General features: G+C 54.9%; 73 protein-coding genes. 4 read left to right on the forward strand and 69 right to left on the reverse strand.

What is annotated here, in order from left to right:
- Positions 1 to 363: 363 nt before the first annotated feature.
- Positions 364 to 1,440, forward strand: coding sequence for a hypothetical protein (locus HY011_21730; GenBank protein MBI3425553.1), 1,077 nt, complete (start codon positions 364 to 366; stop codon positions 1,438 to 1,440).
- A gap of 48 nt (positions 1,441 to 1,488) precedes the next feature.
- Entirely contained in the window at positions 1,489 to 1,677 is a 189-nt protein-coding gene (locus HY011_21735) for a hypothetical protein (GenBank protein MBI3425554.1), read from the forward strand.
- Here the strand turns inward: HY011_21735 and HY011_21740 are convergent.
- The 4 genes from HY011_21740 to HY011_21755 form a co-directional block, all read right to left on the reverse strand.
- Positions 1,674 to 2,933, reverse strand: a complete 1,260-nt coding sequence (locus HY011_21740) for an MFS transporter (GenBank protein ID MBI3425555.1) — start codon at positions 2,931 to 2,933, stop codon at positions 1,674 to 1,676. The genes HY011_21735 and HY011_21740 overlap by 4 nt on opposite strands.
- 129 nt (positions 2,934 to 3,062) lie before the next feature.
- Entirely contained in the window at positions 3,063 to 4,025 is a 963-nt protein-coding gene (locus HY011_21745; GenBank protein ID MBI3425556.1) for a hypothetical protein, read from the reverse strand.
- Between the two features lie 176 nt (positions 4,026 to 4,201).
- Positions 4,202 to 4,666, reverse strand: a complete 465-nt coding sequence (locus HY011_21750; GenBank protein MBI3425557.1) for a DUF3598 family protein — start codon at positions 4,664 to 4,666, stop codon at positions 4,202 to 4,204.
- 272 nt (positions 4,667 to 4,938) lie between these two features.
- A complete protein-coding gene (locus tag HY011_21755; GenBank protein MBI3425558.1) occupies positions 4,939 to 5,604 on the reverse strand; it encodes a DUF1080 domain-containing protein in 666 nt (221 codons plus the stop codon).
- A 457-nt stretch (positions 5,605 to 6,061) separates the two neighbouring features.
- Here HY011_21755 and HY011_21760 point away from each other — a divergent pair, with 457 nt between their 5' ends.
- The gene (locus HY011_21760; protein ID MBI3425559.1) at positions 6,062 to 9,421 is read left to right on the forward strand and encodes a TonB-dependent receptor; all 3,360 of its coding nucleotides are present in this window, start codon (positions 6,062 to 6,064) and stop codon (positions 9,419 to 9,421) included.
- 430 nt (positions 9,422 to 9,851) lie between these two features.
- Here HY011_21760 and HY011_21765 read toward each other — a convergent pair whose 3' ends face one another.
- From HY011_21765 to HY011_22055, 59 genes are all read right to left on the reverse strand, one after another.
- A complete protein-coding gene (locus tag HY011_21765; GenBank protein ID MBI3425560.1) occupies positions 9,852 to 11,081 on the reverse strand; it encodes a tetratricopeptide repeat protein in 1,230 nt (409 codons plus the stop codon).
- Between the two features lie 400 nt (positions 11,082 to 11,481).
- The gene (locus HY011_21770) at positions 11,482 to 12,003 is read right to left on the reverse strand and encodes a hypothetical protein (GenBank protein MBI3425561.1); all 522 of its coding nucleotides are present in this window, start codon (positions 12,001 to 12,003) and stop codon (positions 11,482 to 11,484) included.
- A 156-nt stretch (positions 12,004 to 12,159) separates the two neighbouring features.
- A complete protein-coding gene (locus HY011_21775) occupies positions 12,160 to 14,820 on the reverse strand; it encodes a hypothetical protein (GenBank protein MBI3425562.1) in 2,661 nt (886 codons plus the stop codon).
- A 32-nt stretch (positions 14,821 to 14,852) separates the two neighbouring features.
- Positions 14,853 to 15,791 carry an OmpA family protein gene (locus HY011_21780; GenBank protein ID MBI3425563.1) on the reverse strand — a complete coding sequence of 313 codons (939 nt, stop codon included), beginning with the start codon at positions 15,789 to 15,791 and terminating at the stop codon, positions 14,853 to 14,855.
- A gap of 426 nt (positions 15,792 to 16,217) precedes the next feature.
- Positions 16,218 to 17,405 (reverse strand): nucleotidyltransferase family protein, encoded by a 1,188-nt coding sequence (locus HY011_21785; GenBank protein MBI3425564.1) that lies wholly within the window; start codon positions 17,403 to 17,405, stop codon positions 16,218 to 16,220.
- Positions 17,406 to 17,635: 230 nt separating this feature from the next.
- Positions 17,636 to 19,150, reverse strand: a complete 1,515-nt coding sequence (locus HY011_21790) for an undecaprenyl/decaprenyl-phosphate alpha-N-acetylglucosaminyl 1-phosphate transferase (GenBank protein MBI3425565.1) — start codon at positions 19,148 to 19,150, stop codon at positions 17,636 to 17,638.
- A gap of 238 nt (positions 19,151 to 19,388) precedes the next feature.
- Positions 19,389 to 20,726 (reverse strand): glycosyltransferase family 4 protein, encoded by a 1,338-nt coding sequence (locus HY011_21795; protein MBI3425566.1) that lies wholly within the window; start codon positions 20,724 to 20,726, stop codon positions 19,389 to 19,391.
- 368 nt (positions 20,727 to 21,094) lie between these two features.
- Complete coding sequence (locus HY011_21800) at positions 21,095 to 22,876, reverse strand: carbamoyltransferase (GenBank protein ID MBI3425567.1); 1,782 nt, start codon at positions 22,874 to 22,876, stop codon at positions 21,095 to 21,097.
- A 36-nt stretch (positions 22,877 to 22,912) separates the two neighbouring features.
- Positions 22,913 to 23,101 carry a YgiT-type zinc finger protein gene (locus HY011_21805; GenBank protein MBI3425568.1) on the reverse strand — a complete coding sequence of 63 codons (189 nt, stop codon included), beginning with the start codon at positions 23,099 to 23,101 and terminating at the stop codon, positions 22,913 to 22,915.
- Between the two features lie 24 nt (positions 23,102 to 23,125).
- On the reverse strand, positions 23,126 to 23,443 hold the full coding sequence (locus HY011_21810; GenBank protein ID MBI3425569.1) for a hypothetical protein: 318 nt from the start codon (positions 23,441 to 23,443) through the stop codon (positions 23,126 to 23,128).
- 55 nt (positions 23,444 to 23,498) lie between these two features.
- Positions 23,499 to 25,418: an asparagine synthase (glutamine-hydrolyzing) gene (gene asnB / locus HY011_21815; GenBank protein ID MBI3425570.1), complete on the reverse strand. Its 1,920-nt coding sequence runs from the start codon at positions 25,416 to 25,418 to the stop codon at positions 23,499 to 23,501.
- A 301-nt stretch (positions 25,419 to 25,719) separates the two neighbouring features.
- Positions 25,720 to 26,514 carry a glycosyltransferase family 2 protein gene (locus tag HY011_21820; GenBank protein ID MBI3425571.1) on the reverse strand — a complete coding sequence of 265 codons (795 nt, stop codon included), beginning with the start codon at positions 26,512 to 26,514 and terminating at the stop codon, positions 25,720 to 25,722.
- 44 nt (positions 26,515 to 26,558) lie between these two features.
- Positions 26,559 to 27,734, reverse strand: a complete 1,176-nt coding sequence (locus HY011_21825) for a glycosyltransferase (protein MBI3425572.1) — start codon at positions 27,732 to 27,734, stop codon at positions 26,559 to 26,561.
- A 9-nt stretch (positions 27,735 to 27,743) separates the two neighbouring features.
- Complete coding sequence (locus tag HY011_21830; GenBank protein ID MBI3425573.1) at positions 27,744 to 28,391, reverse strand: glycosyltransferase family 4 protein; 648 nt, start codon at positions 28,389 to 28,391, stop codon at positions 27,744 to 27,746.
- A gap of 437 nt (positions 28,392 to 28,828) precedes the next feature.
- Positions 28,829 to 30,133 (reverse strand): hypothetical protein, encoded by a 1,305-nt coding sequence (locus tag HY011_21835; GenBank protein MBI3425574.1) that lies wholly within the window; start codon positions 30,131 to 30,133, stop codon positions 28,829 to 28,831.
- A 126-nt stretch (positions 30,134 to 30,259) separates the two neighbouring features.
- Complete coding sequence (locus tag HY011_21840; protein ID MBI3425575.1) at positions 30,260 to 31,462, reverse strand: glycosyltransferase family 4 protein; 1,203 nt, start codon at positions 31,460 to 31,462, stop codon at positions 30,260 to 30,262.
- Complete coding sequence (locus HY011_21845; GenBank protein ID MBI3425576.1) at positions 31,447 to 32,475, reverse strand: glycosyltransferase; 1,029 nt, start codon at positions 32,473 to 32,475, stop codon at positions 31,447 to 31,449. Before HY011_21845 ends, HY011_21840 begins: the two co-directional genes overlap by 16 nt.
- Positions 32,476 to 32,536: 61 nt before the next feature.
- The gene (locus tag HY011_21850) at positions 32,537 to 33,613 is read right to left on the reverse strand and encodes a glycosyltransferase (protein ID MBI3425577.1); all 1,077 of its coding nucleotides are present in this window, start codon (positions 33,611 to 33,613) and stop codon (positions 32,537 to 32,539) included.
- Between the two features lie 41 nt (positions 33,614 to 33,654).
- The gene (locus HY011_21855; GenBank protein ID MBI3425578.1) at positions 33,655 to 34,575 is read right to left on the reverse strand and encodes a glycosyltransferase family 2 protein; all 921 of its coding nucleotides are present in this window, start codon (positions 34,573 to 34,575) and stop codon (positions 33,655 to 33,657) included.
- A gap of 26 nt (positions 34,576 to 34,601) precedes the next feature.
- The gene (locus HY011_21860) at positions 34,602 to 35,480 is read right to left on the reverse strand and encodes an FkbM family methyltransferase (protein ID MBI3425579.1); all 879 of its coding nucleotides are present in this window, start codon (positions 35,478 to 35,480) and stop codon (positions 34,602 to 34,604) included.
- 33 nt (positions 35,481 to 35,513) lie between these two features.
- A complete protein-coding gene (locus tag HY011_21865) occupies positions 35,514 to 36,653 on the reverse strand; it encodes a glycosyltransferase (GenBank protein ID MBI3425580.1) in 1,140 nt (379 codons plus the stop codon).
- Between the two features lie 58 nt (positions 36,654 to 36,711).
- The gene (locus HY011_21870) at positions 36,712 to 37,524 is read right to left on the reverse strand and encodes an FkbM family methyltransferase (protein MBI3425581.1); all 813 of its coding nucleotides are present in this window, start codon (positions 37,522 to 37,524) and stop codon (positions 36,712 to 36,714) included.
- A 78-nt stretch (positions 37,525 to 37,602) separates the two neighbouring features.
- Positions 37,603 to 38,418 carry an FkbM family methyltransferase gene (locus tag HY011_21875; GenBank protein ID MBI3425582.1) on the reverse strand — a complete coding sequence of 272 codons (816 nt, stop codon included), beginning with the start codon at positions 38,416 to 38,418 and terminating at the stop codon, positions 37,603 to 37,605.
- Positions 38,409 to 39,788, reverse strand: coding sequence for a glycosyltransferase (locus HY011_21880; protein MBI3425583.1), 1,380 nt, complete (start codon positions 39,786 to 39,788; stop codon positions 38,409 to 38,411). Before HY011_21880 ends, HY011_21875 begins: the two co-directional genes overlap by 10 nt.
- 3 nt (positions 39,789 to 39,791) lie before the next feature.
- Complete coding sequence (locus tag HY011_21885) at positions 39,792 to 40,793, reverse strand: glycosyltransferase (protein ID MBI3425584.1); 1,002 nt, start codon at positions 40,791 to 40,793, stop codon at positions 39,792 to 39,794.
- The gene (locus HY011_21890; GenBank protein ID MBI3425585.1) at positions 40,780 to 41,430 is read right to left on the reverse strand and encodes an acetyltransferase; all 651 of its coding nucleotides are present in this window, start codon (positions 41,428 to 41,430) and stop codon (positions 40,780 to 40,782) included. The genes HY011_21885 and HY011_21890 overlap by 14 nt, the downstream gene beginning before the upstream one ends.
- Positions 41,431 to 41,436: 6 nt before the next feature.
- Entirely contained in the window at positions 41,437 to 42,477 is a 1,041-nt protein-coding gene (locus HY011_21895) for an SDR family oxidoreductase (protein ID MBI3425586.1), read from the reverse strand.
- Between the two features lie 361 nt (positions 42,478 to 42,838).
- Positions 42,839 to 43,963: a DegT/DnrJ/EryC1/StrS family aminotransferase gene (locus HY011_21900; protein MBI3425587.1), complete on the reverse strand. Its 1,125-nt coding sequence runs from the start codon at positions 43,961 to 43,963 to the stop codon at positions 42,839 to 42,841.
- Positions 43,960 to 44,175: a hypothetical protein gene (locus tag HY011_21905; protein MBI3425588.1), complete on the reverse strand. Its 216-nt coding sequence runs from the start codon at positions 44,173 to 44,175 to the stop codon at positions 43,960 to 43,962. The genes HY011_21900 and HY011_21905 overlap by 4 nt, the downstream gene beginning before the upstream one ends.
- A 37-nt stretch (positions 44,176 to 44,212) precedes the next feature.
- The gene (locus tag HY011_21910; protein ID MBI3425589.1) at positions 44,213 to 45,364 is read right to left on the reverse strand and encodes an acyltransferase; all 1,152 of its coding nucleotides are present in this window, start codon (positions 45,362 to 45,364) and stop codon (positions 44,213 to 44,215) included.
- 10 nt (positions 45,365 to 45,374) lie between these two features.
- The gene (locus HY011_21915) at positions 45,375 to 46,340 is read right to left on the reverse strand and encodes a glycosyltransferase family 2 protein (protein MBI3425590.1); all 966 of its coding nucleotides are present in this window, start codon (positions 46,338 to 46,340) and stop codon (positions 45,375 to 45,377) included.
- Entirely contained in the window at positions 46,337 to 47,425 is a 1,089-nt protein-coding gene (locus HY011_21920) for a glycosyltransferase family 2 protein (GenBank protein MBI3425591.1), read from the reverse strand. The genes HY011_21915 and HY011_21920 overlap by 4 nt, the downstream gene beginning before the upstream one ends.
- 26 nt (positions 47,426 to 47,451) lie before the next feature.
- On the reverse strand, positions 47,452 to 48,231 hold the full coding sequence (locus HY011_21925; protein MBI3425592.1) for a methyltransferase domain-containing protein: 780 nt from the start codon (positions 48,229 to 48,231) through the stop codon (positions 47,452 to 47,454).
- A complete protein-coding gene (locus HY011_21930; protein MBI3425593.1) occupies positions 48,232 to 48,912 on the reverse strand; it encodes a class I SAM-dependent methyltransferase in 681 nt (226 codons plus the stop codon).
- 15 nt (positions 48,913 to 48,927) lie between these two features.
- Positions 48,928 to 50,169 carry an ABC transporter ATP-binding protein gene (locus HY011_21935; protein ID MBI3425594.1) on the reverse strand — a complete coding sequence of 414 codons (1,242 nt, stop codon included), beginning with the start codon at positions 50,167 to 50,169 and terminating at the stop codon, positions 48,928 to 48,930.
- Between the two features lie 234 nt (positions 50,170 to 50,403).
- Positions 50,404 to 51,360, reverse strand: coding sequence for an NAD(P)-dependent oxidoreductase (locus tag HY011_21940; protein MBI3425595.1), 957 nt, complete (start codon positions 51,358 to 51,360; stop codon positions 50,404 to 50,406).
- Between the two features lie 63 nt (positions 51,361 to 51,423).
- Complete coding sequence (locus HY011_21945) at positions 51,424 to 51,699, reverse strand: DUF2283 domain-containing protein (protein MBI3425596.1); 276 nt, start codon at positions 51,697 to 51,699, stop codon at positions 51,424 to 51,426.
- Between the two features lie 4 nt (positions 51,700 to 51,703).
- Entirely contained in the window at positions 51,704 to 51,961 is a 258-nt protein-coding gene (locus tag HY011_21950) for a DUF4258 domain-containing protein (GenBank protein MBI3425597.1), read from the reverse strand.
- A 9-nt stretch (positions 51,962 to 51,970) separates the two neighbouring features.
- On the reverse strand, positions 51,971 to 52,819 hold the full coding sequence (locus HY011_21955) for an ABC transporter permease (protein MBI3425598.1): 849 nt from the start codon (positions 52,817 to 52,819) through the stop codon (positions 51,971 to 51,973).
- 1,141 nt (positions 52,820 to 53,960) lie between these two features.
- Complete coding sequence (locus tag HY011_21960) at positions 53,961 to 55,022, reverse strand: class I SAM-dependent methyltransferase (GenBank protein ID MBI3425599.1); 1,062 nt, start codon at positions 55,020 to 55,022, stop codon at positions 53,961 to 53,963.
- Positions 55,023 to 55,082: 60 nt separating this feature from the next.
- A complete protein-coding gene (locus HY011_21965) occupies positions 55,083 to 56,477 on the reverse strand; it encodes a DUF1501 domain-containing protein (GenBank protein MBI3425600.1) in 1,395 nt (464 codons plus the stop codon).
- Between the two features lie 48 nt (positions 56,478 to 56,525).
- Complete coding sequence (locus tag HY011_21970) at positions 56,526 to 56,789, reverse strand: YgiT-type zinc finger protein (GenBank protein ID MBI3425601.1); 264 nt, start codon at positions 56,787 to 56,789, stop codon at positions 56,526 to 56,528.
- Complete coding sequence (locus HY011_21975; GenBank protein ID MBI3425602.1) at positions 56,782 to 57,081, reverse strand: DUF4258 domain-containing protein; 300 nt, start codon at positions 57,079 to 57,081, stop codon at positions 56,782 to 56,784. Before HY011_21975 ends, HY011_21970 begins: the two co-directional genes overlap by 8 nt.
- Position 57,082: 1 nt before the next feature.
- On the reverse strand, positions 57,083 to 58,942 hold the full coding sequence (locus HY011_21980) for a DUF1549 domain-containing protein (GenBank protein ID MBI3425603.1): 1,860 nt from the start codon (positions 58,940 to 58,942) through the stop codon (positions 57,083 to 57,085).
- Positions 58,943 to 59,561: 619 nt separating this feature from the next.
- Positions 59,562 to 60,053 (reverse strand): hypothetical protein, encoded by a 492-nt coding sequence (locus HY011_21985; protein ID MBI3425604.1) that lies wholly within the window; start codon positions 60,051 to 60,053, stop codon positions 59,562 to 59,564.
- Between the two features lie 814 nt (positions 60,054 to 60,867).
- A complete protein-coding gene (locus HY011_21990; protein MBI3425605.1) occupies positions 60,868 to 62,472 on the reverse strand; it encodes a multicopper oxidase domain-containing protein in 1,605 nt (534 codons plus the stop codon).
- Between the two features lie 43 nt (positions 62,473 to 62,515).
- Positions 62,516 to 63,733 carry an exo-alpha-sialidase gene (locus tag HY011_21995; GenBank protein MBI3425606.1) on the reverse strand — a complete coding sequence of 406 codons (1,218 nt, stop codon included), beginning with the start codon at positions 63,731 to 63,733 and terminating at the stop codon, positions 62,516 to 62,518.
- Between the two features lie 158 nt (positions 63,734 to 63,891).
- Complete coding sequence (locus HY011_22000) at positions 63,892 to 65,049, reverse strand: hypothetical protein (protein ID MBI3425607.1); 1,158 nt, start codon at positions 65,047 to 65,049, stop codon at positions 63,892 to 63,894.
- A 232-nt stretch (positions 65,050 to 65,281) separates the two neighbouring features.
- Entirely contained in the window at positions 65,282 to 65,827 is a 546-nt protein-coding gene (locus HY011_22005; protein MBI3425608.1) for a hypothetical protein, read from the reverse strand.
- On the reverse strand, positions 65,724 to 69,125 hold the full coding sequence (locus tag HY011_22010; GenBank protein ID MBI3425609.1) for a TonB-dependent receptor: 3,402 nt from the start codon (positions 69,123 to 69,125) through the stop codon (positions 65,724 to 65,726). Before HY011_22010 ends, HY011_22005 begins: the two co-directional genes overlap by 104 nt.
- A gap of 337 nt (positions 69,126 to 69,462) precedes the next feature.
- Positions 69,463 to 69,924: a transposase gene (locus HY011_22015; protein ID MBI3425610.1), complete on the reverse strand. Its 462-nt coding sequence runs from the start codon at positions 69,922 to 69,924 to the stop codon at positions 69,463 to 69,465.
- Between the two features lie 198 nt (positions 69,925 to 70,122).
- A complete protein-coding gene (locus tag HY011_22020; protein MBI3425611.1) occupies positions 70,123 to 71,232 on the reverse strand; it encodes a Gfo/Idh/MocA family oxidoreductase in 1,110 nt (369 codons plus the stop codon).
- A gap of 310 nt (positions 71,233 to 71,542) precedes the next feature.
- On the reverse strand, positions 71,543 to 75,322 hold the full coding sequence (locus HY011_22025) for a TonB-dependent receptor (GenBank protein ID MBI3425612.1): 3,780 nt from the start codon (positions 75,320 to 75,322) through the stop codon (positions 71,543 to 71,545).
- Positions 75,323 to 75,667: 345 nt separating this feature from the next.
- Positions 75,668 to 77,230 (reverse strand): glycerol-3-phosphate dehydrogenase/oxidase, encoded by a 1,563-nt coding sequence (locus tag HY011_22030; protein MBI3425613.1) that lies wholly within the window; start codon positions 77,228 to 77,230, stop codon positions 75,668 to 75,670.
- Positions 77,231 to 77,238: 8 nt separating this feature from the next.
- Positions 77,239 to 78,903: a hypothetical protein gene (locus HY011_22035; GenBank protein MBI3425614.1), complete on the reverse strand. Its 1,665-nt coding sequence runs from the start codon at positions 78,901 to 78,903 to the stop codon at positions 77,239 to 77,241.
- A gap of 457 nt (positions 78,904 to 79,360) precedes the next feature.
- Entirely contained in the window at positions 79,361 to 80,266 is a 906-nt protein-coding gene (locus tag HY011_22040) for a ParB/RepB/Spo0J family partition protein (protein MBI3425615.1), read from the reverse strand.
- 123 nt (positions 80,267 to 80,389) lie between these two features.
- Entirely contained in the window at positions 80,390 to 81,268 is an 879-nt protein-coding gene (locus HY011_22045) for a ParA family protein (protein ID MBI3425616.1), read from the reverse strand.
- Between the two features lie 175 nt (positions 81,269 to 81,443).
- Entirely contained in the window at positions 81,444 to 82,310 is an 867-nt protein-coding gene (locus HY011_22050; protein ID MBI3425617.1) for a hypothetical protein, read from the reverse strand.
- Positions 82,311 to 82,575: 265 nt separating this feature from the next.
- Positions 82,576 to 85,272, reverse strand: a complete 2,697-nt coding sequence (locus tag HY011_22055) for a GNAT family N-acetyltransferase (protein MBI3425618.1) — start codon at positions 85,270 to 85,272, stop codon at positions 82,576 to 82,578.
- A 209-nt stretch (positions 85,273 to 85,481) separates the two neighbouring features.
- Here HY011_22055 and HY011_22060 point away from each other — a divergent pair, with 209 nt between their 5' ends.
- Positions 85,482 to 86,768 carry an Nramp family divalent metal transporter gene (locus tag HY011_22060; protein MBI3425619.1) on the forward strand — a complete coding sequence of 429 codons (1,287 nt, stop codon included), beginning with the start codon at positions 85,482 to 85,484 and terminating at the stop codon, positions 86,766 to 86,768.
- A 46-nt stretch (positions 86,769 to 86,814) separates the two neighbouring features.
- On the opposite strand, the gene HY011_22065 is transcribed toward HY011_22060, so the two are convergent.
- The 6 genes from HY011_22065 to HY011_22090 form a co-directional block, all read right to left on the reverse strand.
- A complete protein-coding gene (locus HY011_22065) occupies positions 86,815 to 87,621 on the reverse strand; it encodes a murein L,D-transpeptidase (GenBank protein ID MBI3425620.1) in 807 nt (268 codons plus the stop codon).
- 29 nt (positions 87,622 to 87,650) lie between these two features.
- Positions 87,651 to 88,073: a pyridoxamine 5'-phosphate oxidase family protein gene (locus HY011_22070; protein ID MBI3425621.1), complete on the reverse strand. Its 423-nt coding sequence runs from the start codon at positions 88,071 to 88,073 to the stop codon at positions 87,651 to 87,653.
- 5 nt (positions 88,074 to 88,078) lie between these two features.
- Positions 88,079 to 88,525 carry a universal stress protein gene (locus HY011_22075; GenBank protein MBI3425622.1) on the reverse strand — a complete coding sequence of 149 codons (447 nt, stop codon included), beginning with the start codon at positions 88,523 to 88,525 and terminating at the stop codon, positions 88,079 to 88,081.
- A 473-nt stretch (positions 88,526 to 88,998) separates the two neighbouring features.
- Positions 88,999 to 90,357: an MHS family MFS transporter gene (locus tag HY011_22080; protein ID MBI3425623.1), complete on the reverse strand. Its 1,359-nt coding sequence runs from the start codon at positions 90,355 to 90,357 to the stop codon at positions 88,999 to 89,001.
- Between the two features lie 54 nt (positions 90,358 to 90,411).
- Complete coding sequence (locus HY011_22085; protein MBI3425624.1) at positions 90,412 to 90,834, reverse strand: DUF1801 domain-containing protein; 423 nt, start codon at positions 90,832 to 90,834, stop codon at positions 90,412 to 90,414.
- Positions 90,835 to 90,874: 40 nt separating this feature from the next.
- Positions 90,875 to 90,979 (reverse strand): IS110 family transposase (locus HY011_22090; GenBank protein MBI3425625.1); only part of this gene is annotated, 105 nt, incomplete at its 5' end.

Raw genomic sequence — 90,979 nt, forward strand, 5'->3', positions numbered from 1 at the left:
GCCCTGCAAGGGCAGCATTCAATAGCCGTGGGCAACGCCCACGGTAGGCCGTCAGCAGGTTCTACGGCCCTGAAGGGGCCGGACTCGACGTCGAATGCAGCCCCGGCAGGGCCGAAAATTCTTCCCGAACCGTTCCGTGAGCGTTGCCCACGGCTATTGAATTACGCCCTTTCAGGGCTTTTCTCGGAGCCGATAGACTTGTGTGGAAATGAATGCTCGGCAGGTTGCGCTACGCAGGCGGAAGCGTTCATTTCCGCCTGCGCAAAACCTTGACGCACATCAGACTCGATTTACCCGCTACTCTGATGTGTTATGCTGGCGGCAGCACTTCCCTGGCAACTTCAACGTCTAGTAGAAACTTATATGAACATCAAATTGGGCCGCGTCGCTGCTGCGTTCGTCTTGCTCCTTGCCGTGGCTGGCAGCTTCCACGCGCAGGACAAGCAAACGCCCATGACCAAAGAAGAAATTTTGCGCTTGCTGAAACCGACGCCCGGTCAGCGCTACGAACAAGGCGATCTGGCCGCCGAGGTGGCGCAACGCGGCGTGGCGTTCAAGGTGGACGAAAGCACGCTGGCCGAATTTCGCAAAGCGGGCGCACGCACCTTTTTGCTGGATGCGATAGATCAGGCCGCCCATCCGAAACCTGCACCGCCTCCGCCCCCAGTGCCCGCGCGGACAGAGTTACCAACTGAAAACGCTGCTGAACCTGCCAAAGAGGCTGCGCCCCCGGTGGATTTGTCGAAATTGCCTTTGCTGGAACAGGCCCGCCACCACGCGCTGGAATATATGGAGGACTTGCCGAACTTCCTGGTGACGCAGTTCGTCGAACGTTCGGTGCGCACGCCCGAAAAGAAGGATTGGCAGTTGGAAGACAAGCTGGAAGTGGAACTGGCCTACCGCGTCAAAAAGGGCGAGCAGTTCAAATTGGTCAAGCGCAACGGCCAGCCCACGACCATGAGTTATGCAGACTTGCGCGGAGCGACTTCCACCGGCGAGTTCGGCTCGATGCTGATTGCGCTCTTTGCCGAACAAACCCAGGCGGATTTCAAAGAGGTCAAACGCGACACCATCCGCAATCGGCAAACTGTCGTGTACGAATTCCGCGTCAAGAAGGCCTTTTCCAACAATACGCTCACCGACAAAACCAGCGGGCGCTCGGTCACCACGGCCTATTCCGGCAGCGTCTGGATCGAGCTTGAAAGCGGGCGCGTCTTGCGCATCGAGCAATCTGCCGAAGACATTCAGCGTGGCTTCCCCATCACGATGGCCGAGAGCGCGGTCGAATACGATTGGGTCAAGATCAATGACGAACGCTTTCTGCTGCCGGTCTATGCCGAGGTCATTCTGGGCAACGATGCTGAGCGCACCTATTCGCGCAACGTGATCCAGATGCGCAACTATCACATGTTCGAGACGGATTTGAAGATTACCAATTGAGCGCCGCGGCTGTGCTTAAAAGTATTTCAGCGAGCAGAAGGTGCTGGAGTGGGTGTTGGCTTCGCGCGCAACAGCGCCGCGCGCGAAACATTCTCAGCCGCGCAAACGCTGGGTTGCGGCGCAGGCTTTTGCGCCGTCGTCGTTGAGCTTTGCGACACGGCGGCGGGTTGGCGGCAGCCGGGCAAGCTGCTCAGGCAGAAAAGCAAAAATAGTTTGCCGATGTTCCGCTTCATTTAGCTTAGTCCTGTTTCCACAGCGAGCTTCCGGCCCGGCAGATACGCGCGAATGCCGAAAACCAGCAACAAGCCGAAGAACAAATAGATCAGCGAATTCGCGCTCAAACAGGCGCTCATCCCGTATTTGCCCGACGCCACGGCAATCACCGTCGGCGCAATCGCCGCGCCCAGCCAGCCAATCGAATTCATCAAGCCCAAGGCCGTCGCGCGCCGTTGCGGCTTCACGACATCATAGAGCGAGGCCCAGATATTCGCGTCGTAGATGCCTTTGAAAAAACCGAAGCCGCTCAAGGCCAAAATCAGCAACGGCATCGAGAGCGTCCAACCGGTCAGAAAGATAAACGCGACGCCGCCGAAAAGCCCGACTGTTTGCGCCATCATGCGTCCGCCCAAGTAACGCCGCGCCAGGCGATCCGCCAGCACACCACCCACGACCACGCCGATCATCGAGAAGGTTTGCTGATACGCGGTGCCGCTGAACCCCGCCAGCGACAGGCTCAAGCCGAACTTCTCTTTCAGGAAGGTGGGCATCCAGGTCGTAAACACCGAAAAGACAAAATTCGCGCCGACGAACACGGCCATCAAGATGCGCACCATCGGCGTGCGGAAGATTTCGGCAATGTCCGCCCACAGATTGCCCTTCGTGTAATCCAAGGTCGTGTGCGCATCCAATTCACCGCGCGCCTGCTGGCGTTCTGGCTCTTTCAATAGCAGCAAAAGAATGACGCCCAGCAAGATGCCTGCGCCGCCGAAGAGATAAAACCCCGAGCGCCAGCCGTAATGCTGGGCCAGATAACCCGCCACCGCGCCGCCCGCAATCGAACCGGCGTAGACGCTGGATTGGTGCATGCCCATCGCGCGCGATTTGGTTTCTGGCCCGTGATACTCACTGATCAACGCCATCGAAGCCGGAAAATAAAACGCTTCGCCAAAGCCTTCCAAGGCGCGGCACAAGACCAAATGCCAATACTGCGTCGAGAGCGCCGTCGCCATCGTCACCAGCGACCAAAAGACCAAGCCCGCGATGATCAAAAACTTGCGGCTGAACCGGTCGCCGATGACGCCCGCCAACGGGCCGATTAAGGCATAGACGTACATAAACGACGCGCCGACAAAGCTGAGTTGCAGCTTGCTCAGGCCCATCTCGCTCTGCAAAACCGGAAAGACTGAGAAGATTGCCTGCCGGTCTGCGTAGTTAAAAAAGCAGACGAACCAGAGCAGGAAGACGACGAACCATTTGTAGCGTTTGTTGTTCATCAAGTAGTCAGTAGTCAGTAGTCGGTAGTCAGTAGTCAGTAGTTTCTGGCAACGATCATACTGGCATCGAAAATCTACGCGCAAAGCTGGGTTGCGCGCGTTCGCTGACTACTGACTACCGACTACCGACTACTCAATTTCGTGAATATCCAGCCGCAATCCGGCGGGCGTATGCAGCGTGAGCGCCGCGCCGTGCGCATAGAGCGTGTCTACGACGCCGTGTTCGGTAACAGGCACGCCCGCCGCTTGGGCGCGCTGGCGCACTTCATCCAATGCCGGTGAGAACAAAACCGCGTGCAGCGTGCCGAGTGCAGGCGGCTTGGCCAGCGGATAAAGATTGGCGCCGTCAATACCGTGATATTTCGCCATCTCGATGCGTCCGGCATGTTGCCTGGGCGAACCGAGCATGCGCATCTCGACGGCGCCGCCCGGTGGCAAGCCGATCATCCGTTCGATGTGCGGCCCGTCCAGTTTGTGAACGAAGTGGAGCGGGAAGCCCAGCACGTCTTGGAAGAAGCGCGTCTCAGTCTCGGCGTCGGGCACGACGTGCACCAGGCTGGTGAACCCGGCGAACCCACGCGGCGTGAAGGGGAACGGACGCCCGACCAGTTGCAGGATCGCGATATTCACTTCGTCGTGCGCGAACATGAGCAGTTCAAAAATCTCCAGCGTCGCGCCGTCCTCTTCGGCTTCGTAACGCGCGGGGGTTGAACGAAAGCGGCACCCGGCTTGCGACAACTCTGCGTAGCGCAGCTTGATTTCATCGCAAACGAGGTCAATGTTCTTCGGCACCAGATCGGTGGGCTGCGCGCCCGCGCGCACGGGTGGCAGCGGTTCAGCGAATTCGACCAGATGCAGCCGGCCAGTGGTAAACCCCGGCGTGCCGAGCAAGACTTGGGCGCGAATGCGTTCCGGTTCCAGTTCCCATAATTGCGCCAAGCCGTGATCCGGGCCGTCACGTCGTTGCAGGAGTTCAAATCCAAAGGTCTCAACCCAAAGTTCCAAGGCCACATTCAAATCACGCACCCCAACCACCAAGTGGGCCAGTGCATCTTCATAAATGATCCCACCACCAAGCGTCGGCAAAGACATGTCGTAGAGGCTCCTTTATTGGCAATTTTATGGCGCACAGATGTCTGGCAGCGTGCGTGGGCCTACCTCCCGCGCCAGACTACGGCTGTTCATCCTGCGCTACTTGTGTCGGTCGCAATCGTGTGTGGTGTGCAGCGCGTGACAACAACGCGCTGGGGCAAATCGCGATACTCGTTTCAATACCAGACATCGGGCGGTTCGTCTATACGGCGCTCGACAATCACTGTAATTTTTACGAGTTCGCCTTGGTCGAAGCTTTGCCAGAGGCGGGATTTGCGGGTGGGACTGCTCAAGACAATCGTTTCGACGACACGCTGGCCGGGCCGGTTTTTCCAGTGATAGGGAAAGACAAAGATGTCGTCGCTGACGATAAAAGTCTGGCCGAAAAAGTCAGGGTCATCAAACAGCATGCGCTCGCCTGTGGCGTCGAAACCGGCGCGAAAATCCAGCCGCTGTTCCCTGCCTGCTGCTCCCTTCTGCGCGGGCCAGCGATAGATGACGCGCTCGTACCAGTGGTTTCCTTCCAGCCGTGTTTCCTGCCGCGAAGCGTAATGATCCAGTACTGTGCCATCCGGCTTCAGATGCGTATACGTGCCTTCCCAAACGCCGGTGACTTGGGCGAGCCGTTCTTTTAAGGTCATAGATTTTCTGGAAAGTAGTCAGTAGTCAGTAGTCAGTAGTCAGTAGTCAGTAGTCAGCATACTTGCTCCATTTTGAACGTTGATACTAGACCTTATCGGGATTAAGCAATGAACGGACCACGGGGAACACGGGGCGCACGGGGAAATCAAGAAAAATACCTGTGGAGGCAGAGTTTCAGTCTACTGCCCTGGTTTGTGCTTTCCCCTCTTCCCCAGTGTTCCCCGTGGTTCAATCCTATTCCCGATACCGACTACTGACTACTGACTACTGACTACTTCAACTCCTTGATCCGAATGTTGCGGAATTCGACCAGCGAGCCGTGGCCGAGGAAGCCGACGTGACCGGCTTTGCGCTTCAGGCCCGGATGTTTTTTGAGCACGGCTTCTTCCTGCACTATATTCAAATCGGCATCGAGAATGATCACGCCATTGAGTTTGACGCGAATTTTGGAGTCGTTGGCGGTGATCTCCTCGTCGTTCCATTCACCCGCCGGTTTGAGAAAGCCGGTGCGCGCCGGAATCACATCGTAAACCGAGCCGTGATGCTGTTCGGATTTGATCTTGCCTTTATATTTCTCATGGCCGTCATCAAGAATCTGAATCTCCATCCCTTGATAAGCAGCATCGCCTTCAAACGGCGCGCGTATGCCAACGCCATTATTGCCGCCGGGTTCGGTCTTGAATTCAAAGCGGAAGACAAAATTGGCGTACTCTTTTTCGGTGTAAAGATTGCCCCCACCATCAAGTGGACAGACCAATATGTCGTCTTTAATCACATAACCTGGCCCGTGGCCCTTGACCAGTGTCCAGCCCGTCAGGCTATTGCCGTCAAATAGCGTAGTAAAGCCTGCGTCAGCTTTGGCAGCAGACTGGGCCAGCACGCTGGAGCCGCAGCCGCCAACCAACACAACAAGCAACAAAACCAAACGTAGTTTCATATTTCTTTTATCCTTGAGCTTGAACTTTCATCCTGAATTCCGCCGCGTCTAAAACTGCCGATTCGCCACCAGATTTTTGTTTGACCAAGGCAGCTTGGGGGCGTAGACTGCGTGCCATTCGGTTAGCTTTGCAGCAGTAAGTTTGCAGCAGCAAGTTAGATACGACCTAAATAAATCAGCGAGCAATCAAGCAGCACCAAGTTGAGACAGTCAATGCGTTCGCAAAGACTAGCAATAACAAATCAAACCAGGGATTGAAAACTGTAGTGGCTGACACGGGCAACCGGGGCAGCCGAACAACTCCTTCTTGCTCAATCCACGTCTACCGCTCGCTCTGCGGGGCGTAGGCCTGATTGAATCGCAAGCAAACAATGACAATGCTTAGGTCGGAATGGCCGCATCTTAACAAAGAGTGGTCAAACCAACCAGGTTAACCCAGAAAAAGGAGATCACCACAATGCGACCCTTTCTGACTAGATTGGTATTGGCGGCGTTTTTAGCGCTAGGTTCTCTAGCCGGCGCGGCCAATGCGCAAGCGCTTTACGGCAGTATCGTAGGGAACGTAACGGACCCGCAAGGCGCGGCCCTGCCAGGCGTGGCGGTTACGATCACGAACATCGGCACTGGCCTAAAAGTGGAAACCACCACTGACGAAACCGGCAGCTATATCTTCCGCAACCTGCCCACTGGCATCTACAACATGACCTTGTCGGGCAAAGGTTTTAAGCAGTTGCAGCAGTCCGACATCAGCGTCACGGCGGGCAACCCGAAGCGGTTGGACGTGGCGCTGCAAATCGGCACGACGCAGGAAACGGTGACGGTCGAGGCCGACGCCGCGACGTTGAAGACCGAGAAGTCCGACCTCAATACGGAACTCAATTCCGTGCAGGTGACCTCGCTGCCGCTGAACCAGTATCGCAACTATCAAACGCTGATCAATCTGGTGCCGGGCGCGACGCCGGTGCAGTTCCAGAATGCCGAGATTGACACGCCGGGCCGCAGCTTGCGCACCTGGGTCAACGGCACCCAGCCCAACAGCAACACCACCCGCGTGGATGGCGCGGTGTCGGTCAACGTCTGGCTGCCGCACCACGCGGGTTACATCCAACCGGCGGAAACCGTCGAGACGGTCAACATCGCCACCAACAGCTTCGATGCCGACACCGGCATGGCCGCTGGCGCGGCGCAGACCGTGGTGACCAAATCCGGCACCAACGATTTTCACGGCACCGCCTTCGAGTTCTTCAACGGCGACAACCTGAACGCCAACAGCTTCTTCAACAATGCGGGCGGACTGGTGCGGCCCCCGCAAAATCGCAACACCTACGGCGGCACGCTCGGCGGGCGCATCATCAAGGACAAACTGTTCTTCTTCGGCTCTTACGAGAACTTCCGCGACCGGCGCGGCAGGATCGAAACTTACGGCGTGCCGACCGACAAAATGCGCAACGGCGACTTCAGCGAAGTCGCGGCGCTCTATCCCACTTTCAGGCTTTACAACCCAGCCACTGGGAACGCCACGACGGGTGCGGGGCGCGACACGTTCGCCAACTTCGCGATTCCCGCCGCGCAGATCAGTTCGATTGCTAAGGCGATCATGAATTACTATCCCAAGGCCAATTCGACCAAAGACCTGAACGGCAACCTGCTGATCGGCGACGACTATTCGCAGTTGCGCACGGTCAAGGTGGATCGCGCCAATTATGACGGCAAGCTCACCTGGCAGCGCACCAAGGAACACTCGATTTGGGGCAAGTTCTCCACGCTGCGGGCCAACGTGGTGGACAATTTCAATCTTGGCTTCGACCAGGGCAGCCTGGGCGACACGAAGGTCTATGTCGTCAGTATCGGCCACACCTGGACGCTCAGCCCAACGTTGCTGCTGGACGGCAACTTTGGCTACAACCGCCAGAATCAAGTCGTGACTGGGCCGGACTTCGGTAAGAATCTCGGTCTCGATCTCGGCATTCCCGGTGTGAACGATGCCAAGGACATCCGCGCCAGCGGCCTGCCCCAATTCGCCAACGGCTACACCATTGGCACGACGCCAAACTGGATGCCGCTATACCGCAAGGAACTCAATTACAGTTTCAGCAGCGCGATCACCAAAGTCTTCGCCAAGCACGAAGTGCGCGCGGGTGTGGATATCATCAAGCTGGAACTGAATCATCGCCAGGCTGAATTCGGTGACTACGGTTTGAAAGGCGGCTTCAGCTTTAGTTCGACCGTCACTGGCACGACCAATTACATCGCGCCGGGCGGTGGCACCTGGAATTCATTCGCGGGCTTCCTGCTGGGTCTGCCGAGCTTCTTCTCGAAAGACGTGCAGACCGAAGATCAAACCGGCCGTGAGTGGCAGAATGCGCTTTACGTGCGCGACCGCTGGCGCGTCACGCCGAATCTGACCATCAACCTGGGCCTGCGGCTCGAAAACTATCCGCTGATGAAGCGCGCCAACAGCGGCGTCGAACGGCTCGACTACAGCACCTACACCGTGCTGCTGGGCGGGCGCGGCAGCGTGCCGGAAGACGCCGGCCTCAAATTGCAGAAATGGTATCTCGCGCCGCGTTTCGGCGTGGCCTATCGTCTCGGCGACAAGCAGGTGATTCGCGCCGGCTATGGCCGCACGATCAATCCGCTGCCCTGGTCGCGTCCGCTGCGCGGCTCATTCCCCTATGACATTACGTTCAACCGTACTGCCGATCAGTTCCTCTCCACGACCACGCTGGCGACTGGCATCCCGGCAGTGCCGGTGCCGGATTTCAGTTCCGGCAGTGTCAAACTGCCGCTGGGCGTTTTCATGCGTTCGCCGAACTTTAACCAAGAGTTCTTCCCTGGTTCCGGCAAGGGTCTCGACCGCGCGGTCATCCAGCAGTACAACTTCACCTACGAACGCAAACTACCGTGGGACATCATCACGGAAATCGCCTACGTCGGCACGCGCACAGACGGCGGTTACGCCGACTTGAACATCAACTACGGCGAACCGGGCGGCGGCAATGCCTCGCGCAAATACTTCGCCGTAGCCGGCACCACCACCATCAGCGATTGGGGCGCCCGCACCCGCGCGCGCTACAACTCGCTGCAAGTGGCGATCAACCGGCCCTTCCAGAAAGGCTTGTTGTTGAAAGGCGCTTACACGCTGAGCAAAGCCAAAGACATGGCCGACGAGGACGGCTGGGTCGGGCTGACCTGGAATTCCCCGCTGAAGTTCCAAGACAACTTCGCGCTGGGCGGCTTTGACCGGACGCACGTCTTCCAGATGGGCTTTGTCTACGAACTGCCCTTCCTGAAAGATCGCAGCCACCTGATGGGCAAAGTGCTTGGCGGTTGGCAGGTCAACGGCATTTACGCGCATTTCTCCGGCACGCCGTATTCCATCGGCGGCACGAACAATGCGCTGAACTGCCAGGGCTGCGGCTCCGTGTTCATCAACTTCAGTGGCGATCCGAAGCCCATCGGCAAGGTGGGCACGAGCACCACTGACACTTATTACGACAAAGCCCTCTTCTCGCAGCCGACGGGCACGGATAAAGCAGGTTTCGGCACGTCACTGCGCAACCACTTCCGCCGTCCGCGCGTGTGGAACCAGGACCTCTCCTTGTTCAAACAATTCCGCATCAAGGAGCGGTTCCAACCCGAGTTCCGTCTCGAAGCGCTCAACGTGTTCAACCACGTGAACTGGGGCTCGCCGGTGACGACCTTCACGGCAGCCAACTTCCTGCAATTCACGCCGAGCAGTTCCGACAGCGGCGGCGGCACCAGCAACACGCCCGGCCCACGACGCGTGCAGATTGGCGTGCGCGTGCAGTTCTAGCCGTGTAGCGCCGCAGTTAAAGCTGTTATGACAAAGCGGGCGTCAGAGCTTTTGCTCTGACGCCCGCTATTTTTTGCGATGAGGTAGGCAACGATGATGGCATTGCACAGGATTAACGGAATTTTCCTAGTTCCAACGGATTTTGTGGTTTGGTGTTTTCCAGCGCCAGCGGCGCAAAATGTTTATAGCAACCAGCCAAAGCTAGGCGCTGAGCTCCGTTAGGAGCGCCATCTGAGCGCCGGCAGATACCGCCCCGCTGGGGCGCGCGTGTTCTTTTCGCACTCCCACTATAAACATTTCGCCCCGCCGGGGCTGTCACCACAAAATCCGCTGTGATCAGGGATTTTCAGGATTCACAGAACGTAGATAAATGATCCCGTCAATCCCGAAAATCCCGTCAATCCTGTGGAGTGTTTTTATAGCGCGCTTCTTACTGCCTGGGTTGTTTGCGTTGCGCCTTGAGTCGCTCGGCCTGTTCAAAGGCCGCCTGTGCCGCCGCCGCTTGCCCCTGCTTTTGCCGGGTCAGGCCCAATTGGTAATACGCCTCGGCCTCATCCGGGTTGAGTTTGAGGGCCGTGTGCAGCGCCTCGACGGCTTCCTCAAGTTTATTCTGTTGCAACAGCACCTGCCCGCGCGTGACGTGCGCCTCGGCGAATTCGGGTTGCAGCTTCAAACAGGTTGCGAGCGCGGCCAGCGCCTTGTCCAATTCATTGCGGCGTTGGTAGGCCAGCGCTAGATGGAAATGCGCTTCGGGCATGTCCGGTTCCAACTCAACCAGCTTTTGCAAGGTCGCCGCCGCCGCCGCCGTGTCGCCCTTTTGCATCTGCGCGACGCCCAGGTTGAGTCGCGCGCTATCGTGGTTGGCATTCAGCCGCAAGACTGCCTGAAATTCGCGCAGGGCTTCGTCGTAGCGCTGTGCTTGCAGCAACGCCAGGCCCAAATCGTGGCGCGTCTCCAACGCCTGCGGCGCCAGTTTCAGGGCCTGTTGCAAGACCTCGACCGCTGCGTTCAATTCCCCGGCTTCGCGCAATGCCAGGCCCAGGCCGGTCAACGCCTCCAGCCATTGCGGTTTGAGTTTGACCGCCGCGCGCAAGGCCGCCACCGCGCCCGTCCAATCCTTCAACAACGCCTTGCCCGTGCCCAAATAGTAATAGGCCTCGGTCAGATCGGGTTTCAATTTGACGGCGGCCTCGAATTCGGCCAGCGAACCGGGCAGATCGCCCAACTGGCTCAGCACAAACGCCAGGTTGCTGCGAATCTCAGCCGAGTCGGGTTTGAGTTGTTCGGCAAAGCGCAATTCACCGGCGGCCGCTTCCAGGTTTTGCTGCCGCATGAAGATCGAGCCGAGCGCAACGTGCAACTCCGCCTCTTTTGGATTGAGTTCCGCCGCCGCTTTGTAGACCGCCAGCGCGCCGTTCAAGTCGCCCTGCTGTTCCAGCGCGTTGCCCAGGTTGGTGTGGGCTTCCGGGTACGCGGGGTTGAGCCGCAGCGCTGCCTGAAATTCCGCGACAGCCGCTTTCCAATCACCACTCTTTCCCAACGCCAGCCCCAGCGCGTTATGCGCTTCGGCGCTGTTCGGATTGGCGCGCACAGCGGCGCGCAGCTTGGGCAATTCGCTGGCGGGCGCGGCCTTGGCGGTCGGCGGCGGGGCGGGTTTCACTACAGGACGTTTCCTGCGCTGTCCGGCGACTGCCAATGGCGCGCTTAAACATAAGAAAAGGGCAAATGAAACGATGCGAATGGAATGCATTTGATGAACTTCTCCAATTCGTTTACGGCAGGTATGCACCGGCGAAACATTAGACTTGTGGCGGTGGAAAACATCGAGAAATTTGCGTTCTGGCGCTCACTGCCAACTGACCAACCGTCATTCTCTATTCTGCCTTCTCCATTCCCGGGCAGCGGTAAGCCTCAATCAAGACGGCCTCTGCAAAGGAATGGAGAATACAGAATAGAGAATGGCGGTCGCCCGCCGGGTTTCAGCGTCCCGGTCGCCAATTTGCTTACGCTGTTGTTTCCACAGGTCGCAACAACTTTACTGACGAGCCAGACTTGCGCGCCTACAAAGGACAACGCGCCTTGGGGTCAGCCTCAAGCTCGAATTTGCACGCCGTGGCCCGCAGCAATTTCAGCCGCTGGCCATCCCAGTGGTAATAGTACCGGCCACTGCCCCGGCCATTGCGTGTGCCCGCCACGATCAACAACCGGCTGTCCAAACGGAATTGCAAAACATCTTCATCCTGGTCGGCGACGACATAAACACGTTTGAGCGTGGAAGGCAGATACAACCGGCCCGTGCGCGCTTCGACAAGCGCAAACGAAACGCAATTCGGGCCGCAACTCCACCTGGCCAGCGTGTAATGCCCGGCGAAGTTCGGCCCGGCGCTCACAGCGTCACGAATGGCGCTGCGATAAAGCCGGGCACGCGGCTGCGGCAGTTGCGGCGCGGCGGGCTGCCCGGTGAAGTGCGCGCGCACCGGATATGTTTCAAAGCGGGGAAAGTTTTTGGACTGCGCCAGCGCGCTTACAGCACAGGCGAGCAGCCCCGCGAACAGCCGGATTGTTTTGGTTTGCGGTGGCATTTGTTTTTCACTTCGGTGGCTGGCAAAAAGTCAACGCAGGGGGACGGTACCGCGCGCGTCAGCAAGCGGAGGCTTGGCCGTTGCACCAGTCCGCCAGACTTGACGCGCCGCTTGCTGACGCGCGCGGTACCGTTCTGCGGATCGAACCGTCGTCTGCTACAGCTTCACGCCATACTTTTTGAAGTGCTCTTCCCTGGCGCTGTCCACCCAATTTTCACGGCGGATGCGGCCCTTGAAGTGTTCGAGCTGTTCGTCCACGTAATCAATATCGGCCTCGTTCCAAGCGGCGACCTGTTTGAAAAAGTAGATGCCGAGTTTGTGCAGCAGCTTTTCCAGCACCGGGCCGACGCCATAAATCAATTTCAGGTCGTCGTATTCGCCGCGTTTGGGTGGAGCTTTACGATAGGTTTCCATCGCGGTATGCGCAGTGGTTTGTTGAGGCACCGCCGCTTGGGCCGCTTCGAGTTCGCTGAGCCGCAAGCGCAGGCGGCGCAATTCGTCTGCGCTGGTGACGGCGTGGGCGCTGGCCGTGCCGAGTTCGGCGAGGCGCGCGATGAGTTGCGCGATTTCGCCGTCTTTGGCGCTGAGTGCGGTGTTGAAGTGCGCGGCGCGGGCGTTGAGTGTAGCGTCGAACTGGCCCGCGCCGGCTTCCAACTCACCGACGCGCCAGCGCAACTTGCCGAGTTCGTCGTCTTTGCCAGCCAGGGCGCGGTTGAATTGAGTTTCGTTTTCTTTCCAGCGCGCGGCTTGCGCGGCCAGTTGCGTCTCGCGCGCGCTCAATTGTGCGCCCAACGTTTCCAGTTCATTGATGCGGCCCTTGAGCTTGCCGATTTCTTCATCGCGATTGCTGACGAAGGCTTCCAACTCGCCGACGCGCCATTTCAGTTTGCCCAGCGTCTCGTCCTTTTCGGCCACGGTGTGTTGGTGGCGGGTTTCCCATTCGCTCAATTTGGCGTCGCGTTCGGCCAGTTGCGTGCTCAACCGATCCAGGTCGCCCAGGCGCGCGCGCAGTTGCGCCAGTTCGGTTTCGCGCGCACCGAGGGCGGCGGTTTGTTGCTGCTGCTCGGTCGTCAGCGTGTTGACGCGTTGATGCATCTGGCGGAGTTCGGCGTCTTTCAATTTCAGCGCCTCGCTCATTTTGGCAAGCTCAGCGCCTTGCGCCGTCAGCGTTGTTTCCAGCGGTTCGAGTTCGGCCAGGCGGCCTTGCAGCACCGCCAAGGCGCCGGCGTGTTCGGTTCGCGCGGCAGTCAACCGGCTTTGCCATTCCGCAAGTTTGGCATCGCGTTCGGCCACGGCGGCTGTCAACGGTTCGAGTTCAGCGAGGCGGCCCTTGAGTGCGGACAGTTCGGACGCGCGTTCCGCTTGCGTGACTGTAAAACGGCTTTGCAAATCCGCCGCAAAGGCGCGCACGCCGCGCAATTCGTTCAAGCGCAGGCTGAGCCGATTGACCTCGGCGTCTTTGGCTTTGCTGGCGTCGGTGAATGCGCGTTTGAGTTGCGCAAGCTCATCATCTTTGGCGGCGGTGGCGGCGTTCAACTGTTCGGCCAGGCGCGTATGGTTGGCCGCGAGTTCGGCGGCCAGCGCTTGCAGTTCGTTGTCGCGTTCGGCCAGTTGCGCGCTGAGCGGTTCCAGTTCCTTGACGCGCAATTGCAAGAGCGCAATCGCGGCGTTTTTGTCATGGGCGAGGGCGGACTGATTGTCTTCGTGTTCGGCTAAACGCGCCCGGCTCGCGGCATCGGCGTGTTCCAATTCGGCCAGCCGCGCGCGCAACCGCGCAATCTCGGCGTCCTTTTCGCCCAGCGCCATTTTGTTGCCCTGTTCGGTATCGCGCAGTTGGGCTTCCAGTTCGGGCTTCATGGTATCGGCAGCGGCCAGCGCCGCGACGGCCGTGGCCGTGGTGACTTCCAATTCACCCAGGCGCAGTTTGAGCTTTTGGCTTTCGTTGTCGCGTTCGGCGATGGCGCTGATTTTCTCTTTCTCGAGCGCTTTGTAACGGGTTTCGAGATCGAAGAGTTGGTTATCAGCCTCGCGCAAACGCTCGTCGCGGACGCTGATTTGTTGCTGCGCATCATCGAGTTGCGTCGCCAATTGCGCGGCGCTGTGTTCCGACGCGCCAAGCCGTTCGTGTAATTCGGACGTCGCGGCGGCGTGGGCTTGGGCCGTGGCCGCGAGTTCCGCCGTGAGGCGCGCAATCTCATCGTCTTTGTCTTGAGTGGCGGCGCCAATCTGCGTTTCGAGGGTTTTCAGCCGCAAATCACGGTCTTTTAATTGCAGCGTGAGCGGCGCCAATTCGGCCACGCGGGCCAGCAGTTTGCTGATTTCACTTTCCTTGCCGGTCAGCGCGGCTTTGGTCGCATCAAGTTCCGCCGTCAGGCTGGCGGCGGGCGCGGTTTGGGCGGCTTCGACTTTGGCTACGGCCAATTCCGCCGCCGCTCTGGTTTCAGCCTCTTTCAGTTTGAGCGCCCACTCTGTTTTCAGCCGGTCAAGCTCGGCGCTGTGGGCCTGTAAATCGGCCTTCAATTGTGCCAATTCACTCCGGCTGGCATCGAGTTCGGCAAAGACCGTCTCTTTCTCTTTCAGTTGATCGGACGCCTGCGTGAGATCGGTGCGCAACGCGGCCAGGTCGCTTTGGTGCGTGCGCAATTCGGCGCGCGCGTTTTCCAACTCGCGTTCCGTCGCGCGCAGCTTGGCTTCCCACGCCGGATCAAGCGCCGTCTGTTTTTTGCCGCCCACCAGCAGGTTCCAGAGCGCGGGCAACAGAAACCCACCCGCGAGCAGGAAGAGCAACGGACAGAGAATGGTATGTAGCGTTTCCATGATTTCGATTTCTCCTCATTCACACGGTTGGTTTAACGCGGTTGGGGCGTGCCGGATTGGAGCGCGCCGCTGGCATTGCCGCTCAGGATGCGAAATTCGATGCGGCGATTGCGTTGCTTGCCGGTTTCATTGGCGTTGTCAGCGATGGGTTGGGTCGGGCCATAACCTTTGGCGCTCAACCGGTCGGCGCCGATGCCCTGCGCGGTCAGAAACTTTTTGACCGCGTTGGCGCGGGCCAGACTCAGCGCGTTATTCGACGCGGCATTGCCAACGTTGTCAGTGTGGCCGCCGATTTCGACTTTGACATCGGAGACGGCTTTGAGTGCGGCGGCGGCTTCGGTCAGAGTGCTGATGCTGGCCGTGGAAAGGTCGGCTTTGCCGGTGGCGAATTCGATGCCTTTGAGCAAAATCCTATTCAGGTTGCTCTGCGCTTGCAGTTGCCCTTCGTTCAGCCGATTGCCCGCGAGCGTCGTCAGGTCATTGAGTTTGACCGACCCGGGCAACAACGCTGTGACCTCTTGCAACACGGCGCTGCGCGCCGGCTGATCGGGCAACACGCCACGCACCGTTACCTCATCGGTCAACAACGCCAGCGCGCCTTCCGCGCCCAGCTTTTTCGGAATCGGCAACAACCCCAACGCCCAATCCAACCAGCCCGCGCCCGTCTGCACTTGGCCCCCGCCAGGGCCGCCGGCGCGCAACGTGTTGTCGGTGAAACCATCCGCGCCATAGATTTCTTTGGCGCGCGCCAACAGGCGATTTTTGGCGTCTTCGTTGGGCACAACACCGTTGAGCACCAGCTTGCCGCCTTGCATCCTGGCCTCAAATGAAGCTGGCACAGTGGCCAGCGTGGCCGCCGGGGTGGTGACAGCCGCTCCCGTCAAAGTGGTTGCCGGGCGGTGCGAACAGCAATACCAAGAGGCAATCACCAAGAGCAATGCACCGATAATCAGTCTGACCAAATCACTCATCTCAGCGCTCCTTGCAGAATGGATAATGGATTAAGCTCGCCGCAGTTCAAAGCGGGGCTGGCAAGCTGCTACCAAGCCGCTTCGCTGTGACGCACGGTCACGAGTTCATCAGGTCTGACCCGGTTGGGGCCAGCCCTGACATAAATTGAATACGTAGAGCGGTGTGGGGTTCGTGTTGGGGGGAGAAAACGGATACCGGACTCGGCGTCCTGCTCGTCTTGTAAAGCCTGCTCGTCTTGTAAAGCCTGCTCGTCTTGTAATGATGGAAGGGATGATTCGTTTACCGCTGCGTTACCGAGTCGAGCGGCGTGATTATACGCAGATCAACCCCATGACAATAGGCCCTAGAGGGTGAGTGCCGGACATTTATCTTGTGCCAGCCGGGCGTGGAATTTATTTCAACTAGGCCATCTTTTGTGCCAACCGCTAAGGCGGGCTGAGATATTTTTTCAGCAGGCGCAGGGGGCGCAAGAAGGCGTACAGAAAGGCCCAGTTACCGGGCAACGGCTGAAATTCCCAATCGCCGATATTCGGCGCGGTCACCAGGCGCAACAGGTAGCGCAGGCGCGCGGGCCAGCTTTGTTGCAGTTGAAAGAAGTAGCGAAACTGGCTTTGCATGCCGGTGGCGGCGGGCTGTTGAGAAAGCATTTGCGTGACCGTCGCCGCGCCCAGCCGCAACAGCGCTTGATCTTGTGTGAGTTGCTGAATAATCCCGGCGGGTAAAGGCGCATCGAGCAAACCATGCGCGAGCAAGAGACCCAACCGCGTGACGCGCTCCACCTGACGCTGGCGCGCGCTGGACAACAAGGACTCCCATTGCCAATCGTCACGGCTGGCCAGCAACCGCGCAATGTCTAGGACACCGTTCAGGTGCGGCCAGCAATGTTTGGCGCCATGCGCGCACAGGTATAAAAGCAAATCCTCCGGCCCCAGGGTAGGCAGGGCCTTGCCGCCAGGTTTGACGGTGATCAGCCGCTCGCGCATTTCGGCAAAGTTGAACCCGAAGCCCAGATAGCGCGGAAACAATGCCCAATGCAGTTCGACCATGATCCCGCTCGCGCGGCTGAAAAATTCCAACGTATAGGTAACGTCTAAAAACCGCGGGTCTTGTGAAGCCTGCCAATCCAGGTGCAACTCGTAACCTCTAGCGCGCAACATGGTGCTGGCCTGGGCGACCGCGCGACGATCCACCAGCAAATCCAAATCGCCAAACGAACGCCACGAGAGTTCCGCGCCCGCCAACGCCGCCAACGTCGGCCCTTTGAACGGAATCGCCTCGATGCCGTGCTCCGCCAACAGTCCACAAAGGGCGAACAACTCGCCGGTCATCCGCAAATTGCGCAGCATGTTTTGCTGCCGCAGTTGGCGCAACTCCTCCACGACTGCTGCCGGCGCAGGTGTCATGCCCGGCGTTTCCAACCACTGGCACAACTGCGCCGTGACGCCCTGCCGCCGCGCTTCGGCCAGCACTTTGTCCCAAGCGAGAGAAGGCAAGGCGTCATTCCACACGCTGGCAGGCTGGGCAGTTCCAACACGCGCGGCGGTGAGCAAAAGCTGCGTTTCCAGCGCGAATGTTTCGGCCCGCACCCAGGCGGGCCAAGGGGAATTTGGCATGAGTTTCTGCGACACCGTCAATGCACCTCGCTCAAACCATGTTAGGACTTACGCAACAGCCGGAAACTTTGCCACAGAGACATGGTGACACAGAGCCAGAGAGAGAGTTTTCCGGTCTTGCAAGGCCTCCGTGCCTCTGTGGCAATGCTTCTGCACAGCAGGCGCTGAATACACAAACAGCGGCAAGCCAATCAAATTGGCTTGCCGCTGCCTCAGACTGCCGTGCCGTTTTAGCTGCGCGAAAACGAGAATTGCGCCGTCTTGGCCTGCACGGGCTGGCGTTCGATGGCGGTTTGGTCAAGGGTTTCCAAGCGGGAGATCGCGGCGCTCAGTTCATCGCGCAACTCGCCACAGACCTTGGTCAAATCCACCGCCAAATCGCCCGCCATCACGTGGCGGAAAAACGTCACGGCCCCTAACGAATGCCCCTTGGCACTTGCCAGCGGCACGCGCAATGACCAGAAATGCGGCGAAGCCAGCACCTCGGCCAATTCGATTTTTTCGCTCTGCCAGTTCCAGCTCCATTCCACGCGGTTGGCCACGCGGTTGGGAGCGGGGCGCGTGGGCAGGTGCACGGTGCTGGCGGCTGAGCCATTGCTAAAGGCGTTCTGGTTCGCCGCGTCAGCACCGAAATTGGCGCGTGCCGGGCGGTGGTGCACTTCCAACAGCACACAATCGAATTCGCTGGTGGTAAAGAGTTGATTCAAGACGCTGGACAATTCGTCGAAATTAGCCACCTGTTGCAAGTCGGTGGCCGCGTGCTGAATTTGCAAATCCACCGCCAGCGCCCGGTGACGAATGCGCATACCGCGCCGCAACTGCTGCCCCAACGCGCCGAATTCCTCGTAGCGCAAATGTTGCACGCCGAGCACGATGCAGACCCCCAAAATGCCAAACACCAGCGCAATGTTATTGCGTCCGGGGTTGAGCAACATAATGCCAAAGAGCGAAAAAAGCGCGCACACCGCATACAACAAAATCGCCGCCTGGCGTTGATTCAAGCCGCGCGCCAGCAACATGTGATGGATGTGCCGCCGGTCGCTTTGGAAAACCGGCGCCCCGCTGGCCAGACGGCGCGTCATGGAAAGACCAACCTCCATAATGGGCAAGCCAAAGGAAACCAGCGGAATGGCGACCGCAATCAGCGTCGAACTCTTTTGCGCGCTGACCAGCGAAAGCGCCGCGCACATAAAGCCCAAAAAGAGACTGCCTGAGTCCCCCAAAAAGATCGAAGCCGGATTGAAGTTGAAACGCAAAAAGCCCATCACCGCGCCCGCGATGATCAAACTCACCACGCAAATTTCCACATGCCCCTGTAGCAGCGAGGTGACAAACAACGACAACATCGCAAAGACCGCCGCGCCCGCCGCCAACCCATCAATGCCATCAATCAAATTGAAAGCATTGGTGATGCCCACCACCCACAACGCCGTCAGCGGAAAACTCAGCCACAACGGAAATTCCCAATACGTGGCAAACGGCAGCGACAGCGCGTTGATGCCGAAGCCTTGCCAATAAAGGATCGCCGCGGCCAGCACCTGCACGCTGGTTTTTATCCAGGCATTCAAGCCGTGAAAATCGTCATAGACACCTAACAGGAAAATGATCGTGGCCGGTAATAACAGCGCCTCCAGACTCTGCCAGCGCTCACCGAAGCCCTGGCTGACGAGATTGTTCAGTAGCGGCACACAAGCGAGGGTCACGGCGAAGGAGAAGAAAATTCCCAGGCCGCCCAGCCGTGCCATGGGCTGCTTGTGAATGCGCCGTTGGTGGTCTGGCAGATCCACCGCGCCCCATTGCAGCGCCAATTTCCGCACCAGGGGCGTCAAAAGCAAAGTCGTAACAAGTGGAAATGTGAATAGCAGAAAGTAAGATTTCATCGCTCACCTTCGTCCGGGTAAAAGGTCGGGTTATCAAGCACAGCCAAATTGTCAGCGCCCAGCCGAACAACTCCGGCTGACGGAAGAGGAGGCAGGGTCAAGCTCAGGCCACCGGGTCTTTGAGATTGACGGTTTTGAGTGAGGAATAATCGTTTAACGCCGCGCCAGTGCTTTGCTGGCTGCGGGAAGTACATAAAGCGAAACTGCGTAAATAAGCCTGTACTGCGTGCGGACGGTCATAGTATTGCTCAAAGACCTGGCGTGCCCGCAGCCCCATCTCGGCCAACAGGGATTGATCGCTCGCCCAAGCTAAAAGCGTTTGCGCCAGCGCCGCGCTCTCGCCGCAGCCCAGCGCCGCGCCACATTGATGCCGCTTGATCAACGCGGCGCTGCTGCTGCGCTCATCACCGACGAAGAGTAAAGGACGGCCCGCCGCCAGGCTGCTGTATGTCTTGCTCGGCACGCTCAACCCCGCCAGCCCCTGGCCCAACGTAATCAGCAACGCATCGCCGGCACTCAAAGAGCGCCGCACTTCCGCGCGCGGTTGATAGGGCAACATCACGATGTTGTTGAGTTGATGCTGTTCAACAAAGCCGGCGGTCTCAGCACTGCGCGCGCCCGCGCCGATAAAGACAAAGGCGATGTCAGAACGCGCATTCAACAACCGGGCCGCTTCCAGCACGGTCGTAAACTCATTGACCAGCCCCAGATTGCCACTAAACAGGATCACCAGTTTATCGCCCAGTTCGGGCAAGCCGCGTTCCCGCCAGAAGCGCGCTTTATCATTGGCAAGCGGCGCGATTTCGCGGCCATCCGCCCAATTGTGAATCACATCAATGCGCGCGCGCGCCGCCTCACGCGCCGCCGCGCCGGAAGCTGGCTCAATTTTGGCCAGCACACGTTCGAGCATGCAATCGCTGAGCACGATCACGCGGTCGGCCTGCCGCAACATCAAACAGGCCATCCAATCCAGCAGCCGCGTGATCAAACCATCGGCGGGCAAGGCGCCCAAGGCGACGGCGACATCGGGATACATGTCTTCCTGTAAGGCAATAAACCGCAGCCCGCGCCAGCGGCCCACCAGCCAAGCCACTAACCCGATCAACGGCGGAGTCGTCAGCGCCATCACGATGGTTTCTTCAGCCGTATCGCGCGGCAGCCGCAACAAGCGCCAGCAAGCGCCGAGGTAAAACGTCACATAATCGGTCAGCCGTCCCAGTAAATTCCGTTTGCCAAAACTGGTGGCCCACACACGTTCGATGCGCACGCCGCGATGCACCTCGTGTTTCGCATACGCCCTCCCGCCGTTGTAGGAACCCTGGCTGGCGATGCTTGTGACCTTGATCCCGTGCCGTACCAAATCTTCGGCCAACGCCGTCATCAATTGGCTGGTCGCCGAATGATCGGGATAGAAAAATTGGTTCAGGATTATGAGGTGCATGGACACATCCTCTGACAGTCAGTTTTCAGCGTTGCTTGGGTCATCACCATACCGGTGCGTTCACTGTGCCAGGTGTCTCACGGGGCTAAGCGATAAGTTGGTAATCTTGATGGTTCGATGAATACTCAGTTCTCGAACCATTTCGGGGAGCTTCAACAGTGTCTATTGGGGGTTTCCAGACGCCCAAACCTGAAGCAAGTGAGGATGCAGATTCAGGTTATCCGAGTCGGCGGCAGAGTAGCATAAGGGTCGCAAATTATCCTAGCGAATTGTTGTTCAAAGCAGCGCCCAAGACGGCTGCTTTACTGCATACACCACGCGCGGCTGCCTTGCTGACGCGCCCGCCCTGAACGCACTGGCAAGGCGCTTCAACTGCCGCCCGGACGCCGCCGCAACGCATGGTTCCCGACGTACAAAACATCCATGCGCGTTTTCAAAAAGCAATCAATCGCGTGTTGCGGCGTGCAAACGATGGGTTCGTTTTCGTTAAATGAGGTGTTGAGGATGATGGGCACACCCGTCAGCGCATGGAAATCCGCAATCAACTGGTAATAGCGCGGATTGACCGAAGGCGTCACCGTCTGCAACCGGCCCGAACCATCCACGTGCGTCACGGCGGGAATCAGCGCGCGTTTTTCAGGTTTGATTTGATAGACCATCAGCATGGTCGGCGCGGGGTGCGTCTGCTCAAAGTATTCACCCGTGTGTTCGGCCAGAATCGAAGGCGCGAAGGGGCGGAAGGGTTCGCGCTTTTTGATGCGCTGGTTGAGGATGTCTTTCATATCGGCGCGGCGCGGATCAACCACGATTGAACGATTGCCCAGGGCGCGCGGGCCAAATTCCATGCGACCCTGAAACCAGCCCACCACCAAGCCGTCGGCAATGTCTTGCGCCGCGCGTTGCGTGACTTCGCGGTCGGTATAGCTTTCGTATGCCAACTCGTACTGGTCGAGCACGGCGCGGATTTCATCATTGCTATATTCCGGCCCGGTGTACGCGCCTTCCATAACCTCGCCGCGCGGCTGGTTGAGCGTTTGATTCCAGATGTAATAACACACGCCCAGCGAAGTGCCGTTGTCACCCGCCGCCGGTTGCACGTAAACATTTTTGAACGGCGTGTTGAGCATGATTTTGCCGTTCATCACCGAATTCAGCGCGACGCCCCCGGCCAAGCCAAGATCAGTGAGGCCCGTCGTCGCGTGCAGCTGATTCAAGAGGTGAAAGCCGATCTCTTCCAGCCGCAATTGCAACGAAGCGGCGATGTCGTGTTCGCGTTCGGTCAGCGGTTCGCCGGGTTGGCGCGCTGGGCCGAAGGTCTTGGCGTAAGCCTCCGAAAAGATCGTCCCGATGACGGGCGAGCCTTCATCCCAACTCATCTCGACGCCATCGGTGTGATGGCGGAAATAATCGAGGTTGAGCGTAAACCTGCCGCCCTCTGCGGCGCGGATAATGTCGCGGAACTGCTCGATAAAACGCGGCTTGCCGTATGGCGCGAGGCCCATCACCTTGCCCTCGTCGCCATACCAGGGGAAGCCGATGAATTGCGTGGTTGCCGTATACAAAATGCCGGTCGAATGCGGAAACTCGACCTGGCCCTGAACTTCAAACTTTGTCCCCGCGCCCACGCCCCACATCGTCGAGACGAAATCGCCGAAGCCGTCAAGCGAGAGCAAGGCCGCGCGTTCAAACGGCGAAACAAAAAAGCAACTGGCCAGGTGAGCGCGATGATGTTCGACGTGATGCAATTCGGCGCGAATCTGATTTTTGTCTACGCCCAGTTGTTGCGCCAGATCGTCTTTGAAATTGCGCACCTTGCCGACGCTCGCCAAACGTTCGCTCAACCGTTTGAAGCCGCTCTGGCCGCCGCTCTCAGCCTCGCCTCCCCACAAGCTGCTGATCGCCTTTTTGGCCGAGAACAGAATCTTGTTGCTGAGATTAGCTGACGGATTGCGCGAAATGCCGATGTGGTCAACCTGTTCGATGCCGATGCCTGCCGCCGCCAGGCAATACTTGATCGCCAGCGCCGGAAAGCCCGCGCAATGTTTGAACCGGTTGAAGCGTTCCTCTTCGGCAGCCGCAATGAGTTTGCCGTCTTTGATAATCGTCGCCGAGGCGTCGCCGTGATAGGCGTTAATACCAAGTATGTACATAAATCTTAGTGGTCATCTCTCTGCCAAGAACAAACCTTATCCAACCTTCCGTTTGGGAGCAGCCAGATAGACTTCGTCGAGTTGTTTGCCGGTCTTGGGCGGATAAAAAACCTCACCGCATGAGGCGCACTCCCAAAACTCGATCACCGGTGTGGTAATTGTCTGCTGCTTGAGTTGCAGCGTGCGTTTCCCCTTTTTTTTCTTGATCGCCAGGGACGCGCACATTGGGCAACGGGTCATTTCCATAATTTAGTTTTGCCAAGTAGACCGCTTGGCCGAAATCAAAATGTAAAACGTTTCTTGCGCTTGTTGTTGTCGAATCACGCCTTTAGTGTAGACGAGAATGCCATCATAGGTGAAGCTTTCGATAATGTAGACCTGCTCTTGTTTCGTTTGGCGTGACAAACTGCGCGACCGTTTTGATCTGACGAATGTGGCATTGAGAATGGCTTCGAGCACGTCCTCTTCCGTCAAGCCATCAGCCAACCGCTCCACCACTGCTTTTTCGGTGAACAGGTATTGCTGTTGGATGATAAGCCGCTTGATGCGTTTAAGTATGAACTCCATTGCTGCGCTTTAGGGCAACTTATTCGCAGTGATTTACAGCAGCAATGTCCCGTGCTTACCTACAGGCAATCTCTATCTGATGCTGTTCCAACCACTCTTCCAACGTCACCAACAACCACAAGCGCGACCACGATACATCGGGCCGCCGTTGCATGAATCGCTCCCACAGCCGCGTCACCTGTGCGGGCCGGAAGATGCCGCGCGCCCCGATGCGCTCAGGCGTCAGGCGCGTTTGGCAATACGCCCGCAGCTCACCGCGCATCCACACATCAAAGGGCAAGGTAAAGCCGCGTTTGGGCCGCTGGACGATTTCAGGCGGTAACAATTTGCCCAGGCTTTCGACCAACAAACGCTTGGGCGTGCCATTTGAAATTTTGTGCTCATCAGGCAGCCCCAGCACATATTCCACCAGTTTGTGATCGAGCAGGGGCACGCGCACTTCCAGGGCATGCGCCATGCTCATCTGATCGGTGTCGCGCAACAACACATCGTGCATGTAGGTGCGCGCTTCGGCGTAGGAAATCTGTGACATGAAACCGGCTTGTGTGCCGCTTAAGGCTTCGTGCAACAGCTTTTCATACGGGTCAATTTCGCGCTGCCCTTTTTGCCAAAATTGATCGGTCAATAACGACTGGCGTTGCGCCTGTGACAACACCTGGCGAATGTGCGGATAAACTGCCGCGAGTTGCCCATCACTGGACAACAGCGCCGACGTTTTGGACGCCACTATCGAAGGCTCGCCGAACCATTGCGCCGTATTGCCCACCGTATTCCGCAACGCCGCTGGCAGCTTGCCCCACCAATGCAAATACCGTTTGAGCTTGCCCAGCCGGGCGAACGAGGGATAACCGCCAAACAATTCATCGCCTCCCAAACCTGACAGCGCCACCTTGACCCCGGCAGAGCGCACCGCCTGCGACACGACATACGAATTAATACCGTCGCCGGTCGGTTGATCCATCGCCTGCAACGCCGCCGGCAATTCGGCCAGCAAACGCTGGTCATCCAAACGAATCTCGGTGTGCTCGGCGCCCACGGCGGTGGCCGCCAGCCGCGCATAATGCGCTTCGTCAAAGGCCTGTTCGTTAAAGACCACCGAGAAGGTATGCGGCTGTTGCCCCGTCGCGCGCATCAACGCCACAATCGCCGTCGAATCAATCCCGCCCGAAAGAAACGCGCCGACCGGCACATCGCTGACCAGATGCAAGGCGACAGCTTCGTGCAATAACTCGTTGACGCGGCGTTTGCTGGTTTCATAGCTTTGCCCCGCCGCGCTCGGTTCCGCGCAAGTCAACGCATCCCAATAACGCGTTTCGGCCACCTGCCCCTGTGCATCAACTTTCAACCAACTGCCCGGCGGCAAGAGGCGCACGCCCTCGATCAACGTGCGCGGCGCAGGCACCGATTGGTAGGCCAGGTATTCTGACAACGCGATGTGATCCAACTGGCGCGGCACCAAGCCCGTTGCCAACAAGGCGCGCACCTCTGAGGCAAACAGGAACTGGCCCTTGTGCGCGTAGTAATACACCGGTTTGATGCCCAGCCGGTCACGCGCCACAAACAACTCTTGCCGCGTGTTATCCCAAATCGCAAAGGCGAACATCCCGCGCAAGTGGGCCAGACAATCCGCCCCGTAGCGCGCATAGAGTTTCAGGATAATTTCAGTGTCGGATTGCGAGGCGAACGGTTCTCCGCAGTCGAGCAATTGCTGGCGCAAGGCGCGGAAGTTATAGATTTCGCCGTTAAACGTGATCCAGTACCGGCCATCGGGTGTGGCCATCGGCTGATGGCCGGCGGGCGAGAGATCGAGGATGGAAAGACGTGTATGCAACAGCGCACAACGCCCCTCTGCCACGACCACCATGCCACGATCATCGGGGCCGCGATGATCAAGCTGGGGCAAGACTCGCGCCGCCACTGCGGCAAGGTCGAATTCGTTTTTATGTGCTGTGAAGAAACCAGCAATCCCACACATTCAGTTTTCCTGGTCACATCGGATTTTGTGGTGACAGCCCCGGCGGGGCGAAATGTTTATAGTTGGAGTGCGAAAAGGCACGCGAGCCCCAGCGGGGCGGTATCTGCCTGCGCTCAGATGTCGCTCCTGACGGAGCTAAGCGCCTAATTTGGCTGGTTGCTATACACATTTCGCGCCGCTGGCGCTGGAAAACACCAAACCACAAAATCCGGTGGGACTAGCAGTTTTCTGATCGAACGTTCAAGCGCCGAACCATTGGGAAACTTTGGTCAGACAACAAAACAGTTAGGTAACAGCGTGATCAGCTTTCTGGCGGCGGCGTTTTGCTCAACCGCGCGGTTAAATCCCGATGCGCCAGCAAACATTCAAAGATCGCCCTTTCGTAGGCATAGCGCGCCGCGGCGGCTCCGCGAAAAGGCCCGCCCGCTATGCCGTAAGCATAAAGCCCCATCAGCAGCGGCATCACCCCCCATTTCCGCAACCGATCACGCCATTTCAAATGCGCGCCCGCTTCCAACCGCTGCATTTCTTGCGCCGAATAGGTAAGCTGCGCAGTGATCCAGCACTCTAACGGTTTGCGGTCATCGTGAAAAAGCGGGGCCTTGAATTGATACACCGCGCCATCCAATTGAAATTTATGTCCATGCCCAACCTGCAGCACCTGAATCATCGCGCGCCGGAAAAGTCGAATTTGCGCCGGATAGAGCGAGCCTGCCAGAGGCTGCCCAACCATGCAGTATTGGAAGGAAAAAAGCCCGCCATCATACGCGCCCGGCAAGAAGCGTTGAAAAATCTCTTCGACCAGGGTCTGGCTCAATGGCATATCCGCATCCAACGCCAAGACATACTCAGTCGCAATACCCGTCTGCTGAAGCCCAAACTCAGTTTGTTCTTTGAATGAATCGAAGGCGCGCACGCGCCAGTCAACATTGGGGAAGGACCGCGCAATCGTTTCGGTGTCGTCGTTTGATCCAGAATCGAGCACCACCACACGATCTGCCCAGGTCAACGAGGCTAGTGTGCGAGCTATGTTAGGCTCCTCGTTATAGGTCAGCAGCAGCGGTGTTATCTGACAAGGGACTTTTGCCGGCAGCATCTAGTTCAGTACTTTCCCCAGTTGAGATACCCGTTTCCCACTGTTTACCCTTGTCCGCAAATATCGGTGTATAAGCTGACCAATTGTTCGGCGACGGCAGACCAACGATAACGCTGGAGTACCAAATTGCGCGCGGCCTGTCCATGTGCCAAACGTTCAGCCGCCGACGTCAGCGCCTGGTGTAATGCCGCCTCAATCGCGCGCTCATCCAGCGCAACTACCCAACCAGCTCCCGCCGCTGTTACTTCATCGGCAAGATTTACCCTTTCGCTAATCAGTACCGGCACTTCACAAGCCATGGCCTCGACCAGGGAAAGACCAAAATTTTCCTGATGTGAAGGCAGGGCGAAGAGGCCGGCTCCCCGCAACGCGCCGCGCTTTTGTTCACCTTGTAACCAGCCCGCAAAGACGACGCGCGCCTCGCCGTTGGCAAGGCGCACCGTGCACCGCAATTGCTCGACATAATCCGCTGCGCCTTCGCCCGCAATCACCAGTTTCCACCTGCGCAACGAAACTTCATCCGTCAAGCGCAAAAATACTTTGATCAACGTTTCCAGGTTCTTTTTGGGGTGCAGCCGGCTGAGCGTCAAAACGTATAAACCCTCAGACAAGGCGGGATGCTGTGCTAGAAAAGGGTTCGCGTTAGTGGCAGGCCGCAACAACGCCTCATCCACACCTAAGGGAATTACTACACCATGTTGCAACCCCAAGGTAGTTTCGGCCAATTCTTTTTCGGCGCCAGCGGTGTAATGGATTGCCGCCGCCCCGCGTAACATCTGTTTCACACCCAAATGCCAGACGAGTTGCTTGCGAAAGCGCTTTTGTCGCAGGCCCCAAGGATCGAGATTGCCGATGGTACGGACAAGGTAAGGAATATGCTGACGGCGACAGGCACGCGCAGCTGCTAAACAAGCATGGGAAAAAACGGCGTGAATATGCACTAAGTCATATTTAGAGACATTCGTTCTTAGCCAGGAACCTAGCCCGCTTGAGTATTTGAACGCCTCGCTAAAGTCACGTTGAAAAAAAATTGTCGGCGTTCCTTGGTACTCATTCAATATTCCCAATAGCTCTGGCAACACTGCGGCACCATCGGCATTGGTGGTGGCAATCTCTGTAACAACGCCAGCATTTTTTAAGTGTGCGCAGATTTGATAAACAGCGTGGCTGGGGCCGCCGTAACGAGCCGCAACGGCAGGAATAACATGCAAGACCTTCACCTTTCTACCTCATGCTGCTTGCTTGAAAATCGCCTGCACCAAGCGTTGTTGAAAGCTATGCGCCGTAAAGAGCGCTTCATAACGGTGGCGGGATTGCGCCGACCAAAGCTCCCATTCCGTTCCCGCGCGCAGCAGGCGGCAAAGCGCCTCGACCAAATCATGTGACTTGGCCGGATCAACGGCGAGCCCGGCCTCAGGCGGATTTACGACCTCTCGCGCGGCATCAAAAACACTGACTAAGCACGGTCTGCCAATCCGCATAGCTTCGAGATAGACCAAGCCGAACCCTTCGGCGCGGCTGGGCAGCGCCAGGCACATACATTTTTCTAACAAGGCTTGTTTTTGCTCCTCCTCGACCCAGCCTAATAAATGTATTTGCTGTTCCAACCCCAACTGTCGTACCTGTGTAACTAGCTCCTCTTTGAGATTGCCTGTACCAATAATGCGCAATTCGGCGGTGGGTATTTTGCGCAACACCTGCGGCCAAGCCTGAATCAATTCGCGATGACCTTTGTAATCCTCGCTTTTTTCCAGGCGGCTAATCATCAAGGTGACCGGAGGCCCAGCCGGAGCCGGCGTGGCGCTTTCCAGCGCGCAATCAATGCCGAGTGGGACCGTGATGTGTGGGGTCGTGCTGTAAGCGGGATTGAAGCGCAAAAAACGCTGCCAAGTAAACTCGCTGTTACTGAGAAACAAATCAACGCGTCGGAGCGCCTGCCGATCTAGCCAGGGTAACTTGCGCCACGCTTCAATCCCATGCAAAAAAACAATTACCTTGGCTTTTGGCAAACGAAAAAATGGCAGCAGCTTCAACAGATTTAAGTGCCAAACAAAAACTGTTTGCACCGGCCAGCTTCGGCGTAGCGCCCGCGCCACAGCGGCCTGTCTGGTTTGGGCAAAATACGCCTGCCTGGTTTCCAAGCACGTCCCAGCAGGCTCAGCAGCGGTGGTTAAAGCCGGTGCGCCATAACAAAAATAATAACTCTGTTGCGGCTGTTGCTTTACAACCCCCTGCCAGGCGATGCGCCCGCTCGCCTGAATGCCGCCGTGTAAGCCATGTTCCGTAAACAGCCCAAGGATGCCGCCGGCGCCACCTACCAATTTACACGCCCTCTGCCGCCACGCGGAGCTAAGATGTTTGGCAATGTCCGTATCTGTCCTTCAGGTTGATCTTCAGGCTGAGTTGTATTCGTTTTTTGTATGCGCAATTTCCACAACAAAATTCGATTTACGAGCAAAGCCGTGACCAGCGCCGCACCAGCCGTCGTTGTCATTTCGCCGAGCGAACCGCCCACTTGTAAGAGGCCCAGCCCGGGCAAAAAATAGATCGCAAAACCCTGCCAATCATTTTCTTTCAACCGGGCGACAGCCCCTTTATCAATTAAACCAATTAACACTCCAATGACAAAAAAACCTATCACGATGCCGGTGTAACCAAAATTGATATAAAACTCCATCACTTGGCCGATACCGACGCTGGTATTTTCGCCGAAGACGATCCCGGTGTATTCAGTGACCAACCCTTCGCTACCGGCCCGAAAGGGTTTGTCAGGCCAGATGGCTCTGGGAATGAGCGCCAGGAATGAATTCAGAATCGTTTCGCCCTTGGCATACTCACCCCGTCCGTTCGACAAATAATCAACGGCGGCTCCCACCAAATAATTTTGATTCAGCCGCGAATCAATCAAGGTCAAATGCTCCTGGTTATTCAGATCAATCAGTTCAAAATGGCTAAAGGTCGTAACCAACCGCTCAAAGCGGCTGCCATAAGCCGCCCCACCCCAAACAGCGTCGCGAATGTCACTGCGGTCGCGCATGTAAGTAACAAAGACCGAAAGCCCTAAATACACACCCAGCACAGCGGCAATCACAACGTGCCAGCGTGGCCGGTAAAACGTTGACATAAAGGTCACCACAATCAAAATCGCCACTGTGCCATAACCAAGAAATCCTTGTGTGATAACTGTCAAAAACGGTAACAAAGGCAAGGTGGCAAACCAATAAAACAGTTGCCGCCATTTACGTTGCTGATAGGCTTGCCAAATCAATAACGCCAAACCAACAACCAGGAAAGTCCACCCGGCATTCAGCAATGCGCCCAAGGTTGGTAGATTGCCAAACAATGGGATCAGCACGAAATAACTAACCAGCGCAATCCCCAGGTAAATTTTCGCCAGCCAAGGGTCGGCTTGTTGACCGGTGGCTTGTATACGCGGCCAGCCTGTCAACCGCACGATTAACGGCGTCACAATGGCATTGCCAAGCGTAAAGGCTAAAAGCGCATACATTGTCGCTTCAAAACCCAACTCTACCTGCGGCGCCTGTGGTGTGTAGTACCACGGCAGCAGATAAATCAATCCGCCCAAAAAATGATTGACGGCCAAATTCAACACATACATTGTCCCCAGCCCCACCGTGCCCAGCCGGGTTTTCCATTGGCTGTAAACCAGCAGCAATCCCGCCACACCCCAACCCAAAAGGCTATTAAGTAAGAGATTGTTGCTGTTCATAAGTCTGTTCCTTGGTTACTGACGCTGGGCCAGTTCCTGCCGGCAAATCGCTTCAAAATCCGCCGCGACATCATCCCAGTTGCGCGGCTGAAAATTCTGATAAATGTTGTGCACCATTGCGGCCAACTCTTCCCGATGTGCATCACACCAACGCAAGCGCTCGACAAATGCCTGCGCATCACGAATCGGTAAAATCCAACCGGTTTCCCCTTCGCGCAAAATATCCGGCCCGCCACAATTAGTCGTTGTCAGGATCGGCAACCCGCTCGCGGCGGCCTGCCCCAGCACCACGGCAAAGCCGTCTTGAATCGTCGGGAAAACAAATAGATCAGCCCAGGCATACCAGGCTGGTAAATCCGCCTGTGCTTGTTTGGGGACAAACTCGACGCACTCAGCCAGCTTGGCAACGAGCCCCTTGACTTCCGGCACAACCGGCCCAACCATTCTGAACATGAACCGTCTTTCCCGTGCGCCAGGCTGGCACAAAGTTTGGATCACAGCAGCCAAGTCTTGAAAACCTTTTTGAAACGATAACGCACCCACGTATAAAACACGCAAGGGTGCACCGGATAGAATCCGTCGAGAACGCGCTTCAACTACTTCTGCTGCGGGCCGAAAGGCAGTGAGATTAACCCCCAACGGCAGCAACTTAACTTTTCCGCCCGCGATCCCTTGTCCCAAAAAGGTGTCGCGCGCAAATGATGACAACGTAACGATGAGATCGGTCAACGCATATTCTCTTTGCTCCCGCGCGATCATCCAGGCACTAGGATGATCCTGTTCGACACCCGCGCGCGCCGTTTCTTCGGCTAACAAGCGGGCTTGAGCGGCGATGTGGGCAGAGCCGCGCATCAGTATTTTTAGCTGCGCGTGACCATTGAGCATCTGTAAAATCTCTTCCGCCACTCCGCTCCACAAATGCGTGACATCCCACGCCTCTTTGCATAAGGTTTTGGCGGCCCAACGGCCAAAGAGCGAATGCCACCATTCATCGCGATTGACGAACTTTCGCTGCGGGTCTAAACGATGCGCAAGGCGCGTCAGCACACCATGCAACCAAAAACTCTTTACCCGATTTACCGGAAACCCAAAGCGTTTTACCGCCCACTTAGGATAATTGGTCAACAAGGTGACGTCGTGCCCGCGTCTTACCAAAGCACAGGCGAGATCGAAAGAATGAAACCGGCCATGCACGACCAGCGCTATCTTGAGTCGCATTGGTTTGCTTTTGCCAAGTCAAGCATCGTACTCAAACGATCACAATACGTATGCCGACCCGTTGTAATTAAACGGTGCGCAACACGCGCCATTCGCTCGCGTTCGGGCTGATGCTCTAACAGCCAGCGCGCTTTTTGTAACATCTCAGGGATCGTCAAAAAATACAGCGTTGCCTGACCCTCTTCACCAAAAATCTCGCGGTGCTCAGCCGTGTCTTCCGCCAACATACAAGTTCCGATAGCCGGAATTTCAAAACTGCGCATCACGTGGCCATCGCGATTGGCGCGCCTGACCAAACAAAGCGCAATTTTTGCTGCGGCTGTCGCTCGCCGTATTTCTCCTGGCCCAGCCTGCCCTAACGTCAATTGCCGGGTTTCCTTGAAACGTTCCCAATAACTGCCGTAAAGCGCAATGCGGATCCCAGTTTGTTGTAGAGCCGCAATATAGGGCACGCGGTCGCTATCCGCTCCGCCTACAAATATCAACTCTACCGCCTGTTCTTCCTTGTGCGCCTCGGCGGCAGCATAAAAATAGTCCGGGTCGTAGCCAAAAGGCAGATAAGCTACGTTCTTACAACCAAGCATAAACAGGTCGTTGATATTTGAGCGGCGTGGCGTAAACACCACATCGTAAGACAGCAAGGTTTTCATAAACCACGGTGCATAATGCTCCTTATTCCAAGGGTCGTCAGTTAGGAAGTTAAATCGTATAACGCCAAGGCTGCCGATTTTATTGAGCGCCTCAGCATTTACTGGAGACAAACCCGTAGTAATCAAATAACGAGGCGGCGAACTTACACATACCGCCAAGACCGTCTGGCTGAATTCAAATAATCGTGTCGGTCTCCTCTCGCAAAAATACCAGTTCAGCTTGCGCAACCAACGTGGGGCTTGATAAGCCTGTCCATGATCGAGAAATTGGTGCGAGTGATCTAGTTGGCTAGCAGCTTTTGACAAGCTCTCGCCAACATTTGTACCGCCTTTGCCACCGATCAGCAGAAGCTCGCAATTCAACTCGCAGCCTTTTCGCTCTCAAAATAAACTGAGGTCATGCTTGCCGAAAACCTCGCGCTTGTTACCTGGCAAAAGACTTTGCCAGTGAAAACAACCGCTCGCGGCAGCTTTCGAATAACGACACTGGCACCAACAAAGCCATGAGACTTGTCGCCCAAAATAAGAGCTTTAGCCAAACACGGTACGTCAGCGAAAAACCGATGGCGTGTAAATCGTGCGTTGCTTTGATACCCAGACATACGCCCAGCGCATATTTCCACGACTGCACTCGCCGATATTCAACCAACCAGAAGGGATAGGTAAAGCAATAAAGCTGCTGGAATACTTTTTCCAGAACGCTATTGCGCGTGTTACGAGTGAGCGCAGGTGCTATCGCATCGGAAATCAGCGGCCCAATATAGGCCAGCGGCAGCACACGCGTTTCGATAGGGCATGGCGACAAACGCGCACGTTTAGCGTAGCTATCAACCGACTCGCCAGGAATTTGTATATCCTTCCTGACCGTGGAAAGCTCTGTGAGTAACAGCGGTTTGCCAGTCGCTACGATGCGCGCCATTAAATACATCTGGTACATTTCCGAGCCGTCCCACTTATCGGTCACCAGTTTCTGGGCTTCGGCGCGGTCCAGTAACACACCGCCAACAAACGAGACATTGCGAAAGTGCGCTGCCGCAACGCGCGGGCCGGTGCCGGCAACGCCAGTCATTCTGACACGGCGCGTTACCGTTCCTGTGCGCCAGTCTTCAAAATTCGTAATCATCGCACCTGGCGAGCCATATTTTTTTATACAATCAAACAATTGCTGCAAGGTTTCAAGCCCAGCCAATGCGTCATCGTTGCCGTGCAGAATGCAGTACTGCCCCTGAGCTAACGCGATGCTGGCGCGTAAATTGGTGTCGTAACGCAAATTGTTTTCATGACGCTGGTAAGCAAAAGATAGCTGCGACACTTTTAGGTAATTCAATAACTCATTTTCCCGGCCATCCGTTGAACCACCATCTGAAATACAGACTTCGAATTCTCGAAAGGTTTGTACGTCCAGGGATTTGCAAGCCTCAATCAGAAACGAAGTCCGGTTGTATTGAGGAATACAGACCGAGAAAATGGGCGTTTCATTCAAACGGCGAATAACAGTCATAATGACTTGCCAATACTTAGGGGAAGCAGTATTGAATCGTTTTATTCCACCCCACGCGTCCTGCGGCCTCTCAATAAGCACTGCAATAGATTTCCCCTGATAAGAAACGTTGCCTGAATGCAAGATGCCAAGCGCCGTCCATCTAATTTCAAAACTGAACTTCCTGCTCTTTTTGTAATATACCAAATTCTCTTCAAATGAAATCTGGCAATCGCTTCCAGGGAGAGGCTCAGAGCATAATCACGAACAACCTCCAGACTCTCTTTAATGTCTCGATTAGTCCGAAATGAGTTTGAAGAAACATTATTATCGCTTTGCCGGTATAAAATCAGGGTCCGTGGAATGTATTCAATGTCCCATCCGCTCGACAGACACCGTAGAAGCCATTCCCAATCACCCATTTGTGGCATGTTCGCTTTGAATCCGCCAATCGCCTCGAATGCACGCCTTCTTATTGCGCAGCCTGAGATATGCCACCAACAACCTCGCTCAATGGTATCTTTGACCGAATCTTCTGTTCCCTTGATAATTTCTATCTCGCGCCACGGGTTATCTTCTCCGTAATCAATACGCCCATCGGGGTGGAAATTATCCCAACTTGAGCAAATCGAAGCTACATTATCACCGCAACTTTGCATGCGTTCAAACATCATTGGCAGCCAATTAGGCTTCGCAATATCATCCGAATGGAGCAATAGAATCCAATCTATTTCGGCTGGCAAATTAACGATCGCATTATTCACATTACCCCTTTCACCTTGATTCTTTTCACTGTGCATTATTCGAAAAGGAGTGTTACCCATCCAAACTTGATTAGCCAACGCCATTGTCCCATCTGTTGAAGCATCGTCAGCAAGACAAACTAAGCTCAGTTTGTCACAGCCACCACGCTGCACAGAATTAAGCGTTTCGCTCAAAGTCAATGCGCTATTATAAGTTGGAATAATAAGTGCTGTTTTCAAACTAGGCGATGTACAGAAAAGGCTAATTACATCTCATTGAAATCAATTCGCTTAGCCACAGTCATATCCCCAACCGTAGAAAATGTAAAATCACCGAACTCAAGGGCGCTATAGAAGACTCGCTCACAAGTCTCATCATGCAATTCAATAACAAAGGATTTAACGTTTTTTATCCAACCCTGGTAGTTTGAGGAAAACACAATCGCCTCAGATCGCTCAATATCCAGTTTAAGTATATCAAGCGGCTTACCTTTCCAATTCGCATTTTCCAGTATCACTCCTATATCAACCGCTCTTACATCGGGAGCCTCTCCATTGCGACACTCACGCACTTGAGTGCTCCATTCTTTTCCATCCTTGTAGGAGCCACGACATACTATAAGTCCTGTCTCATGAGACCAAATACCTGCATTAATTAGAGTAACTCGATCTTTGTATGCGGCAAGGTTACGCTCCAGAATTGCAAAATTACCGCTGTCCGGCTCGACTGCAATAACATGTGCTAACGGAAATCGAGATAAAAAATACGCTGACGAATATCCTACATTGGCGCCTCCATCAATTATCAACCGTGGCTGAGCCTGATCACTAATACATGAGTATTCTTCGTGAATAAATATGTGCTTAAAGACCTCTCTATCACTCGAATCGAAGCGGCAGAATAACGGGTAATCACACAACTTGGTATAAAGCCGGTAAACCGCTCGCGGTTTATACCCTAATGAGGCAATGATCTGCCAAAACCTTTCTTTTAGTAAGAAAGCGAGAGCGCCCCAAATACCGAGTCTACTGGCTCTTGCTTGATAATCACATAATCGGGAGCTAACTTTAACAAGCCCGCCTTCTCTCCAAACGGCTAAGACTCTTTGATAGAGTGGCCAGGTATGTCGCCCTTTTGACTCCATAATCAACTCTACATTTACTCGAACGGTGATGTTTTAAGTCAATTCTTGAATTACTGGTACAAACTGCTTCTCATAGCCCCACTCCACCATAATCCGTTGCCGTCCGCATTCCCCCATTGCACGCATCTCTGCCGGATTTTCGCAGAACCAGCGTAGCGTTGCAGCAATGGAAGCCGCGTTCGTTGGATCGCACGCCAAGCCGTAGCCATTCGCCACAAACATCTCACGCCAGTCAGGCAGTTCGCTCACGATTAACGCCAAGCCACTAGCCAAGTAATCGAATGGTTTGTTGGAGGCCCCCGTCATAGCTTGCAGATTCAAATCGTTGCTGCCAGAGGGCATAAAAGCCAACCCAATGTCGCACTGCCGGCACAGCGTCAATAATTTGTACCGAGGTATGGCGTCAACGAATTCAACACGTGCCGCAATACCCAAGCGTACAACCAACTCTTTTAACTCATTTACATAACCTAAATGCCCGACCGTTTCATACCCTACTACACGTAACTTTACGGTATCCGGCAATTGCGCTAGCGCCTCAATCACAGTTGGCGGTAAGCGATCAGGCACAATCGAGCCGTGATAAAGCACCCAAAAATCACCTTGGTGCGGCGAGCGAGGCGGAGCAATTTCTTCCTGGCGCGGGCAGTTCCAAACGCACAATAAGTTGCTGTTGGTCTGGGTTGCTTCCCTGAATTTTTCCAGCCGTCTTTGATTCGGTAGGATGCAAAGACGTGCGCGACCAGCCAGACGGCGCCTGACATCCATGCAGAGGTGTAGGAAAAAGCTTTCTTGCGTTGTTACAGGCGAATCGTGTTCGTGATAAACCACACTGAGGCCGGGCAGGAAACTCAATACTAGCGCTACCGGCGTGGACAAATGATCCGAAGCGTAAATCCATTGCGGGCGCCAGCGTATTACCCAGAGTAACACCCAACAAGCGAAACATAGGTAATGTAATTTTTGCCGCCAGCCCGCCGGACTGAACGACATCTGGCGAACCTGGATTCGTTCGTGCGGGGGGAAGCGCAATTCATTTGCGCCCAGAGACCCGGTTCCTAAAAACAAAACCTGCCAGCCATCATTGGCCAAAATTCTTGAGCTATGTTCGAGCGGTGGATAACCTGCCGGGTTGGTGTATTGCAGATACAAGATTTTCACATCAACCTCAATATCGTGATTCTTAGCAAGTGACTTTGCGTCTCGACTCAGCGGTAATCAACCAAGCAACTCACTGACAACTCACTTCTAAATGACCGAGCATCTGCAATTCTGATTCACGCCCTGCTAAATGATAGACGTGTTGTCCGTTTAGCATAGATAAACAATAGCCTGCTTGTCTGATTTGTTTATCAATGTGTGAACATGCTTCTTGGCCGATGATGGTTGGATGATATTCGAGCGCAATATATTCAATAACTTGCCGTTGCAGCGTCTGTTGTGCGCCCTCAACAATTTGCAGTTCCGCGCCTTCACAATCCATTTTCAATAGCCGCACCTTGTTAATCTTGTGCTGCTGAAAAAGATCATCGAGCGTCTGCATGGCCACCGTTTCTCGCTTTGAACCTAGCTTCCAATGACGTGAAAGGCTACTGGCACCCGTATTCGTTGATGGGCGCAAGAAAAGCTGTGCTTCACCTTTGCGCGAGCCAAGTGCTATTGGATGGACAGAAATGTTTGTCACAGCATTGAGTTCAATATTCTTCTTGAGCACATGCTGTAATCGGGTTTGCGGCTCGATGCAAAAGACTTTGCCAGCTCCAACCAAAGTGGCAGCGAGTATCGAGAAATATCCCTCGTTCCCGCCTATATCAAAAAAATTATCACCAGGCCGTAACAAGCCCGTTAGCAGATTAGTCATTTGCTGTTCGTATACAGATTTCGCTAGAAGCTCATTGCCAAAGACTGAAACGGGGTCGGCCCAATAAATATGACCCAAATTCGTTTTGATGGGGATACGTCGAATCATCAATAATGTTTTGAGGAATGCCCCAAGCTGAGCAGGGCGAACACGCAGTAAGAGGTTATAGAGAGATAATTTCATATGTTGATTATCTTTGTGTTGCCGGCTACCGCACTAAATACCGATGAATACTCAGTACCTCAGAACAATTCATTTGCTTTAGTTGCTATAAGTAGCTTTGGCAATAACTTCACCATACCAATCAATAAAGCTGACCTTTTCTCCGTTAATCTTCTCGACATCGTATCCGTGTTCAGCCAATACACCCAGTAGCGAATCGCTTGTCGTCCCTGCTTCTGACCAGGCATACGGGTGAACTTCAATGTAAATTACCCGTGGCCTGCGTTGTGCGTCGCTCAGCAATCCAGCGGCACCCCGCAGAACGTGTTCTTCGTAGCCTTCAACGTCAATTTTCAACACGTCCAGGCGCTGCTTTGGGAAAAGGCCGTCGAGCGTGACGCAAGTTACTGAAGAAGTGGTGGAGGTGGCGCTTTCGGTCACGTGTCCCGTGATCCCCTGGGCATCAAAATAGACCATCCCGTCAATGGCCCCGGCAGCAGCCTTAACGCACTGCACTCGATTGTCCAAATGGTTCAAGGAAACATGCTTTTGCAAAGCCAAGTGATTTATTGGGTCCGGCTCAAACGCCGTTACTTGTCCACGTGCCCCAACACGTTGGGCGATAGCGATTGTGTAAAGACCGATAAATGCCCCAACATCCGCCACACGATCACCAGGCTTGATTTCACTCATTAACCGTTGCCAAACATCTGGCTCGTATACCTCACCCATTTGCCGAAAGCGCGGTAAAATGAGAATCCGATCCGATTCGTTAATTATCCTTTGCAGCCCATTCTTATTTGTTAGTGACACTGCCCAGTCATAAAGAGGGCGCACTCCATCCCAAAGCCAGTGCGCCCGCTCGAAAAGCTTGTGGTGGCGCACTGAGAGAAGGATTTTTTCAGCTACGTGCATAAATGAACTTGGTCTGCCTGCTTATTTTCATCTGCTGATAATCTGCAAGGTATCTGCAAAGGTACAAGTCGCTGATATAAAAGTAACATCTCTTGCGCCACTGCCTTGGTCAACCGTGGCGGTCGAATCCCTTGCCGAAGCGCAGCTAACAAATCAGGTTGTTCGTAACATTGTTGCAATAAAGTGGCCCAGGAGTTGACTGAATCTGCTTCGGCCAACAACCCATTTATACCATGCGTTACCAACTCCTCGATCCCACCCAAACGCGAACCAAGCACAGGCGTACCTGCCGCAAAAGCCTCAAGCACAACCAATGGGCCAGTCTCTAACACACGTGAGGGCACAGCAAGCAGGTGATACTCACTTAAAAGCGTAACCACATGCTGACTCGGTACCGCAGGAAGAAAGCGAATCCGGGCATCACCGGCAGCGAGTTGGCGCAACTGCTCGGCATAATGGTCTGCGCCTGTTTGCAGAATTCCATAAAGATCAAGCTCAAGCTCCAAGCCTGGCAAAGATCGCACGGCCTGGATCAGCAAATCCACGCCTTTTGTATGATCGAACCTGCCTAAAAAAACGATGCGTAAGGGATGTGCAGGAAGATTCTTATTAAGAGCAGGGAGAGATTCGTTGTTGGACAAGCCATGACGCGAGACAGCGATTTTTTCAGCAGGCACACCATTGCGCAATAACAAATCTTTTGTCCATTGGCATAAGGCAATGACTTGGTTTACTTCGCGCATCAGCGAGTGAAAGCAGGAGTGCCGCAATTGTACTAAGCCTGGCATCCGCAGGGCAGTCCAGATTCCGCCTGACAACCCTGTGGCCCCGACCAAATTACCCAGCGCGCGCGGCAGATAACTCAAGGCTTGCGCAGTGTTACGCCCCAAGCCATGCGCGTGCAAAGTGCAAGCCGTGCATGTACGCACGCTTAATTTGCCATCACAGACTTCATTACCCCAGCGCAGCAACGTTCCGCGCTGACAGGAAACCGTAGGCGTATGATAGGTGAACGCCACTTTGATGTTACGCAGCTTGGCGGCACGCACGAGACGTAACGAAACACCACGTGTGAAGGCGTGCAAATGAACGATGTCTGGCTGTTCCTGATCAAGAATCTCGGCAAAGGACTGCGCCGCCCGTTCATCGCCCTCGCCATACATCTCACGCAAGTCTTTTACGTAACTGGTTACCGCAAAGCGGCGCACCGGCAAACCAGCAATTTCGTATGCCTCGCTCTTTTCACCTGGCGCGGCAACGAGCGATGGCGCACCAAGTTGGACAAGCTCGCGCGCCAGAGACTCAACATAGATTTCTGTGCCGCCCACTTGGTCAGGGTAAAAACAAAATGGGACGTGAATGATTTTCAAAAATTACAGCCAGTTGCTCATTAATGGCGTCAGCACAGTTTTGATATGCATTTTGATGGATTCGTATAGACGACGACCAATGATTGTTCCCAAAAATTGCCGCAAAATTGGCGGCCGCATTGCGTAAGCGGGTCTATATTGCAACGCGTGCCAAAAACAGCGGCGGGCATCTGCGTCATATTGGCAGCCAAAATACTTCGTTGCCATGTCGAGATATTGCGAGCCATAGATTCGCCGTCTGGCCTGCTGCTTTTTGCTTTCGAGTGGCAAAAATTTTTCAGGCGTGCCGTATATGTGATCGAGTAACCAGAAAATTGAAGGTTCTTCGCTTTTATTAACGACTACTTTATGGTGATGGTTTTGGCTGTGTACCCGGTAATCGGCCAGCACTTGATCAATGTAATAAAAGTCGTACTCACGCGCCATTTTCAAGGTGAAGTACCAGTCGTTAAAGGCCAGCCATTCGGGAGCGGGCAACGCGTTTAACCAGGCTTCGGCACGCGCCATTACTGTGGGCGCGCAAATAAAATTCTTTTCCAGCAGCGTAATTAACTCATTGCCTTTGACATCCTTGCCGCCGTGAATTTGATCACATCGTTCAATCGTTATAACACCTTCACCGTTTATGACAGCGGCATCACCATAAACCATCCCAACCTCGGGGAACTGGGCGAATTTCGGCATAACCAGCGAGAGATAATTCAGGCGATAACGATCATCGGGGTCTATGCGCGCGATAAACTCTCCGCGCGCCTCAGCCAGTCCTTTATTGATTGTTTTGGCGTGGCCGAGGTTGACTTCATTGGCCAGGAAGCGAATACGCTGATCAGTGTATGAGCGAACAACTTCGATGGTGTTATCGGTCGAAGCGTCATCAATAACGATGATTTCATAATCGAAATTACCTTCCTGCTTAAGAATACTATTCAGGCAATCAGGCAAATAACGCGCGTAATTATAACAGGGAACAACAAAGCTGATTTGCGGTGAGTTATTCACAGGCATGACGTTTAACGATGCGTGCGGGGATTCCGACAACAGTCACATCTGGGGGAATGTCATCAATGACGACAGCGCCTGCACCCACGACAGAACGTTCACCAATACACCGTTTTTCAATCACGGTAACGGCTGCTCCAATAGAGCAGCCGTTACCCAACTGGACGCCTCCGCAGAGAGTAGCTCCGGGGTTGAGATTGCAGTAATCCCCGATCAGGCAATCGTGCGCAACACTAGCCTTCACATTCAAAATGCTGTGGCGTCCGATCCGCGCCCGCGTGGTCACAAGACTGCCCGGGGCTAAAAGAGTACCTTCACCGATCTCTACACCCACGCCCACCCAGGCGGATGTATGATGTAAAGTCACGGCCTGCAAGCTGGGCAACGCCAGCTCTTCGATCTGGCAAACAATTTTCTGCCGCAGTGGATTGCTGCCCAAAGCCGTAATGTACCCCACCCTCCCATACTTGCGAACCAACTCAGGCAAGGCATTTATTCCACCAAGTATGTGGGAGCAGTGCCAAGGCCCCGGAGGTTTTCCATCATCCAGCACACCCAGTAGCTGGCAGCCGAGGTCAAGCGCATACGCCGCTACTTCCGCACCGTGGCCACCGGCGCCAATAATAACAAGAGGGAAATCCATGCCTTTTTATTTGCGCGCCGTAGCCATCATTTCCAACATGCCGATGAGACTGCGATGGTCACGATTGCCCAGTTCGGATAGCTCTTTCATCCACTTGGCATTCCGATAATAGACTGACTCGGGGTCGGCAATGCGGCCCGTGACAATGGCCTCGATGATCTCCTCTGCCCCAGTCTGCACTTTCACGGTGGGCGCAATGCCTTCATCCTTCATGCGTGCAACAGAGACGTGATAATTGCGCAAATCCGGATTGTCGAGTTTCACAAACACGGGCCGGCAGGCCGGATTGATGCGCTGAAAAATCTCCACCAAATCCACGACGCGAAAGTTCTCGTGCGCGATGTTACAAATGAGATGTTTGTGCGCCGGATTTTCTGCGAAATAGATGAATGCGCGGGCACAATCCGCCACGTGCAAGAAAGGTCGCCATTGCTGTCCATCGCCAAACACGCGCACCTCGTTGTACAGCGCGGAGCAATAACTGAAGATGTTAATCACCAGATCGAACCTCATGCGTGGCGAGTAACCGTACAGCGTGCCGTTGCGCAGAATGGCCGGACGCCACTTTTCATCAGCGATACTGAGTAGGAACTGATCCGAATCAACCTTCGATTTCGCATAAGCCGTCAGCGGATTCGTCTGCCCATCCTCATCCACTTCGCCGGGAGCCTCACCATAGACTGAGCAGGAAGATGAGAACACAAAACGGATGCCACGCTTCTTGCAGGCCAACGCCAGATCGCGAGTGGCCTCGAAATTGACCTCCTCGGTAAGCCTTGGGTTCAACTCCGCGCTCGGATCATTCGAGATTGCCGCGAGATGAATGACCACCTCAATGTCCTTCAACAACAACTCTGTGGCTTTCGCGTCTGCCAGCAAGGTGCATATATCATCGCGTACAACCTCTACGGCGGGGCGCATGGCACGGAGGTGCTCCATGCCAAAGTAGCCGATGTCCAACGAACGGACACTGTGCCCACGCACGAGTAGTTTGGGAATCAAAACGGAGCCAAGATAGCCTGCGCCGCCGGTTACGAGGATATTCATACTGAAAGCTCAGGGTAACAGTAAAATGTAAGGCTGAGGTTTCTGCCGCTTAGCGGCAGTTGAATTTAGCCGTGGGTTTTCAACCCACGGATTACAATCGTGTGATCTGCGCGTCGCGTCAGCGACGCCTGAATTCAGGCGTCGCTGACGCGACGCGCAGCGCAGGCATTTTCTTCCCGGCGTTGAAAACGCCGGGCTAAACTCAGGTCGTCGCTAACGCGACTGCAAATTCGGCCTTACATCTTTAACACTACCAAGCTCGAATTGGGTTAAGAGATAAATCGAAATGCAAACGTCAGTAAGGTACAAACAAGTTACAGAGAGGCATTGTTTCTGCTTTGGCATTTCCATTTCAGCTTTGTTAGAGCTTGAAATAACCGGCTGCTGTTGCGAACAGATATTCCAGTTCCTCATCGCTCATCACTGTATGCAACGGCAACGAGACCAGGTTATCTTTGATGGCGTTCGTGAAGCTCAAATCCTGCTCACGATACCGTCCACGGTAAAATTTCAGGCTGTGGTTGGCCGTGTAGTAGCGGCGGACAGCGATCCCCTTGTCCTGCATGTAAGCTACAAAAGCAGTCGCCTCCTCATTGAGGATGATCGGGAAATAAAGATACGGGCACTGGACTTCCGCCAGCACCTTCATCGTCTTCAGCAAGCCCCGGGATTCCAAACCGCTGAAGAATTCGACGTAACGCGCGGCGTTCCGGGCGCGGCTCCGGATGATGAAATCCGCCTTGGCGAGGTTCCGCAGGCCTACCAGAGCGCAAACCTCGGTCATCTTTGAGTTCAGGCCAGGCACGTCTACATCGCCGCGCACCTTTTCATACTGGCCGAAGTCGCGCAGACGGCGCAGCAGGTCGTCAATCTCATGATCATTCACGATGTTACAGCCACCCTCCATGCTGTTGAAGATTTTCGTGGCATGGAAGCTGATCATCTCGCTGAAGCCGTACTCCCAAGCATGTTTGCCCTTAAAACGCGTGCCGAAGGCCGGCGCATTGTCCAAGATGACCGCCAAGTTCTTTTCCCGCGCGATCTGCCGGAGCCTTTCGAGGTTCACGATATTTCCGTAAGCGCCCACCGGCAGGATCATCCGCACGTCCGGGGAATCCACCAGCGCCTTTTCAATGTCCAGCACCAGGGTTGCATCTACGTCACAAAAGACCGGGCGCAGATTGTTCATCACTACCGCATTGATCGTGCCGGAAAAGGTGAACGAGGGAACCAGCACCTCGAAGGATTCATGCGGCCCCACTTTCAGCTTGTGCTTCCAAGCTTGAATCAAGTGGTACAACGCCATCTCTCCGTTACAATTCACAGAGGGCTTGATCTGGCAACCATAAAATTCCTGGAGCTTGTCTTCAAACATCCTCACATGCGATGAGTTATTTGTGACAAGGCCGCTCTCAAGACATCTGGCAAATTCATCCGCAATCTCTGCAATACCAGGCATGAAGGGTTTGACGATGTTGATATTCATGAAAAGAAGTCTAGTGCCAGCCGTAAGCGCGCATCGTTATTGCCGAAACCAAAAATAATATCCGTTACACGGTATTTGAGATCATCGCCCAACTGTTCGACACCACCAAGAATCACACTGCCACCAAAGGCCTCACCGGCCCGTTGCGGCTGACAATCATCAAGATAGCCTGAAATTTCATATTCACCAGATTGACGCAAAATATCAGCCACCACCAAGGCGTGCCCTGAAGCTCCTCAGATAATTATTTTATGCACTGTAAGAAAACGAATGCCCCATGCGAAGCAAGGGGCGCTCCAACCAGCGCCACGAAAGGCAGGCCAACACAATTGTTAGAGTTAGCGCCAGCAGTGTCACCAGCAATTCGAGAAAGTTTGAAATTCGCGGTTCGGCACTAAAGAAATAGCTGTGGCAAAGACCCAAAATCGGCATGTGAATCAGGTATACGCAATAAGAAATCGCCCCCAAGCTAAGCAAGAACGGCGTTCTCAAAACTACCCCTAGCCATGATTCACGATGGCTTACGGCTAATGCAAGCAAGACCGCGTAAAAAAGCGCAATCCACGTAAAAGCGACGGCTTTTGTTATCGTGCCAGCCTGTGGGTATTTGATTGTCAGCCAGCCCATGCCGAGTGCCAAAATAACAAAGACTTGATAAAGCAATTGACGACGATTCACCACAAACTTCTGAAAATCATTGCGGCGAAATAACCAAGCCACGAGTACGCCTAACATCAAGCTATCAGCCCGCGTTGCTACCATCATTTCTACTAATCCATCGCCAGCTATAAAGCCTTGCGCATGCCAACGTGCGAAAGCAAATCGAAAAATTGGCGCAGCGATAATTGAAAAAAGCACAACCCAGAGCAATTTACGCTCTGAGAAGGTCCGGACAAGAAATGGCAAGATAAAATAAAATTGCTCTTCAATCGCCAGCGACCAAGTAGGCGCAAGCCACAGCGCCCAGAAGCTGCGGCTATCGAAATAGAAGTTCTGTGTAAATGTCAGATAAGACCAAAGTGGCGCGGGGTTTTTGAAAAGCCAATATGAAAGCGATGTGCCGAATATAAACAAGAGCACGAAAAACAAGATGATATTCAGGTAATACAATGGAAAGATTCGGCAAATTCGCCGGACATAAAAAGCTCGATAATAATTGGGCGAAGCTGCCTGCCGGAGCAAAATTCCGCCAATGAGAAAACCAGAAAGCACGAAAAATAAGTCAACGCCCGTCCACGTCAGACGAAAGCAAGCCAGCACGTATGCTCCAGGTGAGCCAGGTTGAAATTTAATAGCACCCACGAAATAATGTAAAAGTAGAATCAGCAAAATCGCCAAGCCGCGTAAGCCATCCAGCTCCGTAATTCTCAGCGCGTTTTCTGACTCAGCCTTTTGCGTCATCAGCAATGATTCAGATAACCGCCGCCGACTGCTGGGATCGTCTCAATTGGCGGCGCAACATCTCAGGCAGACACGAACGATACAGTTGGCCGAAGCGCTCGGCTTGTTCCTGTCCAAAATTTCGCGCAATAAAACGGTAGTATTTTCGCTCGCGCTCGTATTCAGGCGGGCCAAGCTTTTTGGCTAACGCAAAAGCCCGACGCGCGGCAGATTTGGCATTATTCCTGAATAACATCGAACCTGCTCTAGCCGCGGCTTCGGCCAAGTCAAAGCGATATTTTTCAGGCAATTCATCGGCAAGCTTAGTAATTGCCTCAACCGCCGAGCCCCATACCTCTGCCTGTTTTTTACTACGGCTGTTAGAGCGCAATCTGATGTGAATAAGCGGTTCGTCTATGACCGCAATTGACGGGTCGGTCGCAGCAAGGCGGACATGAAAATCATAATCTTCCGACTGCCAAAGGTCTTTTCGGTAGCCACCAATTACCTGTATCTTGCTTCTTAAATATGTTCCGGCAGGAACAAGAATCGCTCCCTGAATTGCCTGCCTGACCCAATCAGTTACGCCAGTGCGTTTGTTTAATTCAAGCACTCGCTCACAGGCAAGCTCACCATTTTGATAAGAAGAAATTTCCGTCAATATCCATTCCGCTTGCGTTGCCTCGATGGCTTGGCTGACCCGTAAACACCAATCCGGGTGAAATAAATCGTCTGCATCTTGAAAATGAATGTAATCTGACTGACTTTCTTGTAACAGGATATTTCGTCCGTAAGACGGCCCGCGATTAATACTTCCCCGAATCACTTTGGCTGGGCATCGAAGTGGTAGATATTGTTCAGCCGCAGCAGTTGAGGCATCGTCATAAATCAAAATCTCATCAACCTGGCAAGTTTGTTTGAGCAAAGACTCAAGGAATTCTGTTAATAACTCTTTTTCGTTATAATAGGTTATCAATACCCCAATCGTTCTTTTCATGAGCAACCCAACATAATACCAGTGATGTAAACACAAGCAAGAAAACGTATTTGAGGGTATTTGCGCTCAATTTCTAAAATAGCAGTACGATATTGAAAAGGGCGCTTTATCATCCCTAATAAACGTCCTACAAAAAACTCTATGCCAAGCAATTGACTGTCCCCTTCCCCCCTCGAAAACAAAAACCGTGGAAGTATTCTTATCGTTTTAGCAAGACTCCTTATCACATTGATCAACTGCCAAGCCCAGGTTTTCTTTATGTGACCTAGTGAGCTTTCCGTTCGGTAATACCCGAAACGAAATAGATATGGGTCGAGCAAAACTGACGACGCGCCAAAGCCACGATGCAACCGTCGCAAATACTCCCAAGATAATCGTGAATCAGGTAAAAAATGCTGAAACCTCAAACGAGAGTCATACCATAATTTCCAACCAGCTAATCTTAGTGCATAGCTTAACTCAGTATCGCCACCAGAGATTAACTGATCCCCCTTTCTATCAGAGCATAAGTGAGCGAACCCTTTCTCAAGAATGTCTGCCCATGCTTGTTTTCTCAACGTCAATCCGGCCCCCCATAAGCCTTTAGATGTATGAATCTCGCCAGTCTGCTCTGCTTGCGAGCCTACTGCGTAACTTCCTTTCACTCGGTCAAACCATTCCGGCAATGGCATGTTAGAGACTGGTTCACTAAATCCGCCGCAAGCCCCAATCATTGGATTGGATGACATTACCTCAGTAACAATCGCTACCCAATCATCACAAACCCAATTATCATCATCAATGAAACTAACAAGCTCATATTTCGATTCTGCTATGCCGCGCAATCGTGCTTGACTCAACCCCGGTGAAGGCTCTCGAACCACTCTCATTTCCAAACGAGAATCTTTAGACCAACACCTGTAGGCGACTTCAGTAGTGTCATCTTGAGAGGCGTTATCTACTACTATGACCTCGCAATGAACCTGTTCAGGGATGTTTTGAGATTTAATGAAAGACAAAGTTGCTGATAAACGAGAGCTACTATTGTAACAACAAATAACTATGCTCACGCCAAGAATATCGCTTTGATTATACATTGCATTCAAATTCTCACCATTACATCTCGGCAAGATTAGTTATTTACCTGAATACCTTTTTCGCTTCTTTTCCCAGCTCGTTTCATTTTCATTGTCCAGGCTGCCAAGAGAGTCTTGAAATACCAGCTAACAGGTTGTGATCCATTTTCAACTTGAACAAGCCATTTTTCTTGATGTGCCTGACTCTGCCCCAAACTCATCCACGGAAACATTTCAGGGTGAATGATCGACTGAATTCGTTCTTCTTTACCAGCAGCATTTTGTGACCTTGTCGCGTAAAATAAGTTCTGACGATACCAAGGCTCAATACTTTGTACACTCCATATAAGCCTTCGCGGCCATTCATCACAAACATAGCCTTCATTGTTAAATAAAGCTTGCCAATAATCAGGCCATTGGCAATTAATATGGTTTTGTCCAGGCTGTCCTGGACAGGCGGCTGAAAAAAAAACTCTATCAGAATGCGCTGTTAACGTCTTTATTAAATTGGGCGCATGCATATCACCAATATGCTCAGCGACCTCAAGGCACAATGCAACATCAAATTTTCGTCCCAACTCCCACTGACACCTCAAGTCCTTTTGTAAAACTAAATGGCTAGCGACGTGTAGCTTGCCTCGGTCTACTAATTTTCCATCCACACCGACAACATCGCTTATGCCTATTAATTGAGCAGCCTGCAACCAAGTTCCCGTTCCGCAACCAACATCTAGCAAACTTCGGTATTGTCCAGTTTCGAATATAAGTTTTAACGTGGACTCGGCTCCATTAATGGTATGCAAGTTGGAGTCGTGCTCGTAATTAATTTCCATCATTCATTGCTTCTCAATATAACAGACTCCCGCAAATGACTTTATTCTCTCAGCGAAAGAATTTTTACTTAAAAAATCATGAACAGCACGACTGCATCCATCCCAAGTATAATAATCATCAAGAATAACCACCCCACCTGGAGCCACCTGACAAAATAGATTATCCAAACAAATCATTGTAGATTCATACCAATCTGCGTCTAAACGCAGCAATGCGATTTTCTCTTGAAGTTTATAGCCTGGGATAGTGTCAACAAACCAGCCTTTGACTAACTCATACTTTTTGACGCGACAGGCTTTCATCACTTCATCAGCGTATTCAGGCTCAGCCTTGCAGTTATCGAAATAGTACTCGCCAACTTTATTATTCTGCCAAGCAATCGCTGCCTCTCCATCTATTTTCTGCGCAACTGGCAAACCTTCAAAACTATCAAAAAGAAAATATTCTCTCTCTGCACCTAATATCTTAGATACACCTGCAATCATTCCCCCGCGCCAAACACCGCACTCAACAACGCATCCTTGTATTGCTTTGAAACCGTCTGCTATTTTCAAATTTGCAATATAATATGACTCAGGAATCATCGTATAATTCTGAAATTCCCTGTAAATTGCTTGATTGTGACCTCTTTCGATTTTCTCGCGTACAATGCTTTTCGCTCTCTGCATTATATTTATTCCCATATAAACTTTCAGCGGCTAACTAGCAGAATAACTATAGCTAGATTTCGGCACAATATAACCATGGTCTGCTGTATATGGGAAAACGCGCCCTTTTGTCGGTGGCGTAATGATATTAACAGAGGCAGCATTTTCAACGTAGTCGTAGGTTAATGTATTGTGTGACCCAATCCAGAAATTCAAGAAATAAGTTAAGGGAATCATCGGTGGCAAGAACACACTCAAGCTAACATTGTGCCTGCCTGGCTGACCACAGATGAAGGGTGTTGGAGATGGCAGTGCTTGCATAACTGACGCTTGCATTGCGTTGCAAATATCTATGGCAATAAAAGCATCAGCGCAACTTTCTAGGCATGATATTTCGATCTCACAACTTAACACATAATTTGACTGATCTTCTAATAACGTAACTTCAATTGATTCAAAGTACATTGGGGTTATTAGATCTGCTTTCGTGTTTGCCTTAACCCAGGACCTTTCAACTTGCGTGCGCTCAGAATAAACTTGAATGGCTTTAGAAATGCCGCCATTAAAAACAACTTGCCCTTCATTTAAAACGACTCCCCTTTCGCAAAGTGTTTGCATCGCTTGGAGATTATGACTAACAAATAGTATTGTTCTTCCGCCTCGTGCTACATCTGACATCTTGCCCAAACATTTCTTTTGGAACTCAGCATCACCGACGGCCAGCACTTCATCCACAACTAAAATCTCCGGCTCCAAATGCGCTGCCACAGCAAACGCCAGCCGCATATACATCCCGCTGCTATACCGTTTGACCGGCGTATCAAGAAACTTTTCGATCTCGGCAAACGCCACAATCTCGTCAAACTTGCGTGCGACTTCGAGGCGTGACATGCCCAGGATCGCGCCATTCAAATAGATATTCTCGCGCCCAGTCAGTTCCGGGTGAAAGCCGGTGCCGACTTCCAACAAGCTGGCGATGCGGCCTTTGATTGAAACGCGGCCTGTGGTTGGTTCGGTGATACGGCTCAGGATTTTGAGCAGGGTAGATTTGCCCGCGCCGTTGCGTCCGATGATGCCGACGACTTCGCCTTGTTCAATTTCAAAGGAAACATCTTTGAGCGCCCAGAAATCTTCTTCTGAAGGGGACTGGGAGTTAGGGGCTAGGGACTGGGAGCGAAAGAGCGATTTAGCGCGGTTCGCAATGACATCGCGCAAGGCCGTATAGCGTTCGCGTTGCTGGTGCTGGATGCGGTACTTTTTGCCTAGATTTTCGACGCGGATTACGACTGACACAAATGATAGTTGAGAATCGTGATAAAACTTTCAGGGCCGAACAATTTAGCCACAGAAGTACAGAGACACAGAGCTTTTCAGCGTGTTGGCACCGTTCTCCGTCTTCCTTCGTGTCTCTGTGCCTCTGTGGCAAATCTTCGCGTAGAGATTTCAGCCGGACAGCAAAGATGGCAGGCAGGAATGAAAAGCGGTGATAAATCCTTGCACTCCAAATATCGCCTCATTGCAACATTGTTAGGTAAGTTTATACGCAGCGCGCATCCAATCAGCGGTGATTTGCATACCCGCTTCCAAGCTATAGGAATTCTGATGGCCCAAATCGCGAACGGATTTGCTGGTATCCACCAGCTTTTTCGTCGTCGTTAGTATCTCTGCTTCTTTGTAACGAACCAGGCCCGCATCAGCGCCTGTTACTTTTAGGATGACGTCTGAAAGCTCTTCGATGGAATGCAACTGATTGCCACCAATGTTATAGGTTTCCCCGGGCTTAAAATTATCAACGATATTCGCCAGCGTTCTGACTGTATCGGCTAAGTATGTTGAAGTGCGCGCGTGACCCCGGTATACCGTCCAAGGCAATCCGTGCAAGGCGCAATACAAAAAGCGACAATTGACTGAGCGATAAGGGCTGTAATACTCACCCGGCCCATAGGTATTGAATAACCGCACGACGACAGATTCGGTTTTGTATTGAATCGCTGAGTTACGAATTTGCATTTCGTTGACCCATTTGGTCATCGCATAATCATTCATCTGTTTGATTTCATGATCATCCATCACCGATTCCACCATGAGGTTGGGCCAATCGCCATAAACCTCAGAGGAAGAGAAATGAATCAGGCGAAAGCCGAGACGCTCTTGCAACCGGATGATGTTTTTGGCGCCAATGGCATTGGTTTGCCAGAGTGTTTCATAGAAATCTTCGCCATTCCAGCGGCCAAATTCGGCGGCGCAGTTATAAACATAATCAAACGGCCCCAGCACTTCGATAACACGTTCGATCTGGCGAAACTCGCCAATGTCGCACCGCGCATACAACGGCGCGGCTAAATCGGAACCCAGCGTAAAGCCGATTTCATCTGCGTCGTGGCGCGTATCACAAGAAACCACATGATGCCCACGGGATCGCAATTCCTTTATTAGGCCCGCGCCCACAGTACCTAAACCACCGGTAACGAGAATTCTACGCATCTATTATTTCTTAGGATTAATTGCCTTGTTGCGAATACGTATTTATAAAGCAAGAACAAAAAACTAAGCTGCTAACAAGGGGATTAATTCATTAGGCTGAACGGGAGGGATATTCTTTTGCGAAAGAATTTGATTTAGTTCTTGTAACATAGCGCTAATCTGATCAGGCGCTAAAAACTCTATCCCAATCGGTTGCCCATCGCTACCGTAATCAATCAATATCCCTTCACCGTGGCGTTCAGTCCGCTGACTTTTTTCACCTGGCTTACGCTGAAGATAAAAGTAAGCTGCCATCACTTTACCTTTGCGAAAAGTAACATCCAAATAACGGTGTTTCATCTCATTAATCCAGTGGGTAAGCTGTTATAACAATCAACAGATGCGCATCATGGTCAGGTTCGACAATCACTTCCCAATGACGACGTTGATGCTTGGTTTTGATTACCCAGCGGCCTTCGACCACATTTTTGCGATAGCCGCTGGCTTTTTCAAGCATAGCCCGTAAATCAACTTCATTGAAATCCCGGTCAATCATCCGCTCTTCCAGGTGTGGCGTTAACTCTAGCTCCCATTCCCACCACGCGGGCCAATTGGCAGGCATTTCAAATCCTCAAATTACATCGGCAAAGGTGCGTTCAACGCGCCGGAAATACCAGGTGCCGGTGAGACACAGAATCAGCGTAAACATGATCGAGGCCAGCAAGCCGGGCCAGAAAATGGCTGATTGACCGCGCAACAATGCCCAGCGGAATCCGTCAATCACGCCAACCATCGGGTTGCAGGCATACACCAACCGCCAGGGGCCGGTGATCAGAGCGCTGCTAAACCCGACGGGAGAGACATACAAACCGAATTGCACCAGAAACGGGACGATGTAGCGAAAGTCCCGATATTCGACATTCAATGCGCACAACCATAAGCCCGCGCCAAACGCTGCGCCAAAGGCCAGCAGGATAAACAGCGGCAAGGTGAACACACGCCAATCGGGCGCAAATTGATACCACACCATCAGCGCTGCCATCAGGATGAGCGTAATCAAAAAGTCTACGAAAGAGGTAATCACAGAGCTGGCCGGGACGATCAAGCGCGGGAAATAGATTTTTGAAATCAGGTTGGCATTGCCGATCAAACTGTTGCTTGATTCGCTCAAGGCGGTCGAAAAGAATTGCCAGGGCAACATGGCGGCAAAGACCAGCAACGGATAAGGCAGATCGCCGGGCGCGGGCAGCTTGGCGACTTTGCTAAACACGACGGTGAAAACGACCATCGTCAAAAATGGACGAATCAGCGCCCAGGCAATGCCAATGACGGTTTGTTTATACCGAACCAGAATGTCGCGCCACGCCAGAAAGTAAAACAATTCGCGGTACCGCCACAGATCGCGCCAATAATTTTTGTGGGCGCGACCCGGTTCCAAAATCAAATCGAATTGTTCGGGTGTTTCTATGATGGCGGACATGTTAATGGCGGGGTTGTTGTGCTAAACGCAAAACGGCGCGCGAATGGTTGGCGCGAAGCCGCATATTCGCAACAAAGGCATTGTTGCAGCGGCTACGATTTGCCGAGGACGCTGCCGGGAAAGCTCGCCCAGCGTGTTTATGTCAGGCTGCGACGGTTTCTGGAAGGTAGTAGCGACGCCAACCGATGGGCAGACAAATCCTCTGCTAGAAACCTTCTAAGGAAACCTCGTGACGAGGCAGCTTCGAATTTTGAAAATGAGTTTGGTGCACTCTGTTCCAGAGTGCTATTACAATCTTACCGTACCTAATAGATTTTCAATCCCGTTTCACCCTTTTCACCGGACGCAGGGCAGGCAGAAGAGAAATCCATTATTGCTATTCAACAACAAAGCTAAAAATCAAACTCCCAGATCGAAGTCTCGCCTTACCCAATCTGTCAGTTCTCATTAACTACTGAAAAATGATTTTAGGAATGAACTGGAAATAACTCTGCCTAACCACGGTGGGCATGGGCACAAGGAGGAAATCAAACAGTCTGAGAGGGGCTTTCCCCGTGCCCCCGGTGTTCCCCGTGGTTGATTTGGCAGTGTTGTTTTCAAGCCATTCCTGAGTGGAATTGGGATGTTTGCCATTTTGTCATAGCAACCTGCACCTCACTCCGACTAGCCAAACCACGTGACAAATCCAATTGACTTGCCTGAAGCTAACTTATCAATCCTGGAGGATCTGCAAATAGCACTGTTGAGAAAATACTACTGGTATTTGTACTTACCGTTGATTGAATATCACGATAGCTCAACACCTTATCGAACATCAAGCATTAAAGATCACCCGCTCCCAACTTCCATTGTAGTAAGTTGAATCAGGCACATCGAAGATTGATCAGATAACCAGATTACACATGACACACGCTGGTAAGGTAAGCCAAAACTAAACCAATACCTTAAATTGGTTATGAGGATGGGGATGATGTGAGTTACAAAAGATATTCGAAAGGTGAATCGAATTGATTAAGCTAAGCACCGAGATATTTATAGCATTCAACATTTCTTCCGTCAACAGTGCCTCACATGTAACACTCGGCAGCTATCATTCAAAGGTGACTGAGTTTATACCCAACACAGGCAACAATCCCGCATTTCATACACGTAAAGATGGCTCTCGCATTGCCAATTCGGTGTCGCTGAAGCTGCCTGCTGCTTTGCGGCGCACCCGTAGTACGGCAATTTTGGTCGCGTGATTGAACGGTGCAGGATCAGTCACTGTTGACGCGGTTCTCGCGGTTTCATAGCCTGCGCAATCCAACGGGACTGTGAGCAATTCTTCGACAGCCAGATACCCGTCGGCGCAAAGCGCCTGCAAGACGCGCAGATACTCGCCGCCACTAACATAAAGTGCATTGTTGATGGCGACCAGCCAGCCGCCATCGTTGATCAGCGGACGCACTTTGTTAATCAGCCGGGCGAAGTTGTTTTCGGTGTCAACCACTCCTTTGGCTGTGGCGGCAAAAAATGGCGGATCGAGAAAGACGCCATCGAAGCGTGTCTTTTCACGATTCAGGCGGCTGATCAAGGGCCAGAAATCTCCGGCCAGAAAGTCTCGCCGGTCAATCGAAAACCCGTTTAACATACAGGAGGTTTTCGCCACATTCAGAAACTCGCGCTTGAGATCGAGTTGCACCACGCGCGCTGCCCCGCCCGCCCGCGCGGCAATCCCCAAACTGCCGGTGTAAGCAAACGTGTTGAGCACGCTTTTTCCCCGCACGTTGCGCAAGGCCCATTCACGCACGTTGCGCGTATCCAGATAAAAGCCGGCATCCTGATTCAGCCGAACATCCAGTGCGTACCATACGCCGTGTTCACGTACCTTGCGGCAAGGCTGGGTGCCGTACAGCAACCGCCCGTTGCGCGCTTCGGCACTTTCGGCATTGCGTTGTTTGAGGACTATGGCTCGCAGCCAAGGCAAACGCGCCTGATAAAACTGCTGGGCCTGCCGCACGGCAGCGCTTGCCGTTTCAGGCCGTTCGGCATAATCGTGCAGCACCAGGGTTTGTGCATACAGATCAGCCACCAAGGCAGGCCAACCCTCACTAAAGCCATTGAACAAACGGAAGGCGGTTTGATGGCGTTCCTCGAATAAGCCGGCGCGCGCCGATAAGGCAGCGCCCAGGCACGCTTCAAGCGTAGTTATGATTTCAGTCATGTGGCGGGAAGGTAACAGTTGAGGCTGAGCGCGGCAACCCTAGCTTTCAGGCAAAAGCTTTCAGGCAAACAAATCAGTCACGGGTTTGAACCCAACGTATTTCGTGCCTGACGCCGGTTCGACGTAATGAAACGCGCGGCCCGACGGCGTGTTGTCAATCCGCTTCGTCCAATCAATGCCGAGCGCCGAATAGATCGTGCAGGCGATGTCTTCCATATAAATCGGGCGCTGGCCCGACCAACCGGCTTCGACAATCTGACCGCCCGCCGCGTCGGTTTTGCCGATGACCGCGCCGCGCCGCACGCCGCCGCCCACGAACATGCCGCAATGCGCCTGCATGTAATGCTCACGGCCTTTGCGCGTTTCGCTGATAGAGCCAGGTGTGCGGCCAAATTCGCTCATGGCAATGACCAGCGTTTCATCGAGCAGCGTCTTACCCGGCGTGTCTGGCGACGGAATCGCGTCCATGTCTTTCAGAAAGCTGCTGAAGGCGGCGTCCAGTTCTTTGATCAAGGCCGGATGGTTGCGCGCGCCTTCTTTGTAGATATTAGCGTGATGATCCCAGCCGCCGTGGCTGGCCATAATGAAGCGCGTCCCAGCGTCGGCTTTGAAGAGATTGCGCGCCAGGATCAGGCAATTGCCGATGCTGCTGTTGCCATAGCGTTTTTTATCGGCGCCGTCGAGCGCCATCACTTCGGGCACGCGCGGGTCGTTCATAATCGCCCACGCGCCGCGATAGTAATCTTGATAATCGGCGTAGCTGCGATCCGCCGCGCCGCCGCCGCGCAAGCTTTGATCGAGTTGCTGCAACCGTTCCCAACGGCGTTTGAAGGTTTCTTCCATGCCTTTCTGCGGCGCGAGATTGGGCGGCGCATCCCCCACGGCCAAACTCATCGGGCCGAATTCGGCGGACATAAAGCCTTGGTTAATCAAACCAGCCTGATTGCCCGCCAGATTCATCGCCACATAAGCAGGCAGCGAATCAGTTGCCTTGCGTTGTTTCGCCAATTCGTAGCACACCACCGCGCCGATGGCCGGAACCTCTTTGGACAGCGCCAGATTGAGCGGATGGCCGGTCTGAATGTAATACTGCGCGCGCCCATGCACGACATCCCAGGCGGCCATACTGCGCACAATGGTCAGCTTGTCGAGCACGCTCGGCAAATTCGGCATCAGGCCCACGGGCAATTTCAGATCATTGGGGAAGCTGCGAATGTCGAAATAGTTCGGCGTCCACGGCCCTTCTTTGGCGTCCAGCGTATCCACCTGGCTCATGCCGCCATCGAGATTGAGAAACAAAACCTGCCGAGCCGTCGCGCGCGGTTGGGCTTTCTGTGCGGCGCGCACGTTGATGGGGCGAAAGGCGTTGAGATAACCGCCGATTAAACTGACGCCGCCGACACTTAGCAATTCGCGGCGGGTGAGTGTGGGAATGTTGCGAGCGTTGTGTTGCATGACTTGTTCAACCACTATCGGAGACTGCATTTTTGCCATTCACACGTCTCAAGCAGCCAACGAAACGACGCTGACTTGCCGTGAGACCGCATGCTTGCCCGGATGCGCCAAGATGTCATCAATCAATAGCGAAGTTTCCGGTTCATAATAACTCTCACCGCAACTCGCGCATTGGCGCAACGGCAAGTTTTCGATGATGACGGCCCTCGCGCCTTTCCCAAAAAGCTTATCCTTGTAAACGGTGCGCACGCCCGGCGTACCGCAAACGGCGCATGGCTCAAGCACCTGTTCGATATTCAACGGCTCATTCATAATCAGTAATCCTCAACCTGTAGCCGGTGATCACGAAGACGTTGCGACAGTCCGTCAGCTTCACCACGACGGCCATTTCCGCGCCCGCCACCGTATCACCGTAAACAACATATTTGTTTTCAGCGCGCTTGAGATCATATTGCTCTTCGACGATTTCGCCTGTTAAAAGGCACTGTATGACATCCTGAAACACAAAACCATCATCATCCAACTCGTCTCTGGCATGCTCCGACAGATAAATGCGCTTGACGCGTGCCGCAGCCTGCATCTCTGCCAACAAGGATTGAAACATCTCAGTAGTTGAAGACGAAATCGAGTTTGTTCACCAATCCCCACTGCAAATCCTCCGCCCCTTGCTTCCTGTCTTGCGCCAGCCACGTCAGCGCCAACTCTTTCTCCTGCGCCAGCGGATAACGCGAGAGCGTCGCCAGATACAGCGCCTCAACAATCTCGGCATTGCTTTTCGGCGATTTCACCAACTGTTCGACCAGGCTGCCATTGGCCGCCTGCACGCGCTTCGTCACAAACGGGCTGTTCATCAGCATCATCGCCTGCAAGATCGAGCCGCCCGGCTGGCGGTCGAATTGCTCGCGGTTGGCTTGGCCGAAGGTGCGCAGGAAGCTTTTGGCCTCGCCGTTGTTGATGTCTTCGGGCGAAGCCGCTTCCGTCCAGAAATGCGCGGGCGCAATCGGCGTCTCATAAGTCCAGTCGCGGCGTTTGTAATCGCCAAAAACCAGCGTGGCCTGCGTGATGGCGTCGTGCATCTGCTCCGCCGTCAGTTGGCGGATGAAGTGACGCGCGAAATAGGGCGTGTAGGCTTCTTTCCACGCGCCCTCAAACCGCGAAGAGAGTTGATAGGCTTGCGACCGCACGAGCGTGCGCATCAGGTATTTCAAGCTGAACTTGTGCGCGGCGAAATCGCGCGCCAGCGCATCCAGCAGGGTCGCATTGCTCGGCTGGCACGTCCACGGCGCGGGCAGTTGCGCTTGCGGGTCTTGCCGCGCCAGATCAAACGAATCCACCGGATCAACGATGCCGAGGCCGAAAAACTGTTTCCAGATCAGGTTGACTGTGGCGCGCGCGAATTGCGGGTGCGTGGTGAGCATGCGGGCGAATTGCGGGCGCAGCGGTTTGCTCAGATCGGCCTTTTCGCCCGTCAACATAAACGCCGGCTGAATCTCGCCGCCACCGTCGCGTTGCAAGCGCACCTGGCTCCAGCCTTTGGTGTTGTAGCCGTCGCCGTCTTCGGTGACAGTGTAACGATCCTGGTACGGCACGACGCGCACGCGCATCTGGCCGAAGAAGGCGGACATGGCCCACAGATCGCGGCGCTTCTTGGCGACCAAATCCAGGCTGACCTTTTCCAAAAAGCCCTTGCCGCCGTGGCACGAGATGCATTGGTAATTCGTGCCCAGAAACAGGCGCGCGGCATTGACGGTGATCTCGTCCGCCGTGTCTTCGAAATTGTCGTCATACATCGTCGCGCCCGTGATGTGCCAGCGCGTGATAAAGCCTGAGGCCGCTGCATCCGGCATCCAATTCGTATTCGGCGCACTGGCCGTCAGCATCTCGGTCACAAACTGGTCATACGGTTTGTCGTCTTTGAATGACTGCCGAATCCAGGCGTCGAAATGTTTGAGCGTCGGGTTGCCGATGCGATTGCCGCAATTGCGCACCAGATCGCCGTACCAATACGCCCAATGATCAACCCAGCCCCGGCTCTCAATCAGTTCATCAATCAGTTTGTCGCGTTTATCGGGCGCAGCGCTGGCTACGAAGCCGTTCAATTGTTCAGGCGTCGGAATGCGTCCGGTCAGATCGAGATAGACGCGGCGGCAGAATTCGTAATCGTTGGTCGGCGGCGCGTGCGGGATGGCGTCGCGCTGCATCGCGCCGAACAGATGTTGGTCAATGAAATTGCGCGGCACGGCGAGTTGCACGGGCGCGCTGGCGGGCGGCAATTTGGCGGCGACCGCGCGGGTCAATTCGCCGACCTGCTTGGCGGGTTGCGCGGGCGCCAGCTTTTCCGGCGTGTGTTCGGCAGGAAAGCGCTGGCCCGCTTGTTGCGCCCGCATCGCAGCAGCGCCAAACCAGAGCGCCAGCGCAAACCAAAGCATGAGCATGGTTGTTTTGAGAGAGCGTCTGTCCCGCATATTGAGCCTCTTGCTGTCCGTCTGTTTGATGGGTTGGCAGGAATGCCGCCCCTTTGCTGTGGCAATGGTATGTATTCAGCGGCGCACGTCAACCGCGCGCGCACTAATTCGGCAGAAACTACAGGGCTTTTGCAAAGTCGCCAGCGAGCGCGCTCGAACGGTTTGACTGACTCCTGATTCCAGGTTCCTGATTCCTGACCAACTGAAAATATCGGCTGATTTTCAATTGGTCAGGAATCAGGGGTCAGGAATCGGGAGTCAGTCATAGGTCTTTGGCGGATGTTTTGAGGGCTTTGCAAAAGCCCTGGCAGAAACTGGCGCGGCGCGCGCCACCAGCGCCAACGGCAACTGACGCAAAAGAGCATGGAGTTCGAGTTTCAGCTTGTGTTGGAGCATCTGCACACAAACTGAAACTCGAACTCCATGCTCTTTTGCGCTAGTCCTGGCTTGTTACATTGACGCTTGAGACCGCGTTGGACAACCGCGCGGCCAAACGTAGCCGTACTCGCCCGCAGGCCACTCCGCCCGCGCTGTCTGCCTTCGACCCGCCGAATTGCTCTTCATAAGGTCGTTAGCTCGAAACGGCGACACGCCAGCACCGGCTGAAAAACCACTCGACTCACAGCAGATGTTTGAAAGCCTCGCCTGCAACCTGCACTTCGGCGATCTCTTTCTCACCGGCGGCGTTGGTGCGCAACGTGATCTTTGTGTTGCGCACTGCTTTGGTGACGGGTTCGATCTTGCAATTGAGCCGGGCGACTTCTTTGCCAACAGGTGTGTTGCCCATTTTGTACCCCGCCGGCATATTCATTTCCTTGAAGATGATGACGTGACTGCTGCCTTCCACCACGTGTTGCACCTGGTACATGCCGGGCTTCAAGACGTTGTCACCGGCCTTGATTGGGGCAGTGAAATGCACCTCGCCTTTTTTGCCGTTGATGACTTCCTGCGCAGCCATTTTCTGATGGGCGTGCTGATCTTGCGCAAGTATTGGCAGACCCAACAGCGCAACCGTTAGCAGCAGCAGTGCGGCAGCGGCGAATGTTTTGAGCGTGGCGTTGCTGGCCGTGGTCATTGTCTTAGGCGCGATTTGTTTACTTGTCGTGTTCATGTTTTCTCCTCATTGAAATCTGGTTGTTGGTTATCTCATAACGGGCCGCGCTTGCGTGCACACGGTTGATAAATGATCAGTCTTCGCCTGCTTACTGGGCTATTTTCGTAGTGACTTAGTTCGTCATCGAACAACAGCGCCAGGAAAACAGCCGGGTCAGCACACGCGACGGCCTATCTCTTGCGAATGGTTTTACGGATGTGAGAGGGAGCGGCCTAGATCAGCCAACAGGAGAGCGCCAGATAAAGCGGACGTTGCAATGAGAGTGGTGAATTGCCTGCTACAACAGCGGCTTGATTGACACGCAACTGACAAACAATTGGCGGCGGCAACTCTGGCAAAACGGACTGGCTTGGCGTCAGCAACGTGACGCCTTCGGCTACTGGCTGCGGTTTTGCGCAGCACATTACGACTTGCTGAGTCGTTGATTGCTGTAAGCTGGCCTCAGCCTTGTTTGAGATTGCAGCGGCCTCGGCGGCAGCGTGGCAGGCTGAATGTGCGCTTTGGGCCGCGCCAAGCTGCGCCTTCCCGATAGGTTCGCAACAGCAGAACAAACCCGCCCACGCCTGCTGCGTAAGTAAGAGGGCGAAGAAAACCAAGCGCCCCAAGTCCCGCCAATGGCTCAGGCAAAGGCGTTGGTGAAAACCGGTTTGTACGATCTGCTGTTTCAACGTTGCGACCTCTTCTACTGATCAACGACTGCGTAAGAGTGCTTCACTTCAACTCACCAACCAACTTAGCAAGCGGCATTCCCAAGCACCAACGACCAGAAACTGCGTAGGATTCCGCGCAGGCGAGCGTGAAATCACGCTGCTCAACCGCGCACCAGGTAATTGCGCATCATCCCCGCGTCCTCGTGTTCCAGGTTGTGGCAGTGATAAACGTACTTGCCGGTGAAATCCTCGAAGCGCATTAACAGCCTGATGCGCTCGCCCGGCATCAGCATCACAGTGTCTTTCCAGCCTTCGTCCACATATCCGTACCGCACGGTTTCATAACCTGCGATACCGCCCTGCCGTTCGAGCACCTGAAATTGCAGTCCGTGAATGTGTAGCGGATGAACCATGCTCATCCCCATCATCCCGCCAGTCGGGCCGCCGGTAGAATTGTTGACCAGTTCCCACACCTCGGTGGTATTGAGTTGGACGACTTCATTAGCGGCGACTTCGTCTTGATTGTAAGGACGCCCGTTGAGCAGCCAGCGCATACCGCCGCTCATCATCCCGAACGTGACGGCAAAACTGCGCGGCGCAGCACGATTGACCGCGTCTTCCAGACGATAGCGGTTGATCGTCGAGAGCCGCGCGGGCAATACACCGGATTCGCGCGCGCCGCCTGTCACACGCACCTTCAGCACCGTGAACGCCGCGCCGTTCGGCAAGGCCTGCGCGCCGCCCATTCCCGCGTTCACGCCGCTGAACGGCAGACTGCGCAACTGCAATTCTTCGTTTACTTCGCGCGAACTGAAATCAGCCCACAATTCCACGCGTTCGCCCGGCACCAGCATCACGTACTCGCGCTCGACCGGGCGTTCGAGCAAACCGCCATCCGTGCCGATCACTTGCAACGGCGCGCCATCGCTCCAGGCCAATTTATAGACGCGTGAATTCGAGCCGTTGAGTAAGCGCAACCGGTACGCACGCCGCGTCACTGCCAACATGAAATCGGGCCGCCCGTTGACCAAGATGCGGTCGCCCAGGAAGCCTTCCATGCCCGTGTTCACCGAGTAAACAAATTGATTGTCCGCGTCAATCAGCCGGTCTTGCAGCACCAGCGGCACCTCTGCGCTGCCCGCAGGCAACCCGACGGCGGCCTCTTCTTCGTCAGTAACAATGAACAGCCCGGCCAGCCCGTGATAAACCTGCCGCGCCGTGCGCCCATCGGGATGCGGGTGAAACCAATAGGTGCCCGCGCGATTCAGCACGTCGAACTCGTAGACATAACTTTGCCCCGGTGCAACCAACAAGCTTGGGTGCGCGTCCGCCTCTGGCGGCACGTGCAAGCCGTGCCAGTGCATTACCGTCGCTTCGGGCAATAGGTTGGTGAAATGGATGCGCACGCGCTGGCCGCGCCGCAGACGAATGATCGGGCCGAGATAGCTATATGGCGCGCTGCCCCGGCGCGGTGGCGCTTGACTCAACAGATTGGGGTAACGGACGGGATAGCCACGCGCCGGCGCTTGCAACGGTTGCAAGCTGAGCGGGTCGCCCGCTAAAACTTCGCCTTGGTACCCCCAAACGCGTGTCGCCGGGCCGGGCCAGAGCGGCACTTCCAACAGTGTCGCCCGCAACATCAGTTCCACATCCACGGCTGAGGCTGTAACCGGCGCAGTGGCCGCCTTGCTCAGCACTCCTACCGCGCCGTACCCGGCCACTTGCAAAAAACTGCGTCTGGGCAGATTTCCCCATTTGTTCAGCATAACGGTCTCCTCGGCAATTGCACCGCAAGACCTGTTCCTCGTTTCAATCAGGCAGCGACATTGTTGCGGTCAACACCTGCGCGCCCGTCCAAGCGAACACCAGCGTCTGGCCCGTGCGCGCCATTTGCGGGAAGCCGTTTGAACGCGCCGCGCCCGCAGTCGAAACGGTGACTGCTTCGCCACGTTTGCCAGCAATATCTGCGGGCCAGACGCGCCGCACGCGCACCGCGCCGCCCTCTGGTAATTTTTCCAGCCAGCACACCAACGCGCTGCCGTCAGCCAGCAACAACGTTTCGACACGGCCCGCCGGATTACCATCGTCAATCGTGAGCGGCGCGCCAAAACTCGCACCGGCGTCGTTGCTGAACGCCAGCTTCACGCGTGGTTGATTGTTGACGGCGGTGAACCAGGCCACTGCCACGCGCCGCCCCGCCGCCGCGACCGCAGGGCCGTTGACCGGACAGCCGTTGATTTGCCAGTTGTCAGCGCCGACCGTGCGCGGCTGGCTCCACTGGCCGTTTACCAGCCGCACAATCGAAATGTCGCGCGTTTCATTGTCTGAGCGATCCCGATAAACGACCACCGGCCCAGCTTCGGTCATCGCCGCCGAAGTCTGGCAGCATTCACACACGCGCGCGTCCAGCACGGCTTCATCGGTCAGCGTGCCGTCGCGTTTGATCTTCACGTAGCGCAACGTCATGTCGCCGCCTCCGTGATCATGCTCACTTGCGCCCGGTTTCATCTCGCGCCCATCCAGCCAGACCGCCGCCAAATTGCCATCGCGCGCGGCAAAGAGCGAAACAAAGCCATGCTCCGCCAGCTTGCCATCGCGGTGCGGCACAAACGGCTTGCCCCAGGTCTGGCCGCCATCGAATGAACGCGCGATGGTCACTGCGTAATCGAAAGTGCCCGGCCCATTCTTGACCAGCCAATGCGCCGCCAGCGTTCCATCCGGCAACACGATCAACGACGGGAAGTCGGCCCAGTTGACGAACCAGTTCGCGCCCTCGGCAATCACGCGCGGCGCTGACCAGGCATCTTTTTCGCGCACGGCAAAGCGCAATGAAAAGCGCCCGCCGCCCAGCTTTTCGATCCAGCTCAAATACACGCGACCATCACGCGCGACCGCCAGATTGGGCTGTCCGCTGCCCGGCCCGGCAGGCGCAGGCAATTCGCGCACTTGGGCGAAACTGGCCGTGGTGGCGAATACCAATAAAAACAGGCTGGCAAACAGTTTGAACAAACCGGTGCGCTTCATCATCGCTCCTCTTAAACAATCGAAACTGGTGTAACCCTGGGTACGCACCGCTTCCAGCGTGCAGGCTGGGCGTCAGACGCGATAATGCCGGAGGCAGTTCCTGTCAGCATTCGTCTGTCTCATGCCCAGCCTGCACGCTGGAAGCGGTGCGTACCCAGGATTCAATAGATGATTTGAAATTCGCCATTGGGCAAGGCCACCGCCGTCGCCAAGCCCCACACTGGTACGCCCTCGGCGCTACCTCTTTCAGCCGCCGGATTGCCTGCGCGGTCGTAAAGCTGCCAGGCCAGCGAGCCGCCGCGCTTCCAGCCCGTGCCTTCCGTCCAGACCAACAAGGTTTCGCCGCGCGCGTTGACCGTGATGGCGGGATGTTTGCGCTTGCCGGTCGTAGCAGGCGCAGCAACGCTGGTTGGACGTTGCGCGAGTTTGGCGTCTAACGCGGCGAATTGCACCTGCCCGTTGTTTTCCCAAGCGGCGAGGGGTTGCGCAGCGTTGGTCATGGTCACGCTGCTCATCGGACACGTCGTCAGCGTCCAATCATCCAGGCGTTGGCCGCGAAAGCGTTGGCCGCGATCTTGCGAAACCAGCATGTACATACCGCGTTCGGTCATTTTCGTGGCCGTGCGATAGAGCAGATAGACCGCGCCCGCTTGATCCGCAAAGGCGCGCATACCGCAACACGCGCAAGCGCCGGTCTGGTCCGGGTCTACGGCTGTCTCGCGCGCAAAGCTCTGGCCGTCATCGGTCGAACGCGCCAGCCAGACGCGCCGGTATTCTTCGCCTTTTTGTGCGCCCGCGCCGTGCCACGCGACATAGACATTGCCCGCGCCATCCGCCGCGATGGTGCCGCCGCCATCCAGCGCGTGACTCTGTTGCATCAGATTGCGCTGCGGTTCAAAGGCCGTGCCCGCGTCGTTCAGCCGCGCGTAAAGCAACGGCGCTTCAAACGTGCCCTGGCTGGCGGTTTTTTGCGAACCGTTCCAGACGACATGCACGCGCCCGCGTTTGCCCAGCGCGAGTTGCGCGCCGCGAATCGTGCCTGTGGCAACGGCGCTGCCCGGCTGGCTGTTGACGCGCAGGGGCGCGCTGAATTCGGTCTGGCCCACCGCGCGTTTGACATACAGCACGTCGCTCGCGCCAGGCTCGCCCGTCAGGTAAATCAGATGCAGCGTGCCGCGCTCATCCGGCAGCGCCTGCGGTTGCACGCCGCTGCCGGGGGCGTGCAACAACGTGACGCGGTTGGCGGATTGTGCGGCGAGCGCGCCACTGAGCAAAACCGCCGCAACCAGGGTGAGACAAATCGAGCGAATTGGTTTCATAGCTTCCTTTCAATCTTTCAACCTCTCAATCTTTCAACCGGGGAAATTTCAACGCCAGCTTGCGCAGCCGCCGCGCATTCGTAATCACCGACACCGAGCTAAACGTCATCGCCGCGCTGGCAATCAGCGGGCTGAGCAGCAAGCCAAAGAGATGCCGCGCCGCGAAAACAAAGCGCCGGTGAACGCCGCAAATCGCAAACGGCGTTCACCGGCAGCAACATTCAAAGACGACTTAGAACGTAAACCGCAACATGAATTGAATCCAGCGCGGCGTGTTCCATTGCGTCGTGACTTTGCCGAAGTTCGAACTGGTGATGTCGTTGTTCGGCACATCCCACAACACGTGATTGAACGCGTTGAGCAGATCCAGGCGGAACTCAAGCTGTTTCTTTTCCGCCACGGTGAAGCGGCGGACCAGATTCATATCAATGTTGTTCTTGCCATCGCTGCGCAACCAGTTCAGCCGCGTGGGGAAGACGCGCGTGTGAAACGAGTTCGGCTGGAAGTTGGTCGGGATCACGTTTTCATAGGTGCAAGCCACGTTATTTCCTGAACCGCAAATGTTGCCCATCTGCGTCAGCACGGCTTGCGGCACCAGCCCGCGAATGCGCGTTTCGTAGGCCGCCCGGTTTGCCGCGCTGTAATCACGCGTCGCGCCGGGGAAGAGCTGCCAGTTAAACCAGGCGTCCACGGTCTGGTCTTTGGTGTCTTTGGCTGCCGCGCGCAGGTCGTTGCCATAATAAAACCAATTGCCCAGATCGTAAGCGCGCCCGCTCATCTTGTTGTAAATGCCGCCGACCTGCCAGCCGCCCCACCAGCGCGCCCAGCCATTTGTTACCAGACAGCAATTTCTTGCCTTTGCCGAACGGCAGTTCATAGATGAAGTTGACGTTCAGGTTGTGCGGCGCCGAGTTATTGGTCGGTCGCCAGCGCAACTCTTCGTCAAATTCATTCTCGCGCACCACGCGTTCGATATTCGATGACCAGAGGTACGACGCCTGGAACAAATAGCCGTTGGAGAACCGCTTGGTCAGCGTGGCTTCGAGATGGTTGTAAACCTGCTCGCCGCCGGGGTCGCGCCCGTTCACCAGATTCGCGCCGTTCGGATAGGGCCGCAACAGCGTGGCTTTGCCGATGGTGGTGTTGGTGAAAAAGCTGTTGGTGAGCATGTCGGCATAAATCACCGGCAGCGAGGTGCGCAACGCGGCAAAGTTGTTAATGTTGAACGGATTGGTCAGCGTCGAATTCAGATCGTTGGCCAGCGCGTTGTTGCGAATCAGCCCCGTCGCCCAATACTTGCCCGGCAGCGCGTCAATGCGTTTGCTGACCTGGATGTGATCGGTGCGCGAACCGAGCATGGCGATTTCGGCCACCATCGAATGCCCGATTTGACGCTGCACGCCGAGGCGGAAGCGCTGTTGCCGCGCGCGCTCCCAGTTGTAATCCAGGTAAGTATTGAGGCCGCGTCCGGTGAGCGCCATCACGCCCAAGGCATTGCCCAGCGGCACATCGAAGCGCGTCCCATCGGCGCGCACCGGAAACGGATCGGCCAACAACGTTGTGCAAGCCGTCAGGCTGGCACGACAAGCCGCCGCAGTCAGGTTGGTGCCAAGAAAGGTCAGGCCGTTGTCGTTGGTGATCGTCGTACTGGTGCCGCGGCTGTAACCGGTCTGGTTCAAACCGTCATTCAGCACGTTGTTCGTGTCGAAGAACATGCCCCAGCCGCCGCGCAACACGGTCTTGTCGTTGAGTTGATAGGCGAACCCGAAACGCGGCATCCAACCCGGCTGCGCTTTGTTGACCGTGTCGGGCGCGCCGTCTTTGCCCAGGAAGGTCGTGCCGCCTTTGACGATAAAATCGCTGGCCGGACGCAACGCCAAGAGGGAAGCGGGCAAGGTGGCGTAAGCCGCCTGCGCGCCCGCCGCAATCGGCAATTGTGCGTTGAGGTCAAAGCCGGTCAAACCGCGATTGAAACGTTCGCGGAAACCGCCTTCGAGTTCATAGCGCAAGCCCAGGTTGACTGTCAGCTTGCGGCTCAGCTTCCAATCGTCCTGCACATAGCCGGAGTAAAACTTGTTCCAGAGATACAAGTCGTCGTTCGTGCTGATCGAAGCGTTGGTCGGCACGCCTAACATGAACGCCGCCCATTCCAACCCGATGGTGCCGGCGTTGGTCGTGTTCTGCGCCTGCCGCACATAGTTGTTGAAGAATTGGAAATTGCCCGAACTGTTGCCAGGGCCGTTCGACGCGCGCCAGTTTTCGCGCAAGTCCACGCCGAAACGCAGGCTGTGCGTTTTGATCGTCTTGAGCAATTCACCGCGCACCGTGCCCACGCTGTAACGGGCAAAGCCCGGATAGCCGCGCGTAAAATCGCTGTAGGCGTTGAAATCCACGTTGGGCAGGTGAATGTTCGGCCCGGCTTTGGCGTCGAGATAACTAGGCAAGCCGACTTTGCTGGGCGGGAAACCGGTCTGCACGGCATTGGAAGCGCTGCCCTCGATAAAGCGGTTCCACGCCACCGACCAGTTAAAGATGGTCGTCGAGTTCAAGGTGTAAACGTGGTCGAAAGTGATGCCGATGTTCTTGCGTACCAGCCCGTTCTGTTGCAGCCCACGCGCCGTTTCATAAGTCCAGTCGTTGCGATCTTCAGGGTTGAAGTTGCTGTAACTCCACTTGCCGAACATGCGCTGCTTGGCGGTCAGCGCCAAGTCCACGCGGTTGGTGAACGCCTTGTAGTCCCAGTTGAACGGCGTGGCCGAAGCTAGATAGTTGTTCGTGCCGTCCGCGCCGACCACGCCGGGTACGTTATTGGCGTGCGGCCAGAGCGGCTCATAAAACTTGTACATCGGATTCAGAATCGGCACCTGATTGTTGGGGAAAGGATCGCGCGTAACGACGCCGTTGACCAAACGCGCTGTGCGCGGGTCGTAAATCTGATAGCGCACGGGATCGAGTTTCAAGAGGTCAGAAAAATCGCCTTTGCGATGCGCATCGCTCGGCACCGTGCGATTGACGGCGGTCGCTTCTTCGGTCTTCACGTCCTTGGCCGCGTTGTAGCCGAAGAAGAAGAAGAGTTTGTCTTTGCCGTTGAACAGCCAGGGCACGCGCACCGGCCCGCCGCCCGAAGCAGACCAGTTGTTGGAACGCCCGCTGGGTTGCGGGCTGACGGATTTCAATTGTTCGGCCAGCGTCGAGTTCCCTGCCGCTTCGGCCTGTTTGATGCGCGCCCAATAACCTGAATTGGTCGTGCTCTGGGTGCCGTTGAGGCGCTGTTGCCAGTGCTGCCACGAGAGCGTGCCGTGATAATCGTTGGTGCCGCTCTTGGTCGAAAGCGAAATCGAGGCGCTCGTCGTGTGGCCCTTGCTGGCATCGAAGGGCGCGGTCTCGACTTTGAATTCGGCGACCGTGTCGGTGTAAGGCAGATAGCCCGCGCGCCGCCCCTGTGCCATATTCGGCACGCCGTCGAGCGAGTATTCGTTGCCGCCGACGCCGCCCGCCGCGCTGATGGCCGAACCGCCCGCGTTAGAGTGCATGCCCAAATAGTTGGGCTGCGCCGTCCATTGCATGCCGGGCACGCCGCGCGCGAGCAAAATGGCGCTGTTGCTCATCACCGGCAGGTCGGCGATCTGGCGTTGTTCGAGCGAAGCGGTGCCATTGCCGTTGGTGGTCTCGAGCAAAGCCGCGTTGCTGGCGGTCACGGTGACCGTTTCGCTGGTGCCGCCGATTTCAAGCGTCAAATCGAGATTCTGGCGGCTGTTGACCGTCAGCACATAGCCGGTTTGCACATACTTTTTGAAGCCGGTCGCCACAACGGTCAGGTTGTAGTTGCCCGGCAGCAGATAAGCCGCTTCGAAATAGCCTTTCTCATTGGACGAGAGGCGGGTCGAAGCATTGGTATCAGCGTTGGTGATCTCGATGGCTGCGCCGGGCACCACGGCTCCGGCAGCGTCTTTGACCGTGCCGAGAATCGTGCTGCGGGTCTCTTGCCCAAGAGCCGTCACGCCGCATAACAACAACCACACCAAACTAACCCACAGCACACGCCCGCGTGCCGCTCGGAAAAACACAGATGTCATGGTGAACCTCCAAATGAAATGCTAAACCATTCATTTTCAGTCGTACTTTGACGAGCAAGTGTTCAAGTGTTCAGAGTTCCGCCTTTAGGCGGTCAGTGCGGCGCTGCCACGCCCCTCACCGCCAAAAGGCGGAACTCTGAACACTTGCTTGCCGGTTGCTTCGCTACCCCGGAGTGGGATTGCTACCGGGTGGTTCGGGGTCAATGTCCCATTTCTCGCCGTAGTCGAGAATGGGGAATTTGCGCCAGATTTTTTGCGCCGTTTCTGGCCCGACTTCGGCCAACCAGGCTGGCGCGCTGGCCCAGGGCCAGTCCTGCCATTTGGCGACGTAGCCGTGCTACACCGGGTTGTGATGCACATAGTTGACGCTCGCCCAGAAATGCCGATGCGAACGGATGTCACGATCAAAACAGCGATGCCAGGTTTTGCGTCGCGTGCAAGCGTCCTGCAAATTCCATTCGTATGACGAACGCCCGTGAAACCGGCCCAACTCGGCCAGCAAGGCTTTTTGCTGATCGGTCTTCAGTAACAGGTGATAATGATTGGGCAGAATGCACCAGGCGTACACGGCGCTGCCGTACTGCGCGCAAATCTCCAACAACTTGTTCTCGCACTCCGTCATCCGTTCGAGTGTCGCACCAATGACAGGGGCGTGTTCGTAACACGCCGCCGAAATCAGAAACTGCTTGGCCCCCGTGAATTCCCAGTGTGGCGGCGAATGCCAGGGCCGCCCGTGTTGATGCCGGTACAACACCACTTCACATTGCTGTTCCGCCGTGAGCTTGCGGTAGTCATACATACCAAGCCCCCTTTCTTCACAACACTCAATTCCCTTTTCAACCTCGGCAAGCCAACCTCGGCAAGCGAGTGTTTAGAGTTCCGCCTTTAGGCGGCCAGCGCGCCGCAGGCGCGTCAAACAAGACGCTCCGCGCCTGACCGCCTAAAGGCGGAACTCTAAACACTTGCTCGCCAGTGGGCCTGGGATTCCTTGGAGCACTCAACTCAATTTGCGCGCCATTTTTTGCGCCTTCAGTGCCAATTCCGTCGCCAGAAAACAATGCGTCTGGGGCATCGCCGTCTCGGTGCGATTGAGCACGTCGTTGACCAGTTGTTCGCCATACGGCAGCGGCTCTTTGCTGCAATCGAAGTAACGGGTTTCTTTTTGATTGACCAGGAAAAGGTGATTGCCGCCTTTGCGCCCGCCGATGTCTACGTTCTTGTGGATTTCGAGAAAGCCTTCGGTGCCGATGACAGTCAGGCGGCCATCGCCCCAGGTGCCCAGGCCCTCCGGCGTAAACCAATCCACGCGGATGTAGCCGGTGCCGCCATTGCCGTGCAACAACACATCGCCGAAGTCTTCAAAGTTGGGATACTTCGGATGATTGACATTGCGGACTTGCGCGGCGGCGACTTCCCCGCTGGTCGAGCCGGTGAAATACAAGAACTGATCGAATTGATGCGAGGCGATGTCGGTGATGATGCCGCCGTAAAATTTGGTGTCCCAAAACCAGGCCGGGCGCGTCTCAGGGCGAACCTGATGCGGCCCCAGGCCGACGGTTTGAATCACTTTGCCGATGGCGCCGGCTTTGACCAATTCGCCCGCCTTGAGGGTCGCGCCGTTTTCCAACCGTTCGCTGTAAAGGATCGAATAGATGCGTTTGGTTTGCGCTTGCACGCGGCGCACGACGGCCAATTGTTCCAGCGAAGTGACGCCGGGTTTATCCACCATGAAATCTTTGCCGTGTTGCATCACGCGCACGCCCAGCGGCGCGCGTTCATTTGGAATTGAGGCACTTACGATGAGTTGAAGGCTGCTGTCCGAAAGTACCTCATCCTCGCTACGCGCAAGTTTGACGCCGGGGAAGTCTTTTTGGAATTTGGCGCTCAAATCAGGCTCCTTCGCAAAGAAGGAGATCAATTCCCCGCCCCCGCGCTGGACGGCTTTGACCTGCCCGTTGATGTGACCGTGATTCAGACCGATCACGCCGAATCGCAGACGGCTCTTCTGTGCATGAATTGGCCGCGATGTGATGGTGTCAACCGTTAAAGTAGCCGCTGTGGCTGCCGTGGATTTCAAAAAGGTGCGGCGGTGTTTTGTTGGGTTCATTTGAAAGTGCCTGGCCCTCACGCTGAAAACTCAGATTCATTTCCAGCCTTGATCAAAAGTGGTTCAGAGCACCGAAACCTGCTCGGCGCTTTTGGCGAAAGCTCAGATCGGTTTTCACTTCGGTATAGAGCAAAGCCGCGCGACGGGACGGTACCGCGCGCGTCAGCAAGCGGATAACTACGCCACTGTCTCAGTGCGCCAGCCTTGACGCACCGCTTGCTCACGCGCGCGATACCGTCCCGGCTGCTTTGCGCTCTACGGCACACGTAAAAACCGATCAAGCATAAATAGCCCGACTTCCCTGCCCTGTTTACCAAGTCAGCCGCAAGGTGCCTTGCATCTGACGCGGTTTGAAGCCATTCACCGCGCCGTAGGAACTCGCCAGACTGGCGATGCCTTCGGCGTTGGGCACATTCAGTCCCTGAATGTTGAAGATGTTGAAGACGTCCAAATTGACGCGCAGCTTGAGCCGTTCCTTGAACCTGAATTCCTTGAGCATGGACGCATCCATCACCCAGTTGAATGGCCCGCGTTCATATTGGTTACGCCAGGGGTGATAGCCTGTGTCGTAAGCGATAATCTGCCGCGTGCCAGTCGCCAAAGTGATCGCGACATTGTTGGTGTCAGCCGTGTTATTCGGATCAAGATTCGGATAAGCATTGATCGGCTTTTGCGCCGGTTTGTAATTGTCCGGGATGCCAAAGACGCCCGTGCGCACGCCCGCCGTGTTGACACGGTTGATGACCACTGGCGAGATGTAGCCGTTGAAATACAAGTAACCCGGCGTGCAGCGTTCCTGGGCCTTGCTCGTTGCCCCCGTCGGCGTCGCGCGGCAATCTTCGATCTTGTATTTCGTGCCGTACTTTTCAAAAGCGCCGAACTCGCCCCAGTTGTTGGTCGGACGCGCGAACCAGGTGTTGAGGATGGTGCCGGTGCCGGAGACTTTCCAGCCGCCAAGCAAACCCTGCATGAAGCGGTTCGCATTGCCGATAAATTTCTGCCCGTTGCCAAAGGGCAAATCGTAGTTCCAATTCCAACGCACGCGATGTTTCGGAATCGCTAAATCACGATCATAAAACAGCGCGCGGTTGAGCTTGTCCGTATCCGTCGGCACCGTGTTCGGCAGATAAACGGCGGGTGAATAAGTCGTCGCCACATCATCGCGGAACGAGTTCCCTGCCTCGCGCAAGGCGTTGGTCAGCGTGTAATACGCTTGGAAGCCGAGGCCTTTGTTGAAGCGCCGCTCGATCTGCGCCGTCCAGGTGGACGAATTGATGAAGCCGCTCTTTTGCAGAATGCGCACCGACGTGTAGGCGTTCTGGTCGTAGATGCGCAACGCCACATTGGCGAAGGTCCCGGTCGGCTTGGGTTGATTGGTCAGCGAGTAATAGACGAAATCGCTGGGTTGCGGATTGATCTCGAACAACTGGTCGGCATTGACACCGTGTTTGCCGGTGTAGGTGATGCGGAAGACGGTGCTCTTCGAGAGTTGTTTCTCGATAGCCAGATTCCATTCGTGAATGCGCAGGCTCGGCTGGTTCTCGTCCATGCCGACCACCGATTGACCACGTCCCAGCGTGCCCGTGCTGTCGAGTTCAACCACGTTGGCGCTGTTGAGGCCCGCGATGACTGTTGGTTTGGTAATCAGCAACGAATTGGTTTGGCCGGGCGCGAAGGCCGAGTTATTCGGCGCGTATTGCAGATTCGCGCGGAAGGGCAACAGGCCAGAGAACTGCGCCAGCAGCGTGCGCATCGGCAATGCCGAAGTGTAAATGCCGTAACCGCCACGGAAGACCATCTGCCGGTTCCCATCGAACAGGCGATAGGCAAACGAGGCGCGCGGACTGAGGTCAATCAGATTGTTTTTGAATAGGTTCTTTGATCGTCCTGCTTCGGCAGCACTTTCAAATTTGACGCCCACGCCCTGATAGAGCGAAACCAATTTGGGCGTCGTCGCCCCGAGCTTGTAGTAGTAATCAATCGGTTCGGGCAACAGCAAAGCATGGTTTTTCACGTCGAAGCCACTGAGCTGGCCGTTGCGTTCGTGGAAGGCCGGGTTCATGTCCCAGCGCAAGCCCGGCGTAAAGGTCAGGCGCTTGGTGACGCGATAGCTATCCTGCGCATAGAAAGCGAATTTCTTTTCGTAAACCTGCATGAAGCCGCGCTTGATGCCAACGGTGTAGGTGCTGGCGTGGCCCAAAAAGAAATTGGCCGTGTCATAGCCTGTTTGCGCCACGGCGGCGGGTGTCGTCGCGCTGCCGGAAGTCGAAGAGTGCAACGCGGTCGCCAGCGAATTGAAATTCGCCGCGCCCGAAATCGCGCCTTGATCGGGCAACAGGTGCTGCCGTTCGTTGTGAAAGCTGCCGCCAAATTGAATGTTGTGCCGCTTCTTCACCCAGGTGTAGTTCTGTTCGAGGTGACTGATGATGCTGTAAAGCGCGCGCCGATTGTCGCCTTCCTGATAGGTGTAATTGTTAGCAGGCGCGGTCGTGAAACCCATGTTGGCCAGAATGGGAAACCCGATTTCGCCAAAGGGATTGGGCAGGCCCAACTCTTTTGCATAGTCTTTCTGATTATCCACCGGGCCGGCAATGGTGCGCGTGCTTTGCCAGTTGCGGCTAAACAGCGTTTCGACAAAGAAGGCCGGCGAAAAGGTGTGCGTCCAACTCATGGCGCCTTGAATGCCCGCCATCGGCAAATAGGTTACGTTCGCTTCCTGGTTGGCGGTCGGCGCGCCATTGTTCGTGGCGGTGCCCAGGAAGTTGGAATAGATGCGTCCGCCACTGGCCTTGATAAAGAAGTTGTCTTTTTCAGTGAAGCGATGATCAATGCGCACCGAGGTCGGGTCGTCATTGCGGTTGGGAAAGGCATTGGTGGCCACCGGCATTTTCAGGTTGTTGGCGACCAGCGGATTGGTGATGTCATTGGGCAACGGCGTCAGCGCGAACATGCGTTTGGCGAGCGGGCTGAGGCGATTGAGCGGGATTTGATTGTTGGGAAACGGATCGCGCACGGCGATGTCGCGGTTGTTGATACGTTCGATGCGCGTGGTTTGCGGATCGTAGAGCACTTGCAAGCGACCGAGGCTGTCGTAAAGCTGGCTGAAATTGCCATTGCGCATCGCCGCTGTCGGGACGACAAATTCGCGCGTAATGCCCTGCCGCAACCGATTCCCTTCCCTGGACACGAAAAAGAACGTGCGATTCTTGCCGTTGTACCAGCCTTTGCCATTCAAACCGAAGGTCGGCAGGATCACCGGCCCGCCGATAGAGCCGCCGAATTCGTTGCGAATCAATTTGGGGATTTTGTAATCAGCGCCGACCAACACGTCCTGCCGCGCGCGCGCCACACCGAAGGCATTGTTGCGGTGCGTTTCAAACAGCGAACCGTGCACCTTATTGCTGCCGCCCTTGGTGGTGATGATGACCGAAGTCGGTGTGCTGTACCGCGCCGACGATGTGCTGGTTTCGACCTTTACTTCAGCGATGGCTTCCAAGCCGGCGACGATGCCTGAACCGCCGAATTCGCGGTTGTTGGTGGACGCGCCATCCTGCGTGAAGTTGGTTGAATAGACCATCAGCCCCGCGATGCGCACACCGCCGTTGACATCGTTGATGGCTTCGACGCCGGGTGTGACGTCTTCGAGCAGCGTGTTGATATTGCGGCCATTGACCGGCAATTCCTCGATGCGTTTGGAATCGAGCGTCGCGCCTTCCGCCGAATCGGTTACATTCACCAGTGGCGTGATGTTCCCTTCGATGATCACCGTTTCCGAAACCTGGCCCACGGTGAGCACGGCACTCAGTTCAGCCGTGCGCCCGGTTTCCACCAGCAACTCACCTTGCCAGGCTTTCATGCCCGACGCTTCGACGCGAATTTTGTATTTGCCAATCGTGATGGAGGGCGTGGTGAAATAGCCTTCGCTGTTTGAAACCGTATTGGTGACGACGCCCGTTGCGGTGTTGGTGATGATGACGTGCGCGCCGGGAATAACGCCGCCGGTGGCGTCTTTCACATTGCCTTGAATCGCCCCGCCACCGGCGGCGGACTGGCTGTAGCTCGCTGTCGCGCAAAAAAACAATATGAACAACAAGGTCAAACCTCGCCGACAGCCCTGCTGAAGAAGATGTTGATGGTGCATTGAGAACCTCCGGGGTATGTCAAGCATGCACGTGGCTTGGCTAACGCGTGCTCTTTGAGCAGCAATCCAACCAACTCAGCGTCTTGAAATAAATTGTGTGATCTTTTTTTTGTAGGTTTGCCCAAACCCAGCTTCGGCATTGGTTCGCCCAGCATCGCGCCTGCCGTAAATTATTTGATGTTCGTGGGGTCTGGGGTATTCAACCAGTCGAGAAACTGCGGGCGAATTATATGCACTCCGCTTTGATAAGCAAGTGGTTTTACCATTGGCTCAGTTCTACCTGGAGGGCTGCCTTCAATCCACGCTGTACTGTTTCGCCAAGTTCAAAAAATCGCTGACTTGCCGGACTTGCCAGCCTCTTCCCTGCCCTAATTCTGAAGCCATCAATTCGGCGACACGCGGCGCCATCGCACAAGCGGCTTTGGCATTGAGAAACAACGCCCGCGTGCGGCGCGCGAGGATGTCTTCCACATTGCGCGCGAGTTCTTGGCGGACTGACCAAATCACTTCTGCCGCGCAATAAGGCAAATCGGCATGCAGCAGTTCCCCCAGGCTGGAATCATTGCGAATCAAATCCTGAATGGCGGGAGCATCAGAGCCATACACCCCCAACGCGCCGAACTTTTCCGAGTGCTGATGAAATCCGTGGATGTTGAGGCGTTCGGTTTGACAGGCTTTTTCCGGCAGTTTGGCGAGCATCGCGGCCTGATTGATGCAATCTTCCGCCATGTGGCGATAGGTCGTCCATTTGCCGCCCGTTATCGTCAACAAACCCGATTGATCAATGTGCAACGTGTGATCGCGCGATAACGCCGCCGTGCTCGCGGCATTGCCGACTTTGACTAAGGGACGAATGCCGACGAACACGCTCAAGATGTCCGCGCGTGTTGGGACTTTGCTGAGATAGTGGCTGGCGGTCGTCAATATGAATTCGATTTCCTGGGCCAGCGGCTTGGGTTCGATTTCGGGTTCAGGGATTGGCGTATCGGTCGTGCCGACGAGCGTGTGGCCGTGCCAGGGAATGGCAAACATCACGCGCCCATCGTCGGTGTGCGGCACCATGATCGCGCTCGACCCGGGCAAGAATGACTGGTCGAAAACCAGATGGATGCCCTGGCTCGGCGCAATCAATGGCTCCACGTTTTCATCCGCCAGGCGGCGAACGCTGTCACTAAACGCGCCCGTGGCATTGATCACGACGCGCGCCTGGGCCACGAACTCTTCCCCGCCCTCTACATCACACGCCACTACGCCATTGACGAAGCCTTCTTCATCGCGCGTAAGCCCCACAACGGAAGTGTAATTGAGGACGGTGGCTCCTTGTTCCGCCGCAGTAGCCACAAGGTTGATCAGTAAACGCGCGTCATCGAATTGCCCGTCAAAATAAATCACCCCGCCGCGCAAGCCCTCCTGCCGGATTGTTGGCAAGCGCGCCAAAGTCTCTTCTTTTGACAAAATTTGGGAAGTGCCAAAACCATAACGACCGGAAAGCAAGTTGTAGATTTTCAGCCCCAAACCATAAAACGGCGCCTCCCACCATTCGTAGCTGGGCACGACAAAAGCTAAGTCACTCACCAGATGCGGCGCGTTTTGGCGCAATAGACCACGTTCGCGCAAGGCTTCCATCACCAACGAAATGTTGCCTTGTTCTAAATACCTCACGCCGCCGTGCACAAGCTTGGTGCTGCGACTCGAAGTTCCCTTGCCGAAATCATGGCGTTCCAGCAACAAGACTTCATAGCCGCGCGCGGCAGCATCTACCGCGCAACCTGCGCCTGTTGCACCACCTCCAATGATAATCATGTCCCAGGGTGCGCGGCGGGCGGCAACGCGGCTCAACATCTCTCGACGTATCATAGAGAACTTTACTCCGACAAGAGCTTTTCATCAGCGATCAAACGCAGGATATTGGCTTTCAAAGTGGCTTCGCGCACCGATTCGTCCCAAAGCCAATCGAAGCGTTCACCGACTTTCGCCTTGATCTCGCCTTCCACGCGCTGCCGATACGCGGCGCGTTCCGCCGGATCAAGCGTGGCGTACAACTCTTCGATAGGATCAGGGGCTTCCACCAAAGCGTATTTGAGCGCCGCGGATTGCGCCATGTCGCTGATCATTTCAGGCCGCTCACTTCCCTGCTCTGCCGCCGCAAAAAGCTCAGCTTGGGCCGTGTCAGTTCGTTTGCGGAAGCGGCTCATCGCCCGCTTTTCGTAAACCAGCACGGCGCCGAAAACCTGCATATCAAATTTCGTTTTGGGGGCTTCTTCAAGCGCAAAATCCACCAGGAAACGGGCGGCTTCTTCGCCATAATCACATAACAATTGCAGCGCCTGCTCCAATTCACGGCGGTTTGGTTCGTAATCGGTTTGCACGTCGCGCAGCCGTTGATGAAAGTAACGCACCAGCGCTACGGTTTGCGGGTTGAACGTCAGTTCCCTATCCGGCTCATTTTTCAACTTGCTGGAAAGCCGCTGCGCCAGTTTGCGATTTTGCTTTACGCCCTGCTTTACCGAGGTCGTCGCGCCTTCCAATAGCTTGGGATTGCGCGCGCCTTCCAGCCGGGGATTGAAATAGGCGAACTCCGCGCGGGCCTTTAAGCCAGGAAAATAAACGATGATCCAATCAATGCCCCCCTCGGCATCAACCGTTTGCCGGTATTCGACCTTATCCAGATACCCCGAAATCAGATGCGGTTTGTGAACATGATCCATTTGCGCGCGAAACGGTTTATAGCTGGACTGCCGTGTTTGGGCGCTAAAGGCGCAATAATCCGAATAGCTCAGTTCCGCGCTGGCGTGGCCATATTTAATCGCCGCAAAAATTCGCGTTGAGATAATTTCGTAGCAGCGCTGGGCGCCAGGAGGTAGCTCCTTGAGGTAGGTAAAATTGAGCGGACGCCAGCGCGCATTATTCAAGACCTCGTGATAGATCGGCTGCAAAACAATATAGACTTGATCTGCCCGCCGACCATCCGGGAGCTTTTGGTCACGGTGCACAACAGCATAGCGAGAAAATTGGGCATTCAGCCGCCGCTCCTCTCCTGCCTTGTCCTTGTAAGTAACTTTGGCGTCTATAAACGCGCCGGCATTCTGGCCTAGCGCCCGTTTGACGTTGTTTTTATTCTTTCCTGATTGTGGGTTCATCCCCAATTCCTGGCAAATCTGATAAAGGCTGCCGATTGGAATAATTTGGGGGATGGGCTGGCTTGATTCGAACAGGTCGTAAATTCGCTTGGCAATAATGAGGGTATCTATTTGATAGGCCAACTGCTTAGCCTCACCATATTTTTCGTTGTAAGTCACCTCCCAATGGAATTCAACATCCCCGTCTTGCCGCTTACGGGTCAGTTTGATATTCACTCGCCCGGTTTTGGCGAGATTATGCACCGGGAATTTACTAATGACATTTTCAGTTCGAATCACCTCAAGCGGAATTAAGTTAGCCGGGTCACTCGGGTCTGAATTGAAATTTATCTCTTGAAATACCACCGGATGCGCATGTTTGAGCGCTGCGGTTTTGGCATTGGATCCCATAAATACCAATCGTTACACAACCAAAGGTCGTAATGTCATATCATTTAGGTCATGACGTCATATCATGTCCTGCATAACTAAGTTTTGAAATAACAGGAGTTAATTGAAAAATTGTCCAGCGAAAGTGCCCTAGTTGTCTTGTCAAAGTGCCCTTCATGCCAATTCAAAGTGCCCGTCATCGTCTACTGTAAGTGCAAAAATTGTATTTCGTAAGTGACTTGTAGCCAACGTAAGTGCCTGATAACAACCAGCGTAAGTGCCCGCTTGGCTAATCGTAAGTGCCTCATTTGGCCTGCTGGTCAACCGGCAGGTTTTGCTCGCGTTTATCTGCTTTACTCCATTGTGTAGTCATAAATTTGATTAGCGCTGTGGTTTGCCGGTGCTAGGGCACTTTTGATGGATAATAAATCCCGCCAAAAGCTTATTCACAGCTTGCCAACGCGTTGGCAAGCTGATGTCAATTGACAACTAACAATTCCAGCAACCGGCGCAGTTCAGCTTCCGTGACAAAGGCTATTTCCAAACGGCCTTTATCGCCGGTGGTTTTCACTTTGATACTTGTTTGCAATTTATCCCCTAGCATCTTGATCCCATGGCGCGTTTCCTGAGTCAGGCTGGTGCGCTGGTTTGATTTGTTAATAGATGCGTTCGAAATAGTTTTTTGAAGCGAGTTCGTGATTTTGGCATCTACAGCCGCTTGCAATTCCGCATCATTGGCAAACCCGCGCGACACAAAATCATTGAAGATGACTCGCGTGGTAAACAGGTCTGGGTTAGCACGGATTTTTTGTTTTACATCCTCAGGCCAAGCGGCAATGAGTAAATAACGGTGAATTGTTCGTTGGCCACGTTCAAAGCGGTCGGCAATTTCCTCTTCTGACCAACCGGCACGGTGTAGTTCGGCGTAACCGTCAGCCACATCAATACAGTGTAAGTCCTGGCGTACCAAGTTTTCGGTGAGTCCGATTGAAACACGGTCTCCTTCGCTATATTGCTTCAATAAACAAACGGCTTTTTCAACTCCCGCAATTTTGGCGGCCAGCAAACGCCTTTGCCCCGAAACGCACGATAGATAGGTTCCCGAAGCGCCAGTTCTCACATCCACGACAAGGTTTTGCAATAATCCTTCGCGTTTGATTGATTCGACCAATTCCTGAAACTTAGGCGAATTGGTATCAACTTGTTTCCGCACATTGTCTTCAATCAGAATTAAATCCAGTGGTACCGTAACGGTTTTTCCCACATAATCTAAGTACGCCTTTAGCCGGTCTGGCGGTAATTCAGCCGCCTGAGATTGGGTTGCGGGATTGAACAAGCGCGCTCTCATTTCTTCGGCAGAAGAAGCGATTTTTTTGCTTTTCATAAACAATACCTACGTCAAAACGTGCCTAGCAGGGGATTATTGCCAACGCGTTGGCAATTCCAAGAAGTGAACTGATCTGCCTCAGCTTGACAAACCGCTTGCCAACGCGTTGGCAAGCGAGTCTTACATCTCGATTTCGTCGGCCACTTCAATCTCAAAATCATCCGGGATTAAAGCAATCGCGGCCACGTTGGGTTGCGGCACTTTACCCTGACGCTTCCCGCGCAGCCCGGGTAAAATCTCACCTGCCAGTGCTGAATAAGCAATGGTTACACGGGCATTGGGCTTGTAGTTGATGAGGGGCTGCTCAGCAGATTCAGAGCCTTGCACAGCCGTAGAAGCTGGAATGACCGACTCGAAAATACGGATATTACCTTGTTTGCTGCCCTCGCGTAACACGCTTTCAAAGCGCACGTGCGTCGCGGATTTTCGATCAAACTTGGTGATGATACATCCCAGTAGCATCAACATTGGATTTAACCGCCGTAGTTTGCCGGCAAAGGTAATCATCGTTGACACGGCATTGCTGGTGCGACGTTCAGGGAAGAGCGGAATCAGGTAATAATGCGCACTGTAGAGTGCTGAAACCAGCAAACAATCTTCGCTGGGGTGAGTGTCAATGAGAATGATGTCATAATTTTTGAGCTGCTTACTTTTCAGCAGGGAATCAAGCAAAAGATGCTGGTCAATATCGCCTTCCATCTTTTTTTGAATATCGCGCAAGTCGCGCGTGCCCGCCAAAATATCCACACCCTCGACCATCGTCGGCAGGCGAATGTCTTCTAAGGATAGGTTCTCACTTATGGCTGTGGCCATGTGTTTATTTTGGGCAATGGCTGCTTCCTCGGCACCGAAATAACCAGTGGCGTCGCCTTGGGGGTCCATATCAATGACCAGAACCTTTTTACCCATTTGTGCATAGGAAGCTGCAATGTTGACAACCGAGGCTGTCTTGCCGACTCCGCCTTTGAGGTTAGCAATCGTAAGAATACTTGTAGTCATTCGATCTCCAAATTAGAAACTTGTTTTGAGTTAGGCTTAGGTCGAAGTATAGTGCAGATAGCACTACGATGCTAGTGGTTTTTAGCTGGAAGGGCAACTAAGGATTTAATTAGTAAAAGTGCCCGGAATCATCACTTGAAAGCTAACAAATCAACTCAAGCGAAACACAGTAAATTTAGCTGAACTTGTAAGTTACCTGTCCTGTATCGGGATCAGTGAAGATTTTGAGCTTGCCTTTTTGTTGTGGCGTGCTGGTGTTCTCAAATTGCTGTTTTGAATGATGCCGCCGCTGCAAGATACGCAATTCGATGGTCTTCAATCTGTTGGCTAGCACATCAGCAGCTTCCATAAAGTCTGTGATGTCCTCATCACGCAAGTCCTCAGGCTTCAAATTCCGGATGGCGTAAAAAAGATCGCGCATAGTTTCGAAGAAGACATGTTTTACATCCTGCCGATTCAGTTCGAGCAGGGAATCGGTTTTCATCATGCCTAAAGCAAGTGTTTCACGAGTAAAGAGGTTATTTTCGCCGAGCAGCTCTTTAATTCGGGTACGAAGCTGGTTTTGTGATCCTTGCGCATTCAAATGGCTTTTCAATAGCTCTTGGCGCAAAAGCTGTGCTTGCTCTTTGGTAATTTGTAAGCGATCGCCGTCCAGGCGGGCCAAAGCGGTTGCTTCCTGTTTATTGATTTTTCCATCGTGCAGAGCTTCGACCACTTCCGGCGGGTAAGTCAGATGGCGTAAGTGCTGGCTGATAAAGGTTTGCAGTGAAACCCGGCCTTTTGTTTCGCGCTCAAGTATCGTGTGTAATGAAGCCTTTGCTTGTTCAATTTGCTCTAGTGACCAATGGGAAGGTCGCCCTCTGTGAGATCCGGCCTGGGGTTTTCTTAGCGAGTACCTGACGGCATTCAGCAACGAGATAAGCTGATTTTCGTCCGTAGGAATGAGATTTGGCGCGGCCTCACCCAACTGTTTCAAGACACTGCGAATGCCCGCTGGTGTTGCCAAGTGATCAAATTGTCGTTGTCGTCTGGATTGACTCATCTCGACCTGGTGTTTGTGAAACAAACGAATTTTTTAGGAAGTAATTTTGCCCTTTAGAAAGGTAATAATCGCCAATTGGGTTGAGAAGATCAACCCAATGCCAGGAAAGTAGGGCAGAGAACTTACGATGGAAGTTGCGTCAGCACAGGGCTGGCTGGCCAATTCATTCGGAACATCATCAACAGCGAACTTTCAGGAAGAAAAAAGCTGGCTGGAGTAGGGATGTTCCAGCACTATTGGCGTCCATTACTGGGCGTTCACTCAATCATTGCGCAAGCAATCGCACTCTGGCGTCAATTAACGATAATCCTTGCCCTGTGGGGTGAACGATCACGGGATTTAGATCAATTTCAGCGATGCGTGGTGTGGATTCAGCCAGCGCGCCTAATTTCAAGAGTACTTGTTCCAAAGCGGCTATGTCTGCTGGCGGGGTGCCGCGATAGCCTTTCAGTAAACGCGCGGCACGTGTTTCATGAATCATTGCGGCTGCATCACGATCTGTGAGGGGTAAAACGCGAAACACGATGTCGTTCAGCAATTCGACCAGGACGCCTCCGGAGCCAAAGGCCACGAGCGGGCCGAAGACTGGATCGGTCGTGATTCCGGCTAGGACTTCGACACCCGGTTGAGCCATCGGCATCAGGCTGGCAGCCTGTAAGCTGATGCCGCGCTCGGCGAGTTGGGCTGCCAATCGTTCATACGCCGCAGCGGCTTCAGACGGCGGGATGTTGAGTAACACGCCGCCGACATCGGATTTATGCAAGATTGCCGGTTCAACGATTTTGAGCGAAACCGGGCGGCCCAACTGTTGTGCCGCTGTTTGGGCCGCTGCCGCAGAGCGCACGGTGACGGCATTGAGCGATTCAATCCCGGCGGCGCGCAATAACTGAGCAGCTTCGGGGGAGGGAAGCCAGCCAGCGCCGTTGCGTTGTAAAACCTCTTCCAAGCTGGCGCGGTCTAGTTCGGTGGGGACGAGTTTTCCTGCGGGTTGCGCCCGCCAGGTGCCGTAACTTGCAGCCGCGCCCAAAGCAACCATAGCGCTTTCGGGAAAGTTGAAGACGGGGACTTTGCGCGTGCCTGCCTGAATTGCCGTGAGGTTGGCGGCCGGGTCTAAAAAGACCGCCACAATGGGCTTGAGTTGTGTTGCGCGTTGGCTCACGACTTCACTGATCACCTGCGCGACTTCAGTGGAGGGCGTAACCAGCGGCGGTATGAAGATCACCAGCAATGCATCCAAATCCGGTTCGTCGCAAAGCGCGTCCAGGCAGTCGCGGTAATGTTCCGGTGTGGCGCTGGCAATCATATCAACCGGATTGTTGACAGACGCCGCCGCCGGCAGCACGGCGCGCAATTTGGCTTGTGTGGCAGCGCTCAGAGTCGGCACTTTCAAGCCCGCCGCTTCCGCCGCATCAACCGCCAGAATGGCGGGGCCGCCCGCGTTCGTCAGAATGCCGACGCGATTGCCTGCGGGAATAGGTTGTTGCGCGAGCAGGCGCGCCACAGCGAAAAATTCGTGCAAGGTATCCACGCGAATGATGCCTGTCTGGGCAAACAGCGCGTCCGCCGCGCGATCAGAACTGGCGAGGGCGGCGGTATGACTCGAAGCGGCTTGTGCGCCAGCGGCAGTGCGTCCGGATTTGACGGCGACGATGGGTTTGCTGCGCGCGACACGCCGGGCAATCGGCGCAAACCGGCGCGGATTACCGAAGCTTTCCAGATAGAGCAAGATGACATCCGTCGCTTCGTCTGCCTCCCAATACTGCAACAGGTCGTTGCCGGACACGTCAGCTTTGTTGCCTGTGCTGACGAACGAAGAGATGCCCAAGCCGTATTCTTTGGCTTGGTTGATGAGGGCCAACCCCAACGCGCCGGATTGCGAACTCATCGCCAGATTACCTTCAGACGGTTCCATCGGCGCGAACGTCCCCAACATGCGGACATTGCCAGCGGCATTGACCATGCCCAGACAATTCGGCCCGACCAAACGCATGCCCGAAGCGCGGCAGATGCTGAGCAATTCCGCCTGCGCGGTTTTTCCGTCTGGCCCTGCTTCAGCAAACCCGGCTGACAGCACACAGAGCGCGCGCACGCCTACCGCCGCACACTGGCGCGCGGCTTCGAGGACGGCCTGAGCCGGCACGGTGATGAAAGCGAGTTCAGGTATTTCGGGCACTGCGGCGATGCTGGCGTAGGCCCGCACGCCCGCGACCGATTTAGCCGTCGGGTTGACCGGATAAATCACGCCTTGAAAGCCCCAGCGCACCAAGTTCCGAAAGAGCGCGCCGCCCACGGATTTTTGATTGCGGCTGGCGCCAATGACGGCGATGGATTGCGGCGCGAGCACGGCGCGTAACGACGCGCGTTCGGCCTCGGCTTCTTGCGCCTCGGCACGGGCGCGCATCAATTCGGTCTGGGCAATCGGGAATTCCAGGTGCGTCACGCCGTAGCTGGTCGAACCTGATAAGCCATAACCAGCTTTGCGAAAGACCGACAGCATCAGGCGATTGTCGGTCAATACATCCGCCGCAAAGCGTGTCAGACCGTGCAGGCGCGCCAGTTCCGCCAGTGTGTCCAGCAATTGGGTGCCGATACCACGGCGCTGCAACGCGTCTTCGACCAGAAATGAAACCTCGGCGACTTCGGGACGCTCCTCAATCGTCTGATAACGGCCCACCGCCACGATGCGCTCGTCGTTGTTTTCGCCCATTGTTATCACCAGCGCGAGGTTTTGCGCGCCGTCAACGTTGATCAAACGGTCGAGCATCGTGTCGGAAAGCGTTTTGATCGAATAAAGAAACCGATAGCGCAATGTTTCGGGTGAACAGCGATCATACAAAGCCCTCAGCTTGTCACGATCTTCTACACGAAGCGCCCGCACGCGTAGCAACGCGCCGTCACGCAATAAAAAGTCGCGGGTAAATTCGGGTGAAAATTTGATGGTGGGCGGCGTATTGTTTTGCATATCGAAACCTTCGTTAATAAGTGCGGGAGAATCCCCATCTTCGCCAGTAAGCGACTCATTCGGCAAATCGAATGCCCGTAAAGGAAGCGATAATTCACGGCATCAGCCTTGCCGCGCACTGCGTCTTAAGCGAAATGCCGCAATGACAGGGCAGGGAATTAGCCTAATTGTCATTGTGCCGGCTGTGTGCTTCAGTTAGAACAAATCGTATGGATCATCCAAACCAGCAAATTGCTTCCAAGCATCCGCCCGGACGTGTGCGGCGCTTCTTTGCCGAATTAGGTCCCGGCTTGATCACTGGCGCCGCCGATGATGACCCATCCGGCATCTCGACCTATTCCGTCGCAGGCGCGGCCTTTGGTTATTCGCAATTATGGCTGGCGTTGTTTTCGTTTCCACTGATGGCCGCCGTGCAATTGATGTGCGCGCGCTTGGGCTTGGTGACCGGTTTGGGTTTGGCGGGAGTGATCCGGCGACGTTATCCGCGTTGGGTGCTCTGGGGAGCGTGTGCTTTGCTGGTCGTCGCCAACGTCGTCAACATCGCCGCCGATTTGGGCGGGATGGCGGCGGCGATGGAAATGCTGACGGGCTGGCGCGCCTATGTGTGGCTGCCGTTCTTCGCCGCCGCGATCATCCTCTTGCTGATCTTTTCCAGCTATCGGCATATCGCCAGAGTTTTCAAATGGCTGACGCTGGTGCTGTTTGCCTACGTGATTGCAGCCTTCCTGGCTAAGCCGCAATGGGGCGCGGTGCTGCGCGCGACCTTCGTGCCGCACCTTGAATGGAACGCCGAATACGTGGCCACGTTCATCGCCATCCTGGGCACCACCATCTCGCCGTACTTGTTCTTTTGGCAGGCCGCCCAGGAAGTCGAAGAGGAGCGCGCCCTGGGGCGCAAGACCTTGGCTATGCGGCGCGGGGCGACCGATCTGGAATTGAAAGCGGCGCGTGACGATGTCTTTTCCGGCATGTTTTTCGCCGGGGTTGTGATGTACTTCATCATCCTGACCACTGGTGCGACCTTACATCAGACGGGCCAACATCACATCGAAACGGCCCGCCAGGCGGCGGAAGCATTGCGGCCACTGGCAGGCAATGCCGCCTATTTGCTCTTCACGATTGGTTTGATCGGCACCGGCATGTTGGGCGTGCCTGTGCTGGCCGGTTCCGCGGCTTATGCAATCGCCGAAGCCTTGCACTGGCGCGGTTCCTTGAATGATCGCCCGCGCGCGTCCGCTAAATTCTATGCCGTCGTGGCCGCCGCCGTCCTGCTGGGGCTGGCGTTGGATTACATGCGCTTCAACGCGGTGCGGATGTTGTTCATCGCGGCCATTGTGAATGGCGTGCTCGCGCCGCCGTTGCTGATTCTGATCGTGCTGCTGACGAGTGACCCACGCGTGATGGGGAAGCGCGTCAATCCTGGTTGGTTGCGTTGGTTAGGTTGGCTGACAACGGCGCTGATGGCGTTCGCGAGCATTGGTTTGTTACTGATTTAGTTGCGCTGTGCGCGTGGGGCAGGGAAGTGACCAGATTTAGCCGCCGTCACTTTTTGGATTTGTCATCCGGCAATTTGCAAGGCCCCGTCGTAGTGATGTTCACGGCCTTATCGCCATGGATCAAAACTTCAGTCGCAACCGGCGTCAATTCAAAAAACTCCTTGGCCGCAAAGATGGGAATGCGAATGCAACCGTGGCTGGCGGGCGTGGCGGGCACCGCGGGATTCCCATGAATCGCTACACCCGCGAAGATGTAGCTGGGGTAATACAGCAACCCCAAATCACTCTTGCGCCAGCCCGCGATTTTGCGCCGCACTTTGAATCTGCCAGTGGGCGTGACCGCGCGGCGTGTGCGGCCTCCCTGCGTAAACAGCGCGCCGGAACCGGTTGAAACCGGCAGAATGCGCTGCACCGCGCCGGTCGCATCAACGACAAACAAGACTTGGCGCGGCAAATCAATCTCGATGTGACTGTGGGTTGGTTCCAGCGCCTTGGGGCGTTGCGCTTGTCGAAGTAACTGCAACTCTTCATTCGTCAACACGCCTGTGCGTGCGCGGCCTTCGACTTTTTGAAAGGCTGTCAGCGCGTGACGCAACGATGCGTCCTGTCCCGTTGCTTCAGGTTGTAGCCAATACCCCAAGTTGCTGAGGAGGGTTTTCGCTTCATTCACCTCTGCTTCGCTTAACTTGGGGCGGACATTCAATTTGGGAGTTGGTTTTGGCGTGGGAGTGGCAGGATGAACCGGTGCCGGGCTGGGCGTAGTTTTTACCGTTGGCGGAATCGTTTGCGCCTGTAAGGTCGAAAGCAGCATCGCGCCAAGCAATCCCGCGCTGACGAGCGACCTCAACTTCAACTCTGGCCAGCGCCGTTTTTGCATCGCACTCAGACCCATTTTTCGAATACGCCTGTCACAGCGGTCAGGCGTATTCGAAAAACGATACAGGGCGGAGCATCCTTGCCCATCATGGATTCGACGGGCGATAAATGCGGCAACTCCTGATACAACTTTGCCAACCAAAATTCCCGCTCATCCGCCGCCGTAATCTCTTCGTAGTTGCCGTAGGCGATCACGCTGCGCCAGTGATAGTCGTCTTCAATCGCATCTATCTGCAAACACGCGCGCGGATTGGCGCGCAGCATCTCGATCTTTCGACCGGGCAGGGAATGCAGATAGATTGACTCGCCTTCAAACAAGTAATGTACCGGCACCACGTAGGGTTCATTATGCAAACAACAGCCCAACCGTCCGGTGTTTTGATTGGCTAACAACTGCCGGGCGACAGGTTCTGCCAGCGTGCCGATCATCAGTTTCAATGCTCCTTGCGTTGACGAACGATTTCGACCGAACAATGGGCTTGCGAGGCGACGGCATTCGAGACGGAACCCAGCCAGAAGCGTTGCCAGCCGCTGTAACCGTGCGAACCCAACACAATCAAATCAGCGCCCCAGCTTTCGGCCTCGTCCACGATTACAGACTTGGCCTGACCTGTTTTGACGCTTGTCGTCGTTTGCAGGCCGCTCGCTTCTAGCTGCGTGGTTGCATCGCCGACGGCTTTCTCGGCAGCTTCCTTCGCGGCTTCTTCGAGTTGCACATAGTAACTATCCGGCAGCGCCCAGGTTTCAGGGGTTGGAACGAACGGCAGTTCCAGCGCCGATAACACTCTGATTTCGGTGCCCGCAGGCCACGGACGCGCGGCGACTGACGCCACGGCGGCATTGCTGCATTCCGAACCATCAACCGCTAATAAGATCTTCATACGCCCTCCTTTTCGGTGATGAAATTTGGTGGGGGTTCATTTCACATTTAGTTTCCACTACTTAAGGCTACAGCAATGAGTGTGCCGGGCAAAATTGAAGCGCCCTTACACAAGCTGCGTTTGGAGTGGCGGAAAAATCCTCAACCAGCAACGCACCGGTTTTGACCATGCTTGAGGCAGGGCAGGGCAGGGGATTATGGCGCAAGGGTGAGTTGGAAATTTCCGCAGCGCATTTCTGAAACGCAGCGTTCGTCTGGACAATTGCCGTGACTCAAATAGCCAGATCACTTTCTTCATTCTTTATTCTCCATTCTCAATTCGTAAGCAGCGAAAACCTTTTCGCTGCTTACGAATTGAGAATGGAGAATAAAGAGTTGAGAGCATTTCTTTGGCAAAGGTCTCCCAATTGATGTGCTCGCCAAGTGCCGGCACATCTGCGACAGCTCGCGCGTTCGCACTTGTTGCTGTTTTTTTTATTGCTTGTGAGCACTTTGGTTCTGCGGGGGTGAGGGTGATGACGCACTCTCCTTTGAGCTGACGATTTCGCTGTGCGCAGTTTCAGCCGCACAGAAAACGGCAATTGTCGTGATCAGCGCCATGCCCGCGATATACAACGCAATCGGCCACGAACGCCCGGTGCGCCGCAACAAATCGGTGGCGATCAGCGGCGACAAGCCGCCCGCCAGCACCGACGAAAGCTGATAGCCCAGCGAAGCGCCCGTGTACCGCACCCGCGTGCCGAACAATTCCGAAAAGAAACTCGCTTGCGGCCCATACATCGCCGGATGGCAAATCGCCAGCACCACAAACATCGCCAGCATCAGCATACTCACGCGCCCGGTTTCGATCAGCCAGAAGAAGGGGAACGCAAACAAGCCGGTGCCGATGGCGCCAAACAAATAGACCGGGCGGCGTCCCACAAAATCTGAGAGCAAGCCGAACACTGGGAGCGCCATCATTTGCACCAGCGCTCCCCACGAAACGGCGGTCAAAATCTCCGCCCGCGTGAATCCAATTTGCGGGCGTGTGGCAAAGGTCAGGGTGAAGACGGTGTAAATATAAAAAGCAGCGTTGTCAGCGAGCCGCGCGCCCATGGCGATCAGCAAGCTGCGTGGATGCTGGCGAATCGTCTCCAGCAACGGCAAGCGCGCCGCCGTCCCGGCTTGTTTGATCGCCTTGAAGATAGGCGGTTCGACTACGGCCATGCGTATGAATAGCCCCACCGCGACCAGCACGATGCTCAGCAAAAAAGCTACGCGCCAGCCCCAACTTAGCAAATCCGGTTCAGGCAGTTTGGCGATTAAGCCGAAGACCAAGGTGGAAATCAGCAAGCCGGTGGGCACGCCGATTTGCGGCCAACTGCCATAAAAGCCGCGCCGGCTGGCCGGGGCATGTTCGACCGCCATCAACACCGCGCCGCCCCATTCGCCGCCAACGGCGAAACCTTGCGCCAGCCGCAACGTGATCAAACAAACCGGCGCCCACACGCCGATTTGATCGTAGGTCGGCAACAATCCGATCAACGCGGTCGCTACGCCCATCAACAACAGCGTGAAAATCAGCATGGACTTGCGCCCGAGGCGGTCGCCGTAATGGCCGCAAACGATGCCGCCAATCGGGCGCGCGATGAAACCCACGGCATACGTGCCGAACGAAGCGAGCGTGCCCATCAACGGATCAAAGTTCGGAAAGAACAACTTGCCGAAGACCAATGCGCTGGCCGTGCCGTAAAGAAAAAAGTCGTACCACTCGATCGTTGTGCCGACAAAACTGGCGAAGGCGACTTTGCGAATCGCGGCGGCATCGTTAGGGGAAGCAGTTGTTTTTTCCATGTGAGCGACCAACGGCGCGCGGCGGAAGCGCGGGTGCGGGCAAATTCGTCGTGGTTATTTGGCGGTGTTTTGACTGGCCGTATGCGCCACCGATTGCTCAATCAATTCTTTGAGCACTTTCAGGTCAACGTCGGCGAGCGTTTTGAGATACAGGCAGCCTTTGCCTGTTTTGTATTTGCCCAGCTTTTGCATCAGTGCGGAATGCTGCACGAAATACCCCAGCCCATACAGCGCGAGGTTTTGTTTGCGCGGTGAGAAGCCGACATAGAACCAATCGTTCTCGCGGCCACTCTCATACTTATAACGATAATCGCCAAAGCCGACGATACTCGGCCCCCACATCTTGGGCTTGGCTTTGGTGGCTTTCTGCATCAGCTTCGCGAGGGTGAAACAGTCTTGCCGTACTGTTTCATCGGCAATGGCGTTGAGGAATTCTTCGACACTTTGCCCGGTTTCTTTGGTTTTGAGTTCAGCCATACAGCTCTCCTATGATGAGTTGTCTACTCCGAGGTGGTTGTTAGCCCTCGGCGAGGACGAAATGGGGGAAGTCTGCGAACACCCATTTGTTCTTCAGCGTCCGGTAGATCACCCCCAGGAACTTGCGCGCCGTCGCGATAATCGC

Source organism: Acidobacteriota bacterium (assembly GCA_016196035.1).
In the GTDB taxonomy this organism is placed as follows: domain Bacteria; phylum Acidobacteriota; class Blastocatellia; order RBC074; family RBC074; genus JACPYM01.

Excerpts from the sequence above, each read along its gene's own strand:
- HY011_22035 (MBI3425614.1), bottom strand. The coding sequence starts at position 78,903 with ATGGGATCCAATGCCAAAACCGCAGCGCTCAAACATGCGCATCCGGTG.
- HY011_21760 (MBI3425559.1), top strand. The coding sequence starts at position 6,062 with ATGCGACCCTTTCTGACTAGATTGGTATTGGCGGCGTTTTTAGCGCTA.
- HY011_22030 (MBI3425613.1), bottom strand. The coding sequence starts at position 77,230 with ATGATACGTCGAGAGATGTTGAGCCGCGTTGCCGCCCGCCGCGCACCC.
- HY011_22015 (MBI3425610.1), bottom strand. The coding sequence starts at position 69,924 with ATGTATGACTACCGCAAGCTCACGGCGGAACAGCAATGTGAAGTGGTG.
- HY011_21950 (MBI3425597.1), bottom strand. The coding sequence starts at position 51,961 with ATGCCTGCCAATTGGCCCGCGTGGTGGGAATGGGAGCTAGAGTTAACG.
- HY011_22020 (MBI3425611.1), bottom strand. The coding sequence starts at position 71,232 with ATGAACCCAACAAAACACCGCCGCACCTTTTTGAAATCCACGGCAGCC.
- HY011_21925 (MBI3425592.1), bottom strand. The coding sequence starts at position 48,231 with ATGATGGAAATTAATTACGAGCACGACTCCAACTTGCATACCATTAAT.
- HY011_21945 (MBI3425596.1), bottom strand. The coding sequence starts at position 51,699 with ATGAAACACCGTTATTTGGATGTTACTTTTCGCAAAGGTAAAGTGATG.
- HY011_21890 (MBI3425585.1), bottom strand. The coding sequence starts at position 41,430 with ATGGATTTCCCTCTTGTTATTATTGGCGCCGGTGGCCACGGTGCGGAA.
- HY011_21985 (MBI3425604.1), bottom strand. The coding sequence starts at position 60,053 with ATGAACACGACAAGTAAACAAATCGCGCCTAAGACAATGACCACGGCC.
- HY011_22000 (MBI3425607.1), bottom strand. The coding sequence starts at position 65,049 with ATGAAACCAATTCGCTCGATTTGTCTCACCCTGGTTGCGGCGGTTTTG.
- HY011_21785 (MBI3425564.1), bottom strand. The coding sequence starts at position 17,405 with ATGCCAAATTCCCCTTGGCCCGCCTGGGTGCGGGCCGAAACATTCGCG.
- HY011_21810 (MBI3425569.1), bottom strand. The coding sequence starts at position 23,443 with ATGGAGTTCATACTTAAACGCATCAAGCGGCTTATCATCCAACAGCAA.
- HY011_21775 (MBI3425562.1), bottom strand. The coding sequence starts at position 14,820 with ATGGAAACGCTACATACCATTCTCTGTCCGTTGCTCTTCCTGCTCGCG.
- HY011_21885 (MBI3425584.1), bottom strand. The coding sequence starts at position 40,793 with ATGCCTGTGAATAACTCACCGCAAATCAGCTTTGTTGTTCCCTGTTAT.
- HY011_21930 (MBI3425593.1), bottom strand. The coding sequence starts at position 48,912 with ATGGGAATAAATATAATGCAGAGAGCGAAAAGCATTGTACGCGAGAAA.
- HY011_21975 (MBI3425602.1), bottom strand. The coding sequence starts at position 57,081 with ATGTTTCAATCCTTGTTGGCAGAGATGCAGGCTGCGGCACGCGTCAAG.
- HY011_21745 (MBI3425556.1), bottom strand. The coding sequence starts at position 4,025 with ATGTCTTTGCCGACGCTTGGTGGTGGGATCATTTATGAAGATGCACTG.
- HY011_21850 (MBI3425577.1), bottom strand. The coding sequence starts at position 33,613 with ATGACTGTTATTCGCCGTTTGAATGAAACGCCCATTTTCTCGGTCTGT.
- asnB (MBI3425570.1), bottom strand. The coding sequence starts at position 25,418 with ATGTGTGGGATTGCTGGTTTCTTCACAGCACATAAAAACGAATTCGAC.
- HY011_21990 (MBI3425605.1), bottom strand. The coding sequence starts at position 62,472 with ATGCTGAACAAATGGGGAAATCTGCCCAGACGCAGTTTTTTGCAAGTG.
- HY011_21955 (MBI3425598.1), bottom strand. The coding sequence starts at position 52,819 with ATGTCCGCCATCATAGAAACACCCGAACAATTCGATTTGATTTTGGAA.
- HY011_22050 (MBI3425617.1), bottom strand. The coding sequence starts at position 82,310 with ATGAGTCAATCCAGACGACAACGACAATTTGATCACTTGGCAACACCA.
- HY011_21755 (MBI3425558.1), bottom strand. The coding sequence starts at position 5,604 with ATGAAACTACGTTTGGTTTTGTTGCTTGTTGTGTTGGTTGGCGGCTGC.
- HY011_21780 (MBI3425563.1), bottom strand. The coding sequence starts at position 15,791 with ATGAGTGATTTGGTCAGACTGATTATCGGTGCATTGCTCTTGGTGATT.
- HY011_22060 (MBI3425619.1), top strand. The coding sequence starts at position 85,482 with ATGGATCATCCAAACCAGCAAATTGCTTCCAAGCATCCGCCCGGACGT.
- HY011_21790 (MBI3425565.1), bottom strand. The coding sequence starts at position 19,150 with ATGGCACGGCTGGGCGGCCTGGGAATTTTCTTCTCCTTCGCCGTGACC.
- HY011_21835 (MBI3425574.1), bottom strand. The coding sequence starts at position 30,133 with ATGTATGTGTTGAATTTGGCCGTCAATCATTTTTTGGGCGGATTGATT.
- HY011_21840 (MBI3425575.1), bottom strand. The coding sequence starts at position 31,462 with ATGCGACTCAAGATAGCGCTGGTCGTGCATGGCCGGTTTCATTCTTTC.
- HY011_21870 (MBI3425581.1), bottom strand. The coding sequence starts at position 37,524 with ATGAAATTATCTCTCTATAACCTCTTACTGCGTGTTCGCCCTGCTCAG.
- HY011_21900 (MBI3425587.1), bottom strand. The coding sequence starts at position 43,963 with ATGAATATCAACATCGTCAAACCCTTCATGCCTGGTATTGCAGAGATT.
- HY011_21730 (MBI3425553.1), top strand. The coding sequence starts at position 364 with ATGAACATCAAATTGGGCCGCGTCGCTGCTGCGTTCGTCTTGCTCCTT.
- HY011_21940 (MBI3425595.1), bottom strand. The coding sequence starts at position 51,360 with ATGCGTAGAATTCTCGTTACCGGTGGTTTAGGTACTGTGGGCGCGGGC.
- HY011_21970 (MBI3425601.1), bottom strand. The coding sequence starts at position 56,789 with ATGAATGAGCCGTTGAATATCGAACAGGTGCTTGAGCCATGCGCCGTT.
- HY011_22040 (MBI3425615.1), bottom strand. The coding sequence starts at position 80,266 with ATGAAAAGCAAAAAAATCGCTTCTTCTGCCGAAGAAATGAGAGCGCGC.
- HY011_21980 (MBI3425603.1), bottom strand. The coding sequence starts at position 58,942 with ATGCGGGACAGACGCTCTCTCAAAACAACCATGCTCATGCTTTGGTTT.
- HY011_21820 (MBI3425571.1), bottom strand. The coding sequence starts at position 26,514 with ATGCTGCCGGCAAAAGTCCCTTGTCAGATAACACCGCTGCTGCTGACC.
- HY011_21860 (MBI3425579.1), bottom strand. The coding sequence starts at position 35,480 with ATGGAGTCAAAAGGGCGACATACCTGGCCACTCTATCAAAGAGTCTTA.
- HY011_21795 (MBI3425566.1), bottom strand. The coding sequence starts at position 20,726 with ATGCACCTCATAATCCTGAACCAATTTTTCTATCCCGATCATTCGGCG.
- HY011_21800 (MBI3425567.1), bottom strand. The coding sequence starts at position 22,876 with ATGTACATACTTGGTATTAACGCCTATCACGGCGACGCCTCGGCGACG.
- HY011_21750 (MBI3425557.1), bottom strand. The coding sequence starts at position 4,666 with ATGACCTTAAAAGAACGGCTCGCCCAAGTCACCGGCGTTTGGGAAGGC.
- HY011_22070 (MBI3425621.1), bottom strand. The coding sequence starts at position 88,073 with ATGATCGGCACGCTGGCAGAACCTGTCGCCCGGCAGTTGTTAGCCAAT.
- HY011_21875 (MBI3425582.1), bottom strand. The coding sequence starts at position 38,418 with ATGCACGTAGCTGAAAAAATCCTTCTCTCAGTGCGCCACCACAAGCTT.
- HY011_21960 (MBI3425599.1), bottom strand. The coding sequence starts at position 55,022 with ATGACTGAAATCATAACTACGCTTGAAGCGTGCCTGGGCGCTGCCTTA.
- HY011_22080 (MBI3425623.1), bottom strand. The coding sequence starts at position 90,357 with ATGGAAAAAACAACTGCTTCCCCTAACGATGCCGCCGCGATTCGCAAA.
- HY011_21910 (MBI3425589.1), bottom strand. The coding sequence starts at position 45,364 with ATGACGCAAAAGGCTGAGTCAGAAAACGCGCTGAGAATTACGGAGCTG.
- HY011_22055 (MBI3425618.1), bottom strand. The coding sequence starts at position 85,272 with ATGCAAAACAATACGCCGCCCACCATCAAATTTTCACCCGAATTTACC.
- HY011_22010 (MBI3425609.1), bottom strand. The coding sequence starts at position 69,125 with ATGACATCTGTGTTTTTCCGAGCGGCACGCGGGCGTGTGCTGTGGGTT.
- HY011_21740 (MBI3425555.1), bottom strand. The coding sequence starts at position 2,933 with ATGAACAACAAACGCTACAAATGGTTCGTCGTCTTCCTGCTCTGGTTC.
- HY011_22085 (MBI3425624.1), bottom strand. The coding sequence starts at position 90,834 with ATGGCTGAACTCAAAACCAAAGAAACCGGGCAAAGTGTCGAAGAATTC.
- HY011_21805 (MBI3425568.1), bottom strand. The coding sequence starts at position 23,101 with ATGTGCGCGTCCCTGGCGATCAAGAAAAAAAAGGGGAAACGCACGCTG.
- HY011_22075 (MBI3425622.1), bottom strand. The coding sequence starts at position 88,525 with ATGAAGATCTTATTAGCGGTTGATGGTTCGGAATGCAGCAATGCCGCC.
- HY011_21995 (MBI3425606.1), bottom strand. The coding sequence starts at position 63,733 with ATGATGAAGCGCACCGGTTTGTTCAAACTGTTTGCCAGCCTGTTTTTA.
- HY011_22045 (MBI3425616.1), bottom strand. The coding sequence starts at position 81,268 with ATGACTACAAGTATTCTTACGATTGCTAACCTCAAAGGCGGAGTCGGC.
- HY011_21965 (MBI3425600.1), bottom strand. The coding sequence starts at position 56,477 with ATGCAACACAACGCTCGCAACATTCCCACACTCACCCGCCGCGAATTG.
- HY011_21915 (MBI3425590.1), bottom strand. The coding sequence starts at position 46,340 with ATGAAAAGAACGATTGGGGTATTGATAACCTATTATAACGAAAAAGAG.
- HY011_22005 (MBI3425608.1), bottom strand. The coding sequence starts at position 65,827 with ATGAGCGGGCGCGCTTACGATCTGGGCAATTGGTTTTATTATGGCAAC.
- HY011_21770 (MBI3425561.1), bottom strand. The coding sequence starts at position 12,003 with ATGCCACCGCAAACCAAAACAATCCGGCTGTTCGCGGGGCTGCTCGCC.
- HY011_21895 (MBI3425586.1), bottom strand. The coding sequence starts at position 42,477 with ATGAATATCCTCGTAACCGGCGGCGCAGGCTATCTTGGCTCCGTTTTG.